Source organism: Arthrobacter sp. UYCu511, assembly GCF_040547105.1.
GTDB lineage: Bacteria > Actinomycetota > Actinomycetes > Actinomycetales > Micrococcaceae > Specibacter > Specibacter psychrochitiniphilus.
On record NZ_JBEPPB010000013.1, the window covers coordinates 1 to 107546 of the forward strand.

A 107546-nucleotide genomic window follows, 5' to 3' on the forward strand; every position below is an offset into this window, starting at 1 on the left:
GATCTACAGAGCGATATTCTCGGGCCATGCACCAATCATTAAACGCCGCCAGAGAAAACCCCCGCAACGCCGCACCCCAAAAAGCAACAAGCTCTCGACAGGCCTCCGAACTTAACAACTACCTCCGCACACCGGAAAGTCACCCAGCCAGCAGAAACTATCGAAAGAATAATGCAAGCTAACGGCTAACTACCTCGCCTTGATACCGCTTGACTTGAAACCTTCCAGCACCGACTTTTAGCCGTGCTTGAAGTGGCTGGCGCCAGCAAACATCAGTGGATGATTGCAAGAGCACATCAAGCTGCAAAACTGCTTGGCTATGTCTTTTGGAACCACGGGGTGGAAGCTCTAAGAGCATAAAAATAGTGCGAGTCCCGATGACACATGTCATCGGGACCCGCACTATTCTAATGCCGCCTAAACCCGAAGGTTAGGCGTGTGAGGACTTCCGCTTGCGGCGGCTGATCAGCGTAAACGCACCAGCCACAACCAACAACAGTCCGCCCAAGAGGAACGGCGTAGTACCTGCACCGGTGGAGGCGAGGTCGTCATTGTTGGAATTGCCTGCTTGCGTGCTGCTGGTGGAGCTAGCAGCAGCTACCACAGTCAACTTGACACTTGCTTCGGCGGCTTCACCGTTGCTGCCCAGTCCCGTGATGATAACGGTGTGAACGCCCGGGGTAACAGTGGAAGGCAGCGTGACCTTGAGGGAAACGATTCCTTCGCTGTTTGCAATTGCGGTGCCCAAAACAATGGGATCCGAATGCAGTGTGAAGGTGGCCGTGCTGCCCGGCTTGAAGTTACTGCCCGTAATGGTCAGTTCCTCGCCCGGGGCCACCGATGCATCACTCAAAACTGCTGTGGGTGCACCGTCTGCGGGTGTAGACGGATCTACTGTCGGCTCCGTGGTGGTTGTGGGCACCGTGGTGGCTGTGGGCTCAACCGAGGGGCTGGCCGTTACCGTCGGGTCGGCAGTGGGATCCGTTGTCGGGTCCGTGGTGGCTGTGGGCTCAACTGAGGGTGAGGCCGTTACCGTGGGCTCAACTGAGGGTGAGGCCGTTACCGTGGGCTCAACTGAGGGTGAGGCCGTTACCGTGGGCTCGGTGGTGGGTTCCGTTGTCGGGTCCGTGGTGGGCTCGGTGGTACCCGGGAGGACACCGCCAATGTTTACTTCTGCACCGCCACCGAAGTTATTGCCTTCAATGGAGTTCAGACCAACCAGCTTCACGTAACGGCCAACCTTGTTCCCGGCAATGTCAATGACCTGCGGACGGCTCACGTCCAAGAATGAACCGCTGGCTACCTTGGTGCCAAAATCGGTGGTGTTCTCGGATACATAGAGTTCGTAGTCCTTGAACTTGCCGTTGGTGTTTGACTGGCGCTGAGTGTACTCAAAGCCCGTCACGTCGTAGTTTTTGCCCAGGTCAAAGACCACTGAGTGTGGGAAATTACCGGCAGGGCTTGACCACTTGGTGTGCCAGAAAGTTTCTTTCTTGCCATCAAGGAGCGCCGCAGCAGGTCCGTTGGGGGCTGTTTCACCCGTCAGTTCCTCGGAGGATACTGAGGCGATCTTGATCTCGCTCTGCGTGATTTTGTTCGCCAGTGGAACCATATTTGATTCGACGTTCAATGTGGTGCTGGCAGTGCGCTCACCTTGAGTGGCCGTGAGGGTGTTCTTGCCGCCATAAGTGCTCGGGTACACCGGCATCTGCAGTGTTACCTTGCCTTCGGCATCAGGAAGGACGGTACCAACCTTGTTGCCGCCCAGGTTGAGAGTCACATATTCACCAGGAACGAACCCTGTCACAGTGGTCAGGGCCCGGTAACCGGCACGAACAGTGGCTGCTGTTGTGGACAACGTTGGGGTCTGAGTCGAATCCCAAACATAGGGGAGCTTGGGATCTGCCGTACCAGCAGCAACAACCACGGTGAACTGTGCGGTTGTGCCGTTGGAAGCGGTCAGCGTTCCGGTGAAGGTCCCTGCGCTCGCATAACTGTGGGTGCCCTGCAGCTGGTAAAGGCTGCCAGCGGACATGTGGTTACGGGCTGTGTTAGCCGTAAAGGTTGCCGGGGTGGCGGCTGAGCCATCGCCCCAGTTGACACTTACGCCCAAGTTCCCCAAGATGCTCGAGGCGCTCACGCCGTCGGCGTCATCAACAGCATCGACAGCAATAGTGGCGCCATCGGCAGAAGCCTTGGTGCCGGGGGCTGCCAGCTGGCCAACGTCAAGCTTCAGGCTCTTGCCGGGGGAGACTGCCACCGGCAAGCCTGCCATGGCGGGGGTCCACTTGGCTTGGTTGCCGTCATAGAAGTTGGTGTCGGCAGCCAGCAAGCGCGAACCCATGGAGGCCATGCGGACCTTGAAGTCATTGACGTTTCGCTTTGCCTGAGGCGTCCAGCCAACTTCAGCGAAGGAAATTACGCGCGGGAAGACCATGAATTCAGTCTGCTTGCCGCCACGAATGGTCTCGGACCACTGCGGGGCTTCAACGCCCAGGATGGCTGAATCGGGGAGATTGGTGGTGCCATCTTTGACGACAGCAGCCGGATTCCAGTCGTAGTACTTGGGGAAGTCGCCCATGCCGGCCCACGTCAGGCCAATCGGGGTTTTGGCGTTGTACTTCATGTCCAGGTACGCCGTGGAGCCATTGGAAACCATGAGCTTGGCGCCCTTGTCCTTGATGGCCCTCAGCGTGTCGGCGGTGCCGCCGGTCCAGTACTGAATGCCGTCCCCGGCCTCCAGACCACCAATGGCGACCTCGTTCCAACCAATGGGCTTCTTATCCAAATCGTGGATGAGCTTCACTGCCTTGGTGATGAACTCCACGTAGTTGTCGTGGCCCGTCACATGGGACTCGTCGCCACCAATGTGGATGTATTCGCTGGTGGTCATCTCGGCGATCTGGCCGAAGACGTGTTCCAGGAACGTCCAGGTCTGCGGGGCAGCAACATCCAAGGTGGACGTACCAACGTTGCCGGTTCCATCTTCGGGAACAACGCCCCACTCGTCAACGTTCGGCTTCGTTCCAGCGGTGTTGAGCTGCGGAATGGCGTGCAGAATGGCCGAGGTGTGGCCGGGGACGTCAATCTCAGGAATGATCTCAATGTGGCGATCGGCGGCGTAGGCTACCAAGTCCTTGTATTCAGCTTGGGTGTAGAAGCCAGTGTTGCCCAAGAGGTCCATGTAGGTGCGGTTGAACTGAGTCATGCCGCCCTTGCCGGAAATCTCAGTCAGCTGGTTGTAGTCGATGTCATCGCCAGCTACTTTGCCCTCATTGGTGATCTCGATGCGCCAGCCCTGATCATCTGCGAGGTGCATATGCAGTGTGGAGATCTTGTAGGAAGCCAGCGAATCAATGATGGCCTTGACTTCGTCAGGGTTCTTGAATTCGCGGGCGACATCTAGCATCATGCCGCGCTTGTCGAAGCGGGGGGCATCGGAGATTTCCACGGCAGGAGCCGTCCAAGTGGCGTTGACCTTGGTTTTGGACTCAATGAATGCCGGGAAAAGTTGACGCAGTGTCTGGACACCGTTGAAGATGCCATCGTCGGTGGCTGCGGTGATCTTGGCACCTGTGAGCGCGTCGACGCTGAGCGTGTATGCCTCCGCCTGGAGCTGAGCACCCAGATTAGGGATGTCACCAGGGGTCTGGAGCAATACGATGTCATCGGCATCGCCGGTGCTGCCATTCACTACCGGCAGGGCCAGACCTGTGGAGGTGCGGAAGAGCTCGGCCAGGAAGGAGGCACTCTTCGCGGTCACGGCGTTGTTGGCCACGATGCGTGAACCTGCGCCCAGCTTGAACGGCGCCTCGTCAGGTGTTTCCATATTGACCGGCAACGGGATCAGGTTGACGGGCTCTGACACAGGTGCTGGAGTGGCGACTTCTTCGCCATCCCAGACCTGAAACTCCCAGAGCGAGATGCCGTATTTCTGGCCCCCGATCGGGGTGCGTTCAATCCCCTGCATGCGCACATACTGGTACGCATTGGCGGCAACACCGGCTTTGAGCTTCTGCACGTCGCGCGTGTTGCATGTTGGGGCGATTACGTCGGTGGCATCCACAAAAGTGATGCCGTCGGTTGAGACCTGCAGCTTGTACTTCGCAGCACAAGCCTTTTCCCACACGATGGCCACGTGATCAATGACAGTAGGGGCGGCTAGCTTCACAGTGATGTTGGCGCTGTCAGCGGTGTTGGAAGACCAGCGTGACTGCTGTGCATTGGGCTTGGTGCTGTCGGTATCTCCGTCAATGACCAGAGCGGGACCCCACTGGCCGGCTACTTCCTGGCCGGAGGCGCTGACGGTTGCCCCGGCTGAAGCCAGTGCAATGTTTTGGGCGGGAGCTGCCGGGACGCCCCACACTTCCATTTCAAAGAGGGAGATGCCCCACTTGGTTCCCGCGATGGGAGTACGGGCGATGCCCTGCATGCGCACAAACTGGTACTTTGTGCCAGCCAGGGAAGACTTGATGGTCTGGGTGTCGGGCGTCTCCGGGGCGCAGTTGGCGCGGGAGATCACGTCCGTGGCATCTACAAAGCTCACGCCGTCAGTGGAGACCTGCAGCTTGTACTGGGCTGCGCATGCCTTCTCCCACTTGATGACAATCTTGTCAATTGCGGCAGGTTTGGCCAGTTTCACCGTCAACTGTGCAGTGTCGGAGTGCTCTGAGGACCACCGGGTGGTGTCGCCGCCGTCGATGGCAAGGTCGGGGCCGTTGCTCCCGACGGATTCGTCACCGGAGGAGGTGACGGTTGCACCGGCGGAAGCCAGAGCGAGATTAGTTGATACGGGGTCGCCCGGGGCAGCCAGCGCGGGCGGTGCCGCCATTGACAGCAGCATGGCAGGTGCCACCACCGCCATGGCTAGAGTCTTTTTCCACATGGAACGCACGAGTTCATCCTTCGCTGAATTTTGGAGATACAGGTCACACGTGACCCATGTTATCCATAGCAATGGTAAAGCGAAAGAGTGTGACCGGCCTCGTGGAGAGCAACGCCGCACGCGTGCGTTGATTAACTAGCAGACTTAGGAAAGTGAGGGTTTCTATCCTATGAAAATATGTCATTGCTACCGCCTTGGGAAAACTGAAAATTGCCGAAATTTAGCGCAGTAATGCAAAAAAACACGTTGTCCTCGATGAAAAAGGAGGACAACGTGTCGTGTGAAAGACAATTTCATAACGAGGTTAGAAACTTGAAATAGATTATTACAACGTTACGGTTGCGGAGTCAAAATCTAGCCGGGGAAGGCGCTGGCGATCGATAACACCGCTGGGCTTGCCCAAGTTCACCACCATGAATGCGCTACAAGAGGTATATGCATTAAAGTGGGCGTCAACTCCTGAGGCATCGAATCCTGTCATGGGTCCTGCCGCAAGGCCTGCTGCACGCGCAGCAAGAATGAAGTACCCGGCCTGCAAATGCGCATTGGTAACTGCCATGGTGTTGCGGCTATCAAGGTTTTTTTCAAAGGTGGGAGCCATTGAGGCCATGTGCGGCGTGGTGCGCTCAAGCAGGTTGTGCCATTCGTTGGTGTAGCTCAGAACGGCAACCATGGGGGCGGCGAGGGTCTTGGCTTTATTGCCCTCATTCATGTGCTCAACCAATTGCGCGCGGGCTTCACTGGATCGGATCCAGGCGATGCGTAACGGCTGAATGTTCATGGCAGTAGGGCCCATTTTGGTCAGCGTATAGACGGCCTGCAGCGTCTCGTCGCTGATCTGTTCATCAGCCCAGCTGTTGGCCGTGCGAGCCTCCAAAAAGAGGGCCGCTGCAGCATCACTGTCTAGGATGAGTTCGCTGTCCAGGTCGAATTCGCGGGTTATCTCGATGGTCATGATGCAACTTTCTGTGGGGAAAATGTTCTCATTTGGATTTAGCGTTGCTGGAGCGGGTTTTGTTTCCAGAAACGGCGTGAAGTTAACCACAGGGCGTTGCCTCAGAGCTCGGGGCAGCTCCAAAGTGAGCGTCGCAACAATTTCTCTGATGAGGCGGGGCGTGCCATGATGCATTCACTGGCTAACGCAAAGGAGCGGCAGGGACATGAGCGCATGGACAATCCGGGATTTTCATTCACAAGATGTTGAAGGCATCCTTGCCCTGTGGCAGTCGCTGCGTGAGAGTGATGTGGCGCCTGTCTATGATCTTTCCGAAGTTCTTGCTTCCTGCGAGAAGGACCATGCCGTGGTGGCGGTACAAGGCGAACAGGTCATTGGCGCCGCGGTTGCCAGGGCCGCTCACGATCAAGGCTGGATCGTTTTCCTAGCCACCGTGCCGAGCTTCCGTGGGCGCGGCATTGGCACCATGCTTCTGGCCGCTGTGGAGAACCGGATGGAAGCCCATGGCCTGAATAAACTCTCCGCACTCATGCCTGAGACCCAAACGCGGGTAGAGGCTTTCACCAACCGAGGGTTCGTGGTGAAGAAGAATCTGCGCTACTTTGAACGGCGGATCCCGGTCCAGCGGGCAGAGCGCGGCGCACTGGACGAGCTTGGCGGAAGGGTTCTGCCACGGGACCTCTGGGACCGTGTTGCGGGCATGACGGCAGAGAAGGAATTACTTGAGCGAAGGCTTGTTCTGCCTTTGGCAGAGCCGGAGCTTGCGGAGGAATTCGGAGTGGTGCCGCCGCGCGCCGTCGTTCTTTTTGGTCCTCCAGGAACGGGAAAAACCACCTTTGCCAAGGCCATTGCGTCCCGTCTTGAATGGCCTTTTGTGGAAGTCTTTCCGTCCCGGCTGGCAGGGGAGCCCGGCGGCTTGGCCGGTGCCCTGCGCCAGACGTTCCTGGAAATTGCGGAGTTGGAGCACGTAGTTGTGTTCATCGATGAGGTGGAAGAGATCGCCTCGCGGCGGTCCGGCGAGCCGCCGTCGCCCATGCAGGGTGTCACCAATGAGCTGCTGAAAATTATTCCGGCGTTCCGCGACCAGCCTGGTCGGCTGCTGGTGTGTGCAACCAACTTCATCCGCTCGCTGGATTCCGCGTTCCTGCGCCACGGCCGTTTCGATTACGTGATCCCCATCGGACTCCCTGATGAGGCGGCTCGCTCTGCTATGTGGAACCGCTTCATTCCGGCCCATGTTGTGGCGGATATTGACGTACAGGCGCTGGTGGGGGCCAGCGCGGGATTCTCCCCGGCTGACATTGAGTTCGCTGCCCGCAGCGCCTCCCAGCGGGCGCTGGAGAAGGCCATGGCCGACGGCGCGCCACTCACCGGCCGCCGTGGCCCGGTCACAGAGAACTACCTAGAAACCATTGGCGAGACCACGGCCACCGTCAGTGATGCCGTGTCTGAAAGCTTCCTTGATGACATCGCAGCACTGGCTAGGACCTAAGCGGCACAGGTCACCACAGCACAGCCTTAGCAGGCACAGCCCGGACTAAAGCCAGGTCTTCTTTTTGAAGATGAGATACATGACAAGGCCCACCAGGAACATCAAGGCCAGGGCAAAGGGGTAGCCCAGGCTCCAGTGAAGCTCCGGCATGTTCTCAAAGTTCATGCCGTACACCGATCCCACAAAGGAGGGGGCAAATAAGATGGCGGCCCAGGATGAGATCTTCTTCATCTGCTGATTTTCGGCTGCGCTGGCTTCATTTTGACGGTTGGTGGTCAGGGTCCCGTCCACGATCAGGGCATTTTGCAGGAGATCACGGAAGGAGTCGGCCTGGGCGGTGACAATTTCAATGTGGTCTTCTATATCGCGCAAAAAGCGCTGCAGCTCAACGTTGACGTGGTATTTCTCGAATCCGTTTTTGAGTTTTTCCAGCATGCCCCGCAGTGGGTGGATGGCGCGCTGGAATTGGGTGACTTCCCGGGACAGTTGATAAATGCGCCGTGAGACGTGGGGGTCGCCGGAAAAAAGCTGGTCCTCAATCTCGTCGATATCGTTTTCCAGACCCTGGACTACGGGCTTGTAGTCATCCACAACCTGGTCCAAGATGGCGTACAGCACGGCTTCGGGACCTTGCGCCAGTAAATCCGGATCTGACTCGAGCCGGGATCTGGTTGAAGCCAGTCCTGGTGTTTCGGCATGGCGGATGGTGATGACGAAGTCTTTGCCGGTAAAAATGTGAAGCTCACCGAACTCCACAGCCTCGGTCTCATCAAAGTATCTGGCGGGCCGTAGCACGGTGAAGAGGACGTCGTCGTACCGTTCCAGTTTGGGCCGCTGATGGGCTTTGATCGCATCTTCTACAGCCAGCTCGTGTAGCGAAAATTCTGCAGCGAGCGATTGCATCTCAGCTGCGTCGGGACGGAAAATGCCTATCCAGGCCATGCCGTCGCAAGAATCCATAACCTCGTAGGTCTGATCTAGGCTGTTGGGATTGGCAAAGCGCAAGCCGTCAACGTATACGGCGTTATCAATAATGCTCACCTGCCTATTATGGGTGAGGTGAGCGGTAAAAGTGTTCCGAAGCTAGTTCAACGGACCCGCGTGGCCGGGCATGTGTTTGAACACCAAGGTGGTCTCAGTATGGCCAACCACGGGGTCGGTGGTGAGGTTATCCAGAACCCAGTCACGCAGAGCGTCGGTGTCTCGGACGGCAATATGCAGCAGATAATCTACGGAACCAGAGGTGTGGAACGTCGAGAGCACCTCGGGAAGCTGCGGGACCCGCGCTGTAAAGGTGTCAATCTGGTCCCGGTCGTGAGCGCGCAGCCTAACGGCTATGAGGGCCTGCACGGATCTACCAATCGAGGCGAGGTTCAGCTTCGCTTCAAAGCCTTCGATGGCGCCACGTTCCATGAGGGCCCGGGTGCGCATCAGGGCTGTGGACGGGGCAATTCCCACGGCGTCGGCAAGGTCCCGGTTAGTGATCCTGGCATCCGCCACTAGCGTGTCAATGATCTGCCGGTCGACGGCGTCCAAGGGTTCCGCGTGGAGACCCGCCTGAGCCGTATCGCGCCGAACGTTCTTCGCGTTTGATGCCATGGGATCCTCCAAGGTATGCGTGGCTGTCGGAAATGTCGGCAAAAATGCCGTCCGTAAGTTCGCCATTCTAGCAAATTCCCGAACAATTGGGCTATCAGCCCAGCGGTAGCGCAGCCCGGCGCCGGCCCAGCGTGAGCATCAGCCCGGCGCCGGAGTGGGGTGGGCAGCGGTGCGGCCGCTGGTGGCGCCTATTCACTCGAGGTTCGTGGAGAAAATTAGAGTTCGTGCAGAAAACTTCCCACTACCGCGGCTGCGGGCCCGCTCTGCGCCGATTTCCAACCGATCCCGGCCCAGAGGTTCACAGCGCGGGGATCTTGCGCGGCGGCAGCAGCGCTGCGCAGGGGCGCGGTCAGGAAGTGAACCTCGGGATAAGCCTCAGGTGCGCAGGCGGTGTGCTCACGGACAAACTCGTTGACCAGCGCCCTGGCCGGCTTGCCGGTAAAGGACCGTGTCATGGCGGTTTCGGTGTAGAACGGGTCTGCCAAGGCATCCTTGTGGAGCTGCCGGGCGCCACTCTCATCGGTGCGGATGAGAGCAGTTCCAATTGCCACCGCAACAGCTCCGGCGGCCAAAGTGGCTTTGGCATCAGAGGGGCCGCTGACGCCGCCCGCGCCTACCAACGGCAAGCTCACAGCCGCCCCGATTGCGGCAACCAGCTGTGGCAGCGTACCGCTGGCATCGGGTGGCGTCGCTTTTGACGGCAGGAAAGCGGCGGTGTGCCCACCCGCGCCTGCGTGCTGAACAATCAGAGCATCCACACCCGTAGCGCCAGCCGCGAGAGCCTCAGCCACGTTCGTCACGGAGGCAGCCACCCGGGTGCCAACCTTGTGCAAGCTGGCCACCACTTCGTTGGACGCCAGGCCAAAAGTGAAACTGACCAGCGGAACTGGATCTGCCAAGAGCAGGGCCATCTTCTCGATCCAATAGTCTTGCACTTTGTCCTTATCTGGTGCCACGGCGGGCAACTGCGCCCCGTAGCGCTGTGCGGTGGAGCGCAGGGAGGTCCGGTAGGCGGAAAGAGCAGCCACGCCACGTGCACTCAAGGGATCATCCCGGGGAACAAATAAGTTCACACCAAAGTCAAGTCCTGTGGCCCGCAAGGGGGCAATATGTGCGGCGAGCTGGTCAGCAGTCTTATAGCCTCCGGCGGCGAAGGCAAAGGCGCCAGCACCTTGGGCAGCCAAGGCGAGTTCCGTCGTCGTGGTTCCGCCAGCCATGGGTGCGGCAATCAAGGGTGTGATGAACATGGCATTAGTCTAGGTGTGTGGACAAAAACCCCTTGAACTTTTCCTCTGCCCCATCGCGCTTTGTTGGGCTGGACATTGGCGGCTCGAAAACGCGAGGCATCGTCTGGACGGACGGCATTATCAGTAGTGACGCCAGCGTAGGCAGCACCAACGTTCAGAATGTTAGCCGGGAAACCGCCGTAGAGAACATGGCAGCGTTGTTCGCCGCACTGGATGTGGACGGGGCGAGCCGGCTCCTTGCCGGTGCTGGGGGTGTTGATACGGACAGCGATGCCCGCGCACTCAGGGAACTCATTGCTCCTTTTGTGCCGGGTGCCCAGATTGACGTGGTGCATGACACCCGGCTGTTGCTGGCGGCGGCAGGCCTGAGCTTCGGAGTTGCCGTGATTGCCGGGACAGGATCAGCCGCTTGGGGGATCAACGAGGCAGGAGAGCAAGCCCGCGCTGGTGGGTGGGGCTACCTGCTGGGGGATGAGGGAAGCGGATACTGGTTGGCACGCGAGGCTGTCAGGTACAGCCTGCGGCGAATGGACGCAGGCAAGGACGTCGATGCGCTGACGGCCGGGCTGCTCAAGTATTGCGGACTGAGCGAGCCCCAATCACTCATTGCCCATTTCCATCAGGGTACAACCAGGCGCTATTGGGCGGCTGCCTCACCGGTGATCTTCGCGGCAGCGCAAAGCGGCCATGAACACGCACTGGAACTGGTGGACCGTGCAGGATCAGATTTGGCCGGGTTGGCAGCCGAAGTTGCCACGGCGCTGAACCTGACGGGCCCGCTTGTGCTGGGCAGCGGGCTAGGCAGCAATGTGCCAGCCTTGCAAGCCGCAGTCGCCTCCCACGCAGCTTCGCGGGGGATGGGTGAGGTGCAAATTTTGCGCCAGGATCCCATTTTTGGCATCCCACTCCTGATCGCGCAGGGCAGGAACTAGCGCGGGCCTGGCCTTGGGTGCGGGCCCGGCCTGCCGCTCGCGCAGGACAGGAACTAGCGCAGACCCGGAGCACTCAAACTTGGGGCCTTCTAGCCGGCCGGCGGTGGTGCGGTGCTTGCCCGCACAATGAGTGTGGGTTTGAGGATGTCCTGACTGCTGACCGCTTCTGGATTAGTGATCTGGGCAACGAGCCGTTGCACAGCGCGCCGGCCCGTATCTTCAAAGGACTGACGGATGGTAGTTAGTGGCGGGTTTGAAAATTCGGCCAGGTCAATATCATCAATGCCTACCACTGAGACGTCTTCGGGAATGCGCCGGCCAAGTTCGCTCAGCGCCCGGATAACACCAAAGGCCATTTCATCGCTCGCCACAAGAATTGCTGTGACCTCGGGCATCCGCCCCAAAATTAGTCCATTGCGGTAGCCGGACTCCGGGCTCCAATCTCCGTGCAACTCCGGGGGAACTTCCCGGCCGGCCTCTTGGAGCGTTCGTCGCCAGCTCTGCAGGCGGCTTGAAGCGTCAGACCAGTCAGCAGGTCCGGCCACATGCCAAACCGTCTTGTGTCCCAACTCCAACAGGTGCCGGGTTGCCAGGACTGCTGCCATGTCCTGATCAACGCCAACCATGCGATCGCCCATCCCGGAGGATCCGTCAGTGTTGACGGTGGGGATTCTTGCCGTGATTTTTTCTACCGTCTCCACGGCTTCTTGGAGCGGTGCGGCAATGATGATGCCGTCCACTCCTTGGGAAACCAGGCGGCTCACCGCGTCGATGACGCTTTGTGCACTCAGGCTGGACGTCACCGAGTTCACGGTGTAGCCAGCTTCGCGGGCTCCCAGTTCAACACCCAGCGAGAGCGATGAGCGTGAGTAATTATTGGTAGCCAAGGTCAGAACGCCAATGGTCTTTGACCGCCCTGTAACCAAGGCCCGGGCGGTGTAGTTCCTTCGGTAGCCCAGCTCATCAACAACAGCTAGCACCCGCCGGCGTGTGCTTTCTTGAACGTTGGGGTGCTCATTGAGCACCCGGGATACAGTCTGTGCGGACACGCCCGCTGCTGCCGCGACGTCTCGCATTGCCGGACCGCGCTCAAATTGATGGGTGCTCATGGATTTCCTTGGGGTGGGGAAGCTGGCAGCCAGCGTGGAGCATTAGCTTCGGTTTGTCTGCAAGCCTAGTTGTTATCATGTAACATAGCTTGGATTCAGCTGGCGATGGCGTTTCGTGTTTCATGAATCGGGTTTGATCGGCTTAAATTGTTATCCATAACAGAGTTGTTTTTTTCTGTGACGAATCCCTAGTGCCAGGAGTTTAGTTGTCCACGTTCATGACCTCGTCAGAGATGGCCGGTAGTTCGGAAGCCACTTTGGTAGAAGAGAACTTCCCGCCTGCGAGGCCAGCGCCCGCATTGAGCTACTCGGCTCGCTTGCTCTTCAAATATGGACAGCCTCACCGCATTATTGCCGGCGCCATCCACTACTTCAGGATTCATCCGGAACAATGGCAAGACAGAATTGACCGGCTGGTTGCCATGGGTATCAACACCTTGGACACCTACGTTGCATGGAACTTCCACCAGCCCTATGAGGATGTGGCCCCGGACTTCACCGGCTGGAAAGACCTCGCCAAATTCATCACGTTAGCTGGCGAATCCGGACTTGATGTCATAGTGCGTCCCGGCCCCTACATCTGTGCCGAATGGGACAATGGCGGATTCCCCTCATGGGCGGTTTCTGATCCCGAGATGGTGTTGCGTTCTTCTGATCCCTTGTTCACCGGCGTTGTGGAGAAGTGGTTTGATCAGTTGCTGCCCATCATTGAGCCGTTGCAAGCGTGCCATGGCGGGCCGGTAGTGGCGGTCCAGATTGAAAACGAATACGGCAGCTACGGTGATGACAAAGAGTACCTGCGCTGGAACCGTAAGGCGTTGCTGGACCGCGGCATCACGGAAATTCTTTTCACGGCCGACGGCGGCACCGACTACTACCTTGACGGCGGCTCCCTGCCTGACACTTGGGCAACGGCAACGTTAGGCTCCCGTGGCGAGGAAGCGGATGCTGTATGGCAGCGCAGGCGTCCCGGCGAGCCCTTCTTCAACGTCGAATTTTGGAACGGTTGGTTTGACCACTGGGGAGAGGATCACCACACACGCGGAGGCGTGGATGCGGCTGCCGAGGCTAAAAAGATCCTTGATCTTGACGGTTCCATCTGCCTGTACATGGCACATGGTGGCACAAACTTTGGGCTGACCTCCGGGGCAAACCATGATGGAGCCATCCAGCCCACTGTCACCAGCTACGACTCTGATGCGCCAATCGCTGAAGATGGCCGGCTGACAGAGAAGTTTTATGCAATGCGGGAAGCATTTTTCGCCGCATCGGGGCGTGAACTGACACCCATCCCAGTGCACTTGGAACGTCCGGGCGCTGTGATCCCCGCCTGCACCTTCGAGCTGACCCGCGGCACAGCATTGCTAGATTTTGTGCGTGCCATCAAACCCGTCCACAGCATCAAACCCATGTCCTTTGAAAAACTCGGACTGGACCGCGGGTTGGTCCACTACAGTGCCAAGGCCGTTCTGCCCGTGGGTGAGGCCACCATTAAGATCCGTGACTTGCACGACCGCGCCTATGTGTGGGTGGACGGGAAATACCAAGGAGTTCTGACCGACGCTACTTGCGAAGAAGGCGTCAAAGTTACCACTGCAGGAGGCCTGGCAGCAGTGGAAATTTTGGTGGAGAACCAGGGGCGTATCAATTACGGACCCTTCTTCGGGCAGGGTAAGGGCATCCTGGATGGTGTTTTGATCAATCAGCGTTACATCTTCCAATGGGACCAGCGCCCAGTGAACTTGGAAAAGCCACTCTCAGAATTGCTCCAGGTAGGTACGGCGGAGGACAGTTCAGATAACCCGGAAAGCCCCAATTCTTCCGGCACCAAGGAAAACCCTGCCACGGACGGGTCCGCGGCCACTGATGGCGCCGGGGCTGGATATTTCCACGGTGAACTGCGGATCGAGAAAGCTGCTGATACGTATCTTTCCCTGCCCGGCTTCGGCAAGGGTGTGGTCTGGGTCAATGGCTTCTTGCTGGGCCGCTTCTGGGAAGTGGGACCGCAAGTGACACTGTATGTTCCGGCGCCACTGCTGAAAGCTGGTGCCAACAAGATCACAGTGCTTGAGTTCGAACATGGTGGAACCCATGCGGAACTTCACGAGGAACCCAATTTGGGCCTTATCGGGGTAACGTATGTTGAGGATTTGGGGTGAGACCCAGTTAGCAGCAGTCAATCTAGCAGGGAGTAACAGGTGCGCAAGAGGCTGATTGCCACGTTGAGTGCGTGCCTTCTGCTCGGGACGCTGACGGCGTGCACTCCTGAACCGATTGTGAGCGTCCCAAGCGCCTCGATGAGCACTGATGTGCCAGCACTGCGGATTGAGCCACTGATCTCACCCTCTGGTGTAAATGCCCAAGAGGGTGAACTGGTGGGTCATGCGTATGCGGCGGCGCTCAAGGCTGCAGGAATTAAAGCTGAGGTGGGGACAACCCCGGGGTCGGCCCAGGATGCATGGTCCAACTTGATAGCTGGCAGCATAGACATTGTCCCGGCTTACTCGCGCGAGCTCTTGTCTGCAGCCGTTCCAAGTGTTGCTCCAGAGACTCCTGCGGACGTTCTGAGCGCCTTGCAAGAAGTCCTGCCGGAGAGCATCAGCGTGTTGGATCCGGCCAAGGCCATTGTCGGTGACAGCTTGGTGGTCACGGCGGAAACGGCAGAAAAATACCAGCTCAAAACCATTGCGGACCTTACCAAAGTTTGCAACAAATTGCTGCTGGGAGGCACCGCCGACTTTCAAAACAGCGGCCGGGGACTGGTAGGTTTGGGCACCGATTACAACTGCGTGCCGAAAAAGTTTGTGGTGTTAAAACCGCTTTTTGACGGCAGTCGTGATGACGTCTTGTGGGCGTTGCTGAGAGATGACATTCAAGTGGCGGATATCCATATTTCTGCACCGGCCATTGACGATAACTCGCTAGTGGTGCTCACTGACACCAAAAAACTGTTCTTGGAACAAAATATTGTGCCGCTGGTCAGCAATTCCAAGGTTTCCGCTGCCGCCCAGGGGATTCTGAATAAGGTCAGTGCCGCGCTGACCACGGACGAGCTGGCGAATCTCAACAGGCTCGCCCAGGACCGCCACTTCGCCAATTCATCTGAAGCAGCTGCCGCGTGGCTGATTCAAGTGGGCTTGGTAAAAGCAGGCTCCTGACGCCGGCCCAATACGTCCTGCCTAACAAGCTCTGCCCCCAAAGCCACCGCCCCACAGGCCGCTTCCCCAAAAAAACGGACCAACAAGCCACTTGATTGGCATTGGCCCGCCCGCCGCGTTGGTTCCAGCGGAAAAGCGGGGCCTGGATGTGCCATATTGGTTAAATGGCAGAATTTACCCAATCCACCAAGCTTCACAACGTTCTCTACGACATCCGTGGACCTCTGCTGGCGAAAGCCCAGCAGATGGAATCTGAAGGTCACCGGATACTGAAATTGAACATCGGTAACCCGGCTCCCTTTGGATTCGAAGCTCCCGATGCCATCTTGGTGGACATGATCCGCCATCTACCCCACGCCCAGGGATACACGGATTCCCGCGGAATATTCTCCGCCCGTACCGCGGTAGTGCAGTACTACCAGACGCGTGGTATTCAGAACATTCATGTAGATGACGTTTACCTTGGAAACGGGGTGAGTGAACTCATCACGCTCTCCTTAATGGCATTGCTGAATAACGGTGATGAGGTGTTGATTCCTACCCCGGACTATCCGCTGTGGACGGCCTCCGTAAGCCTTGCAGGTGGCCGGCCGGTGCACTACCTGTGTGATGAGTCCAATGAGTGGTGGCCGGACCTTGAGGATTTGGCGTCAAAAATTACGCCAAGGACCAAAGGCCTTGTCATTATCAACCCCAACAACCCCACCGGAGCGGTGTATCCGGCACACATTGTTCAGGGCATGGTTGATCTGGCGCGCAAACATGATCTGGTGGTGTTCTCTGACGAAATCTACGAGAAGATCCTCTATGACGACGCCGTCCACATCAATACGGCCAGCCTCACCGGAGACGATGTTTTGTGCATGACCTTCAGTGGTTTGTCCAAGGCGTACCGGATCTGTGGGTACCGTTCAGGCTGGTTGGCGATCTCCGGACCGAAGGCGGCTGCCGCGGACTATCTGGAAGGCATTAACTTGCTGGCCAACATGCGCTTGTGCGCCAACGCGCCGGGTCAGCATGCCATCCAAACCGCGCTAGGCGGTCATCAGAGCATCACGGATTTGATCTTGCCCGGCGGGAGGCTGCGCGACCAGCGAGATCTTGCCTACCGTATGCTCAATGATATTCCGGGAGTTTCCGTCAACCAGGCCAAGGGCGCACTGTATTTGTTCCCCAAGCTTGACCCGGAGGTTTACCCCATCAAGAATGATGAGAAGTTCGCTTTGGACCTATTGGAGTCACAAAAGATCCTCATCTCTCACGGGCGGGCGTTCAACTGGACCCAGCCAGATCATTTCCGCCTCGTCACACTACCCAATGTCTTGGATTTAGAAGAAGCCATTGGGCGGATTGCTGAGTTCCTGAGCACGTACAAACCCTAGGAAAGGCCCACCGTGTCCCTACCGCTTGGTTTTACCGATCACCCCTCCGAGCTCTTGCGCGTGGGAGCAGGCTTTACCCTGGCGCAGCAGCCTACCAATGCTGCCCCGGGATTTACCGGGGGCAAGGCCGAGGGCGTCGCAACCCTATCCCAGCGTGCGCCAGTCTTAGCGCGGCTCCAAGAGCAGCTCTTTGCTGAGAGCCGTTTTGGTGGAAAAAAATCGGCACTGCTGATTTTGCAGGCAATGGACACAGCTGGCAAGGGCGGTATTGTTGGCAGGTTGGTGGGTGCAGTGGATCCACAGGGTGTTAAGCTCACCACCTTCAAAGCTCCTACGGAGCAAGAAGCTGCCCACGATTTTTTGTGGAGGGTGCGTCCTGCGGCGCCCGGGGCCGGGATGTTGGGAGTCTTCGATCGATCCCACTACGAGGATGTGCTCATTCACCGGGTTCATGGTTGGGCTGACGGAACTGAACTGGAACGCCGTTACCGCGCCATCAATGACTTTGAGGCGGAAATGGCAACAGCAGGTACCACCGTGGTGAAGGTGATGCTCAACGTGGGTCCAGATGAGCAACTACAACGACTCTCTGCCCGGCTGCACGATCCCACCAAGTACTGGAAATACAGCCCCACGGATCTCGATGAGCGCGCTCACTGGCCCGCCTATATGGCTGCCTACCAAAAGGTATTTGAGAAGACGAGCACGGAAATAGCACCCTGGTACGTGGTCCCGGCTGACAAGAAATGGTATGCCCGCATTGCTGTTCAAGAAATCCTGATCAAGGCACTGGGCGGGTTGAATCTGCAATGGCCGGCTGGCGATTTCGACTTGGAAGTAGAACGGGCCCGGTTGAAGGACGCCTAATCCGGGTGGCCCGGGAATATCTGCGCTCGCAGCAGACCACCCGGGCTATCCTCATTACTGGTTATCGGATCGAGCTGCGTCCAGGCGGGCTTTGGCGCCTTCTAACCACTCTTCACAACGTTGAGCCAAGGCTTCGCCACGCTCCCACAGGGCCAAAGAGTCTTCCAAACTGGAACTTCCGGCTTCGAGTTGGTTGACAACTCCCATAAGTTGCTCACGGGCCTGCTCATAGCTGAGGGCTGCAATGTCTGCGTTCTGCGCGGGTGCTGCTGCGGGGCTCATGTCTGATCCTCTGTAAGTGTGGTGGCTAAATCTGTTGTGGCTACTGCCGTTGGGGCTACCTCGTGGGTGGCGATGGGGCCGCTTCCTTGGGCAGTGAAATCTCCGCCGGCAACACGAACTTTCAATGGTGTGCCGTTGAAAACCTGTGCGGGAGATCTGACGATGCTCCGGTCCTCTAATTGGACTACCGCGTATCCCCGGTCAAGGGTTTTTTGGGGTGAGAGTGCCCGGACCTGAGCCCTCAAGTGCACCAGTTGGTCTGTGTGTCTGCCGACCTGGGTGCGCACGGCGGTCAAGGCCCGGCTGGACAGTGCGGCGACGTCGTCGGCCCGGGAATGCAACATTACGTGGGGGTTGGCCAGGACAGGGCGGGTGCGCAGATACGCCAACCGCTCAGTTTCACGCTCCAACAGCTCCCTAATGCGGCGGTTGAGCTGGGTGCGAGCCTGACCGAGGCGCTGCAATTCCTCACCCACGTCAGGCACGATTCGTTTGGCAGCATCAGTGGGGGTAGACGCCCGTAGATCAGCAACCTCGTCCAGGAGTGGGCGGTCGGCCTCGTGGCCGATGGCGCTAACCACCGGGGTCTTCGCGGCCGCAACAGCGCGAACCAGAGATTCGTGGCTAAACGGTAAAAGATCCTCTAAGGATCCGCCACCGCGGGCAATAACAATGACGTCAACCCGGGGGTCGTGATCGAGCTCTTCCAGGGCGGCGATGACGCCACTGACAGCGTTGACACCTTGGACCGCGACTTCACGCACCTCAAATTCAACAGCCGGCCAGCGCAGCGAGGCATTGCGCAGGACATCTTTCATGGCATCGGAGTTACGTCCCGTAATGAGACCGATCCGGTGGGGGAGAAGTGGCAGTGGCTTCTTCCTGCGTGGATCAAAGAGCCCCTCGGCGGCCAAGGCTTGACGCAGTTTTTCAATGCGGGCCAACAAATCGCCCAACCCAACGGGCCGGATGTCCATGCCTTGCATGGAGAGGCGGCCGGTCTTGATCCAAAAATCGGGTTTGAGCTGTGCCACCACGCGGGAGCCTCGCTCCAGCGGCGCTTCCAACCTACTCAGTACCGAACCCCACACAGTGACGCTCAGGGACACCTCTGCATCAATGTCACGCAACGTAAGGTAGCTGACATTGGCGCGCTTATTCAGTTCGATAACCTGCGCCTCAACCCATGTTGCGGGAGCCTTTTCAATGTGTGCCTTTAACTTCTGGCTCAGCATTTGCAAAGGCCATGGGTTCTCGGCAGTGGTCTGCGCAGCCGTAGGCGCAAGGACCTTTCGCTCCGGTGCTTCCGCCATGAGGTATCGCCTTACTTTTGTTCCGGGTGGCTGGTTCGGTCAGGCCCTGATGCTTGATACAACTGTATCTTCACGCACTGACACGGAAGCGCAGCTATCCACAGTCTTGCACTAGAATTGGCAGCTACCATCGGGATGAAAACGTAGCTTGGGGACCTCTAATGCGCAGTGCAGCTTCCGCTCTTCTTGTGATCGTAGCTCTGCTACTGGCCGCCGTTGCCGGCCCCGCCTTGTGGCTACAGCGCAACGTTGTTGACGGTCCAGGATTCACCCAATTGGCGGGTCCGCTGGGCAATAACAAGGACTTTCAAGAGGGCCTAACTGCCTTGGTGAGCGAACAAGCCACGGCTTCTTTAAACCTGCCACCGATGCTCAACGACCTTGCGGGGGCGCTGATCAAAACTGCCGCCCGGGCAATTTACACCGATCCCGGTTATGAGCAGGCTTGGACCGAGACTCTGCAACGCAGCCACAACCTCACCTTCGCTGCAGCTGGAAACAACGACATCGAGGGGGACCTAAAACTGGACATTGCCCCGCTGGTTCAGCTGGTGGCCGATAACGTCACCAAGAATATAGGCGTTCCGCTGCCAACACCCCAAGACGTGGTGGTAACTGCGGATCAGCCCAAGGTAGCCCAGGTACTGCCCATAATGACCATCCTCGGAGCATGGTCGGGATGGCTGGCACTGATCGCAGCAGTCCTTTTTGTCTTGGGCGTGGTGGTCGCCAAGCGGCGTGCATTGACGCTCATTCTTGGGGGTGTAGGGCTGGCGATCGTTGCCCTGCTGTGGCTGATGGGTTCGGGGTTTGTGGAGAGCACCTTGGCCGGACTGGCAGTGGGCCCGGAAGTTGCACAACAGTTTGGGCGTGAACTGGGAGCACTGGCACGGGATAGCTGGCAGCGCGGTATAACAGCCACACTTATTGCAGCTGGGGTGTTGGCTGTGTGCGGTGGTGCAGCTCTCATAATTAAGCGCTCGCGCACCACGTAGGATGATGGGTATGAGCACCACTGCCGTTTCCTTGTCAATGCCCGTCGTTCCGCGTCGTCGCAGGTCGCCCGAAGAGGTGGCTGCTGCTGCCCCGGTGACCGGGGAAAAACGCGTTCTCCTGGCAGCGCCGCGCGGCTACTGCGCCGGTGTTGACCGTGCAGTGATCGCGGTGGAGAAGGCGCTGGAACACCACGGAGCACCTGTCTATGTGCGTAAGCAGATTGTCCATAATGTCCATGTGGTGACGTCGCTGGAAGCTCAGGGTGTGATCTTTGTGGAAGAGAACGAGGAAGTGCCCGAAGGGGCCCTAGTAGTCTTTTCCGCTCATGGTGTTTCACCGGCCGTGGTGCAGTCAGCTGCTGACCGTGGCTTGCGCACCATTGATGCCACCTGCCCTCTCGTGACTAAAGTCCACAAAGAGGCGGTGCGTTTTTCCAAGGAAAACAAACACATCCTGCTCATCGGCCATGAAGGCCATGAGGAAGTTGAAGGCACCTACGGGGAAGCCCCGGAAAGCACCACCATTGTCAACAACCCGGAAGAAGCCCGCACCGTGCAGGTGCAGGATCCGGAGAATTTGATCTGGCTCTCGCAGACCACGCTCTCTGTTGATGAAGCCATGGAGATTGTTGAGATTTTGCGGGCCCGGTTCCCGAAGTTGCAGGACCCGCCCAGCGATGACATTTGCTATGCCACCACCAACCGTCAAGGTGCCATCAAGGAGATCGCCCCGCAGGCGGACCTCGTCATCGTGGTGGGTTCGGCCAACTCCTCCAACTCAGTGCGTCTGGTTGAGGTGGCCCTTGAATACGGCGCCAAAGCCTCCTACCGTGTTGACTTTGCTCACGAAATTGATGAGACCTGGTTTGAAGGTGTGGCCTCCGTTGGTGTGAGCAGTGGTGCCTCTGTTCCGGAGGTTCTGGTGCAAGAGGTGTTGCTCCTGCTCGCCGACTACGGCTACGCCTCCGTGGAGGAAGTCGTCACGGCTAAGGAAGATATCTTGTTCTCCCTGCCCAAGGAACTACGGGCCACCATGAAGGCGGCTGGTGATCCTGACTACAAGGGTGTGCGCAGCTCCAATCTGCTGTAAAAACCCGCGAAGAAAAGCATGAAAAACAGAATGGGCCAGCCACTGGGGACCGGGCCATTCTGCTCTTAAACTGCTAACTGCTAACAGCATCGATTCCATCGGCGCTGAACTCTTCGTCGGTGCTGAACCCGGCGGCAGTGTTGCGCTGAGAAGAGCTAAAATCGCGTGTGTTGAACTCTGGAGCGGTGAGTAGGCGTGGAGTGTTTTCCACTTGAGCCGGGGACTCCAAGGTCTTGGGATCCAGTGCGTTGAGCTTCCGGGCCGTGGGCAGAACTCTGCCCTCAAGGGTGCCCACGAGCTTGTTGTAACGGTCCACACTGGTTTTCAGTGAAACACCCACGGCAGAGACTGCTTCTCCCATAGTGCCTAAACGTGTGTATAGCTGGGCTGAGAGTTCAAAGAGTTCCTTGGCGCTTTCGGTCAGCACGTCCTGGCGCCAGCTAAAAGCCACCGCCTTCAGAATGGCCATGAGGGAGATGGGAGATGCCAGAACCACGTTCTTGGACAGGGCGTAGTCAAGAAGCTCTGGATCTGCGCTCAAAGCTACGGAAAGGATGGATTCCACCGGAACAAAGCAAATAACCAGTTCGGGGGAGTTCAGCGCTGAGCTCCAATACTTCTTGCCGGCCAAGGCATCGATGTGAGCCTTAACCGCCTTCGCATGGCGAGCCAAGTGTTGTGCGGATGCGGCGCTGTCTGTTGGGCCGGCGTCGTGCGCGTTGAGGAAGGCAGCCAAGGGGACCTTTGCATCAAGGACCAGTTCCTTGCCGCCGGGCAGCCGCACCACCATGTCTGGGCGGTGCACGCCGTCATCAGTTGAAGAGTGGACCTGTTCGAAGAAGTCCACGTGGGCCAACATGCCGGCAGCTTCCACCACGCGGCGCAGCTGGACTTCGCCCCACTTGCCCCGGGCACTGTTGGAACGCAAGGCGGCCTCCAGTGAGGAGGTTGTGGCCAGTAATTTGGCGTCAGCGTCCCGCGCATCACGAAGCTGCTCCGCGAGTTGGCCATACTGTTCAACACGGTCGCGTTCCAGCAAGGAAACCTGACGCTGGACAGCATTGAGCTTCTCAGAGACCGGACCCAGTGCCTGCAACACGTGGGAATCGGAACCCTGCTGCGCCGTCAGAGCGTAATTTTGCGATGCTAGGAGCCGGCGCTCGGCATCAGCAGCTGCAAAATTCGCTGTGAGCGCGGAGGCCCGCTCATGAGCGGCATCGGCTTCCTCGTTCGCGGCGCGCAGCCGCGCCATCAGCACCCACGCCACTGCCGCAGCACCGAGTACGGCGCCAACCACCAACATTAATATAGCTACAAGCCAGCCAATTCCATTCATGGAACCACCTTCGCACGGGGCACTGACATTCTTGGATTTTGCCGCGCATCGGGCCGCGCACCGGGTGAATAAGCTTAAAGTGCGGGCAAACGGTAGAATCACATACCGTGGCTCTTACTATTGGCATCGTCGGACTGCCCAACGTCGGCAAATCAACCCTTTTCAACGCACTGACACGCAACAATGTGCTCGCAGCGAACTACCCGTTCGCCACGATCGAGCCCAATATTGGTGTTGTCAGCCTGCCCGATCCCCGTTTGGCAAAGCTTGCAGAGATCTTCGGATCACAGCGCCTGCTGCCCGCAGTGGTGTCCTTCGTGGACATTGCAGGCATCGTCAAGGGCGCCTCGGAAGGTGAAGGCCTCGGCAACAAGTTCCTGGCTACCATCCGCGAAGCCGAGGCCATCGCCCAAGTCATCCGGGTCTTCGATGATCCTGATGTTATCCATGTGGACGGCAAGGTTGATCCCCGCTCCGACATGGAGACCATCAACACCGAGCTGATCTTGGCTGACATGCAGACCGTTGAAAAGGCCATTCCGCGCTTGGAAAAGGCCGTTAAGCTCAAGCAGCGCGACCCAGCCGAGCTGAAAGCTATATTGGCGGCGCAGACTGTTCTTGAACGCGGTGACACCATCTTTTCCTCCATCAAGAGTGACAAGTTGGAGATGGAGCACTTGTCTGAACTGAGCTTGCTCACCGCGAAGCCATTCATCTACGTGTTCAACGTGGACGATGCAGTGCTGGGCAATCCGGAGCGCCAAGCAGAATTGAGCGCCTTGGTGGCCCCGGCGGAGGCCATCTTCCTTGACGCCAAGCTCGAATCCGATCTTGTTGAACTTGACGAAGAAGAAGCCCGGGAAATGTTGGAGATGAGCGGCCAGGAAGAGTCCGGTCTGGACCAGCTGGCCCGCGTCGGTTTCCACACTCTCGGTCTGCAGACCTACCTGACTGCCGGCCCCAAGGAAACACGGGCCTGGACCATTCACCAGGGCGACACCGCGCCCATGGCTGCCGGCGTCATTCACACTGACTTCCAGCGCGGCTTCATCAAGGCCGAGGTGGTCCATTTCGATGACCTGATCGAGGCCGGTTCCATGCACGAGGCCAAGGCCAAGGGCAAGGTCCGCATTGAAGGCAAGGAATACGTCATGCACGACGGCGACGTGGTGGAGTTCCGCTTCAACGTCTAGTCGTGTTTGGACTGCTTCGTGAAACGCCCGGGTTGCCTTTGCAACCCGGGCGTCTTCTTCCGCGGGTGTGGGCCGGGACTGGTGGCACATCATTGTCTACTCTGGGCCGTGTGAGCTCGAAATGGTGCATCCTGCTGACGCTGCGCCCGCCTTCAAGCCTGTATTCGCTACAGTAGCAATTCTGCTTTCCGCAGCCCTTCCATTCGTTAGTTCTGTGCAGCCTCGGCGCAGTCGGCCCCCCGCCGCTGTTATGAGCTGGCACTCGATCTACTACGGGTATATCGCTTACGGGCTGTAGCGCGTGTTGGACGCTCCCTATACTCGCTACGATCAGTTGGCCCAGGGGCGTACGGTCAGTATGGCCTTGGCCTTGGTCGTGGTTGGTCAGTTACTCCATGGAGGGAACAATCAAGGGTGGTAGCGCTATGGCGCTGCGTTACGGGCAGAGGACTTGAAGCTGGCGTCCGGCGGATCACGCGCTGGTTAGTCAGACGCCTATCCCGAGCGCATGGTCGTCGCAAAGCAGGCCTGCAACCTCGTAGTTAGATTAGGTTCGACGGAGCACTTCGGTGACTGGGCGTGAACGGAAGTTGGTCAGTTCGCCGGTCATCATCCCAGGACACGCCGCCACCGAGTCTGTGATGGCTGTTTCCAATCCGAGACCCCACAGGACGCTCATCCCGCCGTCGGGAGACACGTTAGGCGGTAAGCGCGTCGGGTGTCCAGTTTGGCCAAGTTGGCTCGCCTACAAGCCGTCCGCGTTCGTATTCGGCGACGCGTCGGAAGGGGTTCTTTGCTGTGCTGTTCTCTAAGAACTCAGTGCGGTCTGCGACTAAGCGCGCAGTCGCGATCAGCTCCCACAGCCGCGCGTGACGATCGCGGATCTTCTGCTCGGGCACGTTGTGGCCACCGCACCGAACGCGTTCGGCAACGCGATTTACGCTCGCATCGACGGGGAGGAGCATTACGTAAAGTTGGACGAGGTACCCGCTGCTGTGGGCCTCCTGAATCAGATCGAGTTTGCTCGGGTGGCTGAACACCGTCTCACTTATGAATGACCGCCTGGCCGCCAACAACTGTGTTCGCTCGTCGGCTGCGGCGCGTGAGGCCTCATAGGCATGCTGCATCTCGGCACCCGGCCAGCGTTTAGCCGCGATCAGGTCCGCGTTCACTAACGGCAGATGGGTCACCGGTTGCAGGATTCGCTCGACATAGGTGGATTTGCCGGAACCGTTCGGCCCGGCGATGAGGTGGAGGATCGGCACCTGTCAGGCGTCCGGGTCGTTGGGGGCAGAGCCAGTGGAACGAGAGCGGTTGTTGGCGTGCTCGTTGCCACCGTGCACGACGACGGCGCCATGCTCGTCCACCTCTGTCCAAGAACGCCCCGCCTGGGAGAATTCAGCAGCAAAATCCAAGCTGGCCAGACGTTCGGTCACTTGCTCATCCCAGTTCGCCCGGACTATTGCTTGGTCCCGCTCACCGAGGTCATCGTATGGTTTTTCTCCGGCGAGAACGTGCTCAATGTCGCGCAGGCTCGTGCTTGGACTAGCTTCAAGCTCGCGCCCGATCCGTGCCCAGTGGTTGAACTGCTGTGCAGCGCTGCGGCTCGCAACAGCACCTAGGGCCTTTGCCGCGTCGAACAGGGCGCCATCCACCCTCATTGGCATCGTATTACTCATGCATCTAGTGTAGTAATTTGCTACATGTGTGGCTAGCGTTGAGACAGCTAGTCGAGTTCAGGCTCGTCAGGTTGAGCAGTCTATTTTACTTTCAGGGCGCTGGGGTGTGCGGGGGCCACTGTCCGTGGCGATGGAGTCATAACCTCTGAATAATGGAGAAATGCACAGGGTTTATGATCCTGCACTGGAAACCCGCGAGTTGACGCGGGAATCACGGGCTCGATGAGGTGCTGCCCAGGCCGCTTGTTCGCCTGTGCCCCGCTCAGCCCAGACCATGGCATCAAGGATTCAAGCACGCCGGTGGCACGCACGGGTCATACGGAGAGCTTTGTCTTGGCTGAAGTCAATGATCTGGTTTTCGTTGATGACACGGCTGCTGAGTTCTGCTTCAGCGTCTGACCAGTAACGTTGCTAACCCGTACTGTAGCGCCAGAGCACCCGGCGGGTTCCACCCTGGCGCGGCCGTTGGATCTTTCCGCTGATCTAGTAGATGGTTAAGAAGAGGACCACTCTCAGATCCGTCCAGTATTTATGAAGGAGTATCCAAGCATGAGTTTTACTGTTTATCTTTCCGGTGAGATTCACACCGACTGGCGTGACCAGATCCAGAGCGGTGCACAGGCCGCCGGGCTGGATGTGGAATTTACCGCGCCGGTGACCGACCATCCCGCAAGCGACGCCGCAGGCGACCATCTCGGTGAGACGCCCAGCCAGTTCTGGCGTGATCACCAGTCCTCCAAGGTCAACGCCATCCGCACGCGCACCCTGATTGAACAGAGTGATTTGGTGGTGGTCCGCTTCGGGGACAAGTACAAACAGTGGAACGCTGCCTTCGATGCCGGCTACTGCGCCGCACTGGGCAAGCCATACGTTACTTTGCACGATGAAGATATCATCCACCCCCTCAAGGAGGTCGACGCCGGTGCTCAGGCCTGGTGCAAGACCACCGAGCAGGTCGTGCAGACCCTGCAGTATGTGCTCAAGGCGTAAGCCCCGCGGTTGCTCGCTGCCAGAACTCGGTGGAGTTCGGCTTCAACGTCTAGTTCGTTGAGTTCTCGCGCTTTGGAGCCCAATTTTGACACGGATGGGAGCCCAAGATTCCGTATTTAGACCCGTGTTTGTTTCACCCCTGGCTCACTTTCCATGTTCGTAGACAGCTTTCAAAATGCAAGAAGCCCCATCACCGCAAAGGTATGGGGCTTCTGTCTTGCCGCCGCATCATCGGCAATCTTTCTACGAAATTTAGCGGCAGAAAACCAGGCCCACGCACTCAGGCGCAAGAAAATAGTTTAGGAACTGCACCCATTTATGGGTCACGGCTAATGCAAGGTTGCTGGTATCGGTCTGATCCTGGCGAACTTGAAGGCTCGGTGGGCTTTTCATGCTGAGGTAGTTGAGTGCGCAGTGGATCCGCTGCCGATAGAGGACTCTGTAATCCAGCATCCTGTGCCGTGGGGCTAGTGCACTGCACTGCACCGCACTGCACTGCTCTGCACTGCGGGGGTGGGTAACCTAACCATCTGAAAGTAGATCACGGAAGTTCGCGCTTCGCCGTAACATGGGGCGGTGTACATGTGTCTCGCTCAAGGAGAGTGTAAGGATATGGAAAACGTGGCGCCCCCTGTGGTCGGAGAAACGATGTCGCGCGCTGCCCAGTCTGCCTGGATGCAGTCGTTGCGCCGGGAGACCGCGCATATTGAATTTGTCTTCAACAATGGGGACGAAGATCATCCGCTGATCGGGGCGCTAGCGAACCTTGAATCGAGCAGAACGGTTGGTGTTGGCCCAGGCAACGGTTATGCTCGGCCGCGCCGGGCCGCGGTAAAACGCCGGTATGCCTACAGCCGGGACATCATTTTTGCCCTCGATGATCTGGGGTGCTTCTTTCCTGACGCTACAAGCAAAGAGCAATGGACAGGGTTGGGCGATGTTGATGTTGTGTTTCTGGATCACAGTGGCAAGGTCCTGGGGGCCACAGTGACACACGAGGCAATGATCATCACGCCCGGCTACAGCGATGACCCTAAGAAGGCAATTCCCTCAGAAAAGGGGCCAGGGCACCGCTGACATCTCACCGCTGGGAGCCGGAAACCGCCCTGTCAAACGTAACCGTGCGCACCGCGCAGCGAGGGATGTGATCTCCTCAGCAGTGAGCAAGTCCGTCAAGTTTCGGCCCAGCTCACCGTGGAGTCCTTCGCTGACACGATCTACGCCGTCGAGCTCCTGCGCACTTAGATCCTCTCCCAGCCAGCCCCACAGAACCGTACGCAGCTTGTGGTCACGGTGAAAAGTGAGGCCGTGGTCCACACCGTGCCGGCGGCCGTCCGGCATTGCCAGGATGTGGTTGCCTTTGCGGTCTGCGTTGTTGATGATGATGTCCAGAACCGCCATTCGTCGCAGCTCGGGGGAGTCTTCATGAACTAACGCCACCATGGATCCGCTTTCATCCCGTCCCTCGATGACTTGCTTCCAACCAGTTGCCGGCACACGGTCCACTGGGAGCAAATTCACGGCGTCTTGCTTGGGATCTTGCTCCTGCCAGAGTTGGACCATGCCTTCGCCCAGCGGTCCATCGCGCAGCCACGTGTGCGGCACAATGTCCCCGCCGAAGACCTGCGAGACCAGGTACGCGGCCACCTCCCGGTGTGCCAGGGCACCTTCGGGAAAATCCCATAGCGGATTTTCGCCTGCTATCGGCTTATAAACAACCACCACATCACCAATGCTGCCCAGGAATGTGGCGTTTGACGCCGTCGTGATGCGGCCAGTGAGGATTAGTTCAGAGGTGGCCAGGTTCGGTGCTGCCATCAGACCTCGGGAAGGGTGCAGACGTGCCCGTCAGCGTCTATAGGGTAACCGCAGAGTGGGCATGCTGGGCGCCCAGCGCCCACAATTTCGCGTGTCCGCAGGGCGAAGGCGCGGGCGGTGCCAACCGGCATTCGTACCAATAGCATTTCTGAGTCGTTATCGCCGGCTTCTTCAAGCCATTCCTCGCTCTCATCACCATCGTCAGCGGTGATGGGGTGGGCCTCAATAACAACCTGGGCCGTGGTGGGGTCCCACCCCAAGCTCATGGCCCCGGTACGGAATTGCTCCGGGACGTCCTCGAGCTGGTCATTGTCAACAAGTTCAATCGGAGTACTCGTGGGAACGCTGAAGGGGTTGCCCTCCATGGTGATGAGCTGGTCGAGAATTTCGTCGATCTTCTGCCCTAGCTGAGCGGCCTGCTGCTTCTCGAGGGAAATACTCACAATTTGCTTCCCGGCGCGCACCTGCAGATAGAAGGTTCGCGCTCCCGGAACGCCAATGGTGCCAACTACGGCCCGGTCTGGCCAGTCAAATTCGTGGATATGTGTAGGCATATCTGTATTCTAGGCACTTTTGGTTCATGGCGCTTTGTGCCCCGCGCCGCCGCCCACCGGCGCATCACCCGCGAGGGTGTCTTTGGAAAGCCACGAGAGATCGCCTGCGGTGGTGTTGGTTGCGTAGACGCTCGGTCTGCTAGTCCCGTAGTGCACGATCGATAGCGAGGCCGGACCAATGTTAATGCGCTGGAATAGGTCAAGATGCATGCCGAAGGCATCGGCAAGGATGGACTTGATAATGTCACCATGGCTGACCGCAACCCACACGGCTTCTTGCCCGTGTTCGGCTTCGAAGGCTGCATCGTGGCGTCGAATTGCTGCAACAGACCTAGCCTGCATCGCGGCCATTGACTCACCACCAGGAAATACGACGGCGGATGGTTGCGACTGCACCATGGGCCACAGAGACTCGGTTGCTAGATCACTGAGTGTGCGGCCCTGCCATTGGCCGTAATCGCACTCGATGAGAGCCGGATCTACCAGCAAAACGGGTGTGCCAGGTTGGCGATCGAGGATGAACTGGGTGGTCTGCTGACAACGCTCAAGAGGGCTCGAAACCACCCCGATAAGGGGCACCGCCGCGAGCCGCTCTCCGGTCTGGGCCGCTTGGTCGCGCCCAATCTGGTCCAGATCAACGCCCGCTGCCCGGCCTGCGAGCAGTCCAGTGGCATTTGCTGTGGTGCGGCCGTGCCGCACAAGAATAACTGTCGCCATGGAACCAGCCTAGCCACCCTGCGTGGAGCAACCCAGACCAAAAGCCTCATGTCAGCAACTTATTGGCCTGGTTCAGCGTGCCGCTATGACCCAAGCACTGGTACATGGCTTGTTTGTTTCTTCGGACGGATTTGCTTCCGGATATGAGGTGACGCTGGCCCACGATGCTTCTGGCGTACATGATGTAAGGCTCGGCTTCGGTGCCTGCCTCAGGGATTACGTAGCCTACCTAGAAAATAAGTTCACGGTTGAATCCATCGGTACCCGCAGCGGGCTTATCCACCAGCGCTGGAACAGGAAGCCACGCCTCTGACGCTGGCAGCGCCCACACTCCAAAGACAGTAGCCTTGAGTAGATGAACATAGATTCACAGCCAGAAGCCAAGGCCCAAGATGTGGTTTTTGGCCCACCACGTCAAGAACCACGGCCCCGCGTTTCTGTGGTGATACCTGTCAAGGATGACAGCCTTCTGTTGGCGCGGTGTCTTGCTGCTCTGCACTCGCAGTCCATAAAAGCCAACGAGATCATTGTGGTGGACAACGGTTCAATTGATGACTCAGCGCTGACTGCCCGTCTGGCTGGCGCAACACTCATTAGCTGCTCTGAGCCGGGTATCCCGGCAGCGAGCTCCCGTGGTTACGATTTTGCCAGCGGTGATCTCATTCTCCGCTTAGACGCTGATTGTGTGCCACCGACGTCTTGGATTGAAGATGTTGTGACGGCGTTCGCTGACAGCCCTCAGACTTCCGCGTTGACCGGAACGGCACGCTTTATCGATGGCCCAGCATTTTTACGCACCCCGCTGGCCGTCCTTTACCTCACGGTCTACTGGTTAGCTGCTATGCCAGCTTTGGGACACCGGCCGCTCTTTGGCTCAAATCTGGCCATGCGACGGGAAGCTTGGGAATCTGTGAGTAGTTCGGCACATCGGCGCGATTGTGAGCTCCACGATGATTTCGACCTTTCCTTCCATTTGGGTGAGCACCATAGAGTGAGATATTTGCGCTCCGCTGCCATGGGTATGTCAATGCGCCCCTTCAAAAGCGCGCGTGAGTTCTTAAGGCGGACGCACCGGGGGTTCCGCACGGTCCTGATTCATTGGCCGCATGATTTTCCCCCACGACGATGGCGCAGGCTGGCTTCAGCGAGGAGTCGCAGAGCCGGGAGTAACGCTGGTGCGTTCCAATGAGTGGGAGAAGCGTTGGCGGAGATTATCGTGGGACGGCGCCCTCGGAAGCAATGGCCTTGATTGGTGAGGTGCCTGTGCAGGCACTTCACATCATGGGCTGGAATGTTCGCCGCCACGTCCCCGGCATACTCACACGCTCAGCCGACCGTTGGCAGCAGAGGGCACCGCGAATCCGCGCGCTTCTTAACCAAGAAGCCCCCCTACTTATTGGCATACAGGAAGCGCTGCCTCACCAGGTCGCGTTTGTTCAAGAGTCTCTGGGAGCTACATACAAGGCGGTGGGACACGGCCGGGGACCCCATGGCGCAGGGGAAAGGTGCCCGCTGATTTTTGACTCCAAACGGCTTAAACTTCTGGAATGGGAACAACGGGCACTCTCTGATCAGCCCACACACGCCGGTTCCAGGTCATGGGGAAACCTTATTCCCCGCATTGTGGTCACTGGGATCTTTCTGGACCGCGCCACTGGAAACCATTTTCAGGCCATCAACACACACCTAGATCATCTTTCGGGACGCTCACGTCTGAGCTCCGCCCGTGCCATCAAGCAGTTGGCTGCAGCCAGCAGCTTTCCCACGGTAGTGACCGGGGACTTCAATGCCGCTACGGGATCGCCGCCGCTACTTGAGCTACTCTCGGACGGCATACTGGTTGACACATGGGACGCCGCGCAGACGAGGGTTAGTGAGAAGTGGGGAACTTTCAGCTCCTACCGGGAACCGCGTCGCAACGGTCCACGTCTTGACTGGATTTTGGTTTCCACCGGAGTTCGCGTGGAACGAGCGGGCATCAACGCCAACCGGCACCACGGCGGATGGGGATCGGATCACCTGCCCGTTCATGCCGTGGTGGAATTTGATCAGAGTGGCGACCAACCATGATTGAGAATTTTCTGCGCCGTCCCCATGGTGCTATGGATTTCGTGGCCGAGGCTCTGCGGTTCGTTGCTGTGTTGAGTGTGGTGGTGACCGCGATATTTTTCGAGCCGAGCGACGCTGGAATTATTGCCTTCGCCTTGCCCGGTTTCGTGGCCCCGCGCTTCTTAGGCATGCGCGCCGGGATGGACATGGTTTTTGTGGCCACGCTACTGATCGCCGCATGGAGCAATATTTTTGATCTATACACCAGCATCGGCTGGTGGGATCTGGTGGTTCATCTAGCTGGCAATGGGGTGATCGCCGCTGGCCTGTACCTTTTGCTGGCTCGTGGGAAAGTTGTTCCTGATCCGCGCGGGACCACCTTCACTAAGGGTTCTGGAATAGTGTTGACCGCCATGATGGGGCTAGCGCTGAGTGCTCTCTGGGAAATGGTGGAGTGGTTTGGCCGAGCATTCATTAGCGATCAAATCTTTATTGCTTACGATGACACCATCGGTGACATGGCTATGGGTGGTTTGGGATCCCTCGCCGCCGGATTTGTGGTGGCCTTTATTCCCCTTCTCAGAAAAGACGCAACGTAGCAAAAGGACCCGCTACTGCGCCGAGGCCGTATCAAAGTATTTTGTAAAGAAACCTACCCTGATGGCTCCTCCTGGTACGTCCTGAGCAACTGCAGTCTCTTCGCACGGGCGATCGGGGCGATGCACTGGCCATCAAAAATGGAGGTCCTGCAGCAATGGCGTTGCTGATCAGGCGCTGATGCTCAGAGTTTTACCAATGGTGGAGTCATCCCCGAGGATCCCTAGCAGGCATCCGGCTAGATCTGCTCGGGTAACGGTTCCGGCCAAACGCTCAGCGCTGGAGACCTCCAGCGCCCTCCCTGCCCCTGGTGCAGCTTCTTACTCAGACCCGTGGGCCGGGCCAAGGCCCAGTTCAGCGCCGATGAGAGTGCACAACTAAGCGGTACAGTCCCGCAGCGTGCTTGGCCGCAATGACTGCTTGGGTGACCGCTGTGTGAGGTTGCGCCTCACCTTTCGTGCCGCCCACGGTGACCACAACGGCGTCGGAGCCGGAACTGGCCTCCGTTACGAACACGGTATTACTGGTGTCGCCCTGGATGGCTAGGGTTCCCTCCGGGGTCAGGCCGCTGCGTGAAACCGTGATTACCTTTGTTAGCTGAGCTACGGTGTCTCGGGCCAGGGTACGACTGACGTTCATAACGCTGCGGTACTCTAGCAATCAGGATTATTCCCGGGACCGGCTAGAGGCTGATGTGCTCCCGGAGACCATATTGAAGCGAAAACCTGGAGGTGGAATGCGGCTCGGACGCATTTGTAAAGTATTGACTGCTGCCGCAGCCCTAGCTCTTACCCTGAGTGCCTGCACTGGTACAGAGCCTGTGCCCAACGAATCCAGCGCCTCGCCTACGGTCACAGTGGGTGGCAATGTCACCGTTCTGGAGAGCACTCCTTTCTCCTCTTTTAACTCATCGAGTGTCACTGGCGGGTCTGCAACGAACACGCGGATTGAGGCAGCTACGCATTCGGGCTTCAACACCGTGGATAGTGATCTGTTGATCGTCAAAAATGAGAAATTCGGCAAGTATGAAAAGGTCAAGGACAAGCCCCTGACCATCAAATACACCATCAATGACGGTGTGCAGTGGTCAGACGGGGAACCTGTCACCGCCGATGATTTGATGCTCCAGTGGGCTGCGCTCTCAGGCTGGTACAACGACGCCGTCCTGGACGGGAACTTCTCCGTCACCTCAGGGACCGCATACTTCCATTCAGCCGGCGATCATTCAGGACTGGCGCAAACCGAGCGCCCTGTCATTAGTGATGACAGGAAATCGCTGACTCTGACCTACACCACAGCGTTTTCCGATTGGGAGACGGCATTGGGTTCCACGGTGTCCATTCCAGCGCACATTGTGGCCGTCCGGGCCGGACTGGCTGATGCTCCTGCCCTGTCCAGCGTGCTGGAGAGCGTGCAGCAGGGGGACCCCACCAAGCAGATTCCACCGAACCCCACGCTACGCAAGGTGGCTGACTTTTGGAATACGGGTTTTGATACCCGCAGCATGCCCAACCCGTCTCTGGCCCTCTCCAACGGCCCGTTTCTGGTCAAGGGCATCACCAAGGATAAGGAACTTATCCTGACCAGGAACGCCGATTACACCTGGGGTGACGCTCCGAACCTGGACACCCTCACCGTGCAATACGAGTCCGATCCTGACAAACAGGTGGCTGCCCTTGCTGCAGGGACAGCAGATGTCATATCCCCGCCCATGACCGCCGAGCGAAGTAGCGCACTTGAGGCACTCACATCTTCCGGTGTCAAGATCCAGCAGGGACAAGGACTCGGATTCGATCAGCTGGTGCTGAACTTTGAGGGTGTCTTTGCTCCGCTGGAAATCCGCCAGGCATTCCTGCACACAGTGCCGCGCCAAGACATTATTGACCAAGTAGCTGCACCCCTGGACCCCCAGGCCGAGGTGCTCAATTCCTTCGTGTTCCGTCCCGTGGAGGTGCCGTACAAGGAATCCTCCGGGAGCAATGGCAGCAAGCTTTTTGCCCCGGACGGTGTGGATCCTGACGGATTCATAGCCGCCAAAGAACTTCTCGACGGCGCCAAGCCCACGGTTCGCGTCCTCTACAACCGCGATGACCCGGAACGCCTTGCCGAGTATCAATTAGTGGCAGCCTCTGCCGCCAAGGCCGGTTTTACTGTGATGGATGCCGGAAAGAGCTCGAAAGAATGGATGGCAGCCCTGCGGGCGGGTGCCTTTGATGTGGCGCTGTATGGCTGGACCAGCAACCCCACGGGTTCCGACCAGGTGCCCCAAATTTTCCGTACAGCTGCCCCTTCAAACTTCAACAACTTTTCCAACACCGTGGTGGATCAGCTGACCGAGCAATTGGCCGTCAATCCTGATGGGGCCAAGCAGAACGCGCTCAAGATGCAAATTGATAAATTGGTCATGGACGCCGGATACGGGCTTCCGCTATTTCAGCGCAGTACCCTCAGCGCGACTGGGAAACACGTCTCCGGTGTGACCCACTCTCCTCTGGCCATTGGTCCGTGGGAGAGCATTGCCCACTGGGTCTACGTCAAATAGCCGCCAGATCGGCACCGCATATTGTGCACTATTAAAGGACCCTAAAAGTTTTGACTACTGAAGCTATCCCGGAAAGTGCTCTGCGGATCACTAGCCACGAAGTTCTGGCCTTGCTCTCCTTCAACCCGGGGGAGGGCGCTAGCCTGAGCCGCAGGGTCCTAGATTTGGCTGATCTGCCTCAGGACAGTGATCTGGTACGTGCCGGCCTGACTACGCTGGACGTGCGTGAGATGGCAGCGTCAGAGCAGAACGGCATCAACTTAGTGGGCGGCGCCCTGGTCCTCTCCGTTATTCTTTCCACAGCCGAGCAGTGGTTTGAGATCACTCAATACGGGGCCAGCTCAGACCTGCCAATTTATGTAGTGGATTCTCCGCACGGTTTGGCGGCACTGTTTTCACGCCCCTTGAGTCAGTACTTGTGTGTGCCGTTGCGGACCGGGCTTAACCCCTTGGCATTCGTGGCGCAAACCATCACCAGTGCTGCCGCCGATGCCAAAGGCAAGGGTGGCGGCTTAATAGCTGTGCGTCGTCACCGCCAGGGCCAGGAGGCGCTAGTGGCAAAGGTCAAGGTCAATGCTGACGGAACTGCTGAACTGGCAGGACCGCCGCTGACACAAGGTGGCCAAGCCACCCTTACTGTTCTAAATGGGAGCACAACACCTGGCGAGGCCGCGGTCAAAGCCCTGAACCAGAGCTGATGGCCGGCCCCCGGTCCCTGACTTGCCCGGGGAACTTTAGCTAGGTGGACTTCCAGTACCGCGCAGGTGGCCAAGCACCACAGCTGACCGTACCCAAGCACGACGGCGAGAGGTGAGTTTCGTCACGAAACTTAGCTAACGCTGTCGTGCTTTTGCGGCGGAAATCCGCCATTGTAGGTGTTTTCAAGGTGGCTTTGATGGCAGTTGTGGTGAAAAATTTGCCAATCATGGGATAAAGTGACTAGGCCGTATTTGTCAGTGCGACTAGAATAGTGTTATCTGCCGATTCTTCACGGCCAACCATCAATGTGACTTTCTGCTTTAGCCCTTCCGGGCCTGCAGCCGGGCCCAACTGAAACGAGTCTTCATCCATGAGCGATCTTTCTCTCAACACCGCCTCGCGCAATGACCTGCGCAACGTCGCCATCGTGGCGCACGTTGACCATGGCAAGACCACCCTGGTGGACGCCATGCTCAAGCAAACGCACTCATTTGCCGAACACGGCAACGTTGCTGAGCGCGTCATGGACTCCGGGGACCTGGAGCGCGAAAAGGGCATCACCATCTTGGCCAAGAACACCACGGTTGCCTACAATGGCCCGTCAGCCAACGGTGAAATCATGACCATCAACGTCATTGACACCCCCGGCCACGCCGACTTCGGTGGCGAAGTTGAGCGCGGTCTGTCCATGGTTGACGGCGTGGTTCTGCTCGTGGATTCCTCCGAGGGCCCGCTGCCGCAGACCCGCTTTGTGCTGCGGAAGGCACTTGCGGCCAAGCTCCCCGTGATCTTGCTGGTGAACAAGACCGACCGCCCCGATGCTCGCATCGACGAGGTTGTTGCAGAGTCCATGGACCTGCTCCTGGGCCTGGCTTCTGACATGGCGGACGAAGTTCCGGACTTGGATCTGGACGCCGTCTTGAACGTTCCGGTTGTCTACGCATCCGGCAAGCTGGGCCGTGCCTCCTTGACACAGCCCGAAAACGGTTCCGCTCCGGACAGCGAGGACCTTGAGCCCCTGTTCAAGACCATCATCGAGCACATCCCCGCTCCCAAGTACAACCCCGAGGGTGTCCTGCAGGCGCACGTCACCAACCTTGACGCTTCCCCCTTCCTGGGCCGTTTGGCTCTGCTGCGCATCTTCAACGGCACCCTGCACAAGGGCCAGACCGTTGCCTGGGCCCGTGCCGACGGCACCATCAAGCCCGTCAAGATCACCGAACTGCTGGCCACCCAGGCACTGACCCGTGTTCCTACCGAATCGGCTGGCCCCGGCGAAATCGTGGCTGTAGCCGGTATTGAAGACATCACCATTGGTGAGACCCTGACCGACATTGACAACCCGCAGCCGCTGCCGCTGATCACGGTTGACCCGCCGGCCATCTCCATGACCATCGGTATCAACACCTCCCCGCTGGCCGGCCGCGTCAAGGGCGCCAAGGTCACAGCACGCCAGGTCAAGGACCGCCTTGATCGCGAGCTCATCGGTAACGTTTCCCTGAAGGTTCTGCCCACCGAGCGTCCTGACGCTTGGGAAGTACAAGGACGTGGCGAATTGGCTCTGTCCATCCTCGTGGAGCAGATGCGCCGCGAAGGTTTCGAGCTGACTGTTGGCAAGCCGCAGGTTGTGACCAAGCAGGTTGACGGCAAGACTCACGAGCCGATGGAACACATGACCATCGACGTACCCGAGGAATACTTGGGCGGCGTCACCCAGCTGCTGGCAGCCCGCAAGGGCCGCATGGTCAACATGGCCAACCACGGCACCGGCTGGTGCCGCATGGAGTTCATTGTTCCGGCCCGTGGCTTGATCGGTTTCCGCACACGCTTCATGACCGACACCCGCGGTGCCGGTATTGCTGCCTCCATTTCCGAAGGCTACGAGGCGTGGGCCGGGCCCATCGAGTACCGCACCAACGGCTCGATCGTTGCTGACCGCACTGGTGTTGTCACCCCGTTCGCGATGATCAAGCTCCAGGAACGCATGAACTTCTTCGTGCAGCCCACCTCCGAGGTATACGAGGGCATGATCGTTGGCGAGAACTCACGCTCCGATGACATGGATGTGAACATCACCAAGGAAAAGCAGCTCACCAACATGCGTGCAGCTTCTTCGGATACCTTCGAGAACATGACCCCGCCGCGCAACCTTACGCTGGAAGAATCCCTGGAATTCGCCCGCGAAGACGAGTGCGTTGAGGTCACCCCGGAGTCCATCCGTATCCGCAAGCTGATCCTGAACGCTGGCGACCGTGCCAAGGCTTTCCGCGCCCGCGCCAAGGCCTAACAGCTTGGCCAAAGGGCCTGCCCATCCTGCAAACGCGGGGTAGGCAGGCCCTTTTTCTGCTCTGAGACTATGTCCTCGGGCCAATTACCATGGCTGTGGTCAAGGTCTCATCTCTATTACGATCCGCGTCGAAAGCGTTTAGTGGTACTTGCCAGTAACCAATGACGATAGCCTCTATGAGTATGAGTTAAGACACTGTCGGGTTCAATGATGAATTCCGTATCCGGTACAACCGGGTTTTGGCTCGAGTAAATCTCAAATAAGGAGGCGGAATGCGTTTCACAAGGACGTACAAAGCGCTAGGAGTTGCGGCTGTACTGGCCCTCTCACTGAGCGCCTGCGGTGGCGGTAGCAGCAATGACAGCACAGACGGCAGCAACGCCGGTGGTGACACCACTAAGGTGATCACAGCGAACACCACCGAGCCTGGCAACGGACTGTTGCCAGCCAACACCAACGAAGTAGGTGGTGGCCGTGTCATGGACCTGATCTTCTCCGGACTGGTTAGCTACGACGCCGATGGTGCAATTGTCAATGAACTTGCGGAGTCCATTGAGACCAAGGATTCCCAGAACTACACCATCAAGCTCAAGTCCGGTGAGACGTTCAGTGATGGCAGTGCCATCACTGCAGCAAGCTTTGTGGATGCCTGGAACTTCGGTGCCGCAGCCAAGAACGCGCAGCTGAACAGCTACTTCTTCGAGTCCATCAAGGGCTACGACAAGGTCTCCGCTGAAGGATCCACAGAGGACAAGATGGAAGGCCTGAAGGTTGTAGATGATACAACTTTCACGGTGGAGCTGGCACAGCCGGAATCGGATTTCCAGCTTCGCCTTGGCTATACAGCCTTCTACCCGCTACCCGCTACGGCCTATGACAACACCAAGTCATTCGGTGAGAACCCCGTTGGCAACGGCCCGTACAAGCTGGCAGCGGACGGCTGGAAGCACGAAATTTCCATCACGTTGGTTCCCAACGAGAAGTACAATGGACCACGCAAGGCCAAGAACGGAGGCGTGACATTCAAGATCTTCAACAACATGGACTCCGCCTATACCGAGGTTCAGTCCAACAACCTGGACATTCTGGACCAGGTGCCGCCGAGCGGCCTGCAGAACTTCAAGACTGACTTCGACGGACGCAATGTCAACCAGCCTTACGCTGGCAATGCCACGATGACCATCCCGTCATACCTGCCGGAATTCCAGGGCGAGGCCGGCCAGATGCGCCGCCAGGCCATCTCCATGGCCATTGACCGCCAGCAGATCATTGACAAGATTTTCTATGGCAACAAGAAGGTTGCTGCGGACTTCACCTCACCGGTCTTGGATGGCTACAACGCCAGCCTCCCCGGTGCTGATGTCCTGAAGTTTGATGCCGCTAAGGCCAAGGCCATGTGGGAAAAGGCTGACGCTATCAGTCCCTGGCCCGCAGGCAAGGTCTTCACCATCTCTTCCAACATCGATGGTGCCGGCAACAAGGAATACATCACGGCCATGGCCAACCAGATTTCCACCAACCTGGGAATCAAGGCAGAGTTGAACCCGATCGCCACGTTCAAGGAAATGCGCGCGCTGGTCAACTCCAAGAAGCTCACCGGTGCCTCACGAGCCGGCTGGCAGGCTGACTACCCGTCGCTGTACAACTTCCTCGGGCCGCTGTACGGTACCGGTGCAGGCTCCAACGATGGCAACTACAGCAATCCTGCTTTTGACGCCAAGTTGAAGGAAGGACTTTCTGCGACAAGCGTTGAAGCCGGCAACAAGCTGTTCAACGAATCCCAAGAAATCCTGCTCAAGGACCTGCCGGTTGTCCCCCTGTGGTACCAGGCTGTCCAGGGCGTGTGGAGCGAGAACGTCAACACCGTGCCCTTCGGTTGGAATGGTGTTCCGCTGTACTACGAAGTCACCGCTAAGTAACAACGGCGACACCCAAGCATGGACATAGTTATGGCATGAAAAAAAGGGGGACCCGGCCTTGACCCGGGTTCCCTTTTTTTCGTTCCCTAAACCATGCCCTGCCACACTCATACATTGCGACTGCTCGCGAACTACAACCCACGGGCGGTGTTCGCACACAGACAGCTAGTGAACAGGTAATTTGATGACTGAATTGTTCTTCCGACCGCAGACTGGGGTGAAACACCCATGTTGATGTTTACGCTCCGCCGCTTCTTGCAGTTGATCCCCGTGTTCTTCGGGGCAACCCTCCTGGTTTATTTTCTTGTTTTTGCTACACCTGGTGACCCCATCGCAGCCCTGTCCGGCGGCAAGCCTATGGCCCCAGCGGTGGAGGCAGCCCTGCGTGCGCAGTACAACCTCGACCAGCCCTTCTGGGTGCAGTATGGGCTCTATCTTAAAAACCTTGTGACGCTCAATCTTGGCCAGACCTTCTCCGGCCAGGAAGTTTCTGCTGTCATTGCCCGCGCCTACCCCGTCACCGCGCGGCTCGCCATCATGGCGCTGGCCTTCGAAACCGTGTTCGGCGTCCTCTTCGGCGTTATCGCGGGCCTGCGCAAGGGCAAGCTGTTTGACAGCACTGTCTTGGTGGCATCCCTAGTGGTCATCGCCATCCCCACCTTCGTCCTGGGCTTCGTGCTTCAGCTCGTGGTGGGTGTACAGCTCGGCTGGGCTAAGCCCACTGTCAGCGGATCGGCGCCTTGGAATGAACTGATTCTGCCTGCCGTGGTCTTGGGGCTCGTATCCTTGGCGTATGTGATTAGGCTGACCAGGGCATCCATCAGCGAGAATATGAACGCTGACTATGTCCGTACGGCCACCGCCAAGGGCCTGAGCCGCCGGCGCGTGGTGGTGGTCCACATCCTGCGTAACTCCCTCATCCCCGTAATCACCTTCCTAGGTGCTGACCTCGGCGCTCTCATGGGCGGTGCCATTGTCACGGAGGGCATTTTTAACGTCCCGGGCATTGGCAACCTGCTCTACAAGGCAATCCTGACGGGTGAAAGTGCCACGGTGGTTGCCGTAGTAAGCATCCTGGTAGTCGTGTTTGTGGTTGCCAACCTCGTTGTGGACCTTTTGTACGCCGTGCTAGACCCGAGGATTCGCTATGTCTGAGAACCTGAGCAATAAGAACGAACCGAGTAATCTGGGCTCGAAGTCCCTGCGTCTGGGCAAAACCTCCACACGCGTGATTGAGCATTACGTTGCACCGCTGGAGGAAACACCGCTTGCCGCAGTGGACAAGGTAGAGGAAGGCGGTGCCCCCCTCAGCTTGTGGGCGGAGGCCTGGCGCAACCTGCGCAAGCAACCGCTGTTCATCATCTCTGCGCTGCTGATTGTGCTGGTTGTTGTGGTGGCCGTCTTCCCTCAGTGGTTCGCAAGCGTGAGCCCCACGAGCTGCACGCTGAACGATTCGGCAGAAGGCCCGCGCCCCGGGCACCCGCTGGGCTTCACCCTTCAGGGGTGCGACGTTTATGCCCGCATGATCCACGGCACCCGGGCATCACTTACGGTGGGTATCTTCACCACCATCGGTGTGCTGATCATTGGTGGGATCATGGGTGCCCTCGCTGGCTACTACGGCGGCTGGCTAGATAACATCCTGGCTCGACTGACGGATGTCTTCTTTGCCTTGCCCTTGATCCTCGGTGCCATCATCATCAACCAGTTGCCCCTCTTCCGGGACAACAAGAGCGTGTGGACGGTTGTGATAGCACTAGTGACCTTCGGCTGGCCCCAAATTGCACGAATCACGCGCGGAGCAGTGATTGAAAACCGAAGCTCGGATTACGTCACGGCGTCCAAGGCCTTGGGGCTTTCGCCCTTCGGTGCGCTGGTGAAGCATGTACTGCCCAACTCCTTGGCCCCCATCATTGTGGTGGCCAGCATCTCCCTAGGCACCTTCATTGTTGCTGAGGCGACCTTGTCCTTCCTAGGTCTGGGACTTCCCCCGGGTGTCATGTCGTGGGGTAACGATATTTCCGATGCCCAGCCGCAAGTGCGCAACAACCCTGCGGTGCTGCTCTGGCCCGCGGCGGCACTGTCCGTGACCGTGCTGAGTTTCATCATGCTTGGTGACGCCCTGCGCGACGCCCTGGATCCCAAAGCTAGGAAGAGGTGATCGGCTTGTCCGGTTCCAACATGAACAAGTCCCCCCGTCCAGCAGCGCCGGGCATTGATGATGTCCCGCTGCTGGAAATCAGGGACCTAGCCATCACCTTTGACACGCAGGGTGGGGAAGTCCATGCTGTGCGCAATGCTCATCTGACGGTCATGCCCGGAGAAACAGTGGCAATCGTGGGGGAGTCCGGTTCGGGCAAATCCACCACGGCCCTGGCTGCTATTGGTCTGCTCCCCTCCAACGGGCGGGTAAGTGGAGGCCAGATCATCTTTGACGGTGAGGACATTACCCACGCCAGCGAGAAGCGGATCATTGAACTGCGAGGCAACTCGATCGGCATGGTTCCTCAGGACCCAATGTCCAACTTGAACCCGGTCTGGAAAATTGGGTTCCAAGTCAAGGAGACGCTCAAGGCCAACGGTTTGGCTGGCTCCAATTCCAAGGAACGCGTGGCGGAGGTACTCGCCGAAGCGGGACTGCCCGATGCAGCGGTACGCGCCAAGCAGTACCCCCATGAGTTCTCCGGAGGTATGCGCCAGCGCGCATTGATTGCCATTGGCTTGGCCTGCCGTCCACGCCTGCTCATTGCCGATGAACCCACTTCGGCGTTGGATGTGACGGTGCAGGGCCAGATCCTGGACCATCTTGACCGCATGACTACAGAGTTGAACACCGCCGTGCTGCTGATCACCCATGATCTCGGTTTGGCGGCGGAACGTGCCGAAAAGCTCGTGGTGATGTACAAAGGCCAGGTGGTGGAATCGGGGCCCGCACTGGAGATCCTGCGCAACCCGCGTCACCCGTACACGCAGCGCTTGGTGAACTCGGCGCCCTCACTGGCATCCAAACGGCTGCAGTCTGGGAAGGCGCGGGAGGCGCTGGCCGCAGCCGCGGCAGCAACCACCGTGGAAGTGAGCGAACCCGCCGATGTCAGGAAGATGGAAGCGGTAGCTCACGAAGGCGAGCTCAGCAGTCACAAGAAACCTGCGGGCCGGGGGGAGACCATCTTGGAAATCAAGAATCTAACCAAGGTCTTCAAGCTCCGCGGCTCGCTGGGTAAATCTACGGACTTCAAGGCCGTGGATAACGTTTCCTTCAGCGTCAAGCGCGGCACCACTATGGCGATTGTGGGCGAGTCTGGCTCCGGCAAGTCTACGGTGGCGCAGATGGCGCTGAGCCTGTTGGCACCCACTGAGGGAAGCATCCTGTTCGACGGGGTGGAGGTAAACACCCTGAAAGGGAAGGCGCTCTTTAACTTCCGCCGCCGGGTGCAGCCCATCTTTCAGGACCCGTACGGTTCTCTGGATCCGATGTTCAATATCTACCGCACTATTGAGGAGCCGCTGAAGATCCACAAAATTGGGAACGCCAAGTCGCGGGAGAAGAAGGTGCGCGAGTTACTGGATCAAGTATCCATGCCGTCCTCCACCATGCAGCGCTTTCCCAATGAGCTCTCCGGCGGTCAACGCCAGCGCATAGCAATTGCGCGGGCTCTGGCGTTAAACCCGGATGTCATCATCTGTGATGAGGCCGTCTCAGCGCTAGATGTATTGGTTCAGGCGCAGGTACTGAACCTGCTCAACGAGCTGCAGGAGGAACTGGGCCTGACATACCTCTTCATCACGCACGACCTCGCCGTGGTCCGCCAGATTGCGGACGATGTCTCCGTGATGCAGCACGGGCGGCTCGTTGAGCAGGCCACCACTGATGAGGTCTTCAACAATCCGCAGCAGAAGTACACGCAGGACCTGCTCAGCGCCATTCCCGGAGCGCAACTCCGAATCTAGCGCACAACGCAGTTACAGCATGAGCATGGCAAAGGCCGGCACACCCAGGGCAACCATTGCGGGGGTGCCGGCCTTTTGCTTACCCCGGCGCAGGACGGTGGCTGCCTGGGCCGGTAGATTAGAGGCATGACTTTCATCCCCGGCATGCCGGTCTCCGTACCCCTGCCCCTGCTTCCGGGGGTGGGCCAGGGTTCAACCATTATGTTCATCCACGCCCACCCTGACGACGAAACCATCGTCACCGGGGCCACCATGGCGGCCTGTTCCGCTGCCGGGGCCCGCGTGGTGCTGGTGACGTGTACGCGCGGTGAGCTGGGGGAGGTCATTCCTGCTGAGCTGGCCCATTTGGAAGTAGACCAGAGTGCGTTTGCGCTGGTCACGCACGCTTTCGAAGAGCAGGCTCTAGACGCCCGCGGCCAGGGGGAGGACCACGACGTAGCGGCCCCCGAGGGGGACACAGCGCCCGGTGCCGGGCTGGCCCAAGAACGTGAACGTGAGTTGGCTGCTGCGCTTTCGGCTTTGGGAGTCCACGAACACATGTGGCTGGGTCAGGGACTCACGGCGCCCGCCTCCGGCCCTGTTGTGTTCCGCGACTCCGGCATGGCGTGGGGTGCTGATGGCCGGGCCATGGCAGCTCCTGTAGTGCTGTCCGGTTCCTTCTCCCGGGAGCCGTTGGAGCAGGTTGCGCCCTTGCTGGCCGCTGCGATCCGTTCCCTACGCCCCGACGTGGTGGTCAGTTATGCCGCCGATGGCGGCTACGGCCACCCCGATCACGTCCGGACCCACCAGCTCACCATGGCAGCCCTTCGCGAAGCCGCCTCACCCGCCTCTTCTGCCGCCTCTTCTGGTGAAGGATCTGCCGGGCAGGATGAGTTAGCGGGCTGGACGGTACCCGCCGTGTACGCCATTGTCAGCGACCGGCCCGAACGTCCCCTTGCGGCAGGGGTGCCGCGAATAGCGGTGGCAGGGGATCTAGGCGCCAAGACGGCGGCCATGAAGGCTCACCGCACCCAGATCACAGTAGCGGGAGAGCGTTTTGCACTCTCCGATAACGTGTGGCGCAATATCTTCGCTACAGAGGAGTTCGTGGCCGTGGATCTGACACAGATTTATGGTGCCCCATGAGCGAGCCCGGTGGGATAGAAGCCCCGCAGTACCCGCGCCCGCCTAAGCGTTGGGCCCTCATTACAGCCGCTCTTGGCGCTGGGGTGGGCAGCGGATTGCTGGGCACCTCGCTGCACAGCCACGCGTGGTACGTGGGAACGGGGCCAACAGTAATCCCCTACGGTGCGGCCCTGGCACTGCTGCTAGTGGTGGCTGTGGCCCTCTATGTGGGGCTTTGGAGTAAGAACGCTTGGGTGTGTGTGCTCTGTGGTGCGGGCGCTTACATCACGGCTGGAGCCTTATCGCTGCAATTGGGCTCAGTGGGAATTATCACGGGCAATGTACAAGGCAGCGTGTGGATCTACGGGATTGCGATCATGTCACCGGTGGCGGCATGGCTCGCGTGGGCCGTTTTACGTTCGCAACGCAAATAACGGCGGCAGGATCGCAAGGGCGGTGGGATCGCAAAAGGGCCGGAGCTTTCAGCCGGTGGGCGGCGTTGGCAGACGCCTGCTGCGGCGAGGCGGGGGTGGGGGAACCTCCTTGGCGAGCTGGACGTCGTGGTAATTGATGGTGACGGAACCGGAACGGGTCAGAAGGGTGGCGCTGAGGCCATCACGGGAGCTCAGCTCGCCCAAGGCGTCGGTCAATCCGCCCTCAATCCTGTAACGAACCACCATGCGGGTGCCCAAAGGAAGCTGGGCGAGTCTCTCAAGTGCAGTGTTCACCTCTTCATACTAGGTCTCGCTAAGATGCGAGGGCGGCAGCGGTAGGGGATAATGGGAGGGCCGGTGGCGATTTGTGCCGGATTAGGACTTGCGAGGAAGGTTGGGGCCGTGACATACGTAATTGCGCAGCCGTGCGTTGATGTCAAAGACAAGGCATGTGTTGAGGAGTGCCCGGTTGACTGCATCTACGAAGGTGAACGCTCGCTCTATATCCACCCCGACGAGTGTGTTGACTGTGGCGCCTGTGAACCGGTGTGCCCCGTAGAGGCTATTTACTACGAGGATGACACCCCTGATGAGTGGGCCGAATACTACAAGGCCAACGTTGAATTCTTTGATGTTCTGGGGTCTCCGGGCGGTGCGGCAAAGATCGGCAACACGCACACCGATCACCCCATCATCGCGGCTCTTCCGCCGCAAAACCAGGATTAGTCGCTTAGGCGCCTAACAGCTCCCCTCTGAGCGCGAACCACAACCTGCGAACAGCAAGGACACCGTGAATCACAAGCCCTTTGGCCTCCAGCTTGCCGACTACCCGTGGGATGCGCTTGCCCCCTACCTTCAGACGGCCGCCAAGCACCCCGACGGGCTCGTCAACTTGTCTATTGGGACCCCGGTGGATGCCACCCCGGCCCTGGTTCAGCAAGCCCTCGCGGCTGCCGCAGATGCCCCGGGTTACCCCACAACGCATGGCACCCCGGCTCTGCGCGAAGCCATTGTGGAGTGGTTTGCGCGGCGTCGGAACGTTCCCGGGCTTTCCCCGGAGGATGTTATGCCCACCGTGGGGTCCAAGGAGATGGTGGCCTGGCTGCCGTTGTTGCTGGGCTTGGGTGCCGGAGATGTGGTGGTGCGGCCCACAGTCGCCTACCCCACCTATGACATGGGCGCTGTTTTTGCCGGGGCCACGAGTGTTGCTGCGGACTCCCTTGACGAGCTCGACGCCGAGACCCTCGCCAGGGTGCGTTTGGTCTGGGTCAACTCCCCGGGTAATCCCACGGGAATTGTCCGTGGCGTTGCCGAACTCGCGGCGTTGGTGGCAGCGGCACGTGAGGTTGGCGCCGTCGTAGCTTCAGATGAATGCTATGGCGAGCTGGGATGGGGGCCTTGGGACGAAGAAAACGGCGGCGAAGCTGTTCCCAGTGTGCTTGATCCGCGCGTTTGCGGCGGATCGCATGAGAATCTCTTGGCCGTTTACTCGCTGAGCAAGCAATCAAATGTTGCTGGCTACCGCGCGGCTTTCGTTGCTGGAGACAGTGCCATCATGGCCAATCTGGTCAACAGCCGCAAACATGCAGGCATGATTGTGCCAATGCCCGTGCAAGAGGCCATGCGTGTGGCTCTTGCCGATGAGCAGCATGTGCGCTTGCAGAAGGCGCTCTACCGGCGGCGGCGTGAGGCCTTGGTGGGTGCGCTGGAAGCCTTTGGGCTCACCATCCACCATTCCGAAGCCGGGCTGTACCTGTGGTGCACGGCGGGGGAGGACACCTGGAGCACCATCGGCCGCCTAGCCGAGTTGGGTATTGTTGCCGGACCGGGCACTTTTTATGGCGAAGCCGGGCACGGTTTTATCCGGGTAGCACTGACAGGAAGCGATGAGCGCATTGCGGCCGCCGTGACGCGGCTCAGTGCGAAATAGCCCACTTTTGGCGTATATTCCACACAAAATGCGCTCTGGATTAGTGTTGAAGGCACATAAAGCGGTAGTTTCATAGGTAGCCGTCCAGGCCACCGCACGCTTATGTTGCCAAGAATTATTGGGGATTTTTCGGTCCGGTGCGAGAATGCATCGCGGACGGAGAATTTTTAGAACTATTGAATGCCTTTTTCAAGGCCACCTCATGAAGGGGATTCCATGACTGATTCCACGAGCGCATCCCTGCGCTATGACGGCGGAGAGCTTGATCTTCCGGTCCTTGAAGCTGTCGAAGGTAACGCCGGATATGACGTTTCCAAGCTCCTGAAGACCACCGGGAACGTCACCTACGATCCCGGCTTCGTCAACACGGCCGCCACCTCCTCGGCCATCACCTTCATTGATGGTGACAAGGGCATTCTGCGGTACCGCGGTTACCCCATCGAAGAACTTGCCGAGCACTCCAGCTTTCTGGAAGTTTCCTACCTGCTCATTTACGGCAACCTGCCCACCCCGGCAGAGCTGGACGCGTTCGATCAGCGCATCCGCCGCCACACCATGCTCAACGAAGACCTCAAGGGTTTCTTCAACGGCTTCCCGCGCGACGCGCACCCCATGCCGGTGCTCTCTTCCGCCGTCTCGGCACTGTCCACCTTCTACCAGGATTCGTTGGACCCGTTCGACGACGAGCAGGTTGAGATGGCTACCATCCGCCTCATGGCCAAGATGCCCGTCATCGCCGCCTACGCGCACAAGAAGTCCATCGGCCAGCCCATGCTGTATCCGGATAACTCCATGAACCTGGTGGAGAACTACCTGCGCTTGTGCTTCGGTGTTCCCACAGAGCATTACGAGATGGACCCCGTAGTAGTCAAGGCTCTGGACCTGCTGCTGATCCTGCATGCAGATCACGAACAGAACTGCTCCACCTCCACGGTACGCATGGTGGGCAGCGCCAACGCCAACATGTTTGCCTCGGTCTCCGCAGGCATCAACGCACTCTTTGGCCCGCTGCACGGCGGCGCCAACGAGGCAGTGCTGAACATGCTCCGCCAGATCCAGGAGAGCGGCGAGCCCGTTGAGAAGTTCGTTGAGCGCGTCAAGAACAAAGAAGACGGTGTCAAGCTCATGGGCTTTGGACACCGCGTCTACAAGAACTACGATCCCCGCGCCAAGATCGTCAAGGCCACGGCCCACGAAATCCTGGAGAAGCTCGGCGGCAATGACGAGCTCCTCGAGATCGCCATGCGCCTAGAAGAGGTTGCCCTGACGGATGAATACTTCGTCTCCCGCAAGCTCTACCCGAACGTGGACTTCTACACCGGCCTGATCTACAAGGCCATGGGCTTCCCCGAGAAGATGTTCACGGTGCTGTTCGCCATTGGGCGCCTGCCGGGCTGGATTGCCCAGTGGCGCGAGATGATGAAGGACCCGGAGACGAAGATTGGCCGCCCACGCCAGTTGTACACAGGCGAACCGGAACGCATGTACCCCTCGCGGTGAAACCACAATAGTTAAGTATGGCTGCGGTGGGAGGCTTTCCCTTGGGGAGGGCCTCCCACCGTTTTCTCATGTATTACCTGCGACGAAAGCAAATAATATGAAAATGTCTACCCTGTTGCTGCACACGTTTTCCATGGCTTTCCCCATTGTTGTTGTGGTCCTGGGCGTCATGGTGCTGATTGGCAAGAGCGTGTTCCTGCCCTGGTTTATTGGCTCGCTTATCATCATGATCGTGCTGTTGGTGTTGCTGCGCCGGGACAAGAAGAAAGCCGGGGCAGCCGGCAAGTAGCAGCCCCGGCTCCCTTGCACTGGGTATATGTGAGACATCTGTGCTAAAACAGTAGAGTGCCGAAAATTGTAGATGCGGATGACCGCCGTGAACTTGTTGCAGATGCCGTCTTCAGGGTTATGCAGGAGCGGGGGATGGCACAAGCCTCGCTACGTAACGTGGCGGCTGAGGCCGGTTTGGCGTTGGGGTCCGTGCGGCATTATTTTGAGAACCAAGCGGAATTGATGGAGTTTGCTTTTCGGGTCAATTCCGAGCGAATTCACCTGCGCGCCCTTGATAAGTTGGTGGAGCTGGAGGAAACGGAACTGCCCACGGAGCCTGCGGACTTGCTCGAGAAATGTGCAGGCGTTTTGGAAGAGCTTTTGCCTCTTGATGCCGCAAGCAGTGCTGACGCTGTGGTACATATGGAATTTTTGCTTTACGCCCGCACCAACAGCCTGCTCTTTGATGCGGCTCAGGACGATTACCGGGCCACCGGCGCGGTGGTGGGACGGGTAGTGCTGCAATTGCTGGAAAACCCCTTGGCTGTGCCGGGGCTGGTTCCCGTGGATGAGGCGGAACGTCTCATGGGATTGTTGGACGGGCTGAGCCTGCGGATGGTTCTACAACCCGCATGGGCGCCACCAGCACAGGGTCAGAGCACCTTGCGCCGCCACCTGCTCTCCTTGCTCGTTTCCTAATATGTGCCACAAATGCCCGTATGCGGGACACCATGTAGTTAGTTGAGTGTGTCTGGGGTCTGCAGACCGGGCAATTTCCCTAACTATGGCGTGGCCAAGCGAGTAGTCTTGAATATGGGATTGTTGCACCTCCCATGCAACGGTTGGAGGAGATTGCCATGCATCACACCGGTGGCCCAGGGTGGCGGATTACCATGGATACCTGCACACCCATGCTCATGGCCTTGTACTTCCGTGATGTGGCTGGCCTGTTGGGTGCGGGAACACCCTCACTGTCCCAAGTGGCTCCGGCCGTACGGTCAGCGGACCATTCCCTCTTGATCTCCGGGGTAGGCGGTGACGATGCTTTGCGGGCCCAATGGGAGTATTGGTGGAGCCTGCTGCTGCAGGCGATACCTGACCATGCACCAAGCCTGAGCCCCCCGGATTTTCCGGAGCTTGCCGGTATGCCCGCACTCCAACGTGTGGCCCATGCCCACTTTGGCTCAGCCGTAAGCTGGTCCAGGGAACAAGCTCAAGTGTATTCAAGCATGGCCGCTCAGCGCGAGACCATGGGCGCGCACAAGATCCTGGCAGATCTGGTGCAGAACAGGGAAATGGAACTGGGACGCAGCTCCAGAGACTTCACCTTGATCATTGTGGAAGTTCCGCTGGCTGAGCCGCGGGCCTGGTTCATTGAACCCAACAGGTTGATCATGAGCTCGCATCTGCTCGACGATCCGGATAATTTCCGCAGCTACGTCCAACCGGTGGTGAATCTGCTGGTGTGAGGAAGCTCCGGCTCGGGGCAGGAGCCCGCCACGCTAGTTCAGGTGCAAGCTTTCATTCAGGGCCACTGTGGTGCCGTGGCGAGGAAGTACCTCCACGCCGCCTGAGCTGGAGTTGCGGCGGAAAAGCAGGTTGGGTACACCGGAGAGTTCACTGGCCTTGACTATCACGGACGTGTCCTTGTCATTACTACCGCTGTCATTCTTGGTACTGGCATCCTTGGTGCCCATGACCCTAACCCGGGTTCCGGCGGTAACGTACAGACCCGCCTCCACCACGGAGTCATCCCCGATGCTGATGCCCACACCTGCATTGGCGCCGAGCAGAACGCGTTCGCCCAGAACCACCCGTTGCACTCCGCCACCGGAGAGGGTGCCCATGATGGAGGCACCACCACCAACATCTGTGCCGTTGCCCACCACAACGCCGGCTGAGATGCGGCCTTCCACCATGGAGGCGCCTAGTGTTCCGGCGTTGAAATTCACAAAGCCCTCATGCATCACAGTGGTGCCCGCAGCCAGATAAGCGCCCAGACGGACCCTATCTGCGTCTCCTATTCGCACGCCTGTTGGGATCACGTAATCCACCATGCGGGGGAATTTGTCCACCGAGAAGACGGTGACTGCACCGCGCCGGCGAAGCCTGGCCCGGGTCATTTCAAAACCATCCACGGCGGCCGGGCCAAAGTTGGTCCACACCACATTGTTGAGTTTGCCGAAGATGCCGTCCAGGTTGATGCTGTTCGGGGTGATAAGCCTGTGTGAGAGCAGATGCAGGCGCAGGTAGGCGTCAGGTGCATCGACTGGTTCGGCGTCGAGGTTGATTTGGACGAAGACCACGCTCTGGTGCACGCCCCTGTCCTGATCCGTGCCCAGCTCGGCTAGGGCGCACAGCTCCGGACTCGCTTCGGGAGTGCTGCCCAGCGCCTCGGTGGCCAAGCCCAGCGCGGGGTCTGGGAACCATACATCGAGCACAGCCCCCGCATCAGTGATCGTGGCAAGGCCAAAGCCATGGGCGGAACGGTCGGGCAGGGCAGCTGATTCGGTCATGGCCTTAGTTTATCGGCAACTTTGCCACTGAACTTTACTACTCAACCGTGAACGTGATGGAGTGCCAGCCGGTGGAACCATCGGGCTCCGGCGGTGCCTGCTTCTCAATTTGCATCTCGCCGGCGCCGTTGTAGGCACGTACTTGTACCTTGTGAGTTCCGGATGTAGCGCCTTCCCAGTAGTAAGACCATTGGCGCCAGGTGTCTATTGAGGCTTCATCAGCCAATGTTGCAAGCTGCCAGCCATTGTTGTCCACTTGGACTTCAACCTTGGAGATGCCGGATTGCTGGGCCCAGGCGCTGCCGCCGATCGCGACCTTTCCGGCCGGCACACGGGCCAGCGCACGGGGAACTTCCACCCGGGAAGCGGTCTTAATAGGCCCATGCGAGGACCAGCCGCGGGAGGTCCAATATCCTGACATTTGTTCGAAGGTGGTGACTTCAAGGTCAACCACCCACTTGGTTGCGGAGACAAATCCATACAACCCCGGAACCACCATGCGGACAGGGAAACCGTGGTCCACTGGTAGCGGTTCACCATTCATGCCCACAGCCAGCAAAGCCTCACGGTCGTCCTGCAAAGCGGGAAGGGGAGTGGAGGCGCTGAAACCGTCAATGCTCGTTGACAAGACCATGTCAGCCCCATCCTTGGGCTTCGCACGGGCCATGATCTCCCGCAACGGGTAGCCAAGCCACTTAGCATTTCCTGCCAAGTTTCCACCAACAATATTGGAAACACAGGTCAGAGTAACGTATGACTCCACAAGATCTTGCGCCAGGAGCTCATCAAAGGTCATGGTGAATTCGTTTTCAACCATGCCGTGCACACGCAATGACCAGCTGGTGGGGTCAACATCCGGCGGCACCAAAGCAGTGTCGATACGGTAGAAATCCTTATTGGCAGTGACGAAGGGGGTAACTCCCTCTACGGGTGCCTGAACGCCAGCGGGCAGAGCGGCCGCCTTGCTCTTCGCGGAGGGCAGCTTCAAGGCTTCGCGGAAAGCTACGGTGGTGTTGCGTGCGCTGGTCAGCGCCCTGCCACCCAGGCCAACTACAACGGCCACACCCGCCAGTGCAGCGGAGCGGACCAAGAATGCGCGCCTGCTGGTTCCGGTGTTTAGATCACTCTGGCCCTCTTGTTCAGTCTCTGCAGAGGTGCCCTGGCGTGTGGAGATAGCGCGTATGAGCAAACGCAGTGCCCAGAGTCCGGCTGCGGTGCCCAGAACCAAGGGTATAAGATCCAAAGTATCTGCGCCGGCTCGTGAAATCACGCACAATCCCATGACGACGGCGAAAGCCACCACCGCAGAGGCGCCTGCCATGAGGTTCTTGCGGGCCAACAAACCTGCCACAGCAGCCAAAATTACTGCGCCGATGACCAGGGAGATCAAGAGGACCAATTTGTCATTGGTTCCAAAAGTTGCAATGGCAAAGTTCTTCATCCAGGCCGGAGTGAAGTCAATAAATGTGGCTCCCACGGACGTTAGTGGGGAAGCTGCCGGCCCAAAGAATCCCGAGAAGAGTTCTGCCACTCCGAAGAGAAGTCCTGCTGAAACCACACCTGCCAACGATGCGAAAAATCTGCCTTGCCAGTCAGTTTTTCTGGCGGAATTGCCCTGCTTAGCCATCAGAGGCTCCTTAAAACGGTTGCTTGGCTACCGCAGTCTCTGACGGTAGATGTACTTAGTGGTACTTCGGAGCCAAGCCGCCGTCGGATTGCTGCCGCGACGGCATTTATTCAGAGAATAAACCCGTTAGAGTGACTGCACTACCACCGGTGTGGTGGTGGGGGTGGGGGAACCTCCGGTGGGCTCAACGGTGATGCCAATATGTGTGGCACCGCCCATAGGGCCCTGAAGGATCGCCATGGCCGGCACTGTGGGAGTGTCATTTACCATGGTCCCGGCAGGCACTGCACCTGCAGCCGAGATGAACCACATCTCATAAACTTTATCTGTGGGCAGTGGGGGCAGGCTCTGGACCATCACGGCTGCTTTGTTAGCCTTGACCGAGGAAGCTACCGTTACCGATCCGCCGTCGGACAAGCTGGTGGTGGCGATCTTGGCATCGGCGGAACCCACTATGGCCAACATGGCGTCCTGCTGCTCCTGGGAAGCCTCTTGCTGCTTTTGGAGAGCAACAATTTTCGCTGCCATAGCTTTTTGATTACTCGATTGGCCGGCAACCCAGCCGCCCACACCAACACCACCGAAAATAAGCAGTGCTGCTGCGGCGCTCAGAGTCGGAACCCAGCGGGTACGCCGCGCGTCGGCCGTTTTTGCGGGGTGCCGTGTATCCCGGTCACCCGTTCCTGAATGAGAACCCTTGGCAGAGTTAATATCTCGGACCACTGACGTGGCCGGGAGCTGGCGGGTATTGCGAATAGCCGCCATAAGATCCGCCTTCAAGGCCGGAGGAGGAGTTTCTTCATCTGTACCATAGGCCAGAAGGGAAGCTGTTGCGCTGAGGGAGCGAACTTCTTCCAGGGTCTGAGAATCTGTTAAGGCGTAGCGCTCAAAGTCTTGGCGTTCACCCTCGTCCAGAGCATTGAGGGCATAAGAGCCTGTCAGGAGGTGCAGTTGCTGTTCCATTATGCCACTCCCAATCTGTCTCGAAGCCTGATCATGCCGTCACGAATCCTTGTTTTAACAGTCCCTACCGGGATTTTGAGAAAGTCAGCTACCTCTTGGTGTGTGTATCCACCGTAGTAGGCCAACCTGATTGCTTCCTGTTGCGGTGCTGTCAAGGTTTCCAGAGCTTTATTGACACGTTCGGCTTCCAACCGTGTTTCCACGGTGTCAGCAACGTCGTCATAGCTTTCTTGGAATTCCTTGATGCCTTGGCGTAGGTCCCGGTCGCTGCTGGCTTGGCTAGCCCGGACCTTATCCACTGCCTTGCGGTGCGCAATGACGAGAATCCAAGAGATGGCCTTGCCGCGGTCTGCGTCATACCGGGAAGCCTGGGTCCAAATGTCGATAAAGACTTCTTGGGTGACTTCTTGGCTTTGTGCTGGGTCTCTCACAACACGGCGCACCAGACCGAAAACTCGGGGTGCTACGGCGTCGTAGAGTTCGGCGAAGGCCGCCTCGTCGCCTAGGGCGACGAGGCGGATGAGGTCCTCATGGGTTGGCGGTGCCAGAGTGTCCACGGATCGTAGCCAAGGTATACGCATTGCCTCTACCTTGTCACGATCTGTGGCCATAGCCCCGTACCCTTCTCCGCGTGTTTGAGAAATTCAGTGATGTGCCCTATTACTTCTTAGCCGGGGGCATCAGGACTGTATCGATCAGGTAAACGGTTGCGTTGGCTGTCTTGACACCGCCACAGATGACCTTGGCGCCGTTGACCATCAGGTCATCTCCGCTGCCGGTAACTTTCAGGGTGCTGCCTTCAGCTGTGGTGTGCTCGCCGTCGATCTTGCTGGGGGCCAGCTGGCCGGGAACCACGTGGTAGGTCAAGATGGACGTCAGGGCCGCAGAATCGGTCTTCAGTCCGTCAATGGTTGCTGCCGGGATCTTGGCGAAGGCGTCATCAACGGGTGCGAAGACGGTGAACTCACCGGAGTCAAGCGTGCTAACCAGGTTTACGTCCGGGTTCAGCTTGCCGGAGACAGCGGCCGTGAGGGTCTTCAGCAGCGGGTTGTTTGAAGCTGCAGTGGTAACCGGGTCAGCAGCCATGCCGGCAACGGAGCCTGCACCGGTGGGAACGGATGCGGCGTAGGCGGCGCAGCCGGGGCCTACCAGATCGCTGGCCATGGCTTCTGTTGTTGCCATGGGAGCCTCGCTGGCCATGGGTGCTTCTGAGGCCATGGGAGCTTCTGAGCTCGGGGTGGCTGTGGTGGATCCGCTGCAGGCGGTCAAACCCATTGCTGCGATTGCCAAGATGCCAAGACCCATGCTCAGGCTCTTACGGTTTCCAAACTTCAAGGTGCTGTTCATGATGATTCTCCGTAGTGTGAAAGCGGAAGGATTCCGTTTTGCTGTCCGTTCCGTTGCCGTTTTGCTTAGCTCCGTTGCGGTCTGTCAGGAAGTACTTCGGAGCCGCGGCAAACATGGATTGGAAAGAAGTTGAGAAATATTTTTCTGTTGCTTTGACGCCGGTAAACTGGGCCCATGAGCACCCCGCGAAGTCAGGCAACCACCCCGTCGAGTACCACTACAGTCCTTGATTTGAAGGGGGACGTGGCTGCCTTGACAGCTGCCCTGATGAATATTGAAAGCGTCTCCGGACATGAGAAAACGCTCGCTGATGCAGTGGAAGCAGCGTTGCGTCTTCTCCCACATCTGAGCATTACACGCAACGGTGACGCCATTGTTGCCCGCACAGAATTGGGCTTGGCTGAACGGATCATTTTAGCGGGGCACTTAGATACCGTGCCGCTGCCCACGGCGACGGGTTCACGTGGAACCGTGCCAAGTTCGTGGGACGGTGAGGTGCTGTATGGGCGCGGTGCCACCGATATGAAGGGGGGAGTGGCGGTGCAGTTGGCGTTGGCCGCAAGGCTAAGCGCCCCCAGCAAGGATCTAACCTTTATTTTCTACGACCATGAGGAAGTTGCTGCTGCCAAGAGTGGCTTGGGACGGCTGGTGCTAGAAAACCGTGAACTGTTGAACGCGGATTTTGGCATACTACTCGAGCCTACTAACGGGACCGTGGAGGGTGGTTGCAACGGCACCATCCGCTTTGAGGCAACCACACGCGGACTTGCGGCCCATTCGGCCAGGGCCTGGATGGGGGAGAACGCAATCCACGCTGCGGCACCCATTCTGGCACGCCTGGCAGCTTATGAGCCGGCCACGGTTAACGTTGACGGGTTGGATTACCGCGAATCCATGAACGCCGTGAAAATTCATGGCGGAACAGCCGGGAACGTCATCCCTGATGGGTGCGTGGTGGAGATCAACTACAGATTTGCCCCGGATAAGACCCCAGCGCAGGCGCAGGCACACGTGCGTGAACTGCTGGGCGGCTTTGAGCTGGTGTGCACGGACTCCTCCGCGGGGGCCCGGCCCGGTCTGAACGCTCCGGCCGCGGCCTCGTTTGTGGCGGCGGTGGGCCGGGAACCTCTGCCCAAGTACGGGTGGACGGATGTGGCCCGGCTGAGCGAGATGGGGATCCCGGCCGTCAATTTTGGCCCCGGTGACGCGCTGCTGGCCCACTCAGATAACGAACATGTACACGCTGAGGCCATTCGCGAGTGTTTGGCCGCACTGACCCGCTGGCTCTCGTGAATACCCGTGTCATTGAGGTGGACATGCCGTCATAGGCCTTATAGCGACGTTTAGCTGGGGCGGACTTCCATCATGCGCCGTATTGACGGCTACTCTGTGAAGCAAAAGGTGGGGCGGAGGGCAAAGCAAAGTGCCGGTGCCGTTCTTTACAAAGAACGGTACCGGCACTTGCGTTTGGTTCGGGCTAGCCGGCGATGCCGACCTTGGCCTTGATAACTCTCACACGGGAGGACATCTTGAATTCCACGAACTTTGCCACGCCCGAAAGGATCAGGCACAGACCCACGTAGATGACGGCTGCAACCATGAGCGCCGGGACCACGGGGAAACCAAAGTCGCCCTGCGAGCCGAGATCGGACGCGTATTTCAGAATCTCGTTGTAGGTGATCAGGAAACCAAGTGCGGTGTCCTTCATGATCACCACCAGCTGGGAAATGATGACTGGCAACATGGCGCGGACGGCTTGCGGCAACAAGATGCTGCGCAGCACCTGCCCATTGCTCAAACCGATGGCAAGTCCAGCTTCGCGCTGGCCACTGGGCAGGGACTCAATGCCGGCACGGAATACCTCGGCCAAAACTGAACCGTTGTACAAGATCAAACCCACAACGACGGCAATAAAGGGTGTGATGCCCGTAACCCCCACCGAGGGGAGCCCGTAGTACATGATCATCATCAGGATCAGCAGCGGCACTGCACGGAACACTTCCGTGAACCAGTAGCAGGGGCGGCTGAGCCATTTGGTATCGGAGAGGCGGCCGAAGGCAAGGATGATGCCCAGCACCAGAGAGCCCACAGCACCAACGGCAAAGGCACTCAGCGTGGCACCGATGGCCTTGAGCAAATTCTGCTGAACCAGCGGATAAGTGAACAGTTCCCACTTTTGGGCTGTGAACTGCCCTGATTGGTAGAACCGGATCAAGATGAAGCCGATGATGCCAACCACTACAAGGAGCGTGATGATATTTAGGTAGACGTAGCGTGCGCGGGCTTTGGGGCCCGGAACGTCAAAAAGGACTGAACTCATCGCGCAACCTTCCATTTCTTCTCGAGGTAGCGCTGCAGCGGTGACAATATGCCGAGCACTAGCAAAATGAAGATTAAGGCAACCCAGAGCAGTCCGGGCAGCAGGGGTTCTCCACGTTCGCTGAGGTAGGCACGGATGGCGCCAGCCTCCAACACCGAGAACCCTGCTGCAACCGTGGTGTTCTTCAACAGCGCAATGAACACGCTGAACAACGGCGGCACCACGGAACGGAACGCTTGAGGCAGCACAATCAGCGTCAAGGTTGGAATAAAGGGCAAGCCAATGGCTCGGGCGGCTTCGGACTGTCCCACGGAGACGGTATTGATGCCAGATCGGATGGCCTCACAAACATACGTCGCCGTGTAGAGGGAGAGCCCCACTATGGCGGCATTCATGAAGCTGATCTGGGGCAGTCCCAGCTGGGGGTAGCCCAAAGCAAAAAAGGCCAAAATTAGCGTCAGAGGTGTGTTGCGGACCGCGTTAACGTAAAACGTTCCGGCGGCCCTCATGGCGGGTGCCGGCGAGACGCGCATGCCGGCAACAATGGTGCCAAGAATCAAGGCAAAGAACGCGGAAATGATAAAGAGAATTCCGGTGTTCTTGAAACCGGTGAGGAACAGCTCGCTGTTATCAATAAGTACATTCACAGGGCAGTGTCGCTTTCAGTGAATTGGCTGGAGGATGAACCGGTTGCGGTGCCGTGGCAAGGCCAGGGCACCGCAACCGCGAACAAAGATTTTTAGTACTGGTCAACCTTGGGCTGCTCAACCTTGGTGCCGGACTTGCCCAGTGTGGCATCGAAGATCTTGGTCCACGTGGCGTTGCCGTCAGTGAGTGTGGTGTTCAAGAAGGTACGCAGTGCGGTATCGCCCAGGGGCAGACCGATTCCGTAGTTCTCCGTGGTGAACGGCTCACCCACAACCTTCAGCTTGTCAGGCTCCTGTGAGGCGAAGCCCAACAGGATGGCCTGATCGGTAGTCACAGCGTCAACCGTGCCGGACTTGAGCGCATCCACGCATTTGGAGTAGATATCGAACTCCACCGGGATGGCCTTGGGGAAGTTATCGCGGATGTTCTGGATGGGGGTTGAACCGGTTGCGGAGCAAACCTTCTTCCCGTCCAGGTCCTTCTCGCTCTTGATGTCCGTGTTGTCCTTGGCCACCAGCAGGCCCTGGCCTGTGACGAAGTAAGGTCCGGCGAAGTCAACAAGCTTCTTGCGCTTGTCCGTGATGGAGTAGGTACCCACGTAGAGGTCAACGTCGCCATTGGCTAGGGCCGATTCACGGTTGGCCGAGGGAATCGCCTTGAAATCAATCTTGTCAGCGGGGACGCCCAAGGAAGCGGCCATCCACGTGGCTATTTCAATATCGAAACCGCTGCGCACACCCGTGGCGGCGTTGAGGTAGCCCAGGCCGGGCTGGTCTTCCTTCACACCGATGCGGATGGCACCTGAGGACTTGATTTTATCGAACGTGGGGCTGCCGGTCAGGGCAACGTCCTTAGCCACGTCAAAGCTCAGGCCAGCAGCGTCTTTGCCGCCGCCGTCAGTGCTGCCACCGCCGCTGGTGTCCCCGCCACAGCCTGTCATGGCCAGGGCTGCTGCGGTGAGGAGGGCCGCTACGCTGAGGCTCTTCCGTGAGAGAAATTTTTTCAAGAGATTTCCTTTCATAAACGGCCAATATTGGCCGGGAACAAACTGGCTCGTCGAGCCAAAAATAGGGAGGGTTAGTTACCCGTTAGTGAGGATCTTGGACAAGAAGTCCTTGGCTCTGGCCGTCTGCGGGTTGGTGAAGAACTCCTCAGGGCTAGCTTCTTCCACAATCTGCCCGTCAGCCATGAAGATGACCCTGTCCGCCGCTTTGCGGGCAAAACCCATCTCATGGGTGACAACCACCATGGTCATTCCTTCTTTAGCCAGTTCAACCATGACGTCCAGAACTTCATTGATCATCTCTGGATCGAGTGCGCTGGTGGGCTCATCAAAAAGCATGACCTTGGGCTTCATCGCCAAAGCCCGGGCGATCGCAACGCGCTGCTGCTGTCCACCGGAGAGCTGAGCGGGAAGCTTGGCTGACTGATGTCCCACACCGACACGTTCGAGCAAGCTCAAGGCGAGCTTCTCGGCGTCGGCCTTGGACATGCCCTTGACCTTGATGGGTCCCAGCGTCACATTTTCCAGAATGGTTTTGTGGGCAAAGAGGTTGAATGACTGAAACACCATACCCACATCGGCGCGAAGGTTGGCCAGTGCCTTACCTTCCTTGGGCAGTTCCTTGCCATCAATGGTGATGGAACCGGTGTCAATGGTTTCGAGCCTGTTGATGGTGCGGCAAAGCGTGGACTTGCCTGATCCAGAAGGCCCCAGAACAACGAGAACCTCACCCTTGGCTACTTGCAGATTAATATTCTGCAGCACGTGGAGGGTGCTGTAATGCTTATTTACATCCTTGAGTTCCACGAGCGCAGGAGCATGTACGGGATTTGTCATGCCTTCAATCTATCTATTTTCTGGGGACAGGGGCGTGAATTCCCCCACATCGGCACTGATCGTAACGGTAACGAGATAATATCTCCACGCTCACACCCCATTCCGCTGGGACTAGTAGCCTTGGGGGCATGAGTGCACCTACAGGATCCAGCCGCCCCATCCGCTCCGAACTGCGACGATTTGGAATCTGGCGCAAGAACGGCGCCGGTCTCGACACCGCCGATGCGCGCCTGTTGGAAACCCCGCACAGCAGCGACTTCACCCACACCGACCCCTGGCGGGTTATGCGTATCCAAAGTGAATTCGTTCAGGGTTTTGACGCCCTGGCAGAGATTGGCCCCGCCATCAGCGTGTTTGGCTCGGCCCGCACCAAGCCGGATTCGCCCTACTACGCCGCCGGTGTTGACGTGGGCAGGCTTTTGGTTGAAGCCGGAGTGGCAGTCATCACCGGTGGCGGGCCCGGTTCCATGGAGGCAGCGAACCGTGGTGCAAGCGAGGCCGGTGGATTATCCATTGGGTTGGGGATAGAGCTTCCCTTTGAACAAGGCATGAACGAGTGGGTTGGACTGGGCGTTGATTTCCGTTATTTCTTCGCCCGGAAAACCATGTTTGTGAAGTACGCACAGGGCTTCATTGTGCTCCCTGGCGGTCTTGGTACCCTCGATGAATTATTTGAAGCCATGGTTCTTGTGCAGACCAGCAAGGTCAGTCAATTCCCCATAGTGCTGCTGGGCAAAACCTTCTGGAGCCCGCTCATGGACTGGGTCCGGGACGTCATGGTGGAACAGGGCCTGGTCTCGGCCGGGGACCTGGATATTGTTCAGCTTGTTGACACGGCTGAGGAAGCCGTACAGCGAGTCATGGAAGGTAAGGCCGGAACTAGGGTAGCCGCCAAGGGCTGAAACGGAGCCTTGCTGCAGGGCTGATGCTGGCGTGGATCCTTCTCTTACCCCGCGCCAGCGCGTCGCAGCGAGGGGAAACTCGAGTCTGGACATGTTGCTCAATTCCCGCTGTGCATCTGGCACCATGGTCTAGTGACCTATTTCTTGATCTTTCTAGCCGTGGTTGTGGCTGCTGTTGCCGGACTTTACCTTGTGGGCTTGAAGAAGCCCCAGACTGAGAATGCCGTTTATGACGACGTCTTGGCAACACCGGTAGCGAACCTGCCACCAGTGCTGCTCCCCGGCGAGCCTGCTCCGGCTGATGTTGATAAATTGCGGTTCTCCCTAGGGTTGCGCGGTTACCGCATGGATCAAGTGGACGAGGTCCTGGACAGGCTGCGTGACGAACTGGCTGCGAAGGATCTGCGCATTGCAGAGTTAGTAGCCGGCACACCGGACACTGGTGCTGCTGCGGAGCTGGACGCGCCTGTGGCCAGTACCCATGCTGGTTCTCCGGCACCTGCGCACACCGAGTCCGCTTCCTGAGGTGGACGCAGTGGTTGGCAGCGACGGCAGGGCCCGCTGTGCCTGGGGCGGAATGGAGCGCGATGAACAGTATCAGCGCTATCATGACACCGAATGGGCGCGTCCGGTTTCCGGGGATCCAGCGTCCGTGGAACGCGAACTCTTTGAGCGATTGAGCCTTGAGGCTTTCCAATCGGGCCTTAGCTGGTTGACGATCTTGCGTAAGCGCGAATCATTCAGGGAAGCATTTGCGAACTTTGACCCGCATAGTGTGGCGAGTTTTGATGAAACCGATTTTGAACGGCTCATGAATGACGCCGGCATTGTGCGCAACAGACTCAAGATCAATGCCACCATATCCAATGCCAAGGCATTGCTGGCTTTGCCCGAAGGCATCACTCTCGCCTCACTCTTGGCGCAGAATGCACCTCAAACCCGCAGAGCCGCAGACGAGCCCATCCCAGCGCAAACACCACAATCACAGCAACTGGCCAAGGCCCTGAAAAAGCTCGGCTTCTCATTTGTGGGCCCAACTACGGCCTACGCCATGATGCAGGCAGTGGGTGTGGTCAATGACCACCAGCCCGGTTGCTGGCTGGCGGCCGGGGCTACAATTCATGACCATGAATGAGGTGGCATCCGGGGCGTCACCAACGCTGCCAGTAAAACCGTCACCGGGTCCAACAATCAATGATGAGCTGTATGCCCTGCTCCGCCGCTTCTTGGCGCCGCTTAGGCGGGCTCCCTGGTGGATCAAGGTAACGCTGATCTATGCCGCTACCAGGGTGTTGGCTTACGCAATTTTTCTGGGCGCCGCATGGCACGCTGAGGCGTCTCCTTGGGGTGGCCGGCAACCCGATTACCTGACCTTCATCAACAGGTGGGATGCCGGGTGGTACGAGCGAATTTTCGACGGCGGCTATCCCACCACCATTCCACGCAACGACGACGGTACGGCGCAGCCCAACCAATGGGCGTTCTACCCAGTCTTCGCCATGCTGGCTCGCGGTTTGAGTGCGGTGACGGGATTGGAATGGGCGGGCGCCGGGGCCATTGTGGCCACCGTGGCAGGGTTGGCTGCTGCATTGATGATGTACCTGCTGTTTAGGAATTTCGCATTGCCCGGGACAGCGCTGTGGGGTGTGGCCTTCTTCGCCGCCTTCCCTGTTTCTGCCATCCTGCAGGTTCCTTATGCCGAGTCCCTGGGCATCTTCTTCTTGGCGGCTGCCCTCCACCTGCTCATCAAGAAAAAGTACGTTGCGGCGATCCCCCTGGTGATTCTGCTGTGTCTGTCCCGACCAGCAGGGGTGCCCTTTGCCGCCGTCGTTGCCATCCATGTGGGACTGCGCTGGTGGCATCGGAAAGAGCGCCCTTTCCCTGGCAGTGAGATGGTCAGTGGGTTAGTGCTCTTGGTGGTTAGCGCAGTCATGGCGTTCGCCTGGATGCTCACCGCGTGGTGGGTGACGGGGGAGCGCACCGCCTACACCGACACGGAGACGGCATGGCGCGGCTCGGCGCTGGTGCTGTTCAAGCCGTGGTTCGACGCTGGGGTGGACCTTGTGGGTCCGCTCTGGGGACCGGTGCTGCCGGTTTTGCTGGTGATTCTTGCCTTCCTCTACCTGAATTCGCGTGCCGTGCGCCGCATTGGCCTGGAGCTGCAGATTTGGTGTGGCATGTACCTGCTGTATCTGATGGCTGTCTTGCACCCGCAGTCGAGCACGTTCCGGATGCTGCTGCCGCTGTTTCCGCTGGCCCTTGCTGCGGCATTCATTTCTAACTCGCGTGCCTACCGGTGGAGTGTGCTGGTCATGTTCAGCATCTTGGAAATTGTGTGGGTTGTTTGGCTGTGGCAATTCTCCGCGATCAGCACCGGAGCGGCCTGGCCGCCCTAAGGAAGAATGTCACGATTGTCACCGGCTGAGGCAACGATTAGCACCCGGGTACTGAAATACGGAATAATAGTTTGTGAGCGATACAACATCGACGCTTGGCAGGGGAAAGCTCTGCGGATGCGGTTTTGTACTACGAAAAGGGGAACTCCTGATGGCAGCCATGAAACCTAGAACCGGGGACGGTCCAATGGAAGTGACTAAAGAAGGTCGGAGCTTGATCCTGCGACTGCCGTTAGAAGGCGGTGGACGTCTCGTAGTGGAGATGAACGCAGATGAGGCTGTTAGCCTCAAAGAGTGCTTGGTAGGCGTGACGGAGTAATTCCAACACAAGATTTATCAGGCGGGGCAGCGAACATGCTGCCCCGCCTGATCTGTTTAAACGCCCAACGGGCAACAAAAACGTTGCTTAGCGTTTGACGGCCAAGAGCAGGCCGTCGCCTGTTGGCAACATGGCCGAGATCAGGGAATCGTGCTCGCGGATCAGCTTGCCCACTTGGCGCAGCACCACAGTGCTGCTTTCGCGGATGGCTGGATCGGAAACCCGATCCTTGTCCAGGGCATCGTTGATGATCAGCAGCCCGCCGGACTTCAGGAGCCGGATGGCTTGTTCTACATAGTCAGGGAAGCTGGGCTTGTCGGCGTCAATAAAAACCAGGTCGTAGGCCGCGTCGTTCAAACGCGGCAGCACGTCCTGGCCGCGTCCTGAAATGGTGCGTGTGCGGTTGGCGGGGGAACCGGATTCGGTGAACGCCTCACGCGCGGCCTTGAGATGGTCCACATCCGGATCGATCGTGGTCAGCACAGCTTTGGGCCCGAGCCCACGCAGCAGGGCTACACCTGAAACGCCTGCGCCGGTGCCGATTTCCACAGCAGTCTGGGCCTTGGACGTTGCCGCGAGGACGGTCAGCACCGCAGCCACTCCAGGGCTCACAGGGAACAAGCCCAGATCATGCGAGCGCTCGCGGGCGCGTCGCAGAACAGCATCTTCCACGGGTAGGCCCTCTGTATAGGACCAGCTGGTGGATTTATCGGCACTCATGGGCAGTGTTTCCTAAACTGTTGCGGTGACTGCTCTATAGCCTACTGCCTGCGCACTCAGGTACATCAACGTCATCACCCAGCAAAACGCCAGCTTTCTTTGGCACACTATTGACACTATAAGGAAATCTTCCTTTGCTCCCTCCGAGGGGAGCAGCAACAGCCAAAGACGTGAGGTGCAGCTATGACAACAGCCACCCCGTTGGCCGGCCGCCCTGCAGAAGGCGCCCCGGACCAACTCGCTGTGAGCGCCGGCTGGATGCCGCCGTCGTGGGATGAAGTAGTGGCCAACCACTCCGGGAAAGTCTTCCGGCTCGCGTACCGTCTGACAGGGAACAAGTTCGACGCCGAAGATCTCACCCAGGAGGTCTTTGTGCGCGTGTTCAAGTCACTGGCTAACTTTAAGCCTGGCACCCTGGACGGCTGGCTGCACCGCATCACCACCAACTTGTTCCTAGATCAGGCCCGCCGGAAGCAACGCATCCGTTTTGATGCGCTCTCGGAGGATGCCACGGCCCGCTTGGCAGGGAACGATCCCGGGCCGGAACGCACCTTTGAGTTCAACAATCTGGACCTGGACATTGCCGCCGCACTGGAGGCGTTGCCGCCTGACTTCCGGGCCGCCGTTGTGCTCTGTGACATGGAAGGCCTCTCCTATGACGAGGTGGCGCACGCGTTGAACATCAAGCTGGGTACCGTTCGCTCGCGTATCCACAGGGGAAGGGCCATGTTGCGCGAATCTCTCGCGGACCGGGCACCGAACCGGCGTGAGGATCTGCGCCCAGCGCGTAAGCCGCTGCTGTCGATGCCGAGGATTTCTGGCGCACGCTAGAATCATCTGGACGGCGTCCGCCATCACTGGTGCAGAGAACAAGTACGTAAACTTTCAAGCGTTACCGCTAGGAATCGTTGCTTTGAGTACTGAGAGGGTAATCTTCCTAACGTGTTTGGTATCAATACCCCTGAGCTGGTCCTGATTGTCATTGTGGCAGTTTTGGTGATCGGTCCCTCCCGGCTTCCTGGATATGTGGAAAAGCTGAAGAACCTCATCCGTGAGGTGCGCAAGATGGCTTCCGGCGCGCGCGAAACCATCAAGGAAGAAGCCGGGGTTGATATTGACGATATCGACTGGAAGAAGCTCGATCCGCGCCAGTACGATCCCCGCCGCATCATCCGCGAAGCGCTCATTGATGACGAGGATCTGGACACTCTAAAATCGCTCAAGACGGCTCCGGGTGCGGCTATTGCCAGCATGATGGGCAAGGACTCCGCTGAGTCGAATAAAACAACCGACGCCGGACCCGCGTTGCCCGAGGTGGAACGCCTCCCTGCCGGGCAGATGGCCCCTTACGACACTGAAGCGACCTAAACCAGCCACTAATTCTCAACGCTATCCCACCAATGGCCTGATTTTGACGTACGCTATCCCACACCGTGGGATAGCGTACGTCAAAATGGCACCATTGGTGGGATAGCGTTATTTGGGAGTGACGCCTAACTGGCGCCCCACCAGTCCGCGGGGGCGAACAGCCAGCTTTCCCGCTATGGCCAAAAGTGCCGCGGCCGCTGGTGATCCCGGGTTGGACAAGACGATCGGCAGACCCGCATCGCCGCCCTCACGCAAGGAAACATCCAACGGGATCTGCCCCAATAGTTCCACCGGCGCATTCACAGTTTGACTCAACCGTTTGGAGAGAATTTCTCCGCCACCGGAGCCAAACAACTCCATGGTGCTGCCGTCCGGGAGCGTCAAAAATGACATGTTCTCAATGACGCCAGCCACTTTCTGGCCTGTCTGCACAGCAATGGCGCCGGCACGTTCGGCCACATCTGCGGCTGCTGCCTGAGGAGTGGTGACCACCAGGATCTCCGCCTTAGGCAATAGTTGCGCCACCGAAATGGCTACATCTCCCGTGCCGGGCGGCAGATCCAGGAGCAGGATGTCCAGATCACCAAAGTAGACATCAGCCAGGAACTGCTCCAGCGCCCTGTGCAACATGGGTCCGCGCCAGGCAACGGGCTGGTTGCCTGCCACAAACATGCCAATGGAAATTGTTTTCACTCCATGGGCCACGGGCGGCAAGATCATTTCATCGACCCGGGTGGGGGCCTGTGTGATGCCCATTAGCCCGGGCACGGAGAAACCGTAAATATCCGCATCGACAATGCCCACGCGCAATCCCTGGGCCGCTAGTGCGCAGGCCAAATTCACGGTGATCGATGACTTGCCCACCCCGCCCTTGCCGCTGGCTACCGCATAGACCCTGGTGAGGGAATCTTCTGCGTTGAAGGGGATGCCGCGCTCCGGGGTGCTGCCCTTGAGCCGTTCCTTGAGCTCGGCGCGCTGTTCGGGGGTCATCACAGAAAGTTCCACGCGGACATCAGTGACGCCGTGGAGCTGTGACAGGGCCGCTGTGACATCCGCAGTGATGGTTTCACGCAAGGGACACCCCGCAATGGTGAGCCGAATGCCGGCCGTAACCGCACCGTTCTCGAACGCTTCAACGGAGGCAACCATCCCCAAGTCGGTGATGGGGCGGCGCAGTTCCGGATCAATGACAGTTGCCAGCGCGGCGAGGAGAGCGGATTCGGACGGGGCGGTCATGAAATGCTGGCCTTAAGGATCGGTGGGGCGCTTCGGGGCGGCACCCTTGGCTGATTTTTTGGGTGAAACGGCCTTGAATGAACTCGTGGCAGGCCGGCGCGCTGCTGCACGCGACTCCTTCAGGGTATCGCCATTGTCTTGAGCGCCGCCGTCGAAGGAATCGGACACAGCATCCCCCTGAAGCGCTAGAAGGTCCTCCAAGAGGCCGCGCAGCTCTGAGCGAACAAAATCACGGGTAGCAACTTCACGCAACGTAATCCGCAACGCGGCCACTTCACGTGTCAGGTATTCGGTGTCAGCCAAATTACGCTCATTGCGGGAGCGGTCCTGCTCAATCTGAACCCTATCCCTGTCATCTTGACGGTTCTGGGCCAGCAGAATCAGTGGGGCTGCGTAGGAAGCCTGCGTGGAGAAGAACAAGTTCAGCAAGATGAACGGGTAGGGGTCCCATTTGAGTCCAAAGAGGCCAATGACGTTGATCGCGATCCAGACGATCACAAAAATGGTCATGTACAGCAGGAAGTTGGCTGTTCCCATGTAGCGGGCGAACCGTTCGGCGAAGCGGCCAAAAAGGTCCGGATCACTGGTTAGGTTGGGCAGGAGCCGAGATTTGAGCTCCAAGGGTGTGTCCAGACCGCCGTCCCTGGCGTGATGCCGCTCAGCCAATGCGTCCTCCTAATTTCTTGATGGGGGCACCATCTTCATGGGTTCGCCAATCCTCAGGCAAAAGGTGATCTAGTAGGTCATCAACGGTCACGGCCCCCACCAGGCGGCCCTCTTTGCTGACTACAGGGAGAGAGTTCAAGTTGTAGGAAGCCATAATATGGCTGACCACCGAAATGTCATCCTGGTCCGAGACAGGTTCTAAGTTTTTATCCACAATGGTGCCCAACAGTTCCGGTGGGGCGCTGCGCAGCAGTTGCTGGATATGCACCACGCCAAGGAAACGTCCTGTGGGTGTCTCCAAGGGGGGACGGCAGATGAAGATGGCTGAGGCGAGAGCGGGGGAGATATCTTCACTACGCACATGGGCCAAGGCTTCAGCCACGGTGGCTTCCGGGGGCAGAATTACCGGCACAGGGGTCATCAGTGCGCCAGCGGTGCCTTCCGCATACTGGAGCAGGCGGCGGACATCCTTGGCTTCATCCGGTTCCATCAGCAAAAGCAGTTCCTCGGCCTTAGCCTGGGGAAGATCGGCAAGGAGGTCCGCAGCGTCGTCGGGGTCCATTTCTTCAAGGACGTCTGCTGCGCGTTCATTATCCAATGCGGAGAGCAGCGTGACCTGGTCATCTTCCGGGAGCTCGGACATGACGTCAGCCAGGCGCTCATCTTGGAGTTCGCTGGCAACCTCCACCCTGCGTTTGTCACTCATTTCCTGGAGCGCATCGGCGAAATCGGCAGCCTTGAGATCCTCATGTGTAGCTACAAAGAATGTGGCGCTTTGTGGCTCTGCCTCATCTTCCGTGCGGGCCTCGGCCCAGTCAATGAGCATGGTGTGGCCACGGCGCAGCCCGCGCAGACGTGAGGTGGAGGCACCACGCCTCACAAATAGCTTGGTCACCAGCCAGTCCCCGTGACGCTGCTTATCCATGGCAATGTCTTCAATAACAGCAAAGCCGCTACCGTCCACCAACGTCACCTTGCGGTCAAAAATGCCGCCCAGAACCAGTTGCTCGGCCCCGCGCTGTTCAAAGCGGCGCAAGTTAACTAGTCCTGTGCAAATAATTTGTGATTGGTCCATGGAAGTCAGCCGTGTCATGGGCACAAAAACACGCTTCTTGCCCGGTACCTCCACCACAATGCCCACTGCGTGGGGGGCTGACTGTGCGCCACGGCCCAACACCACCACGTCACGGAGTTTGCCGAGCCTGTCGCCGAGGGGGTCAAAGACGTCAAGGCCCAAGAGACGGGCCACAAAGATGCGGGTAGGTTGTGTGCTCACTCTTACAGGCTACTTCCCATGCCAAAGAATGGCCCAACAGGAAGGCCCAACGAAGCGCAAAAAGTGGCGCCCGTGCCGAAGAATCGGAGCAGGCACACTGACATTGTTCATTTCACTGCCAGCGATACTCCAGCCAACGTGCAGGAAAATGGGGGACAATAGAGAGATGGCAAACCTTTTTGGACGCTCTCGACCCCTGGATGAGGCCCGCATTGTTCCCGCTGGAGAAACAATCGGTTCTTATACTTCCTACTTGGATGCGCAGAAAGCGGTCGATTACTTAGCCGATGAGAAATTCCCCGTCCGGCACGTTTCCATTGTGGGCAACGATCTGAAAATGGTGGAACGTGTCACGGGCAAGCTCAGCTACCCCCGGGTGGCCCTCACTGGAGCCATGACAGGGGCTTGGTTTGGCTTGTTCATTGGCGTCATGCTCAGCTTCTTTGACTCAGGAAGCAATGGCGGTGCCCCGTACATCAATGTCATCACCTCAGTATTCCTCGGTGCTGCCCTGTGGATGCTTTTCGCGATCATTGGCTACGCGGCACAGCGCGGTAAGCGTGACTTCACCTCCACCAACCAGGTGTTAGCTTCCAGCTATGACGTGATTGTCACCCCCGATGTGGCCGGTGAAGCACGCCGCCTGCTGACCCAGCTACCCATGAACTCCACGGCACAGCGGCCCCACACTTTTCAGGGACAAGGCGGTTACCGTCCGCCCGTTCAGCCCCCTGCATCGACGCAGCAAGCTCCTTCCCGCCCCGAGGGTTGGCATGACCCCTATGCGCCGGCTGAGCCTGGTGCTGAGACAGCTCACGCGGGTCAGGACGCTGACGGAGCCCAGTCAGGGGCCACTCCCCGGGGCCAGTTCCATGATCTGCCGGATGGCCGCCCGCAGTACGGCATCCGGGTAGAGCCCGCGCCGGCGCCTTCTGCTCCCGAGGAGCCCAACGGGCCGCAGCAGTAGCCCCACCTGAAGTAGCCCCATCTGAGGTACGACGGCGGGAGGTCACCTTTTTGTGAAAAGGTGACCTCCCGCCGTCGTACCTTAATATGGGCGCGTACTCGATCCTCAGGGGGAGGACGCGGAGTGCAGCGGTGGCGGGCGGGGCGGGGATCGCCGCGCCAGCGCGGTGGGGAGGCGCCGTTGACTTTCCGTTATGGAATGTGCTTGACTTTCCACTATGGAAAATCAATCAGCCCGCGAGGCCCAAGAAGCACTGACCGCCATCGCCAGCGCTAGAAGCAATGCTGCGCAACGGCTTACTAGTCCGTGGTGGTATCACCCAGTGTTGGGGTTGTTGGCGGCTGTGTTTGTTGTGACATACACGACCGGTGGTACCGTGGCAATCATCGCCGTGACCGTGGTGTATTTCCTAGGCCTGGGCGTCCTCATGGGTGCATATAAAAAGAAGACCGGGATGTGGATCAACGGCCTCACGGCAGGCAAGGCCAGCTGGTGGACGCTTCCCCTGCTTGTGGTCATGGTTGGCGGCATGGCCGGTGCGTACTATTTTCACGCCGAGAAGGGGCTCGACTGGCCGGCCTGGGTGGCCGGAATCGTTGTTTTTGTTGCTGTGAATGTCTTTGGCCGGGGCTTCGACGTGGCACTGCGCAAACAGCTGCGGGAGAAGCTGTGACCGTCCAACTCAACGAGGTCATCCATGCTCCCAACCGGCTGCAGATCTGTGCGTTCCTCAGCGGCGTCAGCCAAGCTGAATTCGGCACTATCAGGGACATGCTTGGCGTGGCCGATTCCGTGACGAGCAAACACTTGAAGGTCCTAGAACATGCCGGCTACCTCACGCTGAGCAAACCAACAGGCAAGGGACGGGTCAAGACATGGGCGGCGCTGACTCCCGAAGGACAACTCGCCTACCAGGACCATGTCACGGCACTCAAGGCGCTCATCGCCGGGGTGTGAGAGCAGCGTGAGGCGGGCTCCCGGCGTCGTACTTGAAAGGCAAAAATGCCGCCGCTTGGCGCATTATGCCTCAGGAAGTCCTGCGGCAAGGTACGGCAAGCAGCGGCAAAAGTGCGCCAGGGGAGTTAGTCGGAGAGGTTCGCCATCCACTCCTCGACGTCATCCGGGGTGCGGGGCAGTGCCGCGCTGAGGTTCACGGGCCCGTTGGCGGTGATGAGGATGTCATCCTCAATGCGCACGCCGTTGCCGCGGTACTCGGCCGGGATGGCCAGATCCTCATCCTTGAAATACAAGCCAGGCTCAATGGTGAAGATCATGCCTTCGGTGATGACACCGTCAAGGTAGAGCTCTGCTCGGGCCTGGGCACAGTCGTGGACATCCAGCCCCAGGTGGTGGCTGGTGCCGTGCGGCATCCAACGGCGGTGCTGCTGGCCATCGGCTGATAGTGCCTCTTCCACAGAAACTGGCAGGAGGCCCCAGTCAGCGAGGCGGCTGGCCAAAACTTCCATGGCGGCGGTGTGAACGTCGCGGAACTTCCGTCCGGGGACGGCTACGGCGAAGGCGGCATCGGCAGCATCCAGGACGGCCTGGTAGATCTTGCGCTGGACCTCTGAGTACTTTCCGTTGATGGGCAGTGTGCGGGTGACATCCGCCGTGTAGAGGGAATCAGCCTCGACGCCGGCGTCCACCAGCAGCATGTCACCCGGTTTGACGGTGCCGGTGTTGCGGTTCCAGTGCAGCACGGTGGCGTTATTGCCGGCTGCGGCAATGGTGTCATAGCCGAGCTCGTTGCCTTCTTCGCGGGCGCGGGCGAAGAAGGCCCCTTCCACTACGCGTTCACCGCGTTGGTGGGCTACTGCGCGCGGCAGTGCCTTCACGATGTCTTCGAAACCGTTGATGGTGGCTGCTACAGCCACCTTCATCTGTTCAATCTCCCAAGCGTCCTTGATCAGGCGCAGCTCGGACAAGGCTTCCGCCAGCTTGCCGTCGAGGTCATCGAGCGCCCCGAAATCGAGGGCGTCGGGATTCGCTGCAGTGTTGTAGCGGGCCGTGTCCACCAGTGCGTCAATGTTCTCATCAACCTTGCGTACTAGGCGGATGGAGGTGCCGCCCACGCTGGTCTCACCAACATTTTTGGTGATGCCCACTTCCAACTCGGTAACGTCAGCGGTGGGCAGTCCCAATTGTGCCGCAAATTCGGCCAGGGTGGGGCGGCGGCCAATCCAGAACTCGCCGCTGCGCGAATCAGCGTAGAACGCCTTGGTGTCCCGGCCAGCCATGGGACGGAAATAGAGGGTGGCTCTGTGATTGGAGCCGTTGTCCCCTTCACCTTCTGCCACGGGATCCAGCACCAGCACGGCGTCGGGCTCATGGTCCACGCCCAGGCCGCTCAGGTGCGCGAAGGCGGAGTGCGGGCGGAAACGGTAGTCGCAGTCATTGGAGCGAACCTTTAGCGGCCCGGCCGGGATGACCAGGCGTTCGCCTGGGAATTGTAATGAAATTCCGTGGCGGCGGCGTGCGGCGTGGTCTGCCACCTCGGCGCGGGCCGGGAGTTCAGCTGATGTGGGGGCCCAGCTGGAGGCCATGAAAGTACGGAAGGCGTCCGAATCGGGGCGGTGCGAACGGTTGTTCACGCGCTCCTCAAGGGGCAGCTCGCTTGAAGGGTCGGGGTGCACGGAGGTTTGCTCTGTCTGGTTCACCCCTTAAGTCTCCCACCGCTTACGCATTGGGACAAAGGTGGGGCGAAGCGACGTACGCTTGGAGCGTGAAGATCGATTTGCACACGCACTCAAATGTTTCCGACGGTACACAGCCGCCCGCCGAATTAGTGGCCGCGGCTGCAGCGGCCCGCCTTGATGTCATGGCGTTGACGGATCATGACTCAACGGATGGCTGGGCCCCAGCGCTGCACGCCGCCAAGCTGCACGGTGTAGGGCTGATTCCAGGCATGGAAATCTCGTGCAAAACAGCTCGAGGCATCAGCGTGCACTTGCTGTGCTACCTCCAAGACCCCCTCCATCCTGGCCTACTGGAGGAGATTTCCAAGGCCAAGGTGGCCAGGCAGACTCGCGCCGAGCGCATGGTGGAGCGCCTCGCCGAGGACTACCCGCTGAATTGGGATGACGTCAGTGCCCATGTTGCCCCGGGTGCCACCGTGGGCCGGCCCCACATTGCGGACGCCTTGGTGGCGGCAGGCATTGTGTCCGACCGCAATGAGGCCTTCGCCAGCATTCTTACCTCGCACTCGAGGTACTTTGTCAGCCACTATGCCGTGGACCCGGTGCTGGCTGTGGAACTTGTCCGCGCCGCCGGGGGCGTGCCCGTTTTTGCCCATCCCGTGGCTACGGGCCGGGGCCGCGTGGTTGAACCTGAGATTTTTCATGACATGATCGACGCCGGCCTGCTGGGTTTGGAGGTTGAGCACCGGGACAATCCTCCCGAGGGACGTGCGTGGCTGCGGGTGCTTGCCCGTGAGCGCGGACTGTTTATGACAGGCTCTTCCGATTACCACGGGGCGGGAAAACCCAATCTGCTCGGCGAAAACCTCACCTCACCCGACGCACTGGAACGGCTTCTGGAGTGGGGCACAGGAACGGCGCCCTTCCTGCCATAGCCCCAATGGTTGCATCATTGTTATCCTTTGATGCTCGTAATATCCGTCATGGCGCAGACTGAGGCTGTTAGTGTGAAGCACGTTATTGGTTCGACTGGGCAATCAACACTGCTCTCGAGCCCGTTGTATTCCCGTTGCCGGCTGAACGTCAGCCGTTGAATTTCCGGTAGTGGATGCACCTTGTCGGTGCTCTGCTTTGGGCCGCCTGCGCAGATAAAACTGCTTGCCTTGGCGGCTGGTCCCGGGCGGGGAAGTGCGCCTGTTGGATCCTTCACCGGATTGCTTATGCATCTTTTTGGGCGGCGCACGCTATTTTGTGGCGGAATGCCGGTGAGTTCCGTCCTTGCGAGAGGATATGCATGGTGCCGGATGGCGCAGGACTTCACCAGCTTGGGGGCTGGACAGTAATAGGGCTTTTAGTGTTGTTTTTTGGCAGCACTTTCATGATGACTTTGTTCATTGGTCGCAAAAAAGAAAATGCAGACGGCTACATGACCGCCGGGAACAAGGTGGGGTTCGGCATTTCGGCCGGCAGTATGACGGCCACGTGGATCTGGGCGTCCTCAATGTACGCCTCAGCCACCTCCGGATACACCTATGGGATTTCAGGGCCCATCCACTACGGCCTGTGGGGGGCGTTGATGATTTTGTTCATCTACCCCTTCGGTAAGAGGATCCGGGCAGTGGCACCGAAAGCCCACACCTTGGCTGAGGTTATGTACGCACGCCACGGCAAGTCCAGCCAGCTCATGCTTGCGGGGTCCAACATTGTTGGCTCAATGGTCAGTATCACCTCCAACTTCATTGCCGGCGGGGCACTAATTTCGCTGCTTTCGCCCTTCAGTTTCACCCAGGGCATCCTGTTCATTGGTGGCGGAATCCTGCTGTACTCGCTGTGGTCCGGATTCCGTGCCTCGGTGCTCACCGATGCCATCCAGGTGTTTGCCATGCTGGGTGCTGTGGTCATCATCATCCCGGTGGTGTTCTTTGCCGCGGGTGGCACGGACATGTTGGTGACGGGGGCGTCCAAGCTGACACCGCAGCAGTCCAACTTCTTCTCCTCCGAGGCATTCCTGAACCAGGGCGCCCCGTACATTGCTGCCGTTCTGGCGTACGCCATTGGCAACCAGACCATTGCGCAGCGCCTCTTTGCCGTCCGTGAGGATCTGATCAAAAAGACCTTTATCACGGCCACCGTGGGCTACGGGGCCACGATCATTGGCATTGGCATGCTCGGTGTCATGGCCCTGTACGCTGGCGTTGCCCCGCTGGATGGGGATACGAATAACCTGATCCCGCAGATGGCGGCCACCTACCTGAGTCCCGTTTTGTTGGGCATCTTCTTGATCATGATCATCGGCGCGCTCTCCTCGACGGCGGACTCGGACCTCTCCGCCATGTCCTCGATCATGATGGCCGATATCTACGGGCAAAACATTGCCAAGAAGGGTGAAGCGAATCCCAAGACCATGCTGTTCGTAGGCCGCATCACCATGATTGTGGCCACCGGCGCGGGCCTATACTTCGCCAGCGGCAAGCTGAATATTTTGGACTTGCTGGTTTTTGTCGGTGCACTGTGGGGTGCCCTGGTGTTCCCCGTCATCGCCAGTTTCTACTGGCAAAAGGTCACCAACAAGGCGTTCACGGTCTCGGTCCTGGTGGCTTTGGCCTTCTTCCTGCCGATCCGTTTCGAATGGATACCCATGACCGGTGCCACCGGCATCATTGTTGATGTGCTCTCGGTCATTGGCATCGGTGTGGTGCTGGGCTTGATGGCCTTTGGCTTCTTTGGGCTAAAGACCGCCAAGATTGTGGCCGGTGTGGCGATGGTGGCCGCGGCACCCTTCGCCATCGGCTTCTTGCACGGCTACACAGTCTTGTCCGGTTCGCTCGTGGCCTACGCCGTCAGTACCCTTGTCTGCTACTTCATGTGCTTTAGCAACAACGCCACGTTCGACTTCGACAGCATCAAGAAGCGCATTGGCGACTTCGACGACCGCGCCGAAGCTGACCACACCGACTCCGGGTCACTTCTTGAAAAGAAAGCGTAGGGAACAGGCATGAGCGTATTTTTTCTGACCCTTTACATCCTGATCTGGCCCGTCATTGTGGCCGGGGTGCTCTATGTCCTGGGCAAAGCATTCATCCAAGAAATTCGGGCAGCCAAGCGTGAGGGCCGCCCGCTGATCTAGTCAGTGGCCGACTGATCCAGGAGCCTACTGTTTTAAGCTTAAAGAACTTTGCTCCCACAACCCGGAACGGGTGGTGGGAGCAAAGTTCTTTAAGCGGTGTTTAGTCGGGGTGCTTATTCGCCCGTAGCGGGCTTATTCACTGTCTCGCCATTGCGGCGGCGGGTCCGGGTGCGCCGTGCACGGGGAGCATCCGCAGGAGCGCCTGCCTCAACCGGAGAGCTCTGCGCCTGGGCAGGCGCTGCGGAGGATGTCCGGCGGCGGTTGCGGCCGCCGTCGTTCTTCTCGCCTGTGGGGCTCTCATCGCTTCGCTTATCCCCCGTGCGGCTCTCATCACGGCGCTTCTCACCATGGCGGGCCCCTGAGCGGTTCCCTCCACGGTTGCCTCCCCGCTCACCTTCACGGGGGCCCCGGCCCGAATCTGCCTTGGGGGAATTGCGCTTGCCTGTCTCGCCCAGATCCTCCAGAACCTCGGCGTCAATGCCGGCGTGCGTGCGCTTATCGCGCGGCAGACGGCCCTTGGTGCCCACCGGAATATCCAGATCCGTGTACAGGTGCGGGGAGGAGGAGTACGTTTCTATGGGTTCGGGTACGCTCAGGCCCAGGGCCTTGTTGATGAGCGCCCAGCGGGGCATATCATCCCAGTCCACAAACGTCACGGCCGTACCCTTGTTACCGGCGCGGCCCGTACGGCCCACACGGTGCAGGTAAATCTTCTCGTCTTCAACGCACTGGTAGTTGACCACGTGCGTGACATCATCAACGTCAATGCCGCGGGCAGCAACATCTGTGGCAACAAGAACATCCACCTTGTTGTTGCGGAAGGCACGCAGGGCCTGTTCGCGGGCACCCTGGCCCAGATCGCCGTGAATGGCAGCGGCGGCGAAGCCGCGGTCAACGAGTTCCTCGGCAACCTTCGCGGCGGTGCGCTTGGTCTTGGTGAAGATGATGGAACGGCCGCGGCCGTTGGCCTGCAGGATCCGGGCCAGGACCTCGATCTTGTCTAGGTTGTGGGCGCGGTAGATGAGCTGGCGGATATCGCGCTTGGTCAGGCCCTCGTCATCCGGATCAGCCGCACGGATGTGCGTGGGCTGGGTCATGTAGCGCCGGGCCATGGCCACTACAGGGCCGGGCATGGTGGCCGAGAACAACATGGTCTGGCGGACCGCCGGAGTGCCGGCAATCAGCGTTTCAACATCCGGTAGGAAGCCCAGATCCAGCATTTCGTCGGCCTCATCCAAGATGACCATGCGAACGTGCTTGACGTTCAGGTGGCGTTGCTTGAGCAGATCGATCAAACGGCCGGGGGTGCCAACAACAAGTTCCACACCCTTCTGCAGGGCTTCGACCTGGGGTTCGTACGCACGGCCGCCGTAAATGGTGGCGATACGAATGCCACGGTGCTTGGACGCTGTGGTGAGGTCGCCGGCAACCTGGACAGCCAGTTCACGCGTGGGCACAATGATCATGGCTTGGGGTGCGCCCGGGGCTGCCAGCTTTTCAAAGCCCTCATCCTTGGGAGCCACAATGCGGTTAAGAGCGGGGATGCCGAAGCCCAGCGTCTTGCCGGTACCTGTCTTGGCCTGGCCAATGATGTCATGGCCCGTCAAGGCGATGGGCAGTGTCATGGCCTGGATGGGGAAGGGGTGGGTGATCCCGGCTTCCGTGAGGGAGGAAACAATCTCGTGGTGCACGCCAAAACTGGCGAACGTTTCCTTTTCTTCCTGGCGTGCCGGCTCGTTACTGCTGAGCGTGCCGTCAATTTCAACTTTTTCGTTGCTGTCCTCTGCTTGCAGCAGGGAATCTGTTTCAATGCTCAAATGCTTACCATTCAATTCGTCTATACAAGGTGCCGCCAACCGGGCTCAACGCGGGCACAAGAGGCCTCACGGAACCGCAGAACAGCGGCACTACCTTAGGGGAAGCCGATCGCGGGCTTGCAAATTCGTGCCGTCCCAAAGCCAGAAAGGCGGGTATGGGAACAGCTGATAAGACGCGCGTAGGGGCGGGCTTGTTGAAACAAATACTAATAATCAACGACCGGGCATCCATGTCTACACCCTCAGTCTAGCCTTACCACTTGAAAAAATTTGCTGCCCAGGCTCATATGACAGGGGTGGCGGCTTGTGCAAGAACGAACTTCACCTTCCGGGTGGCGATGTCCACGGACTCCAGTTTGACCCTAACTACCGAACCCGGCTCCAGATCACCTTCACAATATGCACTCACGGCCGGCACCGTGATCTGGATAAAGGAGCGGGCTGCGGCTGCTTTGGTGGTGTGCCCGTTCTTCTTGGGCCCGGCAAGTACCACGGCGTCAAACTCGCCTCCCACCTGATGGCTGAGCAGTGCGGCCTCCACTGTGTCAATGGCTGCCTTGTCCACCTTGTTGGCCAGCTGATTCGAGGCGGCCATGATCTCTGGAAGTTCGTCCAGTGCGGCAGTAGCCCATTCCGGAACGGCCTCATTGGCGCAGAGAGCGGCACAAATGGCCAGTACAAAACGGTCCACCAGCCGGCGCAGCGGCGCGGTGGTGTGGGCGTAGGGTGCCGCAACGGCCGCCTGTAAAATCTGTTCCGGGACGGTTCCGTTGAACGGGGTGTAGCTGGCGCCCCTGAACAGTGTGGTGGCGGCGTGCATCAACGCGAGATGCTTCGGATCTGCCGTATCCAGCGTGCGTAAGTACGCCCCATAAGCCATGTCATGACCCCACGGTTTGCCCAACGCGAGACTCTGACGGCGGAACGCTGCAATGGCTTCCGCGTCAGGGGCCGGCATGGTGCGCAATATGCCCACCTTGCCCTCAATCATGACCTGGGCCGCAGCCATCCCTGTGAGTAGTGAAATTTGCGCGTTCCAGTCCTCGATGGGCAGGTTGGGGCGGAACTCAAGCACGTACTTGCCCTCAACTAACTCAACTTCTTGTGCCGGTACGTTCAGGCTGGCACCACCGCGGGCCCGTTCCAACGCGATGCGTTTTGTCCCAATCTCAGCCAAAAGCGCCAAGATGCCAGCCACAGCGGATGGCCCGGTTCCGGCGTCGTACATCTCCTGAGCTTGCTCATAACCAAGCTTGGCAATACTTTGCACAGTGGCGCGCTGGACCGAACAGCTGGTCTGGGAACCATCCGCTGCGAGTTGGATTTCCCAGACGTAAGCCGAGCGCGGATCATTGGCGAAGAGGCTCGCGGCGCCCTCGCTCAGGCGCAGCGGGTGCAGCGGGATGCGCTGGCCGGGGGTGTAAATGGTTTGGCCGCGGCGGCGTGTCTCGGTATCCAGCGGACCGCCAGCGGGGACAAAGGAGGGCACATCAGCAATGGCGTAATAGACCACGTAGCCGTCACCGCTGCGCGCCAGATACATGGCTTGGTCCAGGTCCAAGGACGTGGGCGGATCAATGGTGATGAAGGGCAAAGCGGTCAGATCCGGTGCGGGCAATTGGTGGCCGGTGATGACCGTTTCAACCTCCGCCAGCACCTCCGGGCCAAATCCGTCCGGCAGTCTGAATTCCTCGCTCAAGGCGGCTAGGGCTTGGGCAAGGGAGGCTTGCGCGGCGCTGCGTCTAACGCCAATGTAGGAGTACGGCACTATTTCAGCGTAAACGATTCCCCGCCGGAACGAGCGCGGCGCGGCACGGACTACGCTGGTGTCTATGAGTATTTCAGCGTCCGAGCCTGACGATTGTGTTTCCGCGGGTGAACTGAGCGCCCGCTATGACAACTTTGTGGTGGATTTGCTGGGCAGCATCGCCTATGGCGAACTCTCAGCCTTTGAGCGGTTGGCTACTGATGCCCGTCACTCCCCGTCGCTCTCCGATAGGGCGGTTCTGGGGAAAATGGCTGTTGCAGAATTTGGCCACTATGAGGCCATGTGCGCCCGGCTGGTGGAAATGGGCATGGACCCGGAACTGGCCATGGCTCCTTATCAGCGCATGGTTGATTCTTTTCACGAACGGACCCGGCCCGCGGACTGGCATGAATCCTTGATGAAGGCCTATGTGGTGGAGGCCATCACGGAAGAGTTTTACGCGGCTATAGCCGAGCGTCTGGATGAGTCCACCCGTGAGGCCGTAGCCAAGGTGCGCACCAGCGATGAGCAGTTGCAGGAACTGACCACCTTGTTGAAGAAGATGCTGGCCCAGGACCCCCGGTTGTCCTCCCGTCTGGCGTTGTGGGGGCGCCGCCTGGTGGGGGAGGCTCTGACGCAGGTACAGCGGATCGGCGCCAAGCACAGCTTCTTGATGGGGTTGCGAGCTGATGCCACGCAAGAGCAGGCCGCGGCCGACATTGCCACCATTTTGAGTACGCTGACCCGCAACCACTCCAGGCGGATGAGCCAGCTGGGCCTGACCGCGTAGCTTCGCGGCTCTACGCGTGTGCCCGTGAATCGATCCGTGAGATAAGGCTGCACTGACGTCCCAAAGCAGCCTTATCTCACGGATCGATTGTGCGCAGCACATATTTCAGCGCTTCCATGGCTCCCATCGCCAAATCTCACTCCTGGAGGACGTCGCGCTCAATGCGCGCCACGGTCTCCAACGCACTTTCCTCCGCTGTGATGCGCCGTTCGGCGATTCCCTCGAGCGGATCCCAGCCCCGGTACCAGCTGCGCATCTGTTTCTCCCCGAAGTCCATTTGCTTCCCCGGGCGTGTGGCGTGCCGGTGCAGCGTCTCAGCCAGGCTCAGGTCCCAGGCGTAAAACAGGCATCGGCCAGAATGTCCGCCGCACAGGCGGTGCAGGACGCAGCTGTATTTTCGCGGGTTCAGCATGCCCTCCACAATGACAGTACGCCCGTGTGCCAGCGCCAGCGCGGCCGACTGCTCCAACAACTCCACGCTCAGCGGCGAATAGTTGCCACTTTCACCCAGCACGGTGCGCTTGAGGTAATCCTGTTCAATCCACACCGCACCCAGTTCCCGTTGCAGCGCGCGGGCCACGGTGCTCTTGCCAGAGCCGGAATTGCCGCGCAGCACAATGAGTGTGGACATGACTCAATCCAAGCACGTTCGACGGCGGATGGCGCCTGCCGCAGCCAGCTCGCCGCCGGGCTGGTACTGCCGCAGCCAGCTCGCCGCCGGGCTGGTACTGCCGCCGGGCGCCTTTGCGTTATTCGTCCGAGGTGCGTTTGAAAACAAGCATGAGGGCGCGCATGCCCAGCACAAACCCGCGGAACAGCAGGACGAAGCCGAAGAAACCGTAAAGGTTGATGCCCTCAGTGAGGGCAGGCCCGCCGTTGTTGGTTATCAGCAAGATGGCGCCCAGCACTGCGGATCCTGCCAGCACTGCAACAATGAGCTGCTGGAACAGGCCGGTGAGGAAGCGGCGGTCGGAGGGGTCGTTCAAGACGCGCACGCTCATCCAGATTCTCGGGCCGGTCCAGCAGTTCGATCACGGCGTCCGTGGCCCCGGCGGCGTTGTGCTTATCAATGGCGTAGAGCATCATGCCCAGCGCGGTCTGTGTGGCTGGGTCCAGCCTGCCCACGGAGCCGAAGTCCAACAGCCCCAGTGTGCCTTCGGGGGTGATGAAAATGTTGCCGGGGTGTAAGTCTGCGTGGAAGACGCCGTCGGAAATGATCTGCTCCAGCGTGGCGCCCAGTAGGGTCTGCGCCAGGGCCGTGCGCTCGCCGCCGGAGATCTCAGTTAGTAGTGTGCCGGCGGAACTGACGGGGCTCCCTGGCAGCTGTTCCATGACCAGCAGCCGCTCGCTGGAGAGCTGATGACAGGCGTGCGGGACAGTGACGGAGAACTTGCCCGAGTGTGCCAGCGACGCCTCAATGCTGCGCATGTTATTCAGCTCGATCCGGTAATCGAGCTCCTCCTCGAGCGAATCGGCAAAGCCACGGGCCAGCGCCAGCACACCCAGCGACTTGCCCCACGGCGTGGTGGTGTTCAGCCAGCGGGCCAGGCGCAAGATGATGTCCGTGTCCAGGGTGACCTGATCCGGGGCGTTGGGCTTTAAGCACGACGTCGGACCCGTCCAGCAAGGTGGCCTGGTGCACCTGTGCGACCGAGGCTGCGGCCAGCGGCACCGGGTTCACGTAGGAGAAGACCGCCGGCAGTGGCTGGCCCAGACTCTTTTCAATGGCTGGTTCAATGAATTCCCACGGGGCAGGGGAGGCGTCACTTTACAACAGTTCTAGTTCCTTGATGAACGCTTCCGGCAAAAGGTCACGCCGGGTGGAGAGCATCTGACCAAGCTTGACGAACGCGACCCCTGCTTCGTCCAAGGCATGGCGCAGGGCCCGGGCCGTTTTCGCCTCTTGGCCGAACCCGTCGTCCCGGCCGAAGCCGCGCAGCCGTGAACCGAGCCCTTGCTGCACCGCGATGGAGATGACCTCGCCCATACCGCCGGGTGCGCCGCCGTCGTGCCTTCGCATCAGTGAAAAAATGCCCGAGGGATGGCAATGTGCCGGTGGGGAAGGCCGCCTCGATGAACACGAGCACAGCCACACCCACGGCAAAAATCCAGCACACGGCTAGGACCAGCAGAAGCAGCGCCACCAGGGGTGAGGCATCCAGCCCGGTGGTGTTGGTATCGGTGCACGCCCACCACGCGCCGGACCACAGTGGCGGCCAGCCATGACTGCAACGCTAAAAACAGGACCGCGGCAATGCTCAGCAGCACGATCAACAATACATCCAGGGCGGCCATCAGCCACGGCTCCGCCCGCGCCTAGCGCCTAGTGGCGCCGGCAGCCCCTAGCGCCTAGCGGGGGCCGCCCGCCCGCCCGGCAGACCGCGGCAGCAGCGTCACCGCGGCAACTACGGCGAGGCCGATCAGTACTGCCAAGGCGCCGGCCATCGCGGTCCAGCCGAACTGCTGGAAAACCAACCCCGCGCTCCAACCCACCACGCTGGAGCCGGCGTAATAGCTCAGGTTGTACAGCGATGAGGCCTGCGCCCGGCCCATGAGCGCCAAGGCGCCAGTCCACCCCGAGGCGATGCTGTGGGCACCAAAGAACCCGGCCGTGAAGAGGACCAGCCCCACCAGAATGACGGGGATCGGGGCCGCCAACGTCATGGCCAATCCGGCGGCCATGACCCCGGCGGATACCAAGAGCACGGCCCGCCGGCCCCAGCGGGCGGCCACGCCGGCCACCATGCGCGAGGACACCGTCCCGGCCAGGTACGCCAGAAACAGTAGCGCCACGGCCGACGCCGGGAACAAGTACGGAGGCGCTTCGAGCCGGAACCCCAAGTAGTTGTACACGCTGACAAAGGAGCCCATCAGCAGGAATGCCTGGGCGTAGAGCGCCAACAGTGAAGTGCTGCGCAATTGTGGCAGGAGCTTGCCCAGCACGGAGCCAAACCCTTCCCTCGGGGACGGCACAAACCCCCTGGGCTTGGGTGCCAATAGCAGAAACGCCACGGCGGCGGCCGCTGCACAGAGGGAGACGGCGAGCGTGCCTATCCGCCAGCCGGCGAGGTCGGCGACGGGCCCTGCCAGCAGGCGGCCAAAAAGCCCGCCCAGCGTTGTCCCGGCAACGTAGGCCCCGGCGGCGGCAGCAGCGTTGGAGCGGCTGACTTCCTCCGTCAGGTAGGCGATGGCCAGGGCCGGTATGCCGCCCAGGGCTGCGCCTTCCAGCGCTCGCAGGAGGAGCAGGATTTCAAAGTTCGGGGCCGCCGGGACCAGCAGGCCAAACACAGTGGCCAGAATAACGGCAAAGCCCATGGTGCGGATCCGGCCCCAGTGATCGGCGGCGAAGGACCACGGCAGGACGGCCACGGCCAGCCCGATCGTTGCCATGGAAACCGTCAGCGAGGCCTGCGCCGCTGTGACTCCTAGATCCCGTGAAACAAGGGGCAGCAGGCCCTGCAATGAATACAGTTGAGCGAATGTCGCCACCCCGGCACATGCCAGCGCGGCCAGTACCCGGCGGTACCCGGTGCTGCCCCGCCGGTGGCCGTCCCATGGCATGACAGTGCTTGCAACATTCACAACTCCAACCGTAGAACGCGCACCCCGCAGCACCAAACGGCGCTGCCTGAGCAGTGATACGCTTATGTTTCGAATCTTTGTTCTAGGCGGTGGTGTTGTGTTTGGTATGGACGTGCCCGCACCCAGACATCAGAGCGCCGAACCCACAGGCTTCGCCTCGCCCGCCCGCGACTACTTCGACGGCGGGATCGACCTCAACCGCCACCTGATTCGTGACCGCACCAGCACATTCCTCATGCGTGTGGCTGGCGATTCCATGGCCGGTGCCGGCATTGCCAGCGGCGATGAGATTATCGTGGACCGGGCGCTCACCCCGCGTGACGGCTCCGTGGTGGTGGTGGTTGTGGAGGGTGAATTGCTCATCCGCCGCCTTTCCATGCACGACGGCGTGACCTCCTTGCTCACCGCGCCCGCCACTGCTCCGTCCCCGGCTGCTGCGGAGGTGCTTTTCCTGACTGGCGAGGCTGCCGTGTGGGGCGTTGTCACCCGGTGCCTGCACCACGTCTAGGCGCAGCTAGGGCGGCAGGCCTGGGTTGGCAATCGGAGAAGGGAAGGGCTACAGGCATGAGATGGAGTAACTGCGTTCGATGCCTGCCGTTGCCTGGGCTCATTCGCTGGGCCCATAAGATGGCTTGATGGGGAGAACTCTGGGGCGAGAGCAAAAAGTCGGGAAACTGGGGAAACCCGGGAAACCACTGTACGTGGAAGCGCATATCCGGGCCTCCATGGAGCGTGTGTGGGAGCTGAGTCAGAACCCGGAGAAACATCCGCGCTGGGACCTGCGGTTCTCCCGCATCATTCCCCTAGACCAGGACGAGCAGGGACAGGTCCGGTTCCGCTACGAATTCCTGCTGCCCTTCCATGCGATCAGAGGTACGGGGACTTCCCTCGGCCACCGGCACCGTGCGGATGGCCAAGCCACCTCGGTGCTGAAGTTTGACACCGCCGACTCGCTTTCACCCATCGGCCCGGGTTCAGGCTACTGGCGCTACATCCCCACCAGCTGCGGGCTCCGCTTCGTCACCGGCTACAACTACAGGCCCGGGATGGGCCTCGTCGGGAAAGCCGTGGATGTGCGTCTCATCCGTCCGGCGCTCGGCTGGGCTACGGCCATCAGCTTTGACCGCCTCCGGCTGTGGGCCGAGACGGATCTGGATCCGCGCACTGCCCGCAACCGCTGGTTCCTTGACGCGGGTGTCCGTGCAGGCGGGGTACTTGCCGGCGCCGGCTTGTTGGTCCGGGCAGTGCAGAAGCAAGAAGCGGGCTTGGGAGCGCTGGGTGCCGGGGCTGCCGTTGCCGCTCTTCTGTTTCCAAGGCATTGGTCCGTCCCGCGGGCTGGGCGTTGCCTGCGCCGCGCACCTGATGAACAGGCAGCACGTGCCCTTGCTGCTCTCGCAGACTTACAAGAACCCGAACAATCAAACACCAGGACCGGCCGGCAGGGATAGGAAAGCTCGTGGCATCAATTTTTGAAACTGCCTTGGGCGAAGACTTTCAACGGCTGCACCCCATGATGCAAAAGCGCTTCGGTGTGGGTGTTGAAGCCGGCTATGGCTGCGTGGGGACGGGAGTCTTCACGCAGGTGCGGCGCGGTGCCTGGTGGACGGTACCATTTCTGCGTTTGGGTGCCTTCCGCAACATCTTGTTCCCTGACCACGGAAATAACATCCCGTTCACGGTGGAGAACTATCCTTACGTTGATGGTTTTGGCCGTCCCACCGTGACCTTTGTCCGGACCTTGGACATGCCCAGCGCCAGGGCAGAGAAGGCGAAGAAGCGCCGCTTTGACGCCACCATGGTGTACAGCAAAGCGCGTGGAACCATTGTGGACTATCTCGGCACTCACCAGCATCTAGCCACGGATCTTGTCCTAAAAGTTCTTGATGATGGCTCCCTGCACCTGCAAACCACTGGCCAGCGTTTTTATGAGGGACCCGTGGCCTTCAACTTTCCGCGGATTGGCACCGGCACGGCGGACCTCTACGAAGGTTATGACGAGGCACGTGGGGTGTTCACCGTCCAGATGCAGGTACGCAACCCCTACTTTGGTTTCCTCTTCGGATATAAGGGCGAGTTCAGCTGCGAATTCCCGGCCATGGTGGGAAAAGCGGTGCCTAGCCATCTCAAACCGGTACGGGAAGAAGTCCGCGAGTAACTCATGTCCCCTTGCGGGCCGGTCCTGTCATCAGATTCTTCTTGGCTCCCAGATGGGTATATCAGCCCAACGGGCTAAGCTAACGGGATGTCTACCGTTGGCGCTCCTGACCCCATGCAGATCCATCCAATCGCGGGGCAGGACCGAGTGGTTTTCCTCAAACCGCTGATTCAGAACCCACTGATTGAGGTTGGGGAGTACAGCTACTATGACGATCCTCCGCATTCCGCTGAATTTGAGACCAGGAACGTCACCCATCACTACGGTCCAGAGAAGCTGGTGCTCGGGAAGTTCTGCGCCATTGCCTCCGGCACCATGTTCGTCATGAATGGTGCGAACCACCGCATGAACGGAGTATCCACCTATCCGTTCCCCATCATGGGCGGGGCGTGGGGCGAACACCGTGATCTGATCACAGATCTACCCTCCCGTGGGGACACAATAGTTGGCAACGATGTCTGGATCGGCGCGAACGCAACGATCATGCCAGGGGTGCGGATCGGCCATGGTGCCGTGATTTCCACAGAAGCTGTGGTTACTAAGGACGTGCCTGACTACGCAATTGTAGGAGGAAACCCGGCCACGATTATCAGGCGCAGGTACCAAGAACAGGACATCCGAACCCTCGTTGAGCTTGCCTGGTGGAACTGGCCACTACCGAAAATTACTGAGAACCTCCGTGCCATTGCGGACGGATCAGTAGCCGCACTCAGCGCTATAGCGGCATCGATCGACAGCTGATCAGGCCAGTCCACAGCCTTTTGATGGGGGCCACTGGAAGGCTCTGCCTCACCTCGATACCCTGCGGCTCCACGTTATTACTTCCCCTACCGGAATATTCCCATAACGGGTATATTGATGTCCATGAATGAGAATACGTTTTGGATACTCACCTCCCTTGCGGGCGGGCGTGCACATGGCTACGCCGTGCTGCGTGACGTAGAGAGTTTGACGGATGGTGCAGTATCGCTGCCGGTGACAACCCTCTACGCCTCGTTGGAGCGTCTGGAACGGGACGGGCTTGTGCTCCGCGCTGGCGAAGAAATAGTTGATGGCAGGGCTCGCCGCTATTACGATCTGACGGACGCCGGCATACAAATACTGACGTTGGAAAAGGAACGGCTCTCTGTTCGCTTGGGGGCTGCGGAAAAGCGGTTGGCAGGCACCGCTACTACTGCGGGCGGTACTTTGCCAGGCAGCGTTCTGCCGGGAACAAGTACTGCTGGCCGTGCTGTCCCTGGCCGTGCAGCACCGGCCACTTTGGGTTGGGGGTTCACAGGATGAGCAGTCCGAGACGCAAAAAGTATGCACGCCTGCTCCGCTGGTATCCGCAACGCTGGCGCGCAGAACATGGCCGTTTCATGCTGGACACATTGGATGAATATGCCAGCGATCAGGGGATCATGCGGCCATCGCTGGCTGAGGCATGGTCCATCCGCTCCCATGGAATGGGTGAGCGGGCAAGCTATCGCTGGGCAGTAGTCTTCGCGGCTCTTTCGCTGGTGGCCTTTTTTGGGGCCGCAGTAATTCTCTTGAGCAACACCCTCTTAGTTCCAGAAGTGGGTGTTGTGCGAACTCTCTTAGCAGTTTTGGTGGGACCGCTCACCTTGGCCGTTGCCGCCATCGTGATTCTGCATAGGAGAGGAACACTCTCTGCCCCCGCTGCCCTATGCGCGGCCATGGGCACCGTGCCAACCTTTACTTTCACGGCCTTGGCAGCCATGAGTGTGGCCCTCGGTTTCGACGAAGCCGATGCCGGTACAGCGAGAACATGGTTCGCTTCGGCAGGCCTTTTGTTGATCCTGCTCACCTGGTGTACCGGCGCTTTGACCCTCCTTGTTCCTCTACTTTCAGTGCTAAAAAATAAGCTCCCGAGGACGCTTCGATGGGTAGTGGCCAGCCTCATGGCAGCATTCCTGTCCCTGATTCTGGCTGGGCTGGTGATGACATCTGGGCAGATCTTTGGATCCTTGCCGGCTGCTGCACTGCTTTTGCTGGCAATCATAAAAGCTCAGCGCTCACAGCAGGGTGTGCAGCCGGGGAAGTTGCCGGGCGCAGGCCTGAGCCAGCCTCCGTACCCAGTGAAGGTGCCGAGCTATTCTGCAGGCACCAAATCTGGCTGCAATAAAACTGGCTTCATTAAAATCAGCGCAGTGGCTCTCTTCTCTTTGGTACTAGGAATGACCTGTGCTGCTTTTGCGCTCACCGGCAGCAACTGGGGCGCGGGAGTGGGGGATGCCAACCGCGCCATGAACCTTGGGCTGGCCGCAGGAGCCCTTGCTACGCTGCCGGTAGTGGTTTTGAGTGCAGTAATGCTCCTGCCGCGATTTGGTGCCGTGATGTGGTTCTCCGCTGGTTTGGCCTGCGTGGCACTCCTAGTTGTAGCGGTGGCTCAACTCCTTGGTGCCGAGCACTCGCTGCAGTGGCCGTTGATTCTTGCTGCGGCGGTGATGGTGGGCTTTGCGCTTGCCGTGCCGCTGGGGCGCTGGATTTCCGGAAGTCTGACTCTGAGGGTTGCCGCCCTAGGCGGCCTTGGTCTGGCCTGCTCTTTGTTGGGAATTTATCTGGTCACCGCGGCCGCCTTCGTGGCGCCGTGGGGTGCTGCGGTACTGCTCTTTTACTCACTGCGGCGCCTCGCCCACCGGAAGCCACGGGTGGGCCCGCATCTGGTGAGCCAACACTAGGCTTGCGGCCGTGACTTGCTGCCGTGGGCTAGTGACTCTATGCTCAATCCATGGCAATTTCCCCAACGCTTCCCGAACTCAAGTTCGAATCAAGTGGCGGCTTACAGTTCTTGGAGCGTAGCCACTGCGGACTTCAGACCCTTGTTTTATGTGGGTTCGTTGCTTCGGTGAAGCACCAGTGAAGTCATGAGTAACGCGCGCATCGCCTTGGTGGACGTGAACAACTTCTACGTCTCCTGTGAGCGGGTCTTTGACCCAAGGCTGGAAGGGCGCCCCGTCGTGGTGCTTTCCAACAATGATGGCTGTGTTGTGGCACGCTCGGCTGAAGCCAAAGTGCTGGGCATCGCCACTGGCGCGCCGTGGTTTCAGATTCAGGGGCAGGCCAAGGCTTGGGGACTGGTGGCCCGCTCGAGTAACTATGAGTTGTATGGAGATTTGAGCGCCAGGGTCATGGAAGTGGTGGGGCGCTTTGGTACGTGGCAGGAGGTGTACTCCATCGATGAGTCCTTTATTGGGCTGATGGGGGACCCCGCCCAACTACAGGCCGCAGGGCGCGATATTCGTGCCGCCGTTATGCGCCATGTTGGGGTTCCGGTGTGCGTTGGTGTGGCCTCGACGAAGACGTTGGCGAAGTTTGCGAACCGGATTGCAAAGCAAAACGCCGGCCTGGACGGGGTGTGCGCGCTGGAGTCGATGCCGGGGGATCACGTTGCGGGCATCCAGGCGCGCGTGCCGGCGTCGGGCCTGTGGGGTGTGGGGGAGAGGACTTCCTCGAGGCTTAAGCTCATGGGCATTGAATCCATCGCCGATCTCAAGGCTGCGAACCCTGCCCTGATTCGCAAGAAATTCTCCGTTGTGCTGCAGCGAACAGTGCTCGAACTCAATGGCACTCAATGTATTCCCCATGTTGAGGAACGCGTAGATAAACAGCAAATCATGTTCTCGCGCAGCTTCTCCCAGCCGGTCACCACGGTGGAAGGCATGGAGGAGGTCATGGCGGTTTACGCTCAGCGTGGCGCGGCCCGGCTCAACGAGGAGGGGATGCGGGCCTCAGCCATGACGGTTACCGCCGGCACTAGCCGCTTTGCGGCGGGTGAGGGGAGTTTTCCCGCCGTGACCGTTCGATTCGACAGGCCAACCAGTGACCCCATCACTTTTGTCCGTGCAGCCGTTGCCGCCATCCGCCACCATGCCGTTGCAGGCGCGTCCTACCTGCGTGCAGGGGTCTTGTTTAGTGGGCTGGAACCGGCGTCCGGCACGGAGGTGCTGGATATTTTCAGCACCGAGGCCAGCCAAGCAGACGTTAGTGGGGTCCTAGGAAACGTACGGAACAAGTTCGGCAGCGCCGCCATTGGCCTGGGGATCGGAGGGTTCGCCCAGGCCCCTCAATGGTCCATGAAGCGTGAACATTCCTCACCCCGCTACACCACGGAGTGGAAGGAACTGCCCGTGGTGCGGGCATAGCCGTCCCCACATTCTCCGCGGTCAGGTTTCTTGCGGGAGCTTTCCTGCCTCCCCTTTTTGTGCTTCCTCCACTTCGTCTGGGCGCACCTCGCCGGACAAGCGGAAGGTAGCTAGCAGCCCGAGGACTAAAAATCCCGAAGCTGCGAAGGCCGAGTACCGGGTACCGTCGCTGAACGCCGCGCGCGCGGCATCGGCCACCTGAGGATCCTTGGCCGCCAGGCCAGGGATGGCCCCACCAGCACTGACTACCACCGTGTCCACGATTTGGGTGCGGGCTGACTCCGGAAGCAGGGGAGTCTCATCGGCGAGCCGGGCATTCAAAGACGTGCCTACGGAAGTGAAAAGAATGGTCCCGAGAATGGCTATCCCCAGAGCTGAACCAATCTGGCGGGCGGTGCTGGCAGTTCCGGAACCTTGGCCGCTTTTATTCACGGGAACGTCCTTGAGTACCACTCCTGTCAGCTGTGCCGTGGCCAGACCCACACCGAACCCGTAGACAAAGAGGAACGGGATAATGCTCAGCCATGTCGAATTAGCGGAGATGACGAGCCCCAACCCGGCCACGCCAAGAATTTCAGCCACAATGCCAACCCGCACAATAGCGACGGCGGTGATCTTATCGAGCACCACGCTGGAAAGGCCGCTAGCGGCAAAGGAGCCAATAGCAAGAGCCAAGAGGACCAGCCCGGTCTGTAGTGCGTTGTAGCCGATGACGTTCTGCAGCCACAACGGCAGCGAGAGGATGATCCCGAATTCCCCGAGGGAGACAATCATGGCGGCGATGTTTCCGTTACGGAAGGACGGGATGCGGAACAGCGCAAAGGCCAGCAGAGTTGTTTTACCGGCACGTTGGCGGTGGAGGCCCCAGAGAACAAAACCCACACCTGATGCCACAGTGATGGCGAACGCCACAGGGATGGGGGAGAGCGCGAACGGCCATATCCATGTGCCAAAGGTGGGTGCTTTGCCGGGATGAAGGAGCCACCAGCCGTAGCTTCTTCCTTCGATCAAGCCAAAGACCAAGGATGCGCTGGCTAAGACGGAGAGCACCGCGCCGATTACATCGATGCGCCGAGGATCAGCAGAGTCCTTTGACTCAGCTACGCAGAGCAGAACGCCCGCAATGATAATCACGGCCAAGGGCACGTTGATTCCAAAGGCCCACCGCCACGAATAGTACGTGGTCAGCCAGCCTCCCAACAATGGGCCCACTGCCACCATGCCGCCAATGGTTGAGCCCCACACCGCGAAGGCGATGCCACGTTCCCGTCCTTGGAAGGTGGCATTGATCAGTGACAAGGTGGTGGGCAGAACCATGGCACCGCCAACGCCTTGGATGATCCGGGCAACAATGAGCAGATCCCCCGACGGTGCCAGTGCCGCGAAGACTGAAGCGGCGGCGAAGATTACCACTCCCACCAGGAGCGTCCGGCGGCGACCATAACGGTCCGCAAGAGTCCCAAAGACCAACAACAAGGCAGCAAAGACCAGAGTGTAGCTCTCTTGAACCCACTGGACCTGGGTTGATGAGATGCCAAGATCACGAACTATGGACGGGATGGCCACGTTCACGATGGTGGAATCAACAATGATCAACGCAACCGCAATGCTAATGAAAACTAGGCCCGCCCAGCGGCGGCGAATGCTTGTCATCGAATTTCCCCGTTCAGAGGCTGATGGGAGAGTTTGGACGGCCACCAAATAGCGCGGCCAATGTCATAGGAGAGAGCCGGCACCAGCAGTGAACGCACAATCACCGTATCTAGGAGCACACCGAACGCGACGATGAAGGCAATCTGTGCCAGGAACAGGATCGGAATCACCGCCAAGGCAGCAAAGGTTGCAGCCAACACCACCCCGGCCGAGGTGATGACGCTGCCCGTCATGCCCAAGCCCCGTAGAATTCCCGGCCTGGTACCAATCCGTAGCGACTCCTCCCGGACCCGCGTCATGAGGAAGATGTTGTAGTCCACTCCCAGCGCCACCAAGAATACAAAACCGAACAAGGGCACGGCCGCGTCAGCTCCGGAGAAATGGAACACGTGATTGAAGACCACCGCCGAGACGCCCAATGCCGCCACGTAGGAGATGACAACGCTGGCCACCAGCAACACGGGAGCCACGATGGAGCGCAGCAACAACATCAGGATGAGGAGGATGACCAGCAGGACGATCGGGATAATTTTGACCAAGTCACTTTGCGCTGTGGTGTTTGTGTCCAAGGCTATGGCAGTCACTCCACCAACCAGGACTCCTTGATCTACGGCCGGAAGGTCTTGACGAAGGGAGCGCACCACTTGTTCTGCCGCCTGTGAATCTGGCTCCGAGCTGAGCACTGCATTGATGATCACTTTGCCCTCTCGCACCACAGGCGCGGCGTCAGTGCCGGGGCGAACATTTCCAACATAAATTGATGCCGAGCTGATTCCTTGCGTAGCCGTAGCGGCAGCCAGCACTGCCTCAGCCTTGCCCTGATCGGCCACCACCACCACAGGGCTGCCGGAGCCACTGGGGAAGTGTTGGGCGGATACTTTCTGACCGTCTACGGCTTGAGACGCAGTCAGAATAACTTCGCTTTGCGGGACACCATTGGCCTGCAGTTGCACTATGCCCGCACCGCAGGCGAGCAGAACCAGAAGCGCGATGGCCCAAGTGGCCCTGGGCCGATGCGAAATCAGTGTCCCCACCCTCTTCCACAGTCCGGTAATACCCTCAAGGCCGTGAACAGTGAGGGCAACGGTGCTGTGGGCCTGTCCGTGCAGTGAATCAACCTTGGGACGGAACGGCCAGAAGGCGGCACGTCCAAACAGTACGAGAAGGACCGGCAGAAGAGTCAGAGAAGAAAGTAGCGCGAACACGATCCCGATTGCAGCGATAGGGCCCAAACTCTTGTTGGAGTTCAGGTCTGAGAACAGCAAACAAAGCAGGGCGATGATCACTGTTGCTCCGGAAGCAGCAATCGGTTCCCATGCTGCGCGCCACGCCCGATTAATCGCGGCCCATTTCGATTCGACGTGGTGCAAAGACTCCCTGAACCTTGCCACGAGAAGCAATGAATAGTCCGTGGCAGCACCAATGACCAGGATGGAGAGAATGCCTTGGCTTTGCCCGCTGAGCTTGATCCACCCCCAACTAGCGAATGCATAGACAAAGAGGATCGCGGCAGACAAGGCAAAAATCGAGGTCAACAGGACCAAGAACGGCAACACAATTGAGCGGTATACCAGCAGCAGGATCAAGAAAACAGCTCCTGCTGCTACCAGGAGCAGAATGCCGTCAATGCCGCCGAAGGCATTGACCAGGTCTGCGGTGAGACCAGCCGGGCCGGTCACGTAAGCGGCCAAGGAGGGCGATGCTGCCGTTGCCGCTACAGCGCGAAGGTCACTAACAACGGTATTGACGTCATTTGTATCGCTGATAGGAACAATGAATTGAACAGCTTTGCCGTCTTTGGACGGGATGGGTCCTGTGACAGAACTAGTGGCCGGGGATACGGGTAGCTGAACGCCGTTTACCGCGGCAAACTTCGGTGCCAACGTAGAGAGATCGGCTAGTTGGGCAGGGCTGAGTGCTGAATCAGAGGCGAAGACAATAAGAGCGGGAATGGCCTGAGAATCCGTAAATTTCTGTTGCCAAGTATTGACCTCAGTGGACTCGGCGCTCGCAGGCAGGAACGCTGCCTGATCGTTACTGGAGACCGAGGACAGTTTTCCAAAGGTTGGCCCGCCAAAGCTCGCAGCGCCGAGCCAAATGATGAGCAACACTGCGGGGAGAAGGATCCTCAGCCAACGTGCGGGGTGCCAATCGCGGCGATTTTCAGTGATCATAGCGGAGTCAAACCCTCTCCGGAGGCGGTGTTGAGGAGATAGTTCGGAGAACCACTCGATTGCTAGTTTATCTAATAAGTAGTCTGGTTAGCCATATCTAGGTGAAAAAAATATGTTACTTCCGCCTATGAGTAACACTCGAAGTGCCGTCCCGTAGGCTCGGGGAATGCCCTTGCCTCAGCCACCCCGGTCCCCGCATAAAAATTCATCCTCCTTAGCGCCAGTTCCACCCAGGCCGTTGCGGTCAGTGGATAAGCGCAGGTTAGTGGGGAGGCGCGCCGGCCTTGCCGCCGCAGCCGCTGCCACCGTGGTGGTGGGGCTGGCTGTGCATTTTTTGATCGCAGGCGATCTGGCATCCTTGGTGGCCGATGCTCTGTACACCGTTCTGATCTATCTTTTAGTGGGCTTCATCTTCCCGGCGGCCCGGCAGTACTGGCTTGCAGTGGCGGCTTTCGCCTTCAGCGCCATGATTGAACTGTCCCAGCTCACCGGGATCCCGCAGCAGCTAGCGCAGAGCTTTCCACCCTCGCGGCTGCTCTTTGGAACCACCTTCTCAGCGCTGGATCTGGTGGCTTATGCACTGGGCGCCATGGCGGTCTGCGCTGCTGACGTCTTGGCGTCCCGCCGAGCAGTCCGTGCCAGAGCTGTGGTGGATGCGTGAGAGCGGCCACGCTGGGAAATATCCCGGGGAGAGTTGAGGTTGGCGCTAGGGAGACCCTCGTTGAAAGGCATCACCCATGACACTGCCCGTATCCATCCTTGACCTCGCCCACATCGGCGAGGAAGGCATCCGCGAAAGCTTCCGTGCATCCGTGGCGTTGGCACAAAAGGCCGAAGGCTGGGGGTACAAGCGGATTTGGTTTGCCGAACACCACAACATGCCTTCCATTGCTTCCTCGGCCACAAGCGTGTTGATCGCCCATGTGGCTGCCCATACCAAAACCATTCGCCTCGGCGCCGGCGGCATCATGCTGCCCAATCACTCGCCGCTGCAGATCGCAGAACAGTTCGGCACGCTGGAAACCTTGCACCCGGGACGGATTGATCTTGGCCTGGGGCGGGCTCCCGGCAGCGACCAGAACACCATGCGCGCACTTCGCCGCGACCCGTCCGCGGCAGACACCTTCCCGCAGGACGTGCAGGAACTGCAGGCCTACTTTGAGGGTCAAACGCGGATCTCCGGCGTTAACGCCTACCCAGGCAAGGACACGCACGTGCCGCTGTACATTCTGGGTTCCTCACTCTTTGGTGCGCGGCTGGCCGCTGCCTTGGGGTTGCCGTACTCCTTTGCATCGCACTTTGCGCCGCAGGCCTTGGAAGACGCTGTGCGGATCTACCGCCGCGAATTCAAGCCATCGGCCGCGCTGGCCGAGCCGTACGTGATTATCGGCGTGAATGCGATTCTCGCAGACACCCAAGAGGAGGCCGACGCGCTGCAGCTGACCGCCCGGCGCCGCCGCGTGGGTGCCTTGGTTGGCGGCGGGCGCACCTTCACTGACGCCGAATCAGACCTGTTGCTGGAATCGCCCGCGGGCCAGCAGGTGGAGAACATGATGCGCTACTCCGCGGTGGGAACAACTGATGTGGCACGCGCTTACCTGGACGAATTTGCCGTGAAGTCTGGTGCCGACGAGCTGATCGTGGCCACCCAGATCACCGACCGTGCCGCCTGGATTCGCAGCTTTGAACTGCTGGCACAGGCCATGGAACTGGGCAGCTGAGAAAACTTCTGTATTGAACGGGAGCGGTGGGCTCTGGAGTGGAGCATCTCAGGGGACCTTCGGCAGGTGGTGGTGGTCTGCCAGTGGAATACTCACGGCGGCCACCAGCACTCCGATCACCACGCCCACCAGGGTATCGGCAACCCGGCTGAAGGCGGCCGCCGGGCCCAGGTGCGAGCCCAGCCCTGTCATGATCAGCGCCATCGGGGTCACCGCAATGGTGGTCAGCGTGTAGTTCTTCATCACCAGCAGCTCAGCCAACACCTGGAACACAATAACCAGCGCCACCGACGGCCAAAAACTCAGCGACAGCGAGAGCAGCGCTATCGCAAGCACGGCCCCAATGACATTTCCCAGCAACCGCTGGATGCCGCGCTGCACCGTGTGGCCGTAGTTCAGGCCCTGCAGCGCTGCCACGGCACCCATGGATGCCCACAGCGGATGGTCAAGGCCAAGCCCGACGGCGGCCCACCCGGATAGTGCCGATGCGCCGGCCATGCGCAGGGCCTGGCTGGTGCTGGCTCTGGAACGCAGGCCCGCACCGGCAGTGCGCCAGAAATTACGGGGCTCCTGCGGCCCAGTGGCAGGGGAGCTGACCGGCCTCGCCCCGGCCGAGGGCTTTCCACGTAGGGTGCGCAACTGGTGTTCGTACCCCCAGAGCCTTTGTAATGCCAGGGCCAGCGACTTGCTGCTGGCATGGCCCACCGTGGCAATGACGGATTCAACCTCGTTCAGAATGAGGTTCAACGCTTCTGCGTCTTGGCGGCGCTGCCGGGCCCGGACGGTTGCGGGCCGGACGGAGCCGGAGCCGCTGCCGAAGCTACTGCCCGCGCTCAGCGCCACCGATTCCCGGGCCCCGCGCACGGCGGCGCGGGCGGCACCAAGGTGGGTGCCGCCGTGGGACGCGTCTGCGGGGAACTGCGTGGCCAGGCGCACCACGGCCGTGATGGACCGGGCCACGGCAAGGCGGGCCGGCCCTAGCGGGTTCACCAGAACAGGGGCCATTGCGGCGAGCCACCCCACGGCGGCGCCGATCCCCAATGCAGCCACGATGGGGGCAACTCCGACCAGGCTATTCGCGTAGGCGGCGCCGGCAGCGGCGGCAAAGACCATGATGACGGCGCCCGGGCCGGTGATCCGGAAGGCGGCAAAGATGTGAGAGGCCAGGCCAGCAATGAGCGATAGCACAGCGATTTGCGCCGCCATGGGGACGCCAAGAACGCCGAGCAGGGCGCCGATGCCGACCGTGACCAGCATTGCTGCAGCCACGATTCCCAGCATGGGAGCCAACCGGCGGTAGGGCTGGTAGCGGCCGAAGGCGCTGGTCAGTGCGCCCAAAGTGGCCACCCCGGCCAGTTGTTGCTGGCCCATGAGCCCGCCGGCAACCAAGACCAGGCTCGCCGCAATGCCCACCTTGATGGCCGGGGCAAAGATGGCGTCGGCCGGGTGGATGGCAAGGGACTTGTACCAGGTGCGGGGAGCCACAGAGTGGGCCAGGGCCGTGCCACAGTGGCGAAGCCGGGAGGTCATGATCATCTTTCCATTCTACAATCTATTTTACTAGTAAAATAGATGTGAATGATGTGAGAGTAGTCTCTAGACTGGATCCATGAGTGTACATGTAGAGTCGGGTGACTTCGTTGACAGGGCGCGGAAGGGCTGGGCACAAGTGCGGCCGGACCTGGATGTGGCCAGTATTGAGGTGATGGGGCGGATTGCCAGGATTGGTGCCTTGGCTAACCACCGCGCGGAGCGCCATTTGGTTCCCGAAGGGCTGACCCGGGCAGAGTTCGATGTCCTGTGCACCCTGGCCCGCAGCGGTGCCCCCTTGCGTGCCAGTGAGGTGACTGCCTCGACCATGCTCAGTGGAGCCTCCACCACCAAAAATGCCGACCGGCTGGCCAGACGCGGACTGATCGAGCGCCTCCCCTGGGAGCATGACGGCCGGGTGGTGCTCCTGCGGTTGACGGTTCAGGGGCAGGAGTTGGTGGATCGGGAATTTCCGCGTTTTCTGGAGCGGGATCGCCAGATGCTCTCCGGTCTGAGCGCGAGCGAACAGGCAAAGCTGGCCACGCTGCTGCGTAAAGTCGCCTTAGCCGCAGAGTCTTCCAGCTAGGCCTCGTAACGCCACACCTCGTTGCGCCACCATCGGATTGTGTCCTCCGCGGCAGTAGCCCACCCGGGCCGGTAGCGTCGATTGCCGGGCACAGCTGCACACCAGCCACACTCACCGACCCGTATTCCAAGCCAAAGGGACTGGCAATTCTCGCAATTCTTGTGGCGCGAATTAGCCCAGCGCAGGCAGCCGGGATAGCAGGGCCTGGGCGGCCGCCGTCGGATCTTGTGCTTCGGTGATGGCGCGGACAACAACAATCCGGGACGCGCCCGCCGCCACCACTTGCTCCACATTGGACAGCTCCACCCCGCCAATGGCGAACCACGGCTTGGTGGTGTTCAGCGATGCGGCGTGCTCCACCAGGGAAAGCCCGACGGCGGCACGGCCCGGCTTGGTGGGGGTGGCCCAGAGAGGTCCCACACAGAAGTAATCGGCGTCGGGATGCTCCGCGGCGGCCGAAACCTGGGCGGGGTCGTGGCTGGAAAGGCCCATCGAGACCGGCCCCAGAAGTGAGCGGGCGGCAGTCAGCGGCAAATCCTTTTGACCAATGTGGAACAAGGGTGCGCCACTGAGCGAAGCGATGTCCGCACGGTCATTGACAGCCCACAACTTGCCGCATTCCTGTGCAACAGAACGCAACACGGCCAGCAATTCAAGCTCTTCTGCTGCCTCAATAGATTTATCGCGCAGCTGGATAATATCAACACCGCCAGCAAAGGCGGCCCGCAAAAAATCGGCAAAATCCCCCTGTTTGGCGCGGGAATCCGTGCACAAATACAGTTGGGCGCTCTGGATCGAGGCAACGGTGTGGGCGGGGGCGCCGTCATGGATGGCAGAAATATGGCTCATGTCTCATAGACTAGTGCAGTACCGCGGGAGCCAGTGAAGCTGGCTGAGAGGGCGCCTAATGCGCCGACCGAAATACGCCCCCAGCGGGCGTGGAACCTGATCCGGGTCATGCCGGCGTAGGGAAGGAAGGCATTGTGGCCGATATTTTAAGCACCGACGTAGCCGTCATTGGCGGCGGAATTGTGGGCCTAGGCATCGCCTGGGAAGCCCAACGCGCGGGCCACACCGTCACAGTGATTGATCCTGCCCCCGCCACTGGTGCAACCTTTGCCGCCGCCGGTATGCTGGCCCCGGTCAGCGAACTCCATTACCAAGAAGAAGAACTACTGGCGCTGACACTCGCCTCGGCCGCACGCTGGCCCGAGTTCGTGGCTTCGCTGCCTGTTAGCTTGAGTGCCGCTGAGGCGGAAGCTGCGCGGGGGACCGGCTTCAACGTTTCGCCCACCTTGGTTCTGGGCGGGGACCCGGCGGATCGGCAAGCGCTGGCTGATTTGCACGAGGTTCAAAAACAGTACGGGCTGGACTCGGAACAGCTTTCCATCCGCGAGGCCCGGGCCCTGGAACCACTCGTCGGCCCACACATCTCCTGCGCCTACCTGATGAAACAGGACCACCAAGTTGACCCGCGTGCCATGGCCACCGCGCTGCGCATGGCACTGGAAAACGCTTCAGGGGCCCGGGGTGCCGTCTCAGAAGGCACCGAAACAAACGTGCCGGCACCAGCGTTCGTGGCGGAGACCGCCGTCGGGCTTCTCCACAAGGATCCGGCGGATAGCCACTCGGGCGTGACCGGTGTGCTGCTGGCCGACGGGCGCGAAATCCATGCGCGTGAAGTGGTGGTGGCCAATGCCCTTGGCGCCCCGCAACTGGCCGGCCTGCCCGAGGGGCTGAAGCTGCCGGTTCGTCCCGTCTACGGTGACGTTTTGCGGCTGCGCGTGCCGGAGCATCTTCGCCCGCTGACCACGGCCACCATCCGCGGGCTGGTGCGCGGGGTGCCTGTCTACATTGTGCCGCGCGAAGACGGCACCGTAGTGATTGGGGCAACAAGCCGCGAAGACGCCAACGCCGGTGTCAGTGCCGGGGGAGTACACCAGCTACTGCGCGATGCCCAGGTGTTGCTGCCCGCCGTGGCCGAGCTTGAACTGCTCGAATGCACCGCCCGTGCCCGTCCCGGAACCCCGGATAACGCACCGCTGCTGGGCCGGGTCGCCAGCCGTAAGGGGCGCGACATTCCCGGGCTCATCATCGCCACCGGTTTCTTCCGCCACGGCGTCCTGCTCACGCCCATCGCCGCCCTCATTGTCCGCCAGCTGCTCGGTGACATCACGGACCTGGCCTGGACGCATTTCCGCCCCGACCGTTTTTCTCCATCACTCACCGCTGGCACCGCTGGCCCCGCCGGCCCAACCTCGATACCGCTTGCCGGCCCCGCGGGCCCAACCGCATAGGAGCAACCATGTTCACCATTCAACTCAATGGCACCACGGAAACCCACCCCGCCGGGACCACAGTTGCGGACCTTGTCACGGCCACCACCGGCAGGGCGCTGCTCGCCTCGGGACAGGCTGCCGACGGCGGCCGGCTTGGTGTTGCCGTTGCCCGCAACTCAGGCATTGTGCCTCGCAGCCAATGGTCCGCCACTGCCGTGGAACACGAGGACGAACTTGAAATTGTCACCGCAGTACAGGGTGGCTAAGATCCCCGCCAACACATCATTGACCGTCCGAGACCGAAAAGTGAATGCCATGACCGAAACACTGACCCGTAACGATTCCCTGGTAATTGACGGGATTGCGCTGAACTCCCGGCTCATTATGGGCACCGGAGGTGCTCCGAGCCTGTCCGGACTCGGTGCCGCACTCATCGCCTCCGGCACCGAGCTGACCACCGTGGCCATGCGCCGCTACTCGGTGGATGAGGCAGCGGGAGGTGGCACCAATTTGTTCCAGTTGCTGCTCGAGAACAACATTCGCATTCTGCCGAACACGGCCGGCTGCTTTACGGCCCGTGAAGCTGTGATGACAGCGGAACTGGGGCGTGAGGCGCTGGATACCGACTGGGTGAAATTGGAGGTCATCGCTGACGAGCACACCTTGCTGCCCGACGCCCTTGAACTTGCCGACGCCACCGAGCAGCTTGTCAACCGTGGCTTCAAGGTGTTCGCCTACACCAACGATGACCCGGTTCTGGCGCTGCGCCTGGAGCAGCTTGGAGCCACCGCCGTCATGCCGCTGGGTGCCCCCATCGGCACCGGCCTGGGCATCTTGAACCCGCACAATATTGAATTGATTGTTTCCCGCGCGTCCGTTCCCGTGGTGCTCGACGCCGGAATTGGCACCGCCTCCGATGCCGCCCTTGCCATGGAGCTGGGCTGTGACGCCGTCCTATTGGCCACGGCAGTCACCCGTGCCCAAAATCCGCTTGTCATGGCCGAAGCCTTCAAACACGCCGTGATCGGTGGAAGACTGGCAGCACAGGGTGGCCGCATTCCCAAGAGGGCCCACGCCTTGGCTTCCTCGGCCATGGATGGCCGCCCTGACCTGTAGAACTAGAAAAGGAGCCTGCCATGGCGCCCGCAGATGATGTGTTGACCCGGACCCAGATCGATGCTGAACTGGCAACCCTGCCTCAGTGGCGATACGCCGGTGAGCTGCACACGGTACTGAAGTGTCCCACCTCAGCCGCGGCCTTGGAACTCTTTGCCGCCATCGGAGAGCAAGCGCAGAAAGCCAACCATCACCCGGATGTGGACTGGCGCTATGACACCTTATTTATTGCCACCAGCTCCCACGACGCCGGTGGACAGATTACGGCGCGGGACATTACCTTGGCCAGAGCCATTTCCGCAGCGGCCGAGGCAGCCGGTGCAGAAGCTGCAACGGAAACAAAAAATGATCCCGATCCCGCCTTTTGAAACCGAAATATCGGGCTCCAAAGGCGGGATTGGGATCATTTCCCGGACAGTTCAGCTTTAGCGTGGTACAGCCGCTGCGCAGTTAGTGCATTTGCAAAATTGCGGTGTTGCGCTCCACTTGATGCTGGTGGCGGGCACGGCCTACAAAACCGGCGGTGGCCCAGGCGGCCGCTCCGCCCACCAGCATGGAAAGAATCCAAGGCATCCAAACGGTGGCGCTGTCATTATTTAGCCCCACAGCCATGGTGAGGATCCAGACCAAGAGAGAGGCAGCCACGGCGGCACCGGCGGGGAGCACTGCCCCGAACATGGCGCGGTGCTTGTCCACAGCCCAGGCAATAGCGCCGAAAGCGGCGGCGGTGAGGGCAATAATGACCAGGGCAACCATGAATGTTTCCGTCTCTACGAGCTGTGGATCAGTGACAAAAAAGGGTTCTAGAGTGCGCCGAAGCCTACACCGCGAGCCTTCTCGCCACCCAGTTCAACGTATCCCAGCGCGGTGCCCGGAACAATGATCATCCGGCCCTTTTCGTCTTTAAGACGCAGCTCGGAGCCCTTGGCCAGAGCTTCGGAGACCTGGTTGGCGACGTCGTCCGCACTCTGATCGGATTCAAGGATGATTTCACGGTTGATGTTCTGGATGCCGATCTTGATTTCCACAGCTGTCTCCTTGGTGCACACGTACTTTTAGATGGATATTACAACCACTCTAGGGGCAGCTTGTCAGGATTCCTTGGGGAATCGGCTAATTCCGCGCCAAGCTAAACGGTAAACCAGATCACTGGCCACATCTAGATCAAGGTCGCCGCTTTCTTCGAGCCAGTACCGTGCGCTGACCTGGGCCATACCCGCCAACGCCCGGCCCAGCAGAGCTGCCTCAACAGGGGGCAACTTAGTATCCTCGGCAATGACAGCACCAATCGCGTCGGCGTAGTTGGCATTGAACGCCTCCAGCCGGGCAGCTACCTCGGGATCGTTTACAAGATCGGATTCAAAGACCAACCGGTGTGCCTGATCGTCGTTGGCCATGAATTCAAAGTAGGCCTTCATGGTGGCCTGAACCCGCAATTTGTTATCGGAGGTGGAATTCAAGGCAGCCACCAGCATTTTTGTCAGAGCATCCAAATGGCTCTCCAACAGTGCCAAATACAATTCCCGCTTGCTGGGGAAATGTTGGTACAGGACAGGCTTGCTGACCTTGGCGGTTTCGGCAATTTCATCCATGGCGGCACCGTGATAGCCATGGTTGACAAACACCTCCAGCGCAGAGGTCAGCAGTTGTGCTCGGCGCTCATCACGCGGCATGCGGCTCGACTGCGTCTTCGGCGCGGGGCTATTCTTCGCGGCTGGATTCAAAGTCATGATGGCTGCCTTTCCCTCCGATGCCCGTGGCTGGTGCATGGGGCGGTTCGTGTCATTCTACCGGCCGGTAATCAGCCATAGGGCGCAGACTTGGCCGGATTACTCGGGCTAATTATGGGTAGGGGCCGAGCAGGCATGGCGTGGGACCAGGAATACTGCCTGGATCTGAGCCACATCTTCATAGGGCCCCCACGAAAAGAAAAGGGGCCGCCGGTGAGGGCGGCCCCTGGGTGCGCCTGAATCAGGTGCACAGAAACTTAGGATGCGGGGATGACAAGACCCTTGAACTCGGTTTTGAGGAAGTCCCTCATATCCTGTGAGGTAAGCATCGTGAAGAGCTTCTGCACGCGGGGATCATCCTTCATCTCCGCCTTTACCGCCAGCACATTGTAGAAGGCGCTGTCCTCTCCCTCCACCAAGAGCTGCTTGTCTGCGCTCAGGCCTGCAGGCAGTGCGAAGGCCAACGTGACGATCGCCGCGTCCTTGTCATTGAGGGCCTGCGGGAGGCTGGCGTTCTCAATCTCGGTGAACTTGAAGTTCTTGGGGTTCGCGGTGATGTCCTTGAGCGTGATGGGGTTCTCTTTGACCTTAATCAAGCCCTTGGACGCCAACAGCAGCAAGGCACGGCCTTCATTGGTGGGGTCATTGGGGACGGCGATGGATGCGCCGTCGGGCAGTTCGCTCAGTGTGGCAATGTCATTGGAGTAGAGGGCCATCGGGGGCAGGTACACCTTTCCGACACTGACCAGGTCCTTGCCGGAGGCCTTGTTGTAGGTCTCCATGAAGGTGGTGTTCTGGAACAAGTTGGCGTCAATGTCACCGTCACTGAGGGCAGCATTGGGGGTGTTGTAGTCGCTGAATTCCTTGTAGTCCACGCTCAGCCCATCCTTCGGGGCCAGTTCTTTGGACACGTACTTGAGCATGTCGCCGGCAGGAACAGCAAGAGCCCCGACCTTGATGGTGTCAGCGGCTGACTCGGAGCCCGCGCCGCAAGCGGTGAGGGAGAGGATAGCGGCTACGCCAACCGCGGCGGCCTTGAGCATTGTGGAACGGATCATGTCAATTCTTTTCTTAGAGGTGTTTGCATGGACGGACTCTCCCGCGACATGCACTTTTTGACGGTTCGGGGATTAAAGCTGAGGAACGGACGGGCGCGTTTCTTAGCGGTGTGAAAGACGCCGCGCGGCAAAGTTGCCCAGGGATTGAAATAGCTGCACCAGCAAGATCAAGAGGATGACCACGGCAAACATGTATTCAGGGCTATAGCGCTGGTAGCCGTACCGGAAGGCCACATCGCCCAGACCGCCACCGCCCACGGCGCCCACCATGGCCGAATAGCCGATGAGCCCCACAATGGTGGTGGACAGCCCCAATGCAATGGCGGGCACGGCCTCGGCCACCATGACTTTGGAAAGAATGGTCCAGCGGGTGGCACCCAGTGATTCGGCGGCCTCGACCAGCCCAATAGGCACCTCACGGATGCCGATTTCCACCAACCGGGCGAAGAACGGGATGCCGGCAATGGTCAGTGGAACAATGGCTGCCGTGGGGCCAATGAAGGAGCCCACAATCAACCGGGTGAACGGAATCAGCAGGATCATCAAGATGATGAAGGGGATGGAGCGGCCTATGTTAACCAGCAGGTCCAGCACCTTGTTGATGATGATTCCCCAGGCGCGGCTGCCGAAGGGTTTGGCAAGGAGACCGCCAGCTTCGGTGGTCACCAGGACAACTCCGGCACCCAGGCCAAAAATCACGGTGAAAAGCAGGCTGATGCCCACCGTGTACAACGTTTCACCAGTGCCCTGTAGAACCGTCTCGAAGAGGTCACTCCAAAAGGACGGGTCATTGCGGTCTAGCATCCGATTACCTCCACAAAAAGTCCTTGATTGCGCAGATCTTCGATGGCTGCGGTGACGATTTCCCGTTGGCCGGGAAGTTCCAGCCGGGTTCTGCCCGTTTGGCGCCCGTGGATGGTTTCAATGGCGGCACCTAAGATACCCACGTCAATGCCATGTGTTCTGGCCAGCTGTGCAATGACGGGGCGGTCTGCAGTAACACCGTTGAAGGTGATCTCAATGATGGTGTTTCCGTTCTTGGGAATCTCACCAAGTTGGAAAAGGGCCTGCCCCAGCAGGGACTTTTTGGTGGTGAGCAACCCCTCAACAGTGCCTTGCTCCAAGATCCTGCCCTGGCTCATGACAGCAGCGGAATCACAGATTCTCTTCACTACATCCATCTCATGAGTGATCAGCATGACGGTCAATCCCAGTTCCCGGCTAAGTTCACGAATCAGATCCAAGATCTGCCGTGTGGTCTCAGGATCCAATGCTGACGTTGCTTCATCGCTGAGGAGCACTGATGGTTTGGAGGCAAGCGCACGTGCTATTCCTACCCGTTGTTTCTGGCCGCCGGAAAGTTGGGCAGGGTAGGCTGCGGCTTTGCCCTCTAGCCCCACGAGTTCCAGGATTTCCGCTACACGCTTGCGGCGTGCGCCCCGGTCCATGCCGGTGATCTCCAAGGAGAGTTCCACATTGGATTGGACAGTCCTGCTGCTCAACAAGTTGAAATGTTGGAATATCATGCCGATGTTGTGGCGGGCCGAGCGCAGCGCGGCACCCTTAAGGCGGCTGATATCCGCCCCGTCAACAGTGACCGTGCCGCTATCGGGGCGTTCTAGAGAATTGATGGTCCTGATGAGGGTGCTCTTGCCGGCACCGCTTTGACCAACGACGCCGAAAATCTCGCCCTTGGCGATGTTCAACGAGACATTCTCGAGTGCATGGACGGCAGTATCCCCTGAGCCGTAGCTCTTGCTGACCCGGTCAACTGAAATCATGGTGCTCCTGTTCCCGCTGGTAGTTTTCGGCATATCCCACAGGCGCGCACAGACGGCACACCGCAGAAAATTCTCCCAAAGGCCAGTCACTGGAGTAAAATCAGAACTATCGAGGCCTCAGGATAGAAATGGCGGCACTTAGTTCATTCAAACGAACGGCAATGACGCAGCCGGCTCCATCCTCACCGTCAATGTCCGGATTTTCATCGGCCAGATGGCTACCGCCCTGCAATGAGATCTTGCTCACACACATGTGTGGGTTTATAGCCAATGCTTATTCACCAAGCGGTTCCTTCGCATACCGCCCACACCAACCCCCGCCCACACCAACCCCCGCTCACGCCAACCCTCGCCCACGCCAACCCTCGGGGTGGCGGCTGGGGCAGGCACACCTTAGATTGTTAGCTATGGTTTCCTTGATCCAGCCCTTACTCGCGAGCACCTCAACTTCTGCACCACTCTTGCCGCCTCTTGTGGAGCCCGGCCCGCCCTTGGCTGCGCAGGAGCTGGAACGGTATTCCCGCCACGCATTGATTCCCGAAATTGGGTTGACGGGACAGCGCCGCCTCCGCAACGCACGTGTGCTGGTCATTGGAGCCGGCGGGCTGGGATCGCCAGCCCTGCTGTACCTGGCGGCGGCAGGGGTAGGCACGTTGGGCATCATTGATGATGACACCGTGGAATTGAGCAATCTGCAGCGTCAGGTGATCCACGGGGTGGGGGACATTGGCCGCTCCAAGCTGGAGTCTGCCCGCGATTCCATCGTGGAGTTGAACCCCGGAATCAATGTTCGCCTGCACCCTGTCCGGCTGGATTCTTCCAACGCCCTGGAACTCTTCGCCGACTATGACATCATCTTGGACGGCGCGGACAACTTCGCCACCCGGTACCTGGTCAACGATGCCGCCGCCATCCTAGGCAAACCGTATGTGTGGGGTTCCATCCTGCGCTTCGATGGCCAGGTCAGCGTCTTCTGGGACAAGTTCGGCCCCAACTACCGTGACCTTTACCCCGAGCCGCCAGCCCCCGGCACTGTGCCATCCTGCGCGGAGGGCGGCGTTTTTGGCATGCTGTGCGCCTCGATTGGGGCCATGATGGTCACCGAAGCGGTCAAACTGATCACCGGCATTGGCCAGAGCCTTTTGGGCCGGCTCCTGATTTTCGATGCGCTCACCTCCCGCTGGCGTGAAATCCGCATTGCCAAGGACCCCGCAGCGGTCCCCATCACGGAACTCATTGACTATGAGATTTTCTGCGGCCTGCTTCCAGAGGTGAAGAACGACGCCGATCTCATCTTCGCTGATCATCTTGCCGAACGTTTGGCCAACCGAGAGCAAGGCAAAGACGACTTTGTGCTGGTGGACGTGCGTGAGCCAGTTGAGTTTGAGATCTCCCGCATCCCCGGCTCAGTATTGATTCCGCTGGCGGGTATTCGCGACGGCTCCGCGCTGGATAAATTGCCGCAGGAGATTCCCCTGATTGTGCATTGCAAGGCCGGCGCCCGCTCGGCCCAAGCGTTGGCGAGCCTGCGCGCGGCCGGGTTTGCCGACGTCGTACATCTTGATGGGGGGATTGATGCCTGGACCCGTTCCGGGCACTAATGCCTTGGTGGCCGGAGACAAACCGGGCGTACAGGAGTAAATTGCCCCTCAAAGAGTTCTTCCCAAAAGAACACTTCCGCACGCAGGTCAAGGGGCACCATATGAATCATCTTCAGCATCAGCCAACGCCGCAAGCTCCCATTGGGTCAGGCTTTAATCATCACACCACGGCAGCCATGGTGGTGGAAGGCATGGACCTCTCGGGGTGCGCGGCCATTGTCACCGGCGGGTATTCAGGACTCAGGACTCTGGACACGCTCTGGTGACGGGTTCGGGGTTCGTCGATTTTTCGGGGTTTTTCTTGATAAAAGCCTGTTAATTTTGCCCGTTAT

At 59.4% G+C, this 107546-nt stretch carries 107 protein-coding genes and 1 pseudogene; 61 read left to right on the forward strand and 47 right to left on the reverse strand.

What is annotated here, in order from left to right:
- Positions 1 to 430: 430 nt before the first annotated feature.
- Both ABIB48_RS15340 and ABIB48_RS15345 read right to left on the reverse strand, forming a co-directional pair.
- A complete protein-coding gene (locus tag ABIB48_RS15340; RefSeq protein ID WP_354213592.1) occupies positions 431 to 4885 on the reverse strand; it encodes a family 20 glycosylhydrolase in 4455 nt (1484 codons plus the stop codon).
- Between the two features lie 325 nt (positions 4886 to 5210).
- Positions 5211 to 5840, reverse strand: coding sequence for a malonic semialdehyde reductase (locus ABIB48_RS15345; RefSeq protein ID WP_354213545.1), 630 nt, complete (start codon positions 5838 to 5840; stop codon positions 5211 to 5213).
- A 205-nt stretch (positions 5841 to 6045) separates the two neighbouring features.
- On the opposite strand from ABIB48_RS15345, the gene ABIB48_RS15350 reads away from it, so the two are divergent.
- Positions 6046 to 7332 carry an ATP-binding protein gene (locus ABIB48_RS15350; protein WP_354213546.1) on the forward strand — a complete coding sequence of 429 codons (1287 nt, stop codon included), beginning with the start codon at positions 6046 to 6048 and terminating at the stop codon, positions 7330 to 7332.
- Between the two features lie 45 nt (positions 7333 to 7377).
- On the opposite strand, the gene corA is transcribed toward ABIB48_RS15350, so the two are convergent.
- The 3 genes from corA to ABIB48_RS15365 form a co-directional block, all read right to left on the reverse strand.
- Positions 7378 to 8373 (reverse strand): magnesium/cobalt transporter CorA, encoded by a 996-nt coding sequence (gene corA, locus ABIB48_RS15355; RefSeq protein WP_110107260.1) that lies wholly within the window; start codon positions 8371 to 8373, stop codon positions 7378 to 7380.
- Between the two features lie 42 nt (positions 8374 to 8415).
- Positions 8416 to 8931: an Lrp/AsnC family transcriptional regulator gene (locus ABIB48_RS15360; protein WP_354213547.1), complete on the reverse strand. Its 516-nt coding sequence runs from the start codon at positions 8929 to 8931 to the stop codon at positions 8416 to 8418.
- A 215-nt stretch (positions 8932 to 9146) separates the two neighbouring features.
- On the reverse strand, positions 9147 to 10178 hold the full coding sequence (locus ABIB48_RS15365; RefSeq protein WP_354213548.1) for a nitronate monooxygenase: 1032 nt from the start codon (positions 10176 to 10178) through the stop codon (positions 9147 to 9149).
- A 17-nt stretch (positions 10179 to 10195) separates the two neighbouring features.
- Between ABIB48_RS15365 and ABIB48_RS15370 the strand changes: the two genes are divergently transcribed.
- A complete protein-coding gene (locus tag ABIB48_RS15370) occupies positions 10196 to 11110 on the forward strand; it encodes an N-acetylglucosamine kinase (RefSeq protein ID WP_315912872.1) in 915 nt (304 codons plus the stop codon).
- Between the two features lie 89 nt (positions 11111 to 11199).
- On the opposite strand, the gene ABIB48_RS15375 is transcribed toward ABIB48_RS15370, so the two are convergent.
- Entirely contained in the window at positions 11200 to 12219 is a 1020-nt protein-coding gene (locus tag ABIB48_RS15375) for a LacI family DNA-binding transcriptional regulator (protein ID WP_354213549.1), read from the reverse strand.
- Positions 12220 to 12437: 218 nt separating this feature from the next.
- Here ABIB48_RS15375 and ABIB48_RS15380 point away from each other — a divergent pair, with 218 nt between their 5' ends.
- The 4 genes from ABIB48_RS15380 (at position 12438) to ABIB48_RS15395 (ending at position 17626) form a co-directional block, all read left to right on the forward strand.
- The gene (locus tag ABIB48_RS15380) at positions 12438 to 14378 is read left to right on the forward strand and encodes a glycoside hydrolase family 35 protein (RefSeq protein ID WP_354213550.1); all 1941 of its coding nucleotides are present in this window, start codon (positions 12438 to 12440) and stop codon (positions 14376 to 14378) included.
- Positions 14379 to 14417: 39 nt separating this feature from the next.
- Complete coding sequence (locus tag ABIB48_RS15385) at positions 14418 to 15377, forward strand: ABC transporter substrate-binding protein (RefSeq protein ID WP_146213078.1); 960 nt, start codon at positions 14418 to 14420, stop codon at positions 15375 to 15377.
- A gap of 164 nt (positions 15378 to 15541) precedes the next feature.
- Positions 15542 to 16759, forward strand: coding sequence for a pyridoxal phosphate-dependent aminotransferase (locus tag ABIB48_RS15390; RefSeq protein WP_315912874.1), 1218 nt, complete (start codon positions 15542 to 15544; stop codon positions 16757 to 16759).
- A 12-nt stretch (positions 16760 to 16771) separates the two neighbouring features.
- Positions 16772 to 17626, forward strand: coding sequence for a PPK2 family polyphosphate kinase (locus ABIB48_RS15395; protein ID WP_110107255.1), 855 nt, complete (start codon positions 16772 to 16774; stop codon positions 17624 to 17626).
- A 54-nt stretch (positions 17627 to 17680) separates the two neighbouring features.
- Here ABIB48_RS15395 and ABIB48_RS15400 read toward each other — a convergent pair whose 3' ends face one another.
- On the reverse strand, positions 17681 to 17908 hold the full coding sequence (locus tag ABIB48_RS15400; RefSeq protein ID WP_110107254.1) for an exodeoxyribonuclease VII small subunit: 228 nt from the start codon (positions 17906 to 17908) through the stop codon (positions 17681 to 17683).
- Positions 17905 to 19221 (reverse strand): exodeoxyribonuclease VII large subunit, encoded by a 1317-nt coding sequence (xseA, locus tag ABIB48_RS15405; RefSeq protein WP_110107253.1) that lies wholly within the window; start codon positions 19219 to 19221, stop codon positions 17905 to 17907. The genes ABIB48_RS15400 and xseA overlap by 4 nt, the downstream gene beginning before the upstream one ends.
- Positions 19222 to 19382: 161 nt before the next feature.
- Here xseA and ABIB48_RS15410 point away from each other — a divergent pair, with 161 nt between their 5' ends.
- Both ABIB48_RS15410 and ABIB48_RS15415 read left to right on the forward strand, forming a co-directional pair.
- Positions 19383 to 20216: a hypothetical protein gene (locus ABIB48_RS15410; RefSeq protein WP_110107252.1), complete on the forward strand. Its 834-nt coding sequence runs from the start codon at positions 19383 to 19385 to the stop codon at positions 20214 to 20216.
- A gap of 10 nt (positions 20217 to 20226) precedes the next feature.
- Positions 20227 to 21306, forward strand: a complete 1080-nt coding sequence (locus ABIB48_RS15415) for a 4-hydroxy-3-methylbut-2-enyl diphosphate reductase (protein WP_110107251.1) — start codon at positions 20227 to 20229, stop codon at positions 21304 to 21306.
- A gap of 73 nt (positions 21307 to 21379) precedes the next feature.
- On the opposite strand, the gene ABIB48_RS15420 is transcribed toward ABIB48_RS15415, so the two are convergent.
- Complete coding sequence (locus ABIB48_RS15420; RefSeq protein WP_354213551.1) at positions 21380 to 22642, reverse strand: DNA recombination protein RmuC; 1263 nt, start codon at positions 22640 to 22642, stop codon at positions 21380 to 21382.
- A gap of 107 nt (positions 22643 to 22749) precedes the next feature.
- On the opposite strand from ABIB48_RS15420, the gene ychF reads away from it, so the two are divergent.
- A complete protein-coding gene (gene ychF / locus ABIB48_RS15425; RefSeq protein WP_110107249.1) occupies positions 22750 to 23835 on the forward strand; it encodes a redox-regulated ATPase YchF in 1086 nt (361 codons plus the stop codon).
- Between the two features lie 698 nt (positions 23836 to 24533).
- Here ychF and ABIB48_RS15430 read toward each other — a convergent pair.
- Both ABIB48_RS15430 and ABIB48_RS15435 read right to left on the reverse strand, forming a co-directional pair.
- Positions 24534 to 25100 (reverse strand): ATPase, encoded by a 567-nt coding sequence (locus ABIB48_RS15430; protein WP_110107248.1) that lies wholly within the window; start codon positions 25098 to 25100, stop codon positions 24534 to 24536.
- A 3-nt stretch (positions 25101 to 25103) separates the two neighbouring features.
- Positions 25104 to 25514, reverse strand: coding sequence for a TA system antitoxin ParD family protein (locus ABIB48_RS15435; RefSeq protein ID WP_110107247.1), 411 nt, complete (start codon positions 25512 to 25514; stop codon positions 25104 to 25106).
- 549 nt (positions 25515 to 26063) lie between these two features.
- Here ABIB48_RS15435 and ABIB48_RS15440 point away from each other — a divergent pair.
- Positions 26064 to 26504: a YtoQ family protein gene (locus tag ABIB48_RS15440; RefSeq protein WP_110107246.1), complete on the forward strand. Its 441-nt coding sequence runs from the start codon at positions 26064 to 26066 to the stop codon at positions 26502 to 26504.
- A gap of 612 nt (positions 26505 to 27116) precedes the next feature.
- The gene (locus tag ABIB48_RS15445) at positions 27117 to 27581 is read left to right on the forward strand and encodes a hypothetical protein (protein WP_354213552.1); all 465 of its coding nucleotides are present in this window, start codon (positions 27117 to 27119) and stop codon (positions 27579 to 27581) included.
- Here the strand turns inward: ABIB48_RS15445 and ABIB48_RS15450 are convergent.
- From ABIB48_RS15450 to ABIB48_RS15460, 3 genes are read right to left on the reverse strand one after another with little or no spacing between them, the layout of a single operon-like run.
- Positions 27555 to 28322: an SCO1664 family protein gene (locus ABIB48_RS15450; protein ID WP_354213553.1), complete on the reverse strand. Its 768-nt coding sequence runs from the start codon at positions 28320 to 28322 to the stop codon at positions 27555 to 27557. The genes ABIB48_RS15445 and ABIB48_RS15450 overlap by 27 nt on opposite strands.
- Positions 28322 to 28876 carry a DUF3090 domain-containing protein gene (locus tag ABIB48_RS15455; protein WP_110107243.1) on the reverse strand — a complete coding sequence of 185 codons (555 nt, stop codon included), beginning with the start codon at positions 28874 to 28876 and terminating at the stop codon, positions 28322 to 28324. Before ABIB48_RS15455 ends, ABIB48_RS15450 begins: the two co-directional genes overlap by 1 nt.
- 24 nt (positions 28877 to 28900) lie before the next feature.
- Positions 28901 to 29593, reverse strand: coding sequence for a histidine phosphatase family protein (locus tag ABIB48_RS15460; RefSeq protein WP_315912882.1), 693 nt, complete (start codon positions 29591 to 29593; stop codon positions 28901 to 28903).
- Positions 29594 to 29678: 85 nt separating this feature from the next.
- Here ABIB48_RS15460 and ABIB48_RS15465 point away from each other — a divergent pair, with 85 nt between their 5' ends.
- The 4 genes from ABIB48_RS15465 to ABIB48_RS15480 are packed head-to-tail and all read left to right on the forward strand — an operon-like array spanning position 29679 to position 32241.
- Positions 29679 to 29906: a hypothetical protein gene (locus ABIB48_RS15465; protein WP_315912883.1), complete on the forward strand. Its 228-nt coding sequence runs from the start codon at positions 29679 to 29681 to the stop codon at positions 29904 to 29906.
- Between the two features lie 42 nt (positions 29907 to 29948).
- Positions 29949 to 30782 (forward strand): glycosyltransferase family 2 protein, encoded by an 834-nt coding sequence (locus ABIB48_RS15470; protein WP_315912884.1) that lies wholly within the window; start codon positions 29949 to 29951, stop codon positions 30780 to 30782.
- Positions 30779 to 31663 carry an endonuclease/exonuclease/phosphatase family protein gene (locus ABIB48_RS15475; protein ID WP_245932278.1) on the forward strand — a complete coding sequence of 295 codons (885 nt, stop codon included), beginning with the start codon at positions 30779 to 30781 and terminating at the stop codon, positions 31661 to 31663. Before ABIB48_RS15470 ends, ABIB48_RS15475 begins: the two co-directional genes overlap by 4 nt.
- Positions 31660 to 32241: a DUF2238 domain-containing protein gene (locus ABIB48_RS15480; RefSeq protein ID WP_354213554.1), complete on the forward strand. Its 582-nt coding sequence runs from the start codon at positions 31660 to 31662 to the stop codon at positions 32239 to 32241. The genes ABIB48_RS15475 and ABIB48_RS15480 overlap by 4 nt, the downstream gene beginning before the upstream one ends.
- Positions 32242 to 32593: 352 nt before the next feature.
- On the opposite strand, the gene ABIB48_RS15485 is transcribed toward ABIB48_RS15480, so the two are convergent.
- On the reverse strand, positions 32594 to 32878 hold the full coding sequence (locus ABIB48_RS15485; protein WP_354213555.1) for an NAD(P)H-binding protein: 285 nt from the start codon (positions 32876 to 32878) through the stop codon (positions 32594 to 32596).
- A gap of 97 nt (positions 32879 to 32975) precedes the next feature.
- Here ABIB48_RS15485 and ABIB48_RS15490 point away from each other — a divergent pair, with 97 nt between their 5' ends.
- The 9 genes from ABIB48_RS15490 to ABIB48_RS15530 all read left to right on the forward strand — a co-directional run bounded on the left by ABIB48_RS15490 (position 32976) and on the right by ABIB48_RS15530 (position 45172).
- The gene (locus tag ABIB48_RS15490) at positions 32976 to 34781 is read left to right on the forward strand and encodes an ABC transporter family substrate-binding protein (RefSeq protein ID WP_354213556.1); all 1806 of its coding nucleotides are present in this window, start codon (positions 32976 to 32978) and stop codon (positions 34779 to 34781) included.
- 50 nt (positions 34782 to 34831) lie between these two features.
- Complete coding sequence (locus ABIB48_RS15495) at positions 34832 to 35479, forward strand: hypothetical protein (protein ID WP_110107236.1); 648 nt, start codon at positions 34832 to 34834, stop codon at positions 35477 to 35479.
- Between the two features lie 371 nt (positions 35480 to 35850).
- A complete protein-coding gene (typA, locus tag ABIB48_RS15500) occupies positions 35851 to 37767 on the forward strand; it encodes a translational GTPase TypA (protein ID WP_110107235.1) in 1917 nt (638 codons plus the stop codon).
- 272 nt (positions 37768 to 38039) lie between these two features.
- Positions 38040 to 39686: a peptide ABC transporter substrate-binding protein gene (locus tag ABIB48_RS15505; protein ID WP_110107234.1), complete on the forward strand. Its 1647-nt coding sequence runs from the start codon at positions 38040 to 38042 to the stop codon at positions 39684 to 39686.
- 228 nt (positions 39687 to 39914) lie between these two features.
- Positions 39915 to 40841, forward strand: coding sequence for an ABC transporter permease (locus ABIB48_RS15510; protein WP_110107233.1), 927 nt, complete (start codon positions 39915 to 39917; stop codon positions 40839 to 40841).
- Entirely contained in the window at positions 40834 to 41847 is a 1014-nt protein-coding gene (locus ABIB48_RS15515) for an ABC transporter permease (RefSeq protein WP_354213557.1), read from the forward strand. The genes ABIB48_RS15510 and ABIB48_RS15515 overlap by 8 nt, the downstream gene beginning before the upstream one ends.
- Before the next feature lie 20 nt (positions 41848 to 41867).
- On the forward strand, positions 41868 to 43634 hold the full coding sequence (locus ABIB48_RS15520) for a dipeptide ABC transporter ATP-binding protein (RefSeq protein ID WP_354213558.1): 1767 nt from the start codon (positions 41868 to 41870) through the stop codon (positions 43632 to 43634).
- A gap of 126 nt (positions 43635 to 43760) precedes the next feature.
- The gene (locus ABIB48_RS15525; protein ID WP_354213559.1) at positions 43761 to 44759 is read left to right on the forward strand and encodes a PIG-L family deacetylase; all 999 of its coding nucleotides are present in this window, start codon (positions 43761 to 43763) and stop codon (positions 44757 to 44759) included.
- The gene (locus tag ABIB48_RS15530; protein WP_354213560.1) at positions 44756 to 45172 is read left to right on the forward strand and encodes a hypothetical protein; all 417 of its coding nucleotides are present in this window, start codon (positions 44756 to 44758) and stop codon (positions 45170 to 45172) included. Before ABIB48_RS15525 ends, ABIB48_RS15530 begins: the two co-directional genes overlap by 4 nt.
- A gap of 48 nt (positions 45173 to 45220) precedes the next feature.
- On the opposite strand, the gene ABIB48_RS15535 is transcribed toward ABIB48_RS15530, so the two are convergent.
- Positions 45221 to 45466, reverse strand: coding sequence for a putative acetyltransferase (locus ABIB48_RS15535; protein ID WP_245932277.1), 246 nt, complete (start codon positions 45464 to 45466; stop codon positions 45221 to 45223).
- Between the two features lie 108 nt (positions 45467 to 45574).
- Here ABIB48_RS15535 and fdxA point away from each other — a divergent pair, with 108 nt between their 5' ends.
- The 6 genes from fdxA (at position 45575) to ABIB48_RS15565 (ending at position 50341) form a co-directional block, all read left to right on the forward strand.
- Complete coding sequence (gene fdxA / locus ABIB48_RS15540; protein ID WP_110107230.1) at positions 45575 to 45898, forward strand: ferredoxin; 324 nt, start codon at positions 45575 to 45577, stop codon at positions 45896 to 45898.
- A 64-nt stretch (positions 45899 to 45962) separates the two neighbouring features.
- The gene (dapC, locus tag ABIB48_RS15545; protein ID WP_354213561.1) at positions 45963 to 47102 is read left to right on the forward strand and encodes a succinyldiaminopimelate transaminase; all 1140 of its coding nucleotides are present in this window, start codon (positions 45963 to 45965) and stop codon (positions 47100 to 47102) included.
- Positions 47103 to 47318: 216 nt separating this feature from the next.
- Complete coding sequence (locus ABIB48_RS15550) at positions 47319 to 48602, forward strand: citrate synthase (protein WP_110107228.1); 1284 nt, start codon at positions 47319 to 47321, stop codon at positions 48600 to 48602.
- 103 nt (positions 48603 to 48705) lie between these two features.
- Positions 48706 to 48891 (forward strand): hypothetical protein, encoded by a 186-nt coding sequence (locus ABIB48_RS15555; protein ID WP_110107227.1) that lies wholly within the window; start codon positions 48706 to 48708, stop codon positions 48889 to 48891.
- Positions 48892 to 48947: 56 nt separating this feature from the next.
- Positions 48948 to 49571: a TetR/AcrR family transcriptional regulator gene (locus ABIB48_RS15560; RefSeq protein WP_354213562.1), complete on the forward strand. Its 624-nt coding sequence runs from the start codon at positions 48948 to 48950 to the stop codon at positions 49569 to 49571.
- Positions 49572 to 49729: 158 nt separating this feature from the next.
- Positions 49730 to 50341, forward strand: a complete 612-nt coding sequence (locus ABIB48_RS15565) for a hypothetical protein (RefSeq protein ID WP_354213563.1) — start codon at positions 49730 to 49732, stop codon at positions 50339 to 50341.
- Between the two features lie 33 nt (positions 50342 to 50374).
- On the opposite strand, the gene dapD is transcribed toward ABIB48_RS15565, so the two are convergent.
- From dapD to ABIB48_RS15590, 5 genes are all read right to left on the reverse strand, one after another.
- Positions 50375 to 51388 carry a 2,3,4,5-tetrahydropyridine-2,6-dicarboxylate N-succinyltransferase gene (gene dapD / locus ABIB48_RS15570; protein WP_110107225.1) on the reverse strand — a complete coding sequence of 338 codons (1014 nt, stop codon included), beginning with the start codon at positions 51386 to 51388 and terminating at the stop codon, positions 50375 to 50377.
- Positions 51389 to 51425: 37 nt separating this feature from the next.
- Positions 51426 to 53015: a molybdopterin-dependent oxidoreductase gene (locus ABIB48_RS15575; protein WP_354213564.1), complete on the reverse strand. Its 1590-nt coding sequence runs from the start codon at positions 53013 to 53015 to the stop codon at positions 51426 to 51428.
- Positions 53016 to 53141: 126 nt separating this feature from the next.
- Positions 53142 to 53978: an anti-sigma factor gene (locus ABIB48_RS15580; RefSeq protein WP_354213565.1), complete on the reverse strand. Its 837-nt coding sequence runs from the start codon at positions 53976 to 53978 to the stop codon at positions 53142 to 53144.
- Positions 53978 to 54559 (reverse strand): ECF RNA polymerase sigma factor SigK, encoded by a 582-nt coding sequence (sigK, locus tag ABIB48_RS15585; RefSeq protein ID WP_315913323.1) that lies wholly within the window; start codon positions 54557 to 54559, stop codon positions 53978 to 53980. Before sigK ends, ABIB48_RS15580 begins: the two co-directional genes overlap by 1 nt.
- A 79-nt stretch (positions 54560 to 54638) precedes the next feature.
- Positions 54639 to 55325: a fasciclin domain-containing protein gene (locus ABIB48_RS15590; RefSeq protein ID WP_396334180.1), complete on the reverse strand. Its 687-nt coding sequence runs from the start codon at positions 55323 to 55325 to the stop codon at positions 54639 to 54641.
- A gap of 174 nt (positions 55326 to 55499) precedes the next feature.
- Here ABIB48_RS15590 and dapE point away from each other — a divergent pair, with 174 nt between their 5' ends.
- Positions 55500 to 56618: a succinyl-diaminopimelate desuccinylase gene (dapE, locus tag ABIB48_RS15595; RefSeq protein WP_110107222.1), complete on the forward strand. Its 1119-nt coding sequence runs from the start codon at positions 55500 to 55502 to the stop codon at positions 56616 to 56618.
- Positions 56619 to 56802: 184 nt separating this feature from the next.
- On the opposite strand, the gene ABIB48_RS15600 is transcribed toward dapE, so the two are convergent.
- From ABIB48_RS15600 to ABIB48_RS15615, 4 genes are all read right to left on the reverse strand, one after another.
- A complete protein-coding gene (locus tag ABIB48_RS15600) occupies positions 56803 to 57645 on the reverse strand; it encodes an amino acid ABC transporter permease (protein ID WP_110107221.1) in 843 nt (280 codons plus the stop codon).
- Complete coding sequence (locus tag ABIB48_RS15605; RefSeq protein WP_110107220.1) at positions 57642 to 58292, reverse strand: amino acid ABC transporter permease; 651 nt, start codon at positions 58290 to 58292, stop codon at positions 57642 to 57644. The genes ABIB48_RS15600 and ABIB48_RS15605 overlap by 4 nt, the downstream gene beginning before the upstream one ends.
- A 92-nt stretch (positions 58293 to 58384) precedes the next feature.
- Positions 58385 to 59233 (reverse strand): glutamate ABC transporter substrate-binding protein, encoded by an 849-nt coding sequence (locus tag ABIB48_RS15610; protein WP_110107283.1) that lies wholly within the window; start codon positions 59231 to 59233, stop codon positions 58385 to 58387.
- A gap of 141 nt (positions 59234 to 59374) precedes the next feature.
- Entirely contained in the window at positions 59375 to 60133 is a 759-nt protein-coding gene (locus tag ABIB48_RS15615; RefSeq protein WP_110107219.1) for an amino acid ABC transporter ATP-binding protein, read from the reverse strand.
- A 128-nt stretch (positions 60134 to 60261) separates the two neighbouring features.
- Between ABIB48_RS15615 and ABIB48_RS15620 the strand changes: the two genes are divergently transcribed.
- The 5 genes from ABIB48_RS15620 to ABIB48_RS15640 all read left to right on the forward strand — a co-directional run bounded on the left by ABIB48_RS15620 (position 60262) and on the right by ABIB48_RS15640 (position 63750).
- Entirely contained in the window at positions 60262 to 61035 is a 774-nt protein-coding gene (locus tag ABIB48_RS15620) for an LOG family protein (protein WP_110107218.1), read from the forward strand.
- 132 nt (positions 61036 to 61167) lie between these two features.
- Positions 61168 to 61560: a DivIVA domain-containing protein gene (locus ABIB48_RS15625; protein WP_315912896.1), complete on the forward strand. Its 393-nt coding sequence runs from the start codon at positions 61168 to 61170 to the stop codon at positions 61558 to 61560.
- A complete protein-coding gene (locus ABIB48_RS15630) occupies positions 61517 to 62170 on the forward strand; it encodes a DNA-3-methyladenine glycosylase I (protein WP_354213566.1) in 654 nt (217 codons plus the stop codon). The genes ABIB48_RS15625 and ABIB48_RS15630 overlap by 44 nt, the downstream gene beginning before the upstream one ends.
- A complete protein-coding gene (locus ABIB48_RS15635) occupies positions 62163 to 63431 on the forward strand; it encodes a putative hexosyltransferase (protein WP_354213567.1) in 1269 nt (422 codons plus the stop codon). The genes ABIB48_RS15630 and ABIB48_RS15635 overlap by 8 nt, the downstream gene beginning before the upstream one ends.
- Positions 63432 to 63582: 151 nt before the next feature.
- On the forward strand, positions 63583 to 63750 hold the full coding sequence (locus ABIB48_RS15640) for a DUF3117 domain-containing protein (RefSeq protein WP_082000207.1): 168 nt from the start codon (positions 63583 to 63585) through the stop codon (positions 63748 to 63750).
- An 87-nt stretch (positions 63751 to 63837) separates the two neighbouring features.
- On the opposite strand, the gene ABIB48_RS15645 is transcribed toward ABIB48_RS15640, so the two are convergent.
- On the reverse strand, positions 63838 to 64470 hold the full coding sequence (locus ABIB48_RS15645; protein ID WP_354213568.1) for an O-methyltransferase: 633 nt from the start codon (positions 64468 to 64470) through the stop codon (positions 63838 to 63840).
- 183 nt (positions 64471 to 64653) lie between these two features.
- Between ABIB48_RS15645 and sigE the strand changes: the two genes are divergently transcribed.
- Entirely contained in the window at positions 64654 to 65301 is a 648-nt protein-coding gene (gene sigE, locus ABIB48_RS15650) for an RNA polymerase sigma factor SigE (RefSeq protein WP_110107214.1), read from the forward strand.
- Between the two features lie 111 nt (positions 65302 to 65412).
- A complete protein-coding gene (locus ABIB48_RS15655) occupies positions 65413 to 65838 on the forward strand; it encodes a twin-arginine translocase TatA/TatE family subunit (RefSeq protein ID WP_110107213.1) in 426 nt (141 codons plus the stop codon).
- Between the two features lie 108 nt (positions 65839 to 65946).
- Here the strand turns inward: ABIB48_RS15655 and ABIB48_RS15660 are convergent, their stop codons facing one another.
- The 3 genes from ABIB48_RS15660 to ABIB48_RS15670 are packed head-to-tail and all read right to left on the reverse strand — an operon-like array spanning position 65947 to position 69016.
- Positions 65947 to 67074: a P-loop NTPase gene (locus tag ABIB48_RS15660; protein WP_354213569.1), complete on the reverse strand. Its 1128-nt coding sequence runs from the start codon at positions 67072 to 67074 to the stop codon at positions 65947 to 65949.
- 12 nt (positions 67075 to 67086) lie between these two features.
- Positions 67087 to 67740, reverse strand: coding sequence for a DUF1003 domain-containing protein (locus ABIB48_RS15665; protein ID WP_354213570.1), 654 nt, complete (start codon positions 67738 to 67740; stop codon positions 67087 to 67089).
- Positions 67733 to 69016: a magnesium transporter MgtE N-terminal domain-containing protein gene (locus tag ABIB48_RS15670; RefSeq protein ID WP_110107211.1), complete on the reverse strand. Its 1284-nt coding sequence runs from the start codon at positions 69014 to 69016 to the stop codon at positions 67733 to 67735. Before ABIB48_RS15670 ends, ABIB48_RS15665 begins: the two co-directional genes overlap by 8 nt.
- 166 nt (positions 69017 to 69182) lie before the next feature.
- On the opposite strand from ABIB48_RS15670, the gene ABIB48_RS15675 reads away from it, so the two are divergent.
- The 3 genes from ABIB48_RS15675 to ABIB48_RS15685 all read left to right on the forward strand — a co-directional run bounded on the left by ABIB48_RS15675 (position 69183) and on the right by ABIB48_RS15685 (position 70940).
- The gene (locus ABIB48_RS15675; RefSeq protein WP_110107210.1) at positions 69183 to 69983 is read left to right on the forward strand and encodes a YflT domain-containing protein; all 801 of its coding nucleotides are present in this window, start codon (positions 69183 to 69185) and stop codon (positions 69981 to 69983) included.
- A gap of 217 nt (positions 69984 to 70200) precedes the next feature.
- Positions 70201 to 70656: a hypothetical protein gene (locus tag ABIB48_RS15680; protein WP_354213571.1), complete on the forward strand. Its 456-nt coding sequence runs from the start codon at positions 70201 to 70203 to the stop codon at positions 70654 to 70656.
- Positions 70653 to 70940: a transcriptional regulator gene (locus tag ABIB48_RS15685; RefSeq protein ID WP_110107208.1), complete on the forward strand. Its 288-nt coding sequence runs from the start codon at positions 70653 to 70655 to the stop codon at positions 70938 to 70940. The genes ABIB48_RS15680 and ABIB48_RS15685 overlap by 4 nt, the downstream gene beginning before the upstream one ends.
- 125 nt (positions 70941 to 71065) lie before the next feature.
- Here ABIB48_RS15685 and ABIB48_RS15690 read toward each other — a convergent pair whose 3' ends face one another.
- The gene (locus ABIB48_RS15690; RefSeq protein WP_354213572.1) at positions 71066 to 72640 is read right to left on the reverse strand and encodes an aminopeptidase P family protein; all 1575 of its coding nucleotides are present in this window, start codon (positions 72638 to 72640) and stop codon (positions 71066 to 71068) included.
- A gap of 65 nt (positions 72641 to 72705) precedes the next feature.
- Here ABIB48_RS15690 and ABIB48_RS15695 point away from each other — a divergent pair, with 65 nt between their 5' ends.
- The 3 genes from ABIB48_RS15695 to ABIB48_RS15705 all read left to right on the forward strand — a co-directional run bounded on the left by ABIB48_RS15695 (position 72706) and on the right by ABIB48_RS15705 (position 75746).
- Positions 72706 to 73554, forward strand: coding sequence for a PHP domain-containing protein (locus ABIB48_RS15695; protein ID WP_110107207.1), 849 nt, complete (start codon positions 72706 to 72708; stop codon positions 73552 to 73554).
- A gap of 359 nt (positions 73555 to 73913) precedes the next feature.
- The gene (locus ABIB48_RS15700; protein WP_110107206.1) at positions 73914 to 75605 is read left to right on the forward strand and encodes a sodium:solute symporter family protein; all 1692 of its coding nucleotides are present in this window, start codon (positions 73914 to 73916) and stop codon (positions 75603 to 75605) included.
- 9 nt (positions 75606 to 75614) lie between these two features.
- Entirely contained in the window at positions 75615 to 75746 is a 132-nt protein-coding gene (locus tag ABIB48_RS15705) for a putative transporter small subunit (protein ID WP_211315159.1), read from the forward strand.
- Between the two features lie 113 nt (positions 75747 to 75859).
- On the opposite strand, the gene ABIB48_RS15710 is transcribed toward ABIB48_RS15705, so the two are convergent.
- Both ABIB48_RS15710 and ABIB48_RS15715 read right to left on the reverse strand, forming a co-directional pair.
- Complete coding sequence (locus tag ABIB48_RS15710) at positions 75860 to 77506, reverse strand: DEAD/DEAH box helicase (RefSeq protein WP_396334190.1); 1647 nt, start codon at positions 77504 to 77506, stop codon at positions 75860 to 75862.
- Positions 77507 to 77846: 340 nt separating this feature from the next.
- The gene (locus ABIB48_RS15715; RefSeq protein ID WP_354213573.1) at positions 77847 to 79331 is read right to left on the reverse strand and encodes an RNB domain-containing ribonuclease; all 1485 of its coding nucleotides are present in this window, start codon (positions 79329 to 79331) and stop codon (positions 77847 to 77849) included.
- Between the two features lie 64 nt (positions 79332 to 79395).
- Between ABIB48_RS15715 and ABIB48_RS15720 the strand changes: the two genes are divergently transcribed.
- On the forward strand, positions 79396 to 80100 hold the full coding sequence (locus tag ABIB48_RS15720; RefSeq protein WP_110107203.1) for a ferritin-like fold-containing protein: 705 nt from the start codon (positions 79396 to 79398) through the stop codon (positions 80098 to 80100).
- A gap of 136 nt (positions 80101 to 80236) precedes the next feature.
- On the opposite strand, the gene ABIB48_RS15725 is transcribed toward ABIB48_RS15720, so the two are convergent.
- From ABIB48_RS15725 to ABIB48_RS15745, 5 genes and pseudogenes are all read right to left on the reverse strand, one after another.
- A complete protein-coding gene (locus tag ABIB48_RS15725) occupies positions 80237 to 80731 on the reverse strand; it encodes an AAA family ATPase (RefSeq protein WP_354213574.1) in 495 nt (164 codons plus the stop codon).
- A gap of 118 nt (positions 80732 to 80849) precedes the next feature.
- On the reverse strand, positions 80850 to 80993 hold the full coding sequence (locus ABIB48_RS15730) for a hypothetical protein (RefSeq protein WP_354213575.1): 144 nt from the start codon (positions 80991 to 80993) through the stop codon (positions 80850 to 80852).
- A pseudogene (locus ABIB48_RS15735) lies at positions 80956 to 81838 on the reverse strand (AarF/ABC1/UbiB kinase family protein). Before ABIB48_RS15735 ends, ABIB48_RS15730 begins: the two are co-directional and overlap by 38 nt.
- Positions 81839 to 81868: 30 nt before the next feature.
- Positions 81869 to 82120 carry a hypothetical protein gene (locus ABIB48_RS15740; protein ID WP_354213576.1) on the reverse strand — a complete coding sequence of 84 codons (252 nt, stop codon included), beginning with the start codon at positions 82118 to 82120 and terminating at the stop codon, positions 81869 to 81871.
- Between the two features lie 329 nt (positions 82121 to 82449).
- Positions 82450 to 83661, reverse strand: a complete 1212-nt coding sequence (locus tag ABIB48_RS15745) for an MFS transporter (RefSeq protein WP_354213593.1) — start codon at positions 83659 to 83661, stop codon at positions 82450 to 82452.
- A 127-nt stretch (positions 83662 to 83788) separates the two neighbouring features.
- Here ABIB48_RS15745 and ABIB48_RS15750 point away from each other — a divergent pair, with 127 nt between their 5' ends.
- The 7 genes from ABIB48_RS15750 to ABIB48_RS15780 all read left to right on the forward strand — a co-directional run bounded on the left by ABIB48_RS15750 (position 83789) and on the right by ABIB48_RS15780 (position 89985).
- Positions 83789 to 84190 (forward strand): LexA family protein, encoded by a 402-nt coding sequence (locus tag ABIB48_RS15750; RefSeq protein WP_110107278.1) that lies wholly within the window; start codon positions 83789 to 83791, stop codon positions 84188 to 84190.
- Positions 84191 to 84383: 193 nt separating this feature from the next.
- Complete coding sequence (locus tag ABIB48_RS15755) at positions 84384 to 85130, forward strand: SRPBCC family protein (RefSeq protein ID WP_354213577.1); 747 nt, start codon at positions 84384 to 84386, stop codon at positions 85128 to 85130.
- Positions 85131 to 85138: 8 nt separating this feature from the next.
- Positions 85139 to 85837 carry a DUF4166 domain-containing protein gene (locus tag ABIB48_RS15760; protein ID WP_110107200.1) on the forward strand — a complete coding sequence of 233 codons (699 nt, stop codon included), beginning with the start codon at positions 85139 to 85141 and terminating at the stop codon, positions 85835 to 85837.
- Between the two features lie 87 nt (positions 85838 to 85924).
- Entirely contained in the window at positions 85925 to 86578 is a 654-nt protein-coding gene (locus tag ABIB48_RS15765) for a CatB-related O-acetyltransferase (protein ID WP_354213578.1), read from the forward strand.
- 123 nt (positions 86579 to 86701) lie between these two features.
- Positions 86702 to 87121 (forward strand): PadR family transcriptional regulator, encoded by a 420-nt coding sequence (locus ABIB48_RS15770; RefSeq protein WP_354213579.1) that lies wholly within the window; start codon positions 86702 to 86704, stop codon positions 87119 to 87121.
- Positions 87118 to 88521 carry a hypothetical protein gene (locus ABIB48_RS15775; protein ID WP_354213580.1) on the forward strand — a complete coding sequence of 468 codons (1404 nt, stop codon included), beginning with the start codon at positions 87118 to 87120 and terminating at the stop codon, positions 88519 to 88521. The genes ABIB48_RS15770 and ABIB48_RS15775 overlap by 4 nt, the downstream gene beginning before the upstream one ends.
- Positions 88522 to 88707: 186 nt before the next feature.
- Entirely contained in the window at positions 88708 to 89985 is a 1278-nt protein-coding gene (locus ABIB48_RS15780; protein WP_354213581.1) for a Y-family DNA polymerase, read from the forward strand.
- Positions 89986 to 90006: 21 nt separating this feature from the next.
- Here the strand turns inward: ABIB48_RS15780 and ABIB48_RS15785 are convergent, their stop codons facing one another.
- Both ABIB48_RS15785 and ABIB48_RS15790 read right to left on the reverse strand, forming a co-directional pair.
- Positions 90007 to 91638, reverse strand: coding sequence for an MFS transporter (locus ABIB48_RS15785; protein ID WP_110107006.1), 1632 nt, complete (start codon positions 91636 to 91638; stop codon positions 90007 to 90009).
- Positions 91635 to 93812 (reverse strand): MMPL family transporter, encoded by a 2178-nt coding sequence (locus tag ABIB48_RS15790; RefSeq protein WP_315912917.1) that lies wholly within the window; start codon positions 93810 to 93812, stop codon positions 91635 to 91637. The genes ABIB48_RS15785 and ABIB48_RS15790 overlap by 4 nt, the downstream gene beginning before the upstream one ends.
- 247 nt (positions 93813 to 94059) lie before the next feature.
- Between ABIB48_RS15790 and ABIB48_RS15795 the strand changes: the two genes are divergently transcribed.
- Both ABIB48_RS15795 and ABIB48_RS15800 read left to right on the forward strand, forming a co-directional pair.
- Complete coding sequence (locus ABIB48_RS15795) at positions 94060 to 94473, forward strand: ribosomal maturation YjgA family protein (RefSeq protein WP_170120996.1); 414 nt, start codon at positions 94060 to 94062, stop codon at positions 94471 to 94473.
- A 76-nt stretch (positions 94474 to 94549) separates the two neighbouring features.
- Positions 94550 to 95533 carry an LLM class flavin-dependent oxidoreductase gene (locus ABIB48_RS15800; protein ID WP_110107009.1) on the forward strand — a complete coding sequence of 328 codons (984 nt, stop codon included), beginning with the start codon at positions 94550 to 94552 and terminating at the stop codon, positions 95531 to 95533.
- 48 nt (positions 95534 to 95581) lie between these two features.
- Here the strand turns inward: ABIB48_RS15800 and ABIB48_RS15805 are convergent, their stop codons facing one another.
- Positions 95582 to 97069, reverse strand: coding sequence for an FUSC family protein (locus tag ABIB48_RS15805; RefSeq protein ID WP_354213582.1), 1488 nt, complete (start codon positions 97067 to 97069; stop codon positions 95582 to 95584).
- Between the two features lie 73 nt (positions 97070 to 97142).
- Between ABIB48_RS15805 and ABIB48_RS15810 the strand changes: the two genes are divergently transcribed.
- On the forward strand, positions 97143 to 97649 hold the full coding sequence (locus tag ABIB48_RS15810) for a MarR family winged helix-turn-helix transcriptional regulator (RefSeq protein WP_354213583.1): 507 nt from the start codon (positions 97143 to 97145) through the stop codon (positions 97647 to 97649).
- Between the two features lie 171 nt (positions 97650 to 97820).
- Here ABIB48_RS15810 and thiE read toward each other — a convergent pair whose 3' ends face one another.
- The gene (gene thiE, locus ABIB48_RS15815) at positions 97821 to 98498 is read right to left on the reverse strand and encodes a thiamine phosphate synthase (RefSeq protein ID WP_354213584.1); all 678 of its coding nucleotides are present in this window, start codon (positions 98496 to 98498) and stop codon (positions 97821 to 97823) included.
- A gap of 134 nt (positions 98499 to 98632) precedes the next feature.
- Here thiE and thiO point away from each other — a divergent pair, with 134 nt between their 5' ends.
- The 4 genes from thiO to ABIB48_RS15835 are packed head-to-tail and all read left to right on the forward strand — an operon-like array spanning position 98633 to position 101412.
- On the forward strand, positions 98633 to 99946 hold the full coding sequence (gene thiO / locus ABIB48_RS15820; protein WP_354213585.1) for a glycine oxidase ThiO: 1314 nt from the start codon (positions 98633 to 98635) through the stop codon (positions 99944 to 99946).
- Between the two features lie 8 nt (positions 99947 to 99954).
- Complete coding sequence (thiS, locus tag ABIB48_RS15825) at positions 99955 to 100194, forward strand: sulfur carrier protein ThiS (protein WP_315912922.1); 240 nt, start codon at positions 99955 to 99957, stop codon at positions 100192 to 100194.
- A 49-nt stretch (positions 100195 to 100243) separates the two neighbouring features.
- Positions 100244 to 101044: a thiazole synthase gene (locus tag ABIB48_RS15830; protein WP_354213586.1), complete on the forward strand. Its 801-nt coding sequence runs from the start codon at positions 100244 to 100246 to the stop codon at positions 101042 to 101044.
- A 20-nt stretch (positions 101045 to 101064) separates the two neighbouring features.
- Complete coding sequence (locus ABIB48_RS15835) at positions 101065 to 101412, forward strand: 4a-hydroxytetrahydrobiopterin dehydratase (RefSeq protein ID WP_354213587.1); 348 nt, start codon at positions 101065 to 101067, stop codon at positions 101410 to 101412.
- 82 nt (positions 101413 to 101494) lie between these two features.
- Here ABIB48_RS15835 and ABIB48_RS15840 read toward each other — a convergent pair whose 3' ends face one another.
- The 6 genes from ABIB48_RS15840 to ABIB48_RS15865 all read right to left on the reverse strand — a co-directional run bounded on the left by ABIB48_RS15840 (position 101495) and on the right by ABIB48_RS15865 (position 105613).
- A complete protein-coding gene (locus ABIB48_RS15840) occupies positions 101495 to 101800 on the reverse strand; it encodes a hypothetical protein (RefSeq protein WP_354213588.1) in 306 nt (101 codons plus the stop codon).
- Positions 101801 to 101847: 47 nt separating this feature from the next.
- On the reverse strand, positions 101848 to 102072 hold the full coding sequence (locus tag ABIB48_RS15845) for a DUF3107 domain-containing protein (RefSeq protein ID WP_354213589.1): 225 nt from the start codon (positions 102070 to 102072) through the stop codon (positions 101848 to 101850).
- Positions 102073 to 102135: 63 nt separating this feature from the next.
- Positions 102136 to 102774 (reverse strand): TetR/AcrR family transcriptional regulator, encoded by a 639-nt coding sequence (locus tag ABIB48_RS15850; RefSeq protein ID WP_110107093.1) that lies wholly within the window; start codon positions 102772 to 102774, stop codon positions 102136 to 102138.
- A gap of 257 nt (positions 102775 to 103031) precedes the next feature.
- Positions 103032 to 103832, reverse strand: coding sequence for a MetQ/NlpA family ABC transporter substrate-binding protein (locus ABIB48_RS15855; protein ID WP_354213590.1), 801 nt, complete (start codon positions 103830 to 103832; stop codon positions 103032 to 103034).
- A 102-nt stretch (positions 103833 to 103934) separates the two neighbouring features.
- Complete coding sequence (locus tag ABIB48_RS15860) at positions 103935 to 104636, reverse strand: methionine ABC transporter permease (protein ID WP_110107018.1); 702 nt, start codon at positions 104634 to 104636, stop codon at positions 103935 to 103937.
- Entirely contained in the window at positions 104630 to 105613 is a 984-nt protein-coding gene (locus ABIB48_RS15865; protein WP_110107019.1) for a methionine ABC transporter ATP-binding protein, read from the reverse strand. The genes ABIB48_RS15860 and ABIB48_RS15865 overlap by 7 nt, the downstream gene beginning before the upstream one ends.
- Positions 105614 to 106020: 407 nt before the next feature.
- Between ABIB48_RS15865 and moeB the strand changes: the two genes are divergently transcribed.
- Together moeB and ABIB48_RS15875 are read left to right on the forward strand one after the other, a co-directional pair.
- Entirely contained in the window at positions 106021 to 107214 is a 1194-nt protein-coding gene (moeB, locus tag ABIB48_RS15870) for a molybdopterin-synthase adenylyltransferase MoeB (protein ID WP_110107020.1), read from the forward strand.
- A 101-nt stretch (positions 107215 to 107315) separates the two neighbouring features.
- Positions 107316 to 107480: a hypothetical protein gene (locus ABIB48_RS15875; RefSeq protein WP_354213591.1), complete on the forward strand. Its 165-nt coding sequence runs from the start codon at positions 107316 to 107318 to the stop codon at positions 107478 to 107480.
- Positions 107481 to 107546 lie beyond the last annotated feature (66 nt).

Excerpts from the sequence above, each read along its gene's own strand:
- ABIB48_RS15340 (WP_354213592.1), bottom strand. The coding sequence starts at position 4,885 with ATGTGGAAAAAGACTCTAGCCATGGCGGTGGTGGCACCTGCCATGCTG.
- ABIB48_RS15345 (WP_354213545.1), bottom strand. The coding sequence starts at position 5,840 with ATGACCATCGAGATAACCCGCGAATTCGACCTGGACAGCGAACTCATC.
- ABIB48_RS15350 (WP_354213546.1), top strand. The coding sequence starts at position 6,046 with ATGAGCGCATGGACAATCCGGGATTTTCATTCACAAGATGTTGAAGGC.
- ABIB48_RS15360 (WP_354213547.1), bottom strand. The coding sequence starts at position 8,931 with ATGGCATCAAACGCGAAGAACGTTCGGCGCGATACGGCTCAGGCGGGT.
- ABIB48_RS15365 (WP_354213548.1), bottom strand. The coding sequence starts at position 10,178 with ATGTTCATCACACCCTTGATTGCCGCACCCATGGCTGGCGGAACCACG.
- ABIB48_RS15375 (WP_354213549.1), bottom strand. The coding sequence starts at position 12,219 with ATGAGCACCCATCAATTTGAGCGCGGTCCGGCAATGCGAGACGTCGCG.
- ABIB48_RS15380 (WP_354213550.1), top strand. The coding sequence starts at position 12,438 with ATGACCTCGTCAGAGATGGCCGGTAGTTCGGAAGCCACTTTGGTAGAA.
- ABIB48_RS15390 (WP_315912874.1), top strand. The coding sequence starts at position 15,542 with ATGGCAGAATTTACCCAATCCACCAAGCTTCACAACGTTCTCTACGAC.
- ABIB48_RS15400 (WP_110107254.1), bottom strand. The coding sequence starts at position 17,908 with ATGAGCCCCGCAGCAGCACCCGCGCAGAACGCAGACATTGCAGCCCTC.
- xseA (WP_110107253.1), bottom strand. The coding sequence starts at position 19,221 with ATGGCGGAAGCACCGGAGCGAAAGGTCCTTGCGCCTACGGCTGCGCAG.
- ABIB48_RS15410 (WP_110107252.1), top strand. The coding sequence starts at position 19,383 with ATGCGCAGTGCAGCTTCCGCTCTTCTTGTGATCGTAGCTCTGCTACTG.
- ABIB48_RS15415 (WP_110107251.1), top strand. The coding sequence starts at position 20,227 with ATGAGCACCACTGCCGTTTCCTTGTCAATGCCCGTCGTTCCGCGTCGT.
- ABIB48_RS15420 (WP_354213551.1), bottom strand. The coding sequence starts at position 22,642 with ATGAATGGAATTGGCTGGCTTGTAGCTATATTAATGTTGGTGGTTGGC.
- ABIB48_RS15435 (WP_110107247.1), bottom strand. The coding sequence starts at position 25,514 with ATGAGTAATACGATGCCAATGAGGGTGGATGGCGCCCTGTTCGACGCG.
- ABIB48_RS15440 (WP_110107246.1), top strand. The coding sequence starts at position 26,064 with ATGAGTTTTACTGTTTATCTTTCCGGTGAGATTCACACCGACTGGCGT.
- ABIB48_RS15445 (WP_354213552.1), top strand. The coding sequence starts at position 27,117 with ATGGAAAACGTGGCGCCCCCTGTGGTCGGAGAAACGATGTCGCGCGCT.
- ABIB48_RS15450 (WP_354213553.1), bottom strand. The coding sequence starts at position 28,322 with ATGGCAGCACCGAACCTGGCCACCTCTGAACTAATCCTCACTGGCCGC.
- ABIB48_RS15455 (WP_110107243.1), bottom strand. The coding sequence starts at position 28,876 with ATGCCTACACATATCCACGAATTTGACTGGCCAGACCGGGCCGTAGTT.
- ABIB48_RS15460 (WP_315912882.1), bottom strand. The coding sequence starts at position 29,593 with ATGGCGACAGTTATTCTTGTGCGGCACGGCCGCACCACAGCAAATGCC.
- ABIB48_RS15465 (WP_315912883.1), top strand. The coding sequence starts at position 29,679 with ATGACCCAAGCACTGGTACATGGCTTGTTTGTTTCTTCGGACGGATTT.
- ABIB48_RS15470 (WP_315912884.1), top strand. The coding sequence starts at position 29,949 with ATGAACATAGATTCACAGCCAGAAGCCAAGGCCCAAGATGTGGTTTTT.
- ABIB48_RS15475 (WP_245932278.1), top strand. The coding sequence starts at position 30,779 with ATGAGTGGGAGAAGCGTTGGCGGAGATTATCGTGGGACGGCGCCCTCG.
- ABIB48_RS15480 (WP_354213554.1), top strand. The coding sequence starts at position 31,660 with ATGATTGAGAATTTTCTGCGCCGTCCCCATGGTGCTATGGATTTCGTG.
- ABIB48_RS15485 (WP_354213555.1), bottom strand. The coding sequence starts at position 32,878 with ATGAACGTCAGTCGTACCCTGGCCCGAGACACCGTAGCTCAGCTAACA.
- ABIB48_RS15490 (WP_354213556.1), top strand. The coding sequence starts at position 32,976 with ATGCGGCTCGGACGCATTTGTAAAGTATTGACTGCTGCCGCAGCCCTA.
- typA (WP_110107235.1), top strand. The coding sequence starts at position 35,851 with ATGAGCGATCTTTCTCTCAACACCGCCTCGCGCAATGACCTGCGCAAC.
- ABIB48_RS15505 (WP_110107234.1), top strand. The coding sequence starts at position 38,040 with ATGCGTTTCACAAGGACGTACAAAGCGCTAGGAGTTGCGGCTGTACTG.
- ABIB48_RS15510 (WP_110107233.1), top strand. The coding sequence starts at position 39,915 with ATGTTGATGTTTACGCTCCGCCGCTTCTTGCAGTTGATCCCCGTGTTC.
- ABIB48_RS15515 (WP_354213557.1), top strand. The coding sequence starts at position 40,834 with ATGTCTGAGAACCTGAGCAATAAGAACGAACCGAGTAATCTGGGCTCG.
- ABIB48_RS15520 (WP_354213558.1), top strand. The coding sequence starts at position 41,868 with ATGAACAAGTCCCCCCGTCCAGCAGCGCCGGGCATTGATGATGTCCCG.
- ABIB48_RS15525 (WP_354213559.1), top strand. The coding sequence starts at position 43,761 with ATGACTTTCATCCCCGGCATGCCGGTCTCCGTACCCCTGCCCCTGCTT.
- ABIB48_RS15530 (WP_354213560.1), top strand. The coding sequence starts at position 44,756 with ATGAGCGAGCCCGGTGGGATAGAAGCCCCGCAGTACCCGCGCCCGCCT.
- ABIB48_RS15550 (WP_110107228.1), top strand. The coding sequence starts at position 47,319 with ATGACTGATTCCACGAGCGCATCCCTGCGCTATGACGGCGGAGAGCTT.
- ABIB48_RS15555 (WP_110107227.1), top strand. The coding sequence starts at position 48,706 with ATGTCTACCCTGTTGCTGCACACGTTTTCCATGGCTTTCCCCATTGTT.
- ABIB48_RS15565 (WP_354213563.1), top strand. The coding sequence starts at position 49,730 with ATGCATCACACCGGTGGCCCAGGGTGGCGGATTACCATGGATACCTGC.
- dapD (WP_110107225.1), bottom strand. The coding sequence starts at position 51,388 with ATGACCGAATCAGCTGCCCTGCCCGACCGTTCCGCCCATGGCTTTGGC.
- ABIB48_RS15575 (WP_354213564.1), bottom strand. The coding sequence starts at position 53,015 with ATGGCTAAGCAGGGCAATTCCGCCAGAAAAACTGACTGGCAAGGCAGA.
- ABIB48_RS15580 (WP_354213565.1), bottom strand. The coding sequence starts at position 53,978 with ATGGAACAGCAACTGCACCTCCTGACAGGCTCTTATGCCCTCAATGCT.
- sigK (WP_315913323.1), bottom strand. The coding sequence starts at position 54,559 with ATGCGTATACCTTGGCTACGATCCGTGGACACTCTGGCACCGCCAACC.
- ABIB48_RS15590 (WP_396334180.1), bottom strand. The coding sequence starts at position 55,325 with ATGAACAGCACCTTGAAGTTTGGAAACCGTAAGAGCCTGAGCATGGGT.
- dapE (WP_110107222.1), top strand. The coding sequence starts at position 55,500 with ATGAGCACCCCGCGAAGTCAGGCAACCACCCCGTCGAGTACCACTACA.
- ABIB48_RS15600 (WP_110107221.1), bottom strand. The coding sequence starts at position 57,645 with ATGAGTTCAGTCCTTTTTGACGTTCCGGGCCCCAAAGCCCGCGCACGC.
- ABIB48_RS15610 (WP_110107283.1), bottom strand. The coding sequence starts at position 59,233 with ATGACAGGCTGTGGCGGGGACACCAGCGGCGGTGGCAGCACTGACGGC.
- ABIB48_RS15615 (WP_110107219.1), bottom strand. The coding sequence starts at position 60,133 with ATGACAAATCCCGTACATGCTCCTGCGCTCGTGGAACTCAAGGATGTA.
- ABIB48_RS15620 (WP_110107218.1), top strand. The coding sequence starts at position 60,262 with ATGAGTGCACCTACAGGATCCAGCCGCCCCATCCGCTCCGAACTGCGA.
- ABIB48_RS15630 (WP_354213566.1), top strand. The coding sequence starts at position 61,517 with ATGCTGGTTCTCCGGCACCTGCGCACACCGAGTCCGCTTCCTGAGGTG.
- ABIB48_RS15635 (WP_354213567.1), top strand. The coding sequence starts at position 62,163 with ATGAATGAGGTGGCATCCGGGGCGTCACCAACGCTGCCAGTAAAACCG.
- ABIB48_RS15640 (WP_082000207.1), top strand. The coding sequence starts at position 63,583 with ATGGCAGCCATGAAACCTAGAACCGGGGACGGTCCAATGGAAGTGACT.
- ABIB48_RS15645 (WP_354213568.1), bottom strand. The coding sequence starts at position 64,470 with ATGAGTGCCGATAAATCCACCAGCTGGTCCTATACAGAGGGCCTACCC.
- sigE (WP_110107214.1), top strand. The coding sequence starts at position 64,654 with ATGACAACAGCCACCCCGTTGGCCGGCCGCCCTGCAGAAGGCGCCCCG.
- ABIB48_RS15660 (WP_354213569.1), bottom strand. The coding sequence starts at position 67,074 with ATGACCGCCCCGTCCGAATCCGCTCTCCTCGCCGCGCTGGCAACTGTC.
- ABIB48_RS15675 (WP_110107210.1), top strand. The coding sequence starts at position 69,183 with ATGGCAAACCTTTTTGGACGCTCTCGACCCCTGGATGAGGCCCGCATT.
- ABIB48_RS15680 (WP_354213571.1), top strand. The coding sequence starts at position 70,201 with ATGGAAAATCAATCAGCCCGCGAGGCCCAAGAAGCACTGACCGCCATC.
- ABIB48_RS15700 (WP_110107206.1), top strand. The coding sequence starts at position 73,914 with ATGGTGCCGGATGGCGCAGGACTTCACCAGCTTGGGGGCTGGACAGTA.
- ABIB48_RS15705 (WP_211315159.1), top strand. The coding sequence starts at position 75,615 with ATGAGCGTATTTTTTCTGACCCTTTACATCCTGATCTGGCCCGTCATT.
- ABIB48_RS15720 (WP_110107203.1), top strand. The coding sequence starts at position 79,396 with ATGAGTATTTCAGCGTCCGAGCCTGACGATTGTGTTTCCGCGGGTGAA.
- ABIB48_RS15725 (WP_354213574.1), bottom strand. The coding sequence starts at position 80,731 with ATGTCCACACTCATTGTGCTGCGCGGCAATTCCGGCTCTGGCAAGAGC.
- ABIB48_RS15740 (WP_354213576.1), bottom strand. The coding sequence starts at position 82,120 with ATGCGAAGGCACGACGGCGGCGCACCCGGCGGTATGGGCGAGGTCATC.
- ABIB48_RS15745 (WP_354213593.1), bottom strand. The coding sequence starts at position 83,661 with ATGCCATGGGACGGCCACCGGCGGGGCAGCACCGGGTACCGCCGGGTA.
- ABIB48_RS15750 (WP_110107278.1), top strand. The coding sequence starts at position 83,789 with ATGGACGTGCCCGCACCCAGACATCAGAGCGCCGAACCCACAGGCTTC.
- ABIB48_RS15765 (WP_354213578.1), top strand. The coding sequence starts at position 85,925 with ATGTCTACCGTTGGCGCTCCTGACCCCATGCAGATCCATCCAATCGCG.
- ABIB48_RS15770 (WP_354213579.1), top strand. The coding sequence starts at position 86,702 with ATGAATGAGAATACGTTTTGGATACTCACCTCCCTTGCGGGCGGGCGT.
- ABIB48_RS15775 (WP_354213580.1), top strand. The coding sequence starts at position 87,118 with ATGAGCAGTCCGAGACGCAAAAAGTATGCACGCCTGCTCCGCTGGTAT.
- ABIB48_RS15780 (WP_354213581.1), top strand. The coding sequence starts at position 88,708 with ATGAGTAACGCGCGCATCGCCTTGGTGGACGTGAACAACTTCTACGTC.
- ABIB48_RS15785 (WP_110107006.1), bottom strand. The coding sequence starts at position 91,638 with ATGACAAGCATTCGCCGCCGCTGGGCGGGCCTAGTTTTCATTAGCATT.
- ABIB48_RS15790 (WP_315912917.1), bottom strand. The coding sequence starts at position 93,812 with ATGATCACTGAAAATCGCCGCGATTGGCACCCCGCACGTTGGCTGAGG.
- ABIB48_RS15800 (WP_110107009.1), top strand. The coding sequence starts at position 94,550 with ATGACACTGCCCGTATCCATCCTTGACCTCGCCCACATCGGCGAGGAA.
- ABIB48_RS15805 (WP_354213582.1), bottom strand. The coding sequence starts at position 97,069 with ATGATCATGACCTCCCGGCTTCGCCACTGTGGCACGGCCCTGGCCCAC.
- ABIB48_RS15810 (WP_354213583.1), top strand. The coding sequence starts at position 97,143 with ATGAGTGTACATGTAGAGTCGGGTGACTTCGTTGACAGGGCGCGGAAG.
- thiE (WP_354213584.1), bottom strand. The coding sequence starts at position 98,498 with ATGAGCCATATTTCTGCCATCCATGACGGCGCCCCCGCCCACACCGTT.
- thiS (WP_315912922.1), top strand. The coding sequence starts at position 99,955 with ATGTTCACCATTCAACTCAATGGCACCACGGAAACCCACCCCGCCGGG.
- ABIB48_RS15830 (WP_354213586.1), top strand. The coding sequence starts at position 100,244 with ATGACCGAAACACTGACCCGTAACGATTCCCTGGTAATTGACGGGATT.
- ABIB48_RS15835 (WP_354213587.1), top strand. The coding sequence starts at position 101,065 with ATGGCGCCCGCAGATGATGTGTTGACCCGGACCCAGATCGATGCTGAA.
- ABIB48_RS15840 (WP_354213588.1), bottom strand. The coding sequence starts at position 101,800 with ATGGTTGCCCTGGTCATTATTGCCCTCACCGCCGCCGCTTTCGGCGCT.
- ABIB48_RS15850 (WP_110107093.1), bottom strand. The coding sequence starts at position 102,774 with ATGACTTTGAATCCAGCCGCGAAGAATAGCCCCGCGCCGAAGACGCAG.
- ABIB48_RS15855 (WP_354213590.1), bottom strand. The coding sequence starts at position 103,832 with ATGATCCGTTCCACAATGCTCAAGGCCGCCGCGGTTGGCGTAGCCGCT.
- ABIB48_RS15860 (WP_110107018.1), bottom strand. The coding sequence starts at position 104,636 with ATGCTAGACCGCAATGACCCGTCCTTTTGGAGTGACCTCTTCGAGACG.
- ABIB48_RS15865 (WP_110107019.1), bottom strand. The coding sequence starts at position 105,613 with ATGATTTCAGTTGACCGGGTCAGCAAGAGCTACGGCTCAGGGGATACT.
- moeB (WP_110107020.1), top strand. The coding sequence starts at position 106,021 with ATGGTTTCCTTGATCCAGCCCTTACTCGCGAGCACCTCAACTTCTGCA.
- ABIB48_RS15875 (WP_354213591.1), top strand. The coding sequence starts at position 107,316 with ATGAATCATCTTCAGCATCAGCCAACGCCGCAAGCTCCCATTGGGTCA.